The sequence below is a fragment of the Hasllibacter halocynthiae genome, assembly GCF_003003095.1.
Taxonomy (GTDB): domain Bacteria; phylum Pseudomonadota; class Alphaproteobacteria; order Rhodobacterales; family Rhodobacteraceae; genus Hasllibacter; species Hasllibacter halocynthiae.
Genome location: NZ_PVTT01000002.1, coordinates 717303 through 826217, shown reverse-complemented (window position 1 = coordinate 826217; position 108915 = coordinate 717303). Strand labels below are relative to the sequence as shown.

The following is a 108915-nucleotide window of genomic DNA, read 5'->3' as shown; positions in this document are numbered from 1 at the left end:
TGCAGATGCCGCGCACCACCGTCGCGGTGCAGATGCTGAAGGAGGCGGGGCTGCCCTACGTCGTCGTGCTGACCCATCCCACCACGGGCGGCGTCACGGCGAGCTACGCGATGCTGGGCGACGTCCAGATCGCCGAGCCGAACGCCCTCATCTGCTTCGCCGGCCCCCGCGTGATCGAGCAGACCATCCGCGAGAAGCTGCCCGAAGGGTTCCAGCGGGCCGAATACCTCCTCGACCACGGGATGCTCGACCGGGTGACGCATCGCAAGGACCTGCGCGAGGAGCTCATCGTCATCACCCGGATGCTCACGGGCCAGCCCCCCGCCATCATGGCCGAGCTGCCCCCGCCGGCCGAGCCCGCGCCGCTGGTCGAGACACCGGCGGGCGGCGAGGGGGCCGAGCCCGCGCCCGGCCCGGACGAGGACGGCACGCCCCCGGCGAAGGCCGCCGAGTAGCCCGGTGCCGGTCCTGCCGGTCATCGGGGGCGCCATCGTCGGCGGTGCCTTCGCTGCCCTCGTCCGCCGGCGGCAGGGGCCGTTCCTCCTGGCCGCGATCCTCGCCGCGATCGCGATCGTCCACCCGCTCTTCGCGCTCGTCGCAGGCGAGGACCTCCTGCACCAGGCGGTCGGCGCCGGCGCGTTCCTCGCGCTCGCCGCGCTCGGCCTGCGGGCCGGCACCACCTTCCTGGCCCTCGCCATCGTCGCCCATGGCGGCTGGGACGCGCTGCTGATCGCCACGGGCGGCGCCGTGCCGGAATGGTATTCGGCGTCCTGCATCGGCTTCGACCTCGCCCTCGGGGCGGTGGTCCTCCTCAGGCGGCGGACGTGACCTCGGACGTCGTGCTCGAGCGGCTGATGCGGCTGCACCCGAAGGTGATCGACCTGTCGCTGGACCGGATGCGCCGCATCCTCGCTGCCCTCGGCCACCCCGAACGCGCGCTGCCGCCCGTCGTTCACGTCGCCGGCACCAACGGCAAGGGCAGCACGCTCGCGATGATCCGGGCGGGTCTCGAAGGGGCGGGCCGCCGGGGCCACGCCTACACCTCGCCGCACCTCGCCCGCTTCCACGAGCGCATCCGCCTCGCCGGGGAGCTGATCCCCGAGGACGACCTCCTCGCCGTCCTGGAGGAGTGCGAGGAGGCGAACGGCGGCGCCCCCATCACCTATTTCGAGATCACGACGGCCGCCGCCATGCTGGCCATGTCCCGCGTTCCGGCGGACCATGCCCTGCTGGAGGTCGGGCTGGGCGGGCGGCTAGACGCCACGAACGTGATCCACCCGGAGCTGACCGTCATCACCCCGGTGGACCTGGACCACCAGCATTTCCTCGGCGACACGCTGGAACGGATCGCGGGCGAGAAGGCGGGGATCGTGAAGCGCGGCGTGCCGCTCGTCATGGCCCGCCAGAAGGACGAGGCGGCGGAGGTGATCGAAGGGGTCGCCGTCCGCCTCGGCGCGCCGCTCCGCGCGGAGGGGCAGCATTGGCACGTCGCGCGCGAAGGGGGCCGGCTGACCTTCCAGGACGGCCGGGGGCTCCTCGACCTTCCGCTCCCCACCCTGCCGGGCCCGCATCAGGTCGCGAACGCGGGCACCGCCCTCGCGGCGCTCCGCCTCCTGCTGCCGGACGCCCCGTCGGACGATCCGGCCTTCGCGGCCGCCATGGCGCCCGACTGGCCCGCCCGGATGCAGCGGCTCACGTGGGGCCCCCTCGCGGACCTCGTCCCCGGCGAGCTGTGGCTGGACGGGGGGCACAACCCGGCGGCGGGGGAGGCCGTCGCGGCCACCCTCGCGGCCATGCCCAAGGCGCCCACGAGGGCCGTGGTCGGGATGCTCGCCACAAAGGACGTGGGCGGCTACCTGTCGCACCTCGCCCCGCACCTCGAAGGGCTGACCGCGATCCCCGTCCCCGGCGAGGGCGCGACCCTTCCCCCCGGGGCGGTGGTCGACGCGGCCCGCGCGGCCGGCATCGAGGCCGACGCCGCAAAGACGCCCGAGGACGCCATCCGCGCCCACCCGGCGCCGCGCATCCTGATCTGCGGCTCGCTCTATCTTGCGGGCCACGTCCTGCGATCGAACGGATGACGCGGGAGGTCCGCCGCCCCGGCCTCGGCGAGCCCGCGCGCATCGCCCGGATGTGGCACGATGCCTGGCACGACAGCCATGGCGGGATCGTCCCGCTCTCCCTCGTGCGGGCCCGCACGAGGGAGGAGTTCACCGCCCGCACCTATCGCAGCCTCGGCCCCATGCGCGTCATCGGCCCTGAGGGCGCGCCCGACGGCCTGTGCATCGTCAGGGGGAACGAGCTGGACCAGCTCTACCTCGCCAAGGAAGCGCGCGGCACCGGTGCGGCCGATGCTCTCATGCGAGACGCGGAGAGGCGCCTGCCGCCGGGCATCGCCTTCCTCCTCGTCGCCGAGCGCAACGCCCGCGCCGTCCGCTTCTACGAGCGGCACGGCTGGACCCGCGTGCGCGCTGAGATCGGCGAGGCGAAGCTGGCGGACGGCACCGGCCACCCCCTGCGCGTCTGGCGCTACGAGAAGGCGATCCCGTGACGCCCGGGGCCTTCGCGGCCCGCCATCCGCGGCTCTACCGCCTGGCCGCGCGCGGTGCGGCGGAGGGGGTCCGCCGCCACGGCCTCCTTCCCGCGGCCGAGCTGGCGCGCCGCGCAGGGGCGGACCTGCCGCCCGAGCGGCGGCCCCGGGCCGTGCCCCTCCGCCTGCCCGACGGCACGGCCGCCGTCCTGACCGACAACGCGCCCCTCTCCCTCGCGCGCCTGGCGCGGGTGCTCGACGACGGCCTCTGCCCCGCGGACTGGATGCGGATGCTGAACGCGCGGGTGTTCCTCTGGCCCGCGCGGCCCCTCGGCCTCGGCAACCTGAACGCCCGCCGCCGCCTCGGCTACGAGAGCGAGTGGCAGGTCTTCGACACGCTCGGCCTCCTCTCCCCCGTCTGGGACAGGGCGGAGATCGCGCCCATCAACACCGGCGCCACGGTCCGCGCACCCGCCCGCCGGGGCCTGGCCACGTTCGCGCCCCTGGCCGGGCTGGACTTCGCGGCATGGCGCCGGGCCCGGCGCGAGGCGGGGACCAGGAAGGGGCTCGACACGCCGAAGGAGGTGACGGTCCGAGGCGCGATCCCGGATGCCGGCGCGCACCTCCTCGCGGTCGAGCCCGCAGACTAGCCCGCCGGCCCGCCGCCCCAACCCGCCCGCGTCATCTCCCGCAGGCGCGAAGCCGTCCGCTCGAACTCGAACGCCCCCTCCCCCTCGACGTAGAGCGCCCCCGGCTCGTCCGCGGCCGATGCGATCAGCCGGACCCGCGCCTCGTAGAGCGCGTCGATCAACGTCACGAAGCGCTTGGCCTCGTTGAAGTTGCTCCGCCCCAGCCGGGGTACGTCGTCGATCGCCATCACCCGCACCGCATCCGCGACCGCGAGGTAGTCCGCCGGTCCCAGCGCGGCGCCGCACAGCGCCCAGAACGGGGCGCGCCCCGCGCCGCGCCCGAAGGCGGGCAGCGTCACCTCCCGCCCCTTGACCCGCAGCGTCAGCGGCCCAGCGTCCGGCCCAGCGAGATCCGCGAAGAGCGCGTCGATCCGCGCCCGCGCGGCGGCGTCCGCGGGGACGAGCCAGGTGTCCTCCTCCCCAATCGCACCCTGCCGATGGTCGGCGCCCCCGGCCATCTCCAGGACCTCGAGCCGCTCCTCGATCAGATCGACGAAGGGCAGGAACAGCGCGCGGTTGAGGCCGTCCTTGTAGAGGTCCCGCGGCGGCCGGTTCGATGTCGTGACCACCCCCACGCCCGCCCGCAGCATCCGCTCGAAGAGGCGGCCGACGATCATCGCGTCCGCGATGTCCGTGACCTGCATCTCGTCCAGCGCCAGCAGCCGCAGCCCTTCGGCGATCCGGTCCCCGACGGGGGCCAGGGCGTCCTCCGTGCCTTTCCGCCTTTCTGCGTGCAGGGCGTCCTGCACCTCCTGCATAAAGGCGTGGAAGTGGACGCGGCGCACGGGAACGGCGGCCTCGGCGACCATAAGGTCCATCAGCATGGACTTGCCGCGCCCCACCCCGCCCCAGAGATAGAGCCCCCGAACCGACGCGGGCCTCGCCCGCCGGAACAGGCCGCCCCGCTCGGGCGCCGCCTCCGCCTCCGAGAGGACGCGGTCCAGCGCCGGGATCGCGGCTTCCTGGGCGGGGTCCGGCTCCAGCCGCCCCGCCGCCACCTCCCGCTCCCAGGCCGTCCGCACCGTCATGGCCATGCCCTAGCATCGCCGGGCCCGCGCGCCACCCCGTCGCCGGCGAAGCGCCGCGGCCGCCCACGGCCCGTCCGGCTTGCCATCAGGCGTGCGAGAGCATCCAGCGCGCGGCCATGAGGTCCAGATGCGCCCCGCCGCCGTTCTTGAACACGGTGATCTCGTCCTCGGAGGTCCGGGTCATGCGGTCCATGTCCCAAAAGTCGGCGACGACGTCGGCCTCGCCGATCGCGCCACGCGCCAGCGGGTCCGTCAGCTCGCCGATATGGGCCAGGGTGGTGTCCCGGCTGTCGACGAAGAGCCGGCCCGCCTGCAGCGCGTCGTCGTCCGCCTCGCGCATGTCGGCCCGGTAGGCGCCGATCAGGTCGAGATGCGTGCCCGGCCGCAGCCACGCGCCGCGGACCACGGGCTCGGTGCTCATGGTCGCGACCGTGACCACGTCTGCGGCACGCACCGCCGCCTCGAGGTCCGGGGCGACCGCCGTTCGGTCGAACCGGGCCGCCAGCGCCTCGGCCTTCTCCGGCGTCCGGTTCCAGATTCGGAACGCCGCCCGCGGGAAGAGGGCGCCGTAGGCCTCGCGCAGCGAATGGCCCACGGCTCCCGCCCCCACGATCAGGACGTCCGCGCTGCCCCGCCGGGCCAGCCGCCGCGCCCCGAGGAGCGAATCGCCGGCGGTCTTCCACTTCGTCAGGAGGTGGAAGTCGATCGTCGCCTCGATCCCCCCGTCCGCGTCGCGAAACAGCGTCACCGCCCCGTTCACCGAAGGGTCCGCGTCCGGCACGACGGTCGCGGTCTTGACCAGCGCGCCCACCCCCGGCGCCCAGGCCGCGCGGTTCAGCAGCGTCTTGCCGCCGGCCCGCACGACCGCGTCGGAGACCTGCGCCCGCGGGCCGCGATGCCCTTCGGCCAGCGCGTCCGTCAGCGCCAGCCAATCGAGGCGGCCCGCGACGTCCTCGCCCAGGTGAGGCGGGCGGCTCATCGTTCGGCGGCTTCGGCGGCGGTCAGCAGCCCCTCGGCCACCAGCCGCTCGGCCCAGCCGGCCGGCCCGTCGAAGCGATGCGTCTGCCAGCCACGCGCCGCCGCGGCCTCGACGTTCTCGGCGCGGTCGTCCGTGAAGAGGAGGTGCTCCGGCCTGACGCCCGACTCCTCCTCGACGATCTCGTAGATGCGCGCCTCCGGCTTGATGGTGCCGAGCTGGCCCGAGACGAAGCGAAGGTCGAACTCGGTCAGGAAGGGATACTGCGTCTCGGCATACGCGAAGGAGCCGGTCCCGAAGTTGCTCAGCGCGAAGCACGGGATCCCCTTCGAGCGCAGGGCGCGCAGCAGCTCGATCGACCAGGTGATGGGCGGGCTCGCCATCGCGATCCACTCGTCGTGCCAGCGGCGGATGTCCCGCTCCCATTCGGGATGCTCGGCGGCCACTGCGTAGATCGTGTCGCGGAACGGCTCGCCCTTGTCGATGCGGTCGTTCATGCCGTGCAGGTCGATGGCGTCGAACATGGCGCGGCGACGCTCCTCGCCGATGACGGCATCGTAGTGCCGCTCGGGCTGCCATTCGATCAGGACGTTGCCGATGTCCCAGACGACGGCGTCGACGGTTCGGGTGATCTCTTCTGTGCTGGTCATTCTGGCTCCTTCCCGGCGGAGCTAGCCGCGCGGAGGGCCCGGTCGAGCGCATCCTTGAACCGTGCGCGGTCCGCCTTGCCGAAGGGCCGCCCTCCGCCGCGGCGGAACGGGTCCGCCGCGCGCAGGTCGGCCATCAGGTCGCGGGCGGCCAGCGCCCGCCCGACGTTCCGCGCGTCCAGCACCTCGCCGTCCGGCTTCACCACCAGCGCGCCGGCCTCGACCGCGCGGGCGGCCAGCGGGATGTCCGCCGTCACCACCACGTCGCCGGGCCCGCATTCCGCCGCGATGCGCTTGTCGGCCTCGTCCGGGCCGCCGTCCACGTAGATCACCCGCAGCAGCGGATGCGCGGGCGCGCGGATGCCGCCGTTGCACACATGCGCGAGCGGCACCCCCGCGCGGATCGCGACCGCCTCGGCCTCGGCCCGGACGGGGCACGCATCCGCATCGATCCAGATCATGTCAGCAGGGCGATCCACGCCGGCACCGTCAGCACCGCGAGGACGTGCGAGACGAGGATGGCCGCCGACGCCCGCTCGGGCGCGACGCGGTAATGGGCGGCAAGGATGTAGATGTTGCCCGCCACGGGCAGCGCGGCGGCGGCGACCATCACGCCGGCGCCCGGCGCCTCGACCCCGATCCACAGGGCCGCCGCGGCCACCGCCGCCGGATGCACGAGGAGCTTCAGCCCCGTCAGCCATGCCGCGACGCGCGGGTTGTCGAAGGGCAGGTGCGCGAGGCTCGCCCCGATCGCGAAGAGCGCGCCGGGCGTCGCCGCCGCCCCCAGCGTGTCGAGGAAGGACGCCGCCGGCCCGGGCAGGGACCAGCCGGTCGCGCTGAAGGCCAGCCCCAACGTGATCGAGACGATCATCGGGTTCGCAAGCAGCCCCCGCCCGACGGTCAACAGGACGCGCGGCGAGACGGTGCCGCGCGATCCCGTGATCACGATCACCACGAGCGAGCCGAACACGATCAGGTCGGTCGCCAGTACCATGAGCACCGGCCCGACCGCCCGCTCCCCGAGGAGGAGCGCGAGGAGCGGGATGCCCAGGAAGCCCACGTTGCCGATCACGGCGCATTGCGCTTCGATGGCGGCGGTGGCCGCGCCCGTCCCGCGCGCCCAGGCGACGCCCGTCGCCACGAGATAGAGCGCCCCCGACCCGATCAGGTAGGCCAGCACGAAGTTCGGGGACCAGATCTCCCCCAGCGAGAGTGTCGCGGCGAAGCCGAACAGCATGGCAGAGAGCGCGAAGTAGAAGACGAACCTCGTCAGCGCGGCCGTCGCCTCCGGCCCGAAGAACCCGCTGCGGCCGGCGCCGTAGCCCAGCCCGATCAGCGCGAAGAAGGGCAGCGTCTGGAGAAGGACCGGAACCACCGTGCCGCCCTAGCAGCGACGCCGCGGCGCGGCGAGCCCTCCCGATTGAACCGTTCGGTTCAATCCTCTATCTCTCGGGCATGCAGGACCAATCCCCCCTTCCCGAGGCCAAGCCGATCCAGGGCCGCAAGGTCGCCCAGGTCGTCGACGGCGCGCGCGCCGTCTTCCTGCGCGACGGGTTCGAGGGGGCGAGCGTCGACGCCATCGCGCGCGAGGCGGGCGTTTCCAAGGCGACGCTCTACTCCTACTTCGCGGACAAGCGCGTGCTGTTCCTCCATGTCGGCAAGTGCGAGTGCCAGCGCCAGTCCGGGATCGCCATGGGCGACATCGACGAGGACGCGCCGGTCGCCGAGGTGCTGACCCGCGCCGGCCTCACGATGCTGGAGTTCATCACCTCCGAGTTCGGCCAGCGCGTGTTCCGCATCTGCGTCGCCGAGGGCGAGCGCTTCCCCGCGCTCGCGCGCGAGTTCTACGAATCCGGGCCGCTCGTGATGCGCGCCCATCTCGTCGACTTCCTGCGCAAGGCCGAGGATCGCGGCGAGCTGCGGATCGAGGACCACGACATGGCCGCCGAGCAGTTTCACGAGCTCTGCAAGGCCATGGTCCTGCCGCGCGTGATCTTCGGCATGGGCACCCCCACCGAGGACGAACGGCGCTACGTCGTCGACGAGGCCGTCCGGACCTTCCTCGCGCGCTACGCCGCCGGCTGACGCGCGCCGCGCCGGGGCCGGTCTTTCGATAACCGGCCGATCCGGCCTAGGTTGCCGCGCATCGCAACACGCACCGGAGCCTCCACCATGATTCGCCGCGCGCTGATCGCCGCCGCCCTCTCGCTGCCCACCGCCGCCCTCGCCGCCCAGTGCGGCAACGACGCCTCGGGGTTCGAAGCCTGGAAGCAATCCTTCGCCCAGGAGGCCGCCGCCGCCGGGATCGGCCAGCGGGGCCTGGACGCCCTCGCCTCGGCGCGCTACTCGCAGGGGACCATCAACGCCGACCGCAACCAGACCGGCGTTCGCTACAGCCTCGATGACTTCATCCGCATCCGCCTGGGCAGCCTCGACGGGTTCGCGGCGACGGGTCGGCAGCGGCTGAACGCCAACCGCGGCTTCTACCAGGCGCTCGAGCAGCGCTACGGCGTGCCCGCCGGCGTGCTCATCGCCATCCACGGGATGGAGACCGGGTTCGGTCGCAACATGGGGTCCGAGCCGGTGGTCTCGTCCATCTCCACCGTGGCCTATGACTGCCGCCGGTCGGATTTCTTCACGCCCCACGCCCTCGCCGCGCTGCAGATGGTGGACCGCGGGATGCTCTCGCCCGGCCAAGTCGGCGCCTTCCACGGCGAGCTGGGGCATACCCAGTTCCTGCCCGCCAACGCGATCCGCTACGGCGCGGACGGCAACGGCGACGGGCGGGTCAACTTCTACGACGAGGCCGACGCCCTGGCCTCGACGGCCAACTTCCTGCGCCAGAAGGGCTGGCAGCCCGGGCAGCCCTTCGGCGAGGGCACGCAGAACTTCCGCGTCCTGAACGACTGGAACGCGGCGACCGTCTACCAGCAGGCGATCGCCCGCGCGGGCGAGCGGATCGGCTCGGCGCTCTGAAGGGCCCGGCGGCGTCCCCTCGGGGGCGCCGCTAGTCGATCCGCCGCACGAGGAGCTGGTTCGACGAGCCCCGGCGCGTCTCGAACACCTTGATGTCCTGCACGAGGTCCGAGAGCTTCTTCTTGCCATAGGTCCGGGTGTCGAAATCGGGGTTCGAGGCGGTCAGGAACTGCCCGAGGGGACCCAGCGCGTACCACTCGTCGTCCTGGTCGATCGCGTCCATCGCCTTGAGGATCGCGTCGCGCGCCTCGTTGAGGTCGCCCTTGATCGGCTCCACGATCTCGGGCGCCTCCTCCTTGGCCTCGACCTTCCTCGCCCCACGCGGCCGCCCGCCGCCCCCCAGGGTCACGCCGTCGAGGTTCTCGATGAAGATGAACCGCTTGCAGGCCTTGCGGAACGCCTCGGGCGTCTTCTTCTGACCGATCCCGTAGACGTCCAGCCCCTGCTCGCGCACCCGGGAGGCGAGGCGCGTGAAGTCGCTGTCGCTGCTCACCAGCACGAAGCCGTCGAAGCGCCCCGTGTGCAGGATGTCCATCGCGTCGATCACGAGCGAGATGTCGGAGGCGTTCTTGCCGACCGTGTTGGCCGGGCTGTGATGCGGGACGAGGCCGTACTCGGCCTGCACCTTGTTCCACCCCGCCATCTGGCTGGAGGAGAAGTCGCCGTAGCATCGGCGCACGCTCGCCTCGCCGATGGCGGCGATCTCCTCGAAGATGGCCCCCGCGTGCTTGGGCGAGGTGTTGTCCGCGTCGATGAGGACGGCGAGGAGGGGTCGTTTCTGATCTGCCATGCCGCGGGCTTACGCCGCGCCGCGTCCGGGGGGAACCGCCCTCAGGCGCGCAGCTCCGGCCCGAAGCCGAGGTCGCCCATCAGCGCGTTCCACGCCGCACGGGGCAGCGTGCCCCCCGCCGCCCGCCGGTGCCCGTTGCCGTAGAGCGCGGGGTCCGCCCCTTCCGGCCGGTGCCGGGCCAGCAGCGCCGGGATGTCGCCCCCCTCCGGCGCCCGCCCGGAGAATGAGACCATGCCTGGCAGGAAGCCGAAGTTGGCGCAAAGGACCGTCGCGCCGCGCAGCCGCCCCACCCAGGACTGCGCGGTCAGCGGGTGCACCTGGCAGGGCGTGTCGATCCGCACCACCGCGAGGTCGCCGCCGTAGCGCGCCCCGAAGCGCGGCGGCGCGCGCCGGGCCTCGGCGGCGGCGGCCTTCACCTCCTCTCGCGCGCCCTCGCACTCGGCGAGGCCTGGATGCCGGCCCGACAGCGCGTCCGCCGGATCCTCGGCCGCGGCCAGCAGCGCCAGCGCAGGGGCGCCGTCGCCCGCCGCCGACCGGCGCGGCGCGTTGACCAAGCTCGTCAGCTCGCGCAGCTTGCCGGCGCCGTAGCGCTTCTTGGCCGGCGCCACCTCCGCGTGCCCGCCCTTGTCGCCGTAGTCGCCCATGCATCCCAGCGCGGCGAGCCACAGCCGATCCTCCGGCGCGCCCAGCGCCCACCACGCCAGGAGCGAGGCGGAGGGGACCGGGTCCAGCCCCTCGCCGTGGATCATCGCCGCCCCCTCGGGCCGGCCGGCGGGAACGTGATGGTCGATCACGCACAGACGCCGGCCCAGCATCCGGTCCCGCATCCCTAGGTCGGCGACCACCAGCGCCTCGCCGGCCACCTCCTCCGCCACGGGGTCGGTCCAGGCGTTCAGCCCCCGCCCCACCAGCCGGACCGGCGCCCCCGTTCCCCGCCCCAGCAACGCGGCGGAGGAAAGGCCGTCCGCGTCGTCATGCGACAGGATCAGCGAGGGCGCGCCGCCTTCCAGGAAATCCCCGAAGGTCCGGGCGGCCCGCGCGGCGAAGTCGGGATGGGTGATCATGGCCCGGGTCCAACCCCCGCCCGTCGCCCGCGTTCCGGAACATCACCCCCCGGATGGATCGTTGCACCCTCATGCACGCCCACGATCCCCAACGCCTCGGCTTCCCGGTCAAGGTCCTCGCCCGGCCGGACCTCAAGTCAAACGACAGCCGCCGATGGAAGAACGCCCCGCACCTGAAGGTCTCGCTGGAGTACCTCGACGCGATCCTCGATCACTGCGCGGCGCGCGGCATCCGCATGTACCGCATGTCCTCGGACCTCGCGCCCTACGCGACCCATCCCGACATGCCCCAGTTCCACGGCATGGTGGAGGATAGCGCCGGGGAGCTCGCCGCCATCGGCGCCAAGGCGGAGCGGCTCGACGTCCGCCTCTCCTTCCACCCCCCGCAGTTCATCCTCCTGAACACGCCCGACGAGGCCGTGCTGGAGAAGTCGGTGAACGACCTCGCCTCCTCGGCGCGCATCCTCGACCTGATGGGCCTCGGGCCGGAGGCGGTGATCGTGATCCACGTAGGCGGCACCTACGGGGATCGCGAGGCGTCCCGCGCCCGCTGGGCGGCCACCTGGGACCGCCTGCCCGAACCCGTCCGGCGCCGCCTGGTGCTGGAGAACGACGACATCCGCTTCTCGGCCACCGACACGCTCTGGATCCACGAGCGGACGGGCGTGCCCCTCGTCTTCGACCACCAGCACTGGTGGTGCCTCCACGAGCCGGAGGAGGAGCTGGTCTCCGCCTTCGCCGCCTGCCTCGCCACATGGCCCGACGGGGTGCGCCCGAAGATGCACTTCTCCTCGCCCCGGACGGAGACCCGGATGCTCGAGCGGAAGGACCGCAAGACCGGCAAGCCGAAGCTGGTCCCGGCGCCGCCGATCTGGACGGGCCATGCCGACTACGTCCAGCCGTTCGAGTTCATCCGCTTCCTGCGCGACGCCGAGGGCCTCGTCTTCGACGTGATGATCGAGGCCAAGCAGAAGGACCTCGCGCTGGAGCGCCTGCGCGCCGACCTCGCCCGCTACGCCCCGGACGTGGCGGCGCGCTTCGGCGTCGAGGGCGCGAGCGAGGCGGCCGAGTAGCCGCTAGTCGTACACCACCACGCTGCGGATGCTCTTCCCCGCGCGCAGCAGGTCGAAGCCCTCGTTGATGTCCTCGTGCCTCAGCGTGTGGGTGATCATCGGGTCGATCTCGATCTTGCCGTCCATATACCAGTCCACGATCCGCGGCACGTCCGTCCGGCCCCGCGCGCCGCCGAAGGCCGTGCCGCGCCAGGACCGCCCCGTGACCAGCTGGAAGGGCCGGGTGCTGATCTCCGCCCCCGCGGGCGCGACGCCGATGACGATGGACTCGCCCCAGCCCTTGTGCGCGCATTCCAGCGCCGCCCGCATGACCTCGACGTTGCCGGTCGCGTCGAAGGTGTAGTCCGCGCCGCCCTTCGTCAGGTTGACGAGGTAGGGCACGAGGTCGCCATCCACCTCCGAAGGGTTCACGAAGTCGGTCATGCCGAACCGCTCGGCCATGGCGCGCTTGTCCTCGTTCAGGTCGACGCCCACGATCTGGTCCGCGCCCGCCAGCCGCAGCCCCTGGATCACGTTCAGCCCGATCCCGCCCAGGCCGAACACCACCGCGCGCGATCCGATCTCGACCTTCGCGGTGTTGATGACGGCGCCGATGCCCGTGGTCACGCCGCAGCCGATGTAGCAGACCGACGCGAAGGGCGCGTCGGGCCGGATCTTCGCCAAGGCGATCTCCGGCAGGACCGTGTGCCGCGCGAAGGTCGAGCAACCCATGTAATGAAGGATCGGATCGCCATCCAAGGTGCTGAACCGGGAGGTCCCGTCCGGCATCACGCCCCTGCCCTGCGTCTCGCGGATCGACTGGCAGAGGTTGGTTTTGGGGTGGAGGCAGTACTCGCACTGCCGGCACTCGGGCGTGTAGAGCGGGATGACGTGATCCCCCGCCGCGAGCGAGGTCACACCCTCGCCGAGCTCGACCACCACGCCCGCGCCCTCGTGGCCCAGGATGGCGGGGAACAGGCCTTCCGGGTCGGCGCCGGACAGCGTGAACTCGTCCGTGTGGCAGATGCCCGTGGCCTTCAGCTCGACCATCACCTCGCCGGCGCGGGGGCCGCCGATCTCCACGTCCATCAGCTCCAGCGGGGCGCCCGCCCGGACGGCGACGGCGGCACGTGTTCGCATGACATTCCTCCTTTTCGGAATAGGGTTGGGGTAAGCCCGATCGGGGCGCAAGGAAGGATGCGACGATGAGATGGATGATCCCGGCCCTGCTCCTGCTGACGGCCTGCGCCGCCCCACAGCCCGAGGCCGACGGGCCGATCCCCTCCTGCGACCTGCCGAGCTACGGCGACCTGATCGGGCAGGTCGCCACCCGGGCCCTCCTGGACCGCGACCCGCGCCTCTTCGTGCTGCGCGCGGGCGTGGACGCCGCCAGGAGCTTCCGGAGCGGCCGGGTCGGCCTGAGGACGACCGAGAGCGGCCTCATCATCGGGATCACCTGCGGAAGAAGGACCTAAGCCATGACGCGCCTGCTGCCCCTCGCCATCCTCGCCCTCGCCGCCTGCGGAGCGGAGAGCCCCCCCGTCCTCGCCGAGCCGGACGCCGACGCCTGCGGCGCCTCGCGCTACCAAGCCGCGGTCGGGACGCCGCTGGCGGCGCTGTCGCTGCCGGCCGATCTGGATGACAGGATCATCCGCCCCGGCGATGCGGTGACGCAGGACTACCGCGTCGAGCGCATCAACTTCCAGCTCGACGAGAACGACGTCGTGGTCCGCGTGACCTGCGGCTGAACCCCGCGCCCAGTGCATGGCGCCCTTCGACGGCGCGCCTCGGCGGCTGCGAGGCGGGCCCTGGAGGACATGTCGGGTGCTGCGGAGGGAACCGGGCCGGCCGCCCCGAGGGGGCGGCCGGCCCGGATGTGCGCCCCGCAGCCGCGACCTCTATGGGGGGCATGAGGCCGCGACCCCGGGGCGGGCGCCTTCCGGCACCGCCACTCCCGCATGACGTCCGGCGGCGGCGAGGAAAGGGTGGACCGGCGGCGCCCAGGGGGATTTGTCGCGGCGAAGTCTGGGCGGGGTTGATTTCGTGCAGAGGGGGACCCAGCCTCTCCCGGCATGACCGTGCAGCCCATACCCTTCCCGCAGACCTCCGCGCAGGTCCATTTCGACCGGCACGAGCTCGGCGCGATCCTCGGCCTCTACGGCCGCTTCGTCGCGGCCGGCGAGTGGCGCGACTACGGCATCTCGGCGCTGAGGGACGTCGCGGTGTTCGCGGTCTTCCAGCGCACCGCCGAGCGCCCGCTCTACCGGATCGAGAAGCGCCCGAAGCTGCGCGCCAAGCGCCAGCAATACGCGGTGATCGCGCAGGACGGGCAGGTGCTGCGCCGGGGCGACGACCTGAGGACGGTGCTGCGCGTCCTCGAGCGCAAGCTCATCCGCGCGATCGAGTAGGGCCGGGCCGAACGGGGCGGGCTTCAGCCCGCCCTCCCGCCCCACGGGGCGAAGCCGTTCACCGGCCCGCCGCCCGTCGGCCCCTCGGACGCTGCGATCCGCGCCACCGCGTCCCGCAGGGATTCCCGCTCGACGGCCATGTGGTGCCCGTTCGCATGGATGATCTCGTCGGGGCCGGTGGCCATGGCGACATGCCCCGCCCAGAAGATCAGATCGCCCGCGGCGATCCGGTCCGGCAGGTCCCCGCGCACCGACAGCGCCTCGCGCTGCGGGCCCGAATCGACCGGGATCCCGCGTCCGCACGTCATCCAGGCCAGCTGCACGAGGCCCGAGCAATCGATCCCCGCCGGCCCGTCCCCTCCCCAGAGATAGGGGGTCCCGAGAAGCCGCCGCGCCACGGCGACGGGGTCGTCCTCCGGCGCGGGCGTCGCGACGTGCGGCGCCGGAACGAAGCCGTCCGGCGTCTCAGCCCAGGCCCCCGCCCATCCGGTCACGCGGATCAGCGCCCCGCAGGGCAGCGCGTCGCGCTCGGGCGCCTGCGCGCGCGGTCCCGAATAGAGGTGCGAGGCTCGCGCGCCGATCCGGTGCGTCGGCTCCAGGGGTTCGGCCAGCGCGCCCCACTCCGTCCAGCCGGGGCTCCCGATCCTCCGGCAGAGCACCTGCGCCCAGATGTCGTCCCGGGCCAGCACCTCGACCGCCTCGCCGAAGCGCAGCTGCCGCTCGCGCGTGCCGCGGGGGGCCTCCCGCAGGTCGACGACCCCCTTGCCCACGCGCATGGCCCGGCCCGTCACAGCACGCCCGGCAGGCAGTCGAGGAGCGCCCGCCAGCCCGATCCGGCGCCGCCCTTGGGCCGCGCCGGCGCGGCGGTGGGGTTCCAGCCGTAGACGTCGAGATGGGCGTAGCGCGGCGGCGCGAAGCGGCGCAGGAAGAGGGCCGCGGTGATCGCCCCGGCGAAGCCGCCCTTCGGCGCGTTGTCGAGGTCGGCGATGCCCGGCTCGATCAGCGTCTCGTAGGGCTCGTGGAAGGGCATCCGCCAGACCGGGTCGCGGACCTTCGCGGCCGCCTCGGGCAGCGCGCGGGCCAGCCCCTCCTCGCCGGTGAAGAAGGGCGCGATGTCCGGTCCCACCGCGACCCGCGCCGCGCCCGTCAGCGTCGCGAAGGAGACCGTCAGCCCCGGCTCCCCCTCCGCCGCGAGGGCGAGGGCGTCGGCCAGCACCAGCCGGCCCTCCGCGTCCGTGTTGTTCACCTCGACGCTCGGCCCCTTGCGCGAGCGCAGGATGTCCCCCGGCCGGAAGGCGGGGCCCGAGACCGCGTTCTCCACGGCCGGGATCAGCACCCGCAGCTTCAGGGGCAGCTCCAGCGCCATGATCGTGCGGGCCAGCCCCAGGACGTGCGCCGCGCCGCCCATGTCCTTCTTCATCAGGCCCATGGAGGCGCCCGACTTCAGGTTCAGCCCGCCCGTGTCGAAGCAGACCCCCTTGCCCACCAGCGTCAGCGCGGGGCCGTCGCCCCAGGCCATGTCGATCAGCCGCGGCCCGCGGCCCGGCCCGGCGGCCATCCCGACCGCATGGATCAGGGGGAACCCCTCCTCCAGCGCGGCGCCCGACGTGACCTCGACGGTCGCGCCGAACCCCTCGGCCACCGCCCGCGCCGCGGCCTCCAGGTCGGCGGGGCCCATGTCCATGGCGGGCGTGTCGATCAGGTCGCGGATCAGCGCCTCGCCCGCGGCGACGGCCTCGATCCGGGCGGCGTCGACGCCCTCGGGGCGGGCGATCCGGGCCTTCGGCGCGGCGGCGTCCGCGTATCGGTCGAAGCGGCGGGCGGCCATCAGCATGCCCAGCGCGGCCTCGGCGGCGTCCTCCGGGTCGAGGCCGGAGGCGATCTGCCAGACCCCTTCGGGCAGGCGGGCGAGCGCGGCGGCCGCGGTGAAGCGCCGGCGCGCGCGCGCCTCCGCCCCCCCGAGGCCCACGGCCGCCGCCGCCACCGCGCCCGAGGCATCCGGCAGCAGCAGCACCTCGCCCGGACCGGCGGCGAACTCCGCGCCCTCGGCGAAGGCCCTCGCCGGCGGGTCGAGCAGCGTCAGGAAGGCGGGCAGCCCCTCGGGCGTCACCACGTGGAGGGGACGGGCCCCGCCCCCCGATTCGGCAAAGCGTGCGGTCATGGCGCCGCACCCTAGCGGCGCCGCACGCCCCCGCAAGGCGCGGTCATCCGGCCCCGTAGGCCCGCAGGCAGAGCTCGCCGACCCGCTCCAGGCGCGCGCGGATCGCGGCCGCCGCCCTCCGGTCCCGCCGCCGCGCCGCGCCGGACAGATCCCCCGCCACACGGGCGAGCGTGCTCAGCCCCGCCTCCTCGGCGACGCCGACCATGCCGCGCGCCGCCCGGGCGAGCGCCTCGTCCTCCTCCGGGGGGATGTCGCCGATCCGCGCCAGCCGCGCGCGAAGGACCTCCAGCGCGCCGGCGACGGCCCTTTCGGCCCCCTCGCGGCCCAGCTCGTCGTAGAGGCGTCCCAGCCGGGCGGGATCGAAGCCCACCCGCTCGCGCGTCCGCATCGCCCCATCCATGTCCGGCGCCATCGGCCCGCCCCCCGTCCTGCGCCTCCGGTCCCGCACCCCCGGGGCCGGGCCATCGCATGGCGGGCGTTTCGGAAGGATGAAGCCCCGGCGCCGTTCTCCCTCGAAACCGCGGCGAATGCCCGCTAACCCGCCCCGGGGAGGACACAGGATGAACGAGGCGCGCCCGCTGCCGCCGACCCTGGCGCAGCGCTACCACGGCTGGAAGGCGACGACCTTCGCCGACAACCACACCTGGTACCGCCGCCTCGCGGACGAGGGGCAGCGTCCGCGGGTGATGGTCATCTCCTGCTGCGACAGCCGCGTGCACGTCACGTCGATCTTCGGCGCCGAATCGGGCGAGTTCTTCATCCACCGCAACATCGCGGCGCTGGTCCCGCCCCACCGGCCGGACGGCGACCTCCACGGCACCTCCGCCGCGGTCGAGTACGCGGTGACGGCGCTGAAGGTGACGAACATCATCGTGCTCGGCCACTCGCGCTGCGGCGGCGTCGCGGGCTGCCTCGACATGTGCGCCGGCACCGCGCCCGAGCTCTTGGAGGAATCCTCCTTCGTCGGCCGCTGGATGGAGATCCTGCGCCCCGGCTACGAGCGGATCGCGAAGGTCCAGGGCCACGAGGCCCGCCTCAAGGCGCTGGAGCTGGAGGGCGTGCTCACCTCGATCAACAACCTCGCCACCTTCCCCTTCGTGCGCGAGCGGCGCGCCTCGGGCGACCTGCTCCTGCACGGGCTGTGGACCGACATCGCCGAAGGCACCCTGATGGAGTATCACGGCCAGGCCGGCATCTGGGAGGAGGTGTGAGCGTCCCGCCCTCCGGCGCCGCCTGATGCGCGCGGGCTTCGCCGCGCTGATCGCGGCCTACCTCCTGTCGCAGTACACCCGCGCCTTCCTCGCGGTCCTCGCCCCGACGCTGGAGGACGCCGTCGGCGCGACCGCAGACGACCTCGCGCTGGCCTCGGGCTTCTGGTTCGCGGCCTTCGCCCTCATGCAGCTTCCCATCGGCGCCGCGCTCGACCGCGCCGGCCCCCGCCGCACGGCGGCCGCCCTGCACCTCCTGGGCGGCGCGGGGGGCGCGGCCCTCTTCGCGGTGGCCGCCGCGCCCTGGCAGGTCATGCTCGCCATGGGCCTGATCGGGGCCGGCTGCGCGCCCGTCCTGATGGCGGCCTACTACATCCTCGCCCGCGACTTCCCGCCCGCCCTCTTCGCCACGCTGGGCGGGGCGATCATCGGCCTGGGCTCGCTCGGCAACCTCCTTGCGGCCGCCCCGACCCTCTGGGGGATCGAGGCGCTGGGCTGGCGCGGCCTCCTCTGGGCGCTCGCGGCGGCCTTCGCACTGATCGCCGGGGCCATCGCGCTGACTGTCCGCGACCCCGCGCCGGCCGACGGGGGAGGGCGCGGCTCGGTGCTCGACCTGCTGCGGACGCCCGCGCTCTGGCCGATCCTCCTCCTGATGGCGGTGAACTACGCCCCCGCCGCCGGGCTGCGCGGCCTCTGGATCGGCCCGTTCATGACCGACCTCCACGGCCCCGCGACCGTGGGCGCGGCGACCCTGGCCATGGCGATCGCGATGATCGCGGGCTCGCTGCTCTACGGCCCGCTCGAGCGCCTCGCGCGGCGCCGCAAGCCCCTCCTGCTCGCGGGCAACCTCGCCGGCGCCGCGACCTGCCTCCTCCTGGCGGCCTTCGTCCACATGCCCGCCGCCGCCGCCGTCGCGTGCTTCGCGCTCATCGGCCTCGCGGGCGGGTCCTATCCGGTGATGATGGCCCATGGGCGCGCCTTCATGCCCGCGCACCTGACGGGGCGTGGCGTGACCTTGATGAACCTCTTCTCCATCGGCGGGGCGGGCGCGATGCAGGCCGCCTCGGGCCCCGTGTTCCGCGCCGCGGGCGGGGCGCCCGGGGGCTACGCGCCGCTCCTCGCCTTCTTCGGCCTCGCGCTCCTGGCGGGCTGCGCGGCCTACCTCCTCGCGCGCGAGGCGCCACTGGCCAAGCCCGCCCCCGCGGAGTAGGGGCGCCGGGCCTCAAAGCAGGAGAGAAGGACGATGGGCTACAAGGTCGTCGTCGCGGGCGCCACCGGCGCGGTGGGCCGCGAGATGCTGAACATCCTGGCCGAGCGCCATTTCCCCGTGGACGAGATCGCCGCCCTGGCCTCGCGCCGCTCCATCGGGACGGAGGTCTCGTTCGGCGACCGCACGCTCAGATGCCAGGATCTCGCGCGGTTCGACTTCGCCGGCTGGGACGTCGCCCTCTTCGCCGTGGGCTCGGACGGCTCGAAGGAGCACGCGCCCCGGGCCGCCAAGGCGGGCTGCACCGTGATCGACAACAGCAGCCTCTACCGCTACGACCCGGGCGTGCCCCTGATCGTGCCCGAGGTGAACCCCGGCGCCATCCACGAGATCACGAAGGGCATCGTGGCGAACCCCAACTGCTCGACCGCGCAGATGGTGGTGGCGCTCAAGCCACTCCACGACCGCGCGAGGATCAGGCGCGTCGTCGTCTCGACCTACCAGTCCGCCTCGGGCGCCGGCTCGGCCGGGATGGACGAGCTCTGGGACCAGACCAAGGCGGTCTACAACCCCACCTCGGAGGTGAAGCCCAAGGTCTTCCAGACCCAGCTCGCCTTCAACGTGATCCCGCACATCGACGCCTTCCTCGAGGACGGCTCCACCAAGGAGGAGTGGAAGATGGTCGCCGAGACCAAGAAGATCGTCGACAAGGCGATCAAGGTGACCGCGACCTGCGTGCGCGTGCCCGTCTTCGTCGGCCACTCGGAGGCCATCAACCTCGAGTTCGAGGACCCGCTCGACGAGGACGAGGCCCGCGACATCCTGCGCGAGGCGCCCGGCGTCATGGTGATCGACAAGCACGAGGACCACGGCTACGCGACCCCGCTCGACTGCGTGGGCGACTACGCCACCTTCGTCTCGCGCATCCGCACCGACCCCACGGTCGAGAACGGGCTGAACCTCTGGTGCGTCTCCGACAACCTTCGCAAGGGCGCGGCGCTGAACGCGGTGCAGATCGCCGAGCTCCTGGGGCGGGAGGTCCTGAAGAAGGGCTGATCCCCGCCCCCGCCCCCCGCCCCCCCCGTTGCGCGCCGGGCGTTGCGCCGCGCGCAGCCCTCACGCCTCGTTAACCTCTGGCCGCTAGAACCTCTCCTGCATGCAACGGACGGCCGACGACCGGCTCGCGCCCACCACGCCGCATCGAACGGCAGGGCGTCCGAGCCCCGGGGGACGGACAGCGGGGGGAGACCCCCGACGAAGCGAGACAGGCCGGTCAGGCCGATAGGCCGATCGACACTCCGATCGCCCATCGCACGGGCCGATCGACATACGGGCGGGACAAGAGGCGACCCACCCGGAACGCATAGGGCAGCGGGAAAGCTGCCAACGCGTCCCCGGCTGGGTCCACCGACCCTGCGCCGGGACGCCGGCGTTCGCGAGGGGGGGGCTCTGCCGCGACCGGGTCTCCTAGCCGGACGGGCCCGCCGCCCTAGCTGCCCTCCGATGCTGGACCCCGCCGAGATCGAGACCCTCCTCGCCCGCATCCGCGGCCGCCTGCCGGACGTGAAGGCCCCGGCGGTGAAGCGCGGCAAGGATCCGTTCCGCTCCGTCGTATCCTGCATGCTCTCGGCCCAGTCCCTCGATCGGAACACCGCCCACGCCTCGAAGGCGCTCTTCGCCCTCGCGGACACGCCCGAAGGCATCCTCGCGCTGCCGGACGGGGTCATCGCCGAGGCGATCCGTCCCTGCGGCCTCTACAACGTGAAGACCCGCAACCTGCGGAAGATGTGCGCCTTCCTCGTGGGCGAGCTGGGCGGCCGCGTCCCCGCCACGCGCGAGGGGCTGATGGCCCTGCCCGGGGTGGGCCGCAAATGCGCCGACATCGTGCTGCACTTCACCTTCGGCGAGGCCGTGGTCGCCGTCGACACCCATGTCCACCGCGTCTGCAACCGCACCGGGCTGGCCGAGGGCCGGACCGAGGCGCAGACCGCCAGGTCGCTCGAGGAACGCCTGCCCGACGCCTGGCGGATGGTGGGCCACAAGCTCCTCCTCGCGTTCGGCAAGCAGGTCTGCCGCGCCCGCAGGCCCCTGTGCGAGCGTTGTCCCGTCCCCGATCTCTGCGAGGCGTTCCAGGCCGGCGCGGTGCGCCCCGACCTCTCCCGAGGGGCCGTCACGAACCCGTGACGAATCGCCTCTAGGAAGGCCCACGCGTGCCGGCCCCCGTCGTTCCCCAGGGGGCCGCCCGGACGGTCCCGGTCCTCCCCGCCTTTCCCCGGCCGCCGGGGCCGGCCGCGGCACGTCCCGCCGGGGCCCGCTCCGCCCTTCGTGCGCCACGGCACGCCCATGGTGCGCGCATCGCGCTACTCCCGCATTCACCGGGCCGCTAGGCACGGCCGCGAAGGGAGGGCCCGCCCATGCCCGCCATCGGCCACGTCCACCTGAAAGTCTCCGACCTCGATCGCGCGATCGCCTTCTACGGGCTGCTCGGCCTCTCCGTGCAGGCGAGATACGGCGCGGAGGCCGCCTTCCTCTCCTGGGGCGGCTACCACCACCACCTCGGCCTCAACACCTGGCGCTCCAAGGGGGCCGCCCCCGCGCCCGAGCATCATCCCGGCCTGTTCCACGCCGCCTTCCTCTTCGAGGATCGGCCCGCGCTCGCCCGCGCGGTCCGCGCGGTGACGGCGGCGGGCCATCCCCTCGCCGGCGCCTCGGATCACGGCGTCTCCGAGGCGGTCTACCTGAGCGACCCTGACGGCAACGGGGTCGAGCTCTGCCGCGACCGGCCGCGGGCCGAATGGCCCCGCTGCCCCGACGGCTCGCTCGCGATGACGACCGAGCCCCTCGACCTCGCCGCCCTCCTCGCGGAAGGCGGCTGACGGGGAAAGGGATCGCCTCCCCCGGGGCGGCCCGGCCACCATCGCGCGCGCCGCGCCGCCACGCGCTGGACCAGCCCCGCGCGCCGCCCTAGCGTCCGCCGGGCCGCTGGGGCGGAGGGAGGCGCATGGCGACCGGAACCGAGATCAGGACCTTCTTCGAGGGCGCGTGGCACGACGGCGACGTCGCCGTGATGCGCGCCGCCGACCACGGCGCATGGCTGGGAACCACCGTCTTCGACGGCGCGCGCCATTTCGACGGGGTGACGCCGGACCTGCTGCCGCACTGCGCGCGGGCCAACCGCTCGGCCGAGGCGCTGGGGATCACCCCCACCATAGGCGCGGAGGAGATGGCCGGGATCGCCCGCGAGGGCCTGGCCGCCTATGGGCCGGACGCGGCGGTCTACGTCCGCCCGATGTACTGGGCGCTCGACGGGGGCGATCTCGGCGTGAACCCCGAGCCGGGGCGCACGGGCTTCGCCCTCTGCCTCGAACGGATCGCGATGCCGGACCCGCAGGCGGCGACCACGCTGACCCGCACCCGCTTCCGCCGCCCCGTGCTGGCGGACAACGTCACGAACGCCAAGGCCGGCTGCCTCTATCCGAACAACGCGCGGATGCTGCTCGAGGCGCGCTCGAAGGGGTTCGGCAACGCGCTCGTCGCCGACGCGATGGGCAACGTCGCCGAGAGCGCGACCTCCAACGTCTTCCTCGTGAAGGACGGGACGGCGATCACGCCGATCCCGAACGGCACCTTCCTCGCGGGGATCACGCGCGCGCGGGTCATGGACCTGCTGCGCCGGGACGGCACCGAGGTGGTCGAGGCCGTCGTCACCTTCGCGGACGTCGAGGGCGCCGACGAGGTCTTCCTCACGGGCAACTTCTCCAAGGTCACGCCCGTGGAGGCGTTCGACGACGTCGCCTATCGGCCCGGCCTCGTCGCGGCGCGCGCGCGGGCGCTCTACTGGGACTGGGCCCTCTCGGGGGCCTGAACGCCCGTGCGCCGCGCCCCTCCCCTCTCGCGCCCCGTGGGCGTGCCGCGGCCCCTGCGCGCCCGCCGCCCCGCCGCTGCGATTGCGCCCACCGGCGCGCCGGGCCGGCCCGCAGCGCCAGCGCCGGGCGCCAGGCCGATCCCGGGCCTCGTGCCCGCGCGGCAGGACCGCATCGAACCCGCGGGCGCGAAGGGGGACGGCGCTCCCGCCCCTCGCCCCGGCAGCATGCTGGACGGTCCGCGCCGCAGGCCGCGCAGGCGCCGGTGGCGTCCCCTGCTCCGGCAGGCGGCCCGGGCGCTGCCGCCCCTCGTCGTGCTTCTGGCCACGCTCGCGATCTGGTCGCGCCAGCCCCTCGCCCAGCCCTTCGTCCAGCGCGGCACGGCAGAGTTCCAGGTCGCCCTCGATGCCGCCCTCGCGGCCCGGGCGACCCCCGACTGGACCGCAGGCGAAATGCGCGCCGCCCTGCGTTCTTCCGACCTCGACCGGCTCGCCGCGCTCGAGCGCCTCGCCCGGTCGCGCGCCCTGCCGCTGCCCGCCGCCCTCGCGGCGGAAGCGTCCGCCGCCCTTCGGCCGGACGCGGCGGACTGCCTCCTCTGCGCCGCCCGCCCCGCCTCCTGCGCCTCGCTGCGCCAGACCCTCCTCTGCAACCTTCCCGTGGAGCTGACCCCCGTGGGCGACGCCCTCGCGCTCGGGCGGAGCGGGCTCGCCTACGCGCGCGGCGGCGAGGTCGACGGGGTCGAGGCGACCCTGGCCGCGATCGGCGGGGGGGCGACGGTCGCGGCGCTGGTCTCGGGGGGCTCGTCGGCCTCCGTGAAGGCCGGCGCCACCCTCCTGCGCGTGGCGCGCCGGACGGGGCGGCTGCCCCCCGCGATCATGGACGAGGTCGCCGCCGCCGCCCGCGCGGGGGACACGGCCCGCCTCGCGGCCCTCGGCGCGGACGCCCGGCGCCTTGTGGACGCGGTGGGGGCCGAGGACGCGCTGGTCCTCGTCTCGCGCGCGCGCACGCCGGGGGACCTGCCCCGCCTCGCGCGGCTGGCCGAGATGGCGGGAAAGGACGCCCGCCCCGCCCTCGCGGCCCTCGGCACCGCGCGCACGCTCCGACTGCTGAACCGCGTCGCGCCGATGGCCATGGCCGCCCTCGCCCTCCTCTCGGCGCTGCTGTGGCAGGCCGGCCTCCTCCTCGCCCGGCCGGCGCTGCGGGGCCTCGTCCGGCTGATCTGACGCTGGACGCCCCTCGCCCCCTCCGGCACTGTCCCACGCGGGAGGCGGACATCATGCGCAAGTTCCTCGTCGTGCTCGACGACAGCCGCGAATGCCTGAACGCGATGCGCTTCGCCGCGATGCGCGCCTCGCGCACCGGCGGCGGGGTCGAGGTGCTGTCCATCGTGCCGCCGGACGAGTTCGGTCACTGGATCGGCGTCGGCGACGTCATGCGCGAGGAGGCGCGCGAGCGTATCCGCGCCCATTTCGAGGTGTTCGCCAAATGGATGCGCGACCGCCAGGGCGTCGACCCCGAGCTGGTGATCCGCGAGGGCGAGCCCGTGGACGAGATCCTCGCCCAGGTCCGCGACGACCCGGAGGTCGGCGTCCTCGTCCTCGGCGCCGCGGAGGGCCGCAAGGGCCCCGGCCCCCTGGTCACCGCCCTCATCAAGCAGGCCGGCGCCCTTGCGGTGCCCGTGACGATCGTCCCGGGCGGGATGTCGAAGGAGCGGCTCGAGGCGATCACCTGAAGGCCGCGCCGCCGCCGCGGGCGCCCGCCGCCCACCTTAGAACCGTTCCAAACTCTTGACCCGCGGCCCCGCCCTTCCCCATATCGGGGGGAGGAGGGCCGCGCCCATGTTCATCCAGACCGAATCGACCCCGAACCCCGCGACGCTGAAGTTCCTGCCGGGGCAGACCCTGCTCGACGCCGGCACGGCCGACTTCCCCACGCGCGAGGCGGCCGAGGGCGCCCCCCTCCCCGCGCGGCTGTTCGCCGTCGACGGCGTCAGCGGCGTCTTCGTCGGCACCGATTTCGTGACCGTCACGAAGGAGGAGGGGCGTGACTGGGACCACCTGAAGCCCGCCCTCCTCGGCGCCATCATGGAGCACGTGCAGTCCGGCGCCCCCGCCATCGAGGCCGGCTCCGCCGGCACGGGCGGGCATGCCGAGGCCACGGGCGAGGACGCGGAGATCATCGGCCAGATCACCGAGCTTCTCGACACCCGCGTCCGCCCCGCCGTGGCCCAGGACGGCGGCGACATCACCTTCCACGGCTTCGACCGGGGCGTCGTCTACCTTCACATGCAGGGCGCCTGCGCGGGCTGCCCCTCCTCGACCCTGACGCTCAAGATGGGGATCGAGAACCTCCTGCGGCACTACATCCCCGAGGTGGTCGAGGTTCGCCCCGTCGCGGCCTGAGCGGCCTCGCCAGGCGCCCCGACGGTGGTGGGAACCCGCTCGCCGCGGGACCGTTGATCGGCAGGTGGCCGCCCATGGCCGCGCTGGCAGAAGGCCCCACGATGACCGTTCTTCGCTGCATCCTCTCTCTCTCGCTCCTCTCCGGCGGCGCCGCCGCAGCGCAGGACCGGGACTGGTCCGGCCCCATGGCCGGCGCCTCGCTCGGCATCGCGCGCGGCGAGCAGACCGTGCCCGAGACGGCCCTCAGCTTCGAGACGGCGTTCCCCGGCCCGGCCTTCGCGGAGGTCGCCGGCGCCACGGCCGAGGACACGGCCGCCGCCGCCTCCGCCTTCGCGGGCTACCGCTGGCAGAGCGGCGCCTGGGTCGGCGGCGTCACGTTCGAGGTCGAGGGCACCCGCCTCGAGGCCGAGTACGACGGCACCTCGGCTGCGGGCCGCGACATACCCGGCGGTACCTTCGAGGTCGACGCCGCTCTCCGCGCCATGGGCGAGCTGGGCTACGCCTCCGGACCGAACCTCTTCACCCTCGCCGCCGGCCCCGCCGCCGTGCGCGGCACCGCCCGCACCACCGGGGTAGAGGGGACGGGCTACTCCGTCCGCCTCGGCTGGGACCGCGCGGTCTCGCAGAACATGCTGGTGGGCGTGGCCCTGACCCACACGGGCCTGGATGGATTCGACGAGCTCGACGTGGCCGACATCGTCGGGGACCGGGTCGGCTCGCAGGACGTGGACATGGACTACCAGACCCTGGCCGTCCGCCTGACCTACGAGTTCTAGGCCCCCTTTCCCCGGGCGCTGCCGGGCGCGGCAGGGGTTGAGGCCTCGCCCGCCCCGGCGCATCCCCCGCGCATGATCCTCGGCTTCGACACCTCCGGCCCCTGGCTCTCCGCAGCTCTGGCCGATCGGGCGGGCCGCCTCCAGGCCCACCGGACCGAGGGAATGGCCCGCGGGCAGGCCGAGGCGCTGTTCCCGTTCCTCGAGACGCTGATGGCTGGCGAAGGCGTCGGCTGGAAGGACCTGACGGCCCTCGCCGTGGGCACGGGCCCCGGCAACTTCACCGGCCTTCGCATCGCGGTGGCGGCCGCCCGGGGCCTGGCGCTCTCGCTCGGGGTGCCGGCGGTGGGCGTGAGCGGGTTCGAGGCGCTGGCGGCGCCCCTGCCTCTTGATGACCGGCCCCGCCGGGCGGGGGACGAACCCGCGTCCCCTGCCGCACTCGTCGTCAGCCTGCCCGCGCCCCGCGGCCAGGCCTACGTCCAGGCGACGCGCGGCGGCGCCCCGGAGGGCGAGCCGCTGCTGATCGATCCGGCCGACCCGCCCGAGGCGCTCGGCCGGCCCCCGGGCGTGCGCGTCCTCGGCCACCGCGCGGCCGAGATCGCGCGGCCCTTCCGCGCCGACCACGAGACCTACGACCCGTCCCACATGGGCGCCCGCACCGCCCTCGTTGCCCACCGGCGGCTCGCCGCGGGCGAGGTGCCCGGGCGTCCCCGTCCCCTCTACGTCCGTCCGCCCGACGCCGCGCCCGGCGCGGGGCGGCCCCCGCGGATCGTGCCGTGACGCCCGCCGCCCTCGCCGCCCTTCATGCGGAGGCGTTCGGGGCCGCGCCCCGCCCCTGGACCGAAGGGGAGTTCGCCTCCCTCCTCGCGGCGCCCGGGGTGTTCCTCCGCGCCGTCCCGGACGGCTTCGCCTTGGGGCGCGCGCTCGCCCCCGCGCCCGGGGGCGAGGCAGAGCTGCTGACCCTCGCGGTCCGCCCGCGCGCGCGGCGCCGGGGCGCCGGCACCGCCCTCCTGCGCGCCTTCGAGGGCGAGGCCCGCGCGCGCGGCGCGGCCGAGGCCTTCCTCGAGGTGTCCGCCCGGAACGGGCCCGCCCGCGCGCTCTATTCCCGGGCCGGATGGACCGCGGCCGGACGGCGCCCGGGATACTATGCCGACGGATCGGACGCCCTCGTCCTGCGGCGGGGCCTCGACGCGGTGTCAACGGGCCTTTCGCCTTGACCCTTCCGGCCGCCCGCGCCCTTAATCCCGCCCATGATCCGGGACCCGCGCCCGGACGCAAGGCCGCGGAACACGCGCGGCGCCAACGGGAGACCATCATGACCATCACCCGCAGACTGCTCGCCGGGACCGCGCTGGCCGCGCTGGCCCTGCCGGCCCTCGCGCAGGACGCCGAGCCCGGCCTGATCATCGACCTGGGCGGCAAGTTCGACAAGTCCTTCAACGAATCGGCCTTCACCGGCGCCCAGCGCTGGGTCGAGGAGACCGGCGGCGACTACCGCGAGACCGAGCTGGCCACCGAGGCCCAGCGCGAGCAGACCATGCGCCGCATGGCCGAGAGCGGGGCGAACCCCATCGTCGTCCTGGGCTTCGCCAACGCCTCCACGCTCGACGCGGTCGCGCCGGACTATCCCGACACCGACTTCGCCATCGTGGACTCGGTCGTGGACCAGCCCAACGTGCAATCCATCGTCTTCACCGAGCACACCGGCTCCTACCTCGTGGGGATGATGGCGGCGATGGCCTCCGAGACGGGGACCGTCTCCTTCGTGGGCGGAATGGACATCCCGCTGATCCAGAAGTTCGCCTGCGGCTACGCCCAGGGCGCGAAGGCCGTGGACCCCGACACGGAGGTCATCGTCAACATGACCGGCACCACGCCCGCCGCGTGGAACGACCCCGGCCGCGGGGGCGAGCTGACGCGCGCCCAGATCGCCCAGGGGTCCGACGTCGTGTACGCCGCCGCCGGCGGCACCGGCGTGGGCGTCCTGCAGGCCGCCGCCGACGAGGGGATCTTCTCCATCGGCGTGGACTCGAACCAGAACCACCTGCATCCCGGCTCGGTGCTGACCTCGATGATGAAGCGCGTGGACAACGCCGTCTACGACGTCTTCTCCGCGGAGGAGTTCACGCCCGGCGTCATCGTGAAGGACCTCGAGTCCGAGGGCGTGGCCTACGCGCTCGACGAGAACAACGAGGGCGTCGTCACCGAGGACATGCTCCAGGCCGTCGACGAGGCGCGCATGCAGATCATCAACGGCGAGATCGAGGTGCACGACTACACCACCGACAACTCCTGCCCGGTGGCCTACTGATCCGATGGCAGGCGCTGGCGATGCACTCCTCAAGCTCCTGTCCGCCTGGAACGAGGCCGACGGCGAGGCCCGCGCCACCATCCTGGAGGAGGCCCTCGCGGCCTCCTCCGTCTACGAGGATCCGAACGCCCCCAAGCCGTTCGAGGGGCCCGCGGGCATGGCCGAGTACCTGGACATCTTCCTCGCGCGCATCCCGGACGCCGAGCTGCACCCCATGGGCCGGCCGGCCGTCACCCATTCGACCGCGATGGTCGAGGCGCGCCTCGACCGCGACGGGATGCCCTTCGCCCGCCTGCGCTTCGTCGGCACGATGGGCGAGGACGGCCTCGCCCGCGTGACCGGCTTCGTGGAAGGCTGACATGACCGAACCGGCGATCGAGCTTCGCGGCATCTCCAAGGCCTTCGGGCCGGTGCAGGCGAACAGGGACATCGACCTGAAGGTCATGCCGGGCACGATCCACGGCATCATCGGCGAGAACGGCGCGGGCAAGTCGACGCTGATGAGCATCCTCTACGGCTTCTACAAGGCCGACCGGGGGACCATCCTGATCAAGGGCCGCGAGACCGCGATCCCCGATTCGCAGGCCGCCATCGCCGCCGGGATCGGCATGGTCTTCCAGCACTTCAAGCTCGTGCAGAACTTCACCGTGCTCGAGAACGTCGTCCTCGGCGCCGAGGAGGGGGCCATGCTGCGCCCCTCGCTCGCCAAGGCCCGCAGGCTCCTGCGGGAGCTGGCCGACGAGTACGAGCTCGAGGTCGATCCCGACGAGACCGTCGAGAACCTGTCCGTCGGCCACCAGCAGCGGGTCGAGATCCTCAAGGCCCTCTACCGCCAGGCCGACATCCTGATCCTCGACGAGCCGACGGGCGTGCTGACCCCCGCCGAGGCGGACCACCTCTTCCGCATCCTCCGGGGCCTGCGCGACGAGGGCAAGACGATCATCCTCATCACCCACAAGCTGCGCGAGATAATGGACGTGACCGACACCGTATCGGTCATGCGCCGGGGCGAGATGCTCGACACCGTCGGCACGGCCGACACCTCGCCCGAGGACCTCGCCGAGCGGATGGTCGGCCGCAAGGTCCTCCTGCGTGTGGACAAGCGGCCCGCGAGCCCCGGCGCCCCCGTGCTGGAGGTCGAGGGCCTGCGCGTCGTGGACGCCGACGGTGTCGAGCGGCTGCGCGGCATCGACCTGCAGGTCCGCGCGGGCGAGATCCTGGGCGTCGCGGGCGTCGCGGGGAACGGGCAGTCCGCCCTCCTCGAGGTGCTGGGCGGCATCTCGAAGGCCACCGGGACCGTTCGCGTGAACGGCGAGGGGATCGACCTCTCCGGGACCAGATCGGACGGGCGCACCCGCCGGGCCCGCGGCATCGCCCACGTGCCCGAGGACCGGCACAGGCTGGGGCTGATCCTCGATTTCGCGGCCTGGGAGAACACGGCCTTCGGCTATCACGACAAGGCGCCTTACTCGTCCGGCGCGATGATGGATCACAAGGCCATGCGCGAGGACACCGCCGCCAAGATGGAGCGGTTCGACGTCCGTCCGCCCGACCCGAACCTGCCGGCCAAGTCCTTCTCCGGCGGCAACCAGCAGAAGATCGTCCTCGCGCGCGAGATCGAGCGGAACCCCGACCTCCTGCTGATCGGCCAGCCCACGCGCGGCGTGGACATCGGCGCGATCGAGTTCATCCACCAGCGCATCGTCGAGCTGCGCGACGCCGGCAAGGCGATCCTCCTCGTCTCCGTCGAGCTCGACGAGATCATGTCCCTGTCGGACCGCATCGCGGTCATGTTCGACGGCCGCATCATGGGCGAGCGCCTGCCCGCCGAGACCTCCGAGGGCGAGCTGGGCCTCCTCATGGCCGGCATGGACGGCGCTGCCGAGGGGGCCCCCGCCCCGAAGGCCGGGGACCCGCCCGGCACGGGCGCCGACCCGCTCGCCGAAGGGGCGGCTTGATCCGGGCGCCGGGGGCGGCGATGAAACGACGGGGCCCCTTCCGGGCGCTCGGCTAGAAAGGCAGATCACGTGGACACCATGCCGAAATGGGCGGACGTCCTGCTCGTCCCGCTGCTGAACCTCGTTCTGGCGCTGATCGTGTCGGGCGCGGTCGTCGCCTATATCGGCGAGAACCCCTTCGACGCCATGCGGATCATGGTGAACGGGGCCGTCGGCAGCGCCTATGGCTGGGGCTACACCCTGTTCTACGCCACCAACTTCATCTTCACCGGCCTCGCCGTCGCCGTCGCCTTCCACGCGCGCCTCTTCAACATCGGGGGCGAGGGGCAGGCCGCGCTCGGCGGCCTTGGGGTGGCCATCGTCGCCCTCGCGCTGCCCTGGCCGCACTGGTCGCTGGCGCTGATCGCCTGCACCGTCTCGGCGGCGGCGTTCGGGGCGGCCTGGGCCTTCCTGCCGGCGATCCTGCAGGCCAAGCGGGGCAGCCACATCGTCATCACGACGATCATGTTCAACTTCATCGCCGCCGCCCTCCTCAACTACCTCCTCGTCGGCCCGCTCCAGGGCGCCGGCATGTCGCCCGAGACCGCCCGCTTCCCCGAAGGCGCGCACCTGCCCACGGCCTACGACATGGCCTCGTGGCTGGGCTTCAACCGCTCGGCCCCCCTCAACGTCGCCTTCCTCGTGGCCCTCGCCGCCTGCGTCGCGGTCTGGTTCCTGATCTGGCGCACGCGCCTCGGCTACGAGATCCGCGCCTACGGCCATTCCGAGCCGGCAGCCGTCTATGCCGGGATCGATCCGGTCCGCATCACCGTGATCGCCATGCTGATCTCCGGCGGCCTCGCGGGGATGATGGCGGTGAACGCCGTGCAGGGCGAGGCCGAGCGGCTGGTCCTCGATCCCGTCCAGGGCGCGGGCTTCATCGGGATCGCGGTGGCTCTGATGGGCCGCTCGCACCCGTTCGGGGTGCTCCTGGCGGCGATCCTCTTCGGCATCCTCTACCAGGGAGGCGCCGAGCTCGAGTTCGAGACCTCCGTCCCCCGCGAGATGGTCGTCGTCATCCAGGCGCTCGTGATCCTCTTCACCGGGGCGCTCGACAACATGGTCCGCGATCCCGTGGGAAAGGCGTTCCTCCGGTTCCGTCGGGCGGCGGACCAATCGGGCCCCAAGGCGGGCACTCCGGCGGAATGACGCTACCGCCTCCCGCCCGGCTGGGCGGGAACCGGCACGGCGCGGACCCGTTTCCGTAGCATCCATGCGCCGCCCCTCCGTTTGCACCCATGTTGGGCGGCGGCCCCTTCGGGGCTGTGATTCGCGGACGCCTCGCCGTCCGCTTCGCACGACACACACACGACGGAGACGACATCATGAACGCGACACCCGACCCCATGAACTTCGCCGATACGTCCGAAATGTCCGAAGCGACGCCCCTCGGGGCGCCGGAGGTGCAGGCAGCGTCCGAAGGCGCGTCCCGGACGCCGCAGGAGATCGTCGCCGACTTTCTGAACCGCGCCGACAGCGCGTTCATGGAGCTGCTCCAGCAGGTCCGCGGCGAGACTGCCGGCGGCACCACCGAGGACGGGGGCGCCGAGGAAGGTGACCCCGGGGACGGCCCCGAAGACGGCGGCACCGGCGGCGGTGAGACCGGCGGCGGCGAAACCGGCGGTGGCGAAGACGGCGGCGAGACCGGCGGCGGTGAGACCGGCGGTGGCGAAGACGGCGGCACCGGCGGTGGTGAGACCGGCGGTGGCGAAACCGGCGGTGGTGAAGACGGCGGTGGTGAAGACGGCGGTGAGACCGGCGGCGGCGAGACCGGCGGCGGCGAAGACGGTGGCGAGACCGGCGGTGGTGAGACCGGCGGTGGCGAAACCGGCGGTGGTGAAGACGGCGGTGAGACCGGCGGCGGTGAGACCGGCGGTGGTGAAGACGGCGGTGAGACCGGCGGCGGCGAGACCGGCGGCGGCGAAGACGGTGGCGAAAACGGCGGTGGCGAGACCGGCGGCGGCGAAGACGGCGGCACCGACGGTGACATGAGCACCATCATGGGCACCCCGCAGGGCGACGTCCTGACTGGCACGCCCGGCCCCGACAAGATCGACGGCCTCGGTGGCGACGACAACATCGATGGTCGCGGCGGTGACGACGAGCTTCTCGGCGGCTCCGGCGACGATCAGATCAAGGGCGCGGACGGCGACGACCGGATCGAGGGCGGCGCAGGCGCCGACGAACTCGACGGTGGCAATGGCCGCGACCAGATCTTCGGCGACAGCGGCGCCGACCGGATCGACGGCGGCGAGGGCGACGACGTCCTGCGCGGCGGCGCGGGCAACGACGAGGTCCGCGGCGACGCCGGCAACGACTCGATCTTCGGCGGTCAGGGTACCGACACCCTGAACGGCGGCGAGGGCGATGACGTCCTTCGCGGCGGCGGCAGCTCCGACGTGATCGAGGGCGGCGCGGGCGATGACATCCTGCGCGGCGGCCAAGGCCAGGACGAGCTCAAGGGCGGCGACGGCGACGACGAGCTCTTCGGCGGCGCCTCGAGCGACACGCTCTCGGGCGGCGACGGCGACGACCGCCTCGTCGGCGGCGCCGGCTCGGATCAGTTCAACGGCGGCGCCGGGGACGACACGTTCGAAGGGGGCGCGGGTTCCGACCTGTTCTTCTTTACGCCCCAGAGCGGCCAGGACACGATCCTGGACTTCGAGAACGGCCAGGACGAGCTGATCCTGATCGACGGTTTCGAGCGGGCGGAGTTCTCCTCCACCGACGCGTTCGAGGCCCTGTTCAACGGCGACCGCGAGTTCTCGGACGCCACCATCGAGCAGAACGGCCTCGACGCCGTCATCTCTTGGGAGAGCTCGGACGCGTCGCTGACGCTGGAGGACTTCTTCTTCTTCGGCTGATGCGCCTATACGGCCCGCCCCGGCTGAACTAACGTCTGCGAAGGGGTGGGCCGGACGCTTCCGGCCCCGACGGGGCCGGAGGCGAACTTGACGAGCGACACCGCGCCTCGCCGCGCTCCTCGCGCGGGACCCGGATCGGCACCGGCCATCCTGCGCGCGACCCTGCGTCCCCGCCCGGCCAGGGGCGCCCCATGACGGATTTCACGACATTCCTGCCCGGCTTCGCCGCGGCCTACGCCATCCTCCTCGTCGCGGCCTCCTCGCCGGGACCGGCGGTGGCGATGCTGCTCGGGATCGGTCTCGGGCAGGGGCGCGGCCCGGCGCTGACCGCCTCGGCCGGGATCGCCACCGGCTCGGTCGTGCTGAACCTCGGCACCATCTTTGGGATCGGGCTGCTGCTGTCGCAGGCCGCCTGGGCGATGCAGGCGGTCCGCGCGATCGGCGCGGCCTACCTTCTCTGGCTCGCCTGGGGGGCGTTCCGCAGGGCCGCCGCGAAGGCCCCGCCGCCCCGGGCCGCATCGGTCGCGCCCGCCCCGGCCTGGAGGCACTTCGCCGCGGGCTTCGCCCTGCAGGTCACCAATCCCAAGGCGATCGTCTTCTGGCTGGCCATCAACGCCGTCGGCGCCACCCAGGGTGGCGGGGCCGCGGTGATCGCGGCCTTCGCCTTCGGCGCCTGGATCGTCTCGTTCCTCTGTCACGGCGCCTGGGCGCTCCTTCTCTCCTCCGCGCCGGTGCGGGCCGCCTATGCCCGTGCCCGCCGGGGGATCGAGGGTACGCTCGGGGCCTTCTTCGCCCTCTTCGCCCTACGCCTAGCCCTGGACCGCTGAATGGACCTCCTCACCGTCTTCCAGATCCTCGACTCGACGATCCGCCTCGCCACGCCGCTGCTGCTGGCATGCCTCGCCGGCCTCTTCTCCGAGCGGGCGGGCGTGTTCGACATCGGCCTCGAGGGCAAGATGCTGATCGCCGCCTTCTTCTCGGCCGCGATCGCCTACACCACGGGGAACGTCTGGCTCGGCCTCCTGGCCGGCGTCGCCGCGTCGATGGTGTTCGCGCTGATCCACGCGATCGCCTCCATCACCTTTCGGGGCGACCAGCTGATCTCGGGCGTGGCGATCAACTTCCTCGCCGCGGGGCTGACGGTGCTGATCGCGCAGGACTGGTTCGCGCAGGGCGGCCGGACGCCGTCCCTGTCGGGCGACGGGCGGTTCGAGCCGATCACCTTCCCCGGCGCGGACGAGTTGCGCTCCGGCTTCCGGCAGGCCCGGGCCGACGACCTCGAGCCGTCGGGCCTCTCCGCGCTCTACTGGGACGTGATCTCCGGCCACACGATCCTCGTCTACGTGGCGATCCTGGCGGTGCCGCTGACCTGGTGGATCCTCTTCCGCACCCGCTTCGGCCTGCGCCTGCGCGCCGTGGGCGAGAATCCGGGCGCCGTCGACACCGCCGGCATCAGCGTGGTGCGCCTGCGCTACGCCGCCGTGCTGATCTGCGGCCTGCTGACGGGCCTCGCGGGGGCCTACCTCGCCACGGGGTTCAACGCGGGCTTCACCAAGGACATGACGGCGGGCCGGGGGTTCATCGCGCTCGCCGCCCTCATCTTCGCCAAGTGGCGGCCCTTCTACGCGCTGGGCGCCTGCCTGCTCTTCGGGCTCCTCCAGGCGGTCGAGGGACGGTTCCAGTCCATCGGCCTCTTCGGCTTCGAGATTCCCTCCCAGTTCATGCAGGCGCTGCCCTACATCCTGACGGTGGTGATCCTCGCCGGCTTCGTCGGCAAGGCCATCCCGCCCCGTGCGGGCGGCGCGCCCTACGTGAAGGAGCGATGAGCGCCCTCCTCGTCCAGACGACCCTCCCCTCGGAGGGGGAGGCCGGCGCCATCGCCCGCGCCGCCGTCGAGGCGCGGCTGGCCGCCTGCGCGCATGTCGACCGGATCGCGTCCGTGTTCCGCTGGGACGGCGCGGTCCGGGAGGCCGAGGAATGGCGCGTCTGGCTCAAGACGACGGCGGCCGCGCGCGAGGCGCTGTTCGCCCTCGTCGCCCGGCTTCACCCCTATGACGAGCCCGCGCTGATCGCCCTGCCCATCGTCCACGGCGCGCCCTCCTTCCTCGACTGGATCGCCAGCGAGACGGGCGGCCCCCCGCCGGCCCCCTAGCGGGCCCCGGGGGGGATTTCGGGGCGACCCGCGGCTTGCCGCTCGGCGCGCTTCGTGGTGAGGGGGAAGGCGTCCCCCGGAGTGTCCCGGATGCAGATCTACCTCCCCATAGCCGAGGTCTCGGTGAACGCCTTCCTCCTCGTGGGGCTCGGCGGGCTCGTCGGCATCCTCTCGGGGATGTTCGGCGTGGGCGGGGGCTTCCTGATGACCCCGCTGCTCTTCTTCATCGGCATCCCGCCTGCGGTCGCCGTGGCGACGGAGGCGAACCAGATCGTCGCCTCCTCGTTCTCGGGGGTCCTGGCCCACCTTCGGCGCCGCACGGTGGACCTCAGGATGGGCACGGTGCTGCTGATCGGGGGGCTCGTCGGGGCGGCGCTCGGCCTCGCGATCTTCAACGCCCTGCGCGAGATGGGGCAGGTCGACCTCCTCGTGCGGCTCTCCTACGTCGTGTTCCTCGGGATCGTCGGCGCGCTGATGTTCGTCGAATCGGTCCGGGCGCTGCGCCGATCGGCCCGGGTGGGGCCCACCCAGCCGCCGCGCCGGCGCCAGCGGGGCTGGGTGCAGTCCCTGCCCTTCCGGATGCGGTTCCGCACCTCCGGCCTCTACATCTCGGTGATCCCGCCGCTCCTCGTGGGGCTGCTCGTGGGCGTGCTCGCCGCTATCATGGGCGTGGGCGGCGGATTCATCATGGTTCCCGCGATGATCTACGTCCTGGGGATGCCGACCAAGGTCGTGATCGGGACGTCGCTCTTCCAGATCATCTTCGTGACCGGGTTCACGACGCTCCTGCACGCGACGACGAACCAGACGGTGGACGTGATGCTGGCCGTGCTCCTCCTGCTCGGGGGGGTGGTGGGCGCGCAGGTCGGCACCCGCCTCGGCACCCGCCTGCGGGGCGAGCAGCTGCGCGTCCTCCTGGCGGCGCTCGTCCTCGTGGTGTGCGGCAAACTGGCCTACGACCTGCTCGTGCAGCCCGCCGAGCTCTACGAGATCGGGGAGGCGGAGCATTGATCCGCGCGCTCGGCCTCGTGGCGCTCCTCCTCGCGGCGCCGGCGGGAAACGCCCAAGAGGTGATCGCCGACCTCGACCAGACCTCCGTGTCCATCGACTCCACCTTCGCCGGCCAGGAGATCCTCGTCTTCGGCGCGTTCACCGCCGACGCGCCCCCCGACATCGTCGTGACCGTCGCCGGCCCGCCCGAGCCGGCCACCATCCGGCGCAAGGCCCGGCGCATGGGGATCTGGGTGAACGCCGCCCAGGCGGAGGTGTCGGCCCCCGCCTTCTATGCCGTCGCCAGCACCGCCCCCCTCGACGCGATCCTCTCGCCGGCGGCCGACCTCCGCCACGCGATCACGCTGCCCCATGCCGTCCGGTCGGTGGCCGCCGGGCCCGGCCAGTCGCGCAGCTTCGTGGAGGCGCTGGTCCGCATACGCACGGCGAGCGGCGCCTACCGCCGCGATGGCGAGGCGGTCGAGGTGATCGGCGGCCGCCTCTTCCGCACCGCCATCGCGCTTCCCTCCGACCTGACCGAAGGGGACTACGCCGCGCGCATCTTCCTGCTGTCGGAGGGTGCGGTGATCGCCGACTACGCCACCGCGCTCGAGGTGCGGAAGGTGGGGCTGGAGCGGTTCCTCTACCGCCTCGCCCACGACCGGCCGCTGGTCTACGGGCTGATGTCCCTCGCGATCGCCATCGCGGCGGGCTGGGGGGCGGCAGGGCTGTTCGGGCTGTTCCGGCGCTGAGGCCCACCGGCGCCGGGGCCCGGGCGCGGCAGGCGGGACCCACCCGCGGGGCGCGCCTTTCCCGGGGGGTCGCGAAATCGCGCGGGACGCGGAAGAACCGGACGCGATGGCCCAGACGATAACCCCCGTCCTCCTCGCCGGCGGCAGCGGCACGCGGCTCTGGCCGCTGTCCCGGCGACGGTTCCCCAAGCAGTTCGCGCGCCTCTCCGGCGAGGAGACGATGTTCCAGGCCGCCATCCGGCGCGGCACTGGCGCGGCCTTCGGGCCGCCGGTCGTCCTGACCGCCGCGCCCTTCCGCTTCGTCGCCGCCGAGCAGCTCGCCGCGATGGGCGCGGACCCCGAGGCCATCCTCCTCGAGCCGGAGCCCCGCTCGACCGCGCCGGCGATCCTGGCCGCCGCGATGCGCGCCGCGCCGGACGACCTCCTCCTCGTGATGCCGGCCGATCACCTCGTCGCGGACGCGGACGCCTTCCGCGCCGACGTCGCCGCCGCGGCGGCGGCCGCGCGGGACGGCGCCATCGTCCTCTTCGGGGCGCCGCCGGACCGGCCCGAGACGGGCTACGGCTACATCCGCGCGACCGGGCCGATCGCGACCCCCGCCCCCGCGCCCCTGCCGGTAGAGGGGTTCGTCGAGAAGCCGGACGCCGCCACCGCGGGCCGCCTCGTCGCGCAAGGCGCGCTCTGGAACGCGGGCATCTTCCTCTTCCGCGCGGGCGCCTTCCTCCGGGCGGTCCGCGAGGCGGCGCCCGCGCTCATGCCGCCGGTCGCGGCCGCCCTGCGGGGGGCGCGCGCCGACCTCGGCTTCCTGCGGCTCGACCCCGATGCCTGGAGCGGCGTGCCGGACGTCTCCGTCGATCGCGCCGTGATGGAGCGGACGCCCGCCCTCCGCGTCCAGCCGCTCCGCTCGGCCTGGGCGGATCTCGGCGACTGGTCGGCGCTGGCCCGCCAAGTCGGCGGCGGCGCGACTCCGACGCAGGGGGCGGCCACCGCCATCGATTGCGAGGGGGGGCTGCTGCGTACGGAGGGCGCGGGGCCGCGCCTCGTGGGCCTGGGCCTTCGCGACGTGGTCGCCGTGGCGATGCCCGACGCCGTCCTCGTCATGGACGCCGCCCGCGGGCAGGACGTCGGCGCCGCCGTCGCGGCGCTTCGCGACGCCGGCGTCCCCGAGGCGGACGCCTTCGGGCGCGAGCATCGCCCCTGGGGCTGGTTCGACCGCCTGGCCGAAGGGGAGGGCTTCGGGGTCAAGCGCATCACCGTCCGGCCCGGGGGGCGCCTGTCGCTGCAGTCCCACCGGCATCGGGCCGAGCACTGGATCGTCGTCTCGGGCAGCCTGCGCGTCACGCTGGAGGGCGCCGTGCGCGACGCCGGGCCGGACGCGTCGATCTACGTCCCGCGCGGCGCCCGGCACCGGCTGGAGAACGCCGGGCCGACGGTCGCCGTCCTGATCGAGGTGCAGACCGGCCCCTATCTGGCCGAGGACGACATCGTCCGCTACGAGGACGTCTATCGACGCCCCGAGGCCGGAGACTGAACCCCATGCGCATATCCGTGGCGGGCCTGGGCTACGTGGGCCTGTCGAACGCGATCCTCCTCGCGCGGTCGCACGAGGTCCGCGCGCGCGACCTCTCGGCCGAGCGGGTCGCGCTCGTCGCCGCGCGCCGCTCGCCCCTCTCCGACCCCGAGATCGAGGCCCATCTGGCGGACGCGGCCCTCGACCTGACCGCCACCACCGACGCGGCGGAGGCGTATCGCGGGGCCGACCTGGCGGTGATAGCGACGCCGACAGACTACGATCCCCGCACGAACGAGTTCGACACCTCGTCCGTCGAGGCCGCCGTGCGCGAGGTGCGCGCCCACGCTCCGGGGGCCGACATCGTCATCAAGTCGACCGTGCCCGTCGGCTTCACGAAGGATCTGCGCGCGGGGCTGGTCCCGCCCGGCGCCGAGGGCCCCGCGCTGATCTTCTCGCCCGAGTTCCTGCGCGAGGGGCGCGCGCTCCACGACAACCTCCACCCCTCGCGGATCGTGGTGGGCGACCGGGGCGCGGCCGGCCGGCGCTTCGCGGACTTGATGCTCGAGGGGGCCGAGACGAAGGACGCGCCCGTCCTGCTGACCGGCTCGACCGAGGCCGAGGCGATCAAGCTCTTCTCGAACACGTTCCTGGCCATGCGCGTGGCCTACTTCAACGAGCTCGACAGCTACGCCCTCTCCCTGGGGCTGGACCCGCGGGAGATCATCGAGGGCGTCTGCACCGACCCGCGCATCGGCTCGCGCTACAACAACCCCTCCTTCGGCTATGGCGGCTACTGCCTGCCGAAGGACACCAAGCAGCTCCTGGCGAACTACTCGGCGGTGCCGCAGAACCTCATCGGCGCGATCGTGCAGGCCAACCGAACCCGCAAGGACTTCATCGCCGAGCGCATCCTGGCCCTGCGCCCCGCGGTGGTCGGCATCTGGCGCCTGACCATGAAGGCCGGATCCGACAACTTCCGCCAGAGCTCCGTCCAGGGGATCATGAAGCGCCTGAAGGCCAAGGGCGTCGAGGTCATCGTCCACGAGCCGGCCTTCGAGGAGGAGAGCTTCTTCAACTCGCGCGTGGTCCGGGACCCGGACGCCTTCAAGGCCGAGGCCGACGTCATCGTCGCCAATCGCCGCGAGCCCGAGCTGGAGGACGTCGCGGAGAAGGTGTTCACGCGCGACCTGTTCGGGACGGACTAGCCCCTCGCGCGCCACGGGGTGGCTCGACGGGGCGGCTGGACGGGGCGCGGCGATCCGCGCTAGCCGGGGCGCCCGCCCGGCGCAGGAAAGGGGCCACCGATGCCGCGTGACGCTCTCGTCCCCGTCCTCGCGGGGCTCTGCGCCTTCCTCGCCCTCGCCTCGCTGGTCGTCGGGCCGGCGGGCGTCCCGGCGGGGCGCTCGCTCGCCGCGCTCGTCTTCGACGAGGGCCCCCTCACCACGGTCATGCGCGAGATCAGGGCCCCCCGCGCGGTCCTCGGGCTGATGGTCGGCGCCACCTTGGGCCTCGCCGGGGCGGCGCTGCAGGGCTACCTCCGCAACCCCCTGGCCGAGCCGGCCTTGATCGGCGTCTCCGGCGGGGCGGCGCTGGGGGCGGTGATATCCCTGCAAACGGGCATCGCCGCCGCGCTCGCCCTCGCGCTGCCGGCGGCGGCGCTCCTCGGCGCGCTCCTGGCGACGGGCCTGCTGATCCTCCTCGCGGGTCCGCGGGGCGGCTCCCTGGTGCTGATCCTCGCGGGGATCGCCGTCTCCGCGCTGGCGGCGGCGGGCACGGCGCTCGCGCTGAACCTCTCGCCCAACCCCTATGCCGCCGCCGAGATCGTGTTCTGGACCATGGGCTCGCTCGCCGACCGGTCCTGGACGCATGTGGCCGTCGCCGCGCCCTTCGTCCTGGCCGGCTGGGCCCTCCTGGCCCGCCTCGCCCGCCCGCTCGACGCGCTGACCCTGGGCGAGGACGCGGCCGCCACCCTGGGCGTGGACCCGGCCCGGACCCGCCTGACGCTGGTGGCCGGGGTGTCGGCCTGCGTGGGCGCGGCCGTGGCCGTCGCGGGCGCGATCGGCTTCGTGGGCCTCGTGGTGCCGCACCTGCTGCGCGGGCTCGCCGGGGGGCGGCCGGGCGCGCTCCTGCTGCCGTCCGCCCTGGGGGGCGCGGCGCTGCTGACGGCGACGGACCTCGCCACGCGGCTGATCCTGCCCGAGCGGGACCTCAAGCTCGGCGTGCTGACGGCGCTGATCGGCGCACCGCTCTTCCTCCACCTCATCTGGCGGGAGCGCGGCCGTGAGGCTTGAGGCCGAACTCTCCGTCCGGCGCGGGGGGCGCGCGATCCTCGACGCCGCCCGGATCGCCGTCGCCCCGGGCGAATGCGTCGGGCTGATCGGGCCCAACGGCGCGGGCAAGACGACCCTGATGCGCGCCGCCCTGGGGCTGATCCCGGCGGAGGGCCACTCCACCCTCGCCGCCCTCTCCCGCGGCACGCGCGCGCGCGCCGCGGCCTGGCTCCCGCAGGAGCGGCCCATCGCCTGGCCCCTTCCCGTGCGCGAGGTCGTCGCCCTGGGCCGGCTGCCCCACGGGGGCCGCGACGCGGGCGAGACGGAGGCCGCGCTCGCGCGGCTGAACCTCCTGCCCCTCGCGGACCGGCCGGCGACCGCGCTCTCGGGGGGCGAGCGGGCGCGCGTCCTGATCGCCCGGGCGCTGGCGCAGGACGCCCCTCTCCTTCTCGCGGACGAACCCGCGGCGGGCCTCGACCCGGCGGGGCAGATCGCGGCGATGCATCTCTTCGCCGAGCTCGCGCGCGAGGGGCGCGGCGTGCTCGTCTCCTCGCACGACCTCGGCCTCGCGGCGCGGCGCTGCGACCGGCTGGTCCTTCTCGACGGCGGCCGCACGGTGGCCGAGGGCCCGCCCAAGGCCGTCCTGACGCCCGCGCGCCTCGCCCGGCACTTCGCCCTGCGCGCCCGGCTGGAGGAGGGGGGGCGCCTCGCTGTGGAGGGAACCGAGGGAACCGGCTGGGGCTAGATCAGGAAGAGCGTGATCGCCGGGAACGCGGCGAGGATCGCCACCCGCGCGATGTCCGTGCCCACGAACCACAGGACCGCGCCATAGGTCCGCGTCATCGGCGTCGCCCGGTCCATGGCGTTGATGACGAAGAGGTTCATGCCCACGGGCGGCGTGATCAGCCCCACCTCGACCACGATCAGCACGAGGATGCCGAACCAGATCGCGGTTTGATCCGGGGTGAGACCGAAGTCCAGGCTCTGCACCAGGGGGAAGAAGATCGGGATCGTCAGCAGGATCATGGACAGGCTGTCCATCAGGCACCCGAAGACGAGGTAGAAGAGAAGGATCAGCGCCAGCACCACCCAGGGTCCCAGCCCCTGCGCGCCGACCCAGGCGGCCAGCTCCTGCGGGACCTGGCTGAGGGCGAGGAACCCGTTGTAGATGCCCGCGCCGAGGATGATGAAGTAGATCATCGCCGTCGAGACGGCCGTCGCCACCAGCGCCTCGCCCAGCAGGCGCCAGGTCAGGCGCCCGGAGACGAGGGCGATCAGCCCCGTCCCCGCCGCGCCCACGGCCGCCCCTTCGGTCGGCGTGAACCAGCCGCGCCAGATGCCCCCCACCACGAGGGCGAAGACCAGCACCACCGGCCAGACCCGCGCCATGGCTGCCCATCGCTCGGCCATGGGGGCGGGCGGCATGGTGCCGGCCCTCTCGGGGTGGCGACGGGCGTAGAGCGCGATCGCCGCCATGTAGCCCAAGGCCGCCAGGATCCCCGGCACGATGGCCGCCGTGAAGAGCAGGGCGATGTTCTGCTCGGTCAGGATCGCGTAGATCACCAGGATCACCGAAGGCGGGATCAGGATGCCCAGCGTTCCCCCCGCCGCCAGCACCGCCTGGGAGAAGCCGCCCTCGTAGCCCGCGCGCCGCAGCTCGGGCAGGGCGACCTTGCCCATGGTGGCGGCGGTGGCCAGCGAGCTGCCGCAGATCGCCCCGAACCCCGCGCAGGCCCCTACGGCGGCCATCGCGACGCCGCCCCTGCGATGGCCCAGCCAGGACTCGGCCGCCCGGAACAGCGCGCCCGACATCCCCGACAGGGCGGCGAACTGCCCCATCAAGAGGAACATCGGGATGATCGAGTAGGAGGTCGAGGCGAAGGTCGTGTAGCCTTCGGTCTTCAGGCGGTTCAGGAACATCGCCGGGCTGCCCGTCGCCAGCCACAGCCCGATGGTCCCGCAAAGCAGCATGGCGAGGCCGATCGGCGCCCTCAGGAAGATCATCAGGAGGAGGACGGGGAAGGACCAGAAGCCCAGGGCCAGGTCGCTCATGATCCGGTCGCCGGGTCCCCGGCCGCGGCGTCCGCCACCCGCGCCCCGGCGCACCAGAGGGCGACCAAGGACGCCCCGCAGGCGGCGGCGAAGGCGGCGGCATAGGCCCACCAGACGGGGAACTGCAGGATGAAGGTCGTCTCGACCCACGCCCCGCGCGGCAGCTTGCCGGCCGTCCCCTCCCAGAGGCGCCAGGTGATCAGCACGATCGCGCCCGCCAGCGTCACCTCCCAGAAGGCGGCGAGCCAGCGTTGCGCCGCCGGGGGAAGGCGCGAGGTGAACACGTCCACCGTGGCGTGCCCTCCGCGAAGCTGGCAGATCGGCAGGAAGGCGAAGATCGCGAAGGCCGCGCCCGCCTCCAGCAGCTCGTAGTCGCCGGGGACCTGCCCCAGGACCCGCGCCCCGAAGAGGGTTCGCGACGCTTCGGCAAGCTCGCGCCCCGCCACGGACGAGACGACGAGGGCGATCAGCGCGAGCAGAACCGCGCCGCCCGCCAGCGCGAGGGCCAACGCCAGTCCTTCCACCGCTCGGCGCATCGCCGCTCCTTCGCTCACGGGCGGCGCCGGGACGCCGCCCCACAAGGGTTCACATCGCGTTCTCTTCGATCAGCGCCCTTGCCTCGTCGACGAGGGCCCGGCCATCCGCGTTGCCCTCGATCCAGGCGTCGGTGACGGGCTGCGCCGCCGCCTGCCACTCGGCGACCTGCTCGGGGGTCAGGGTGACGATGTTGTTGCCCGCGTCCACCGCCGCCTGCCGCGCCGGGCCGTCGTCCTCGGCCATCTGCGCGCCCGCGAAGGCGGAGAACTCCAGCCCGCTGTTCTCGTCGATCACCGCCTGCAGGTCCTCGGGCAGCGCCTCGTAGGCGTCCTCGTTCATCACGAAGAGGAACGCCGTTGTGTAGAGCGTCTGGTCCCCGAACTCCGTATGGTTGCCGACCAGCTCGGGCAGGCGCAGGGCGCCCGTCACCTCCCAGGGGATGACGGCGCCCTCGATCACGCCGCGCGACAGGGCCTCGGGCACCTGCGGGACGGGCATGCCGACGGGTGCGGCGCCCAGGTTCTCGAAGAGGGTCGTCGTCGTGCGCGTGGGTGCGCGCAGCTTCAGCCCCTCCAGGTCCGACACCGCCTCGATCGGGCGGTCGGCGTGGATCAGGCCCGGCCCGTGCACCCAGAGGCCCAGCGGGTGCACGTCCGAAAGCTCGCCGTCGAACATGTGCCGCTCGCCCATGGTCCAGTAGGCGCGGCTCATCGCCTCGGCGTCGGCCTCGCCCGCGATGAAGGGCAGCTCGAAGATCTCCGCGGTGGGGAAGCGGCCGGGGGTGTAGCCCGCCACGGTCCAGATGACGTCGGCCGTGCCGTCCACCGCCTGGTCGTAGAGCTCGGGCGGCGTGCCGCCCAGCTGCATGGCGGGGAAGCGCTGGACCTCGATCCGCCCGCCCGAATCCTCCTCCACGCGGTCGGCCCAGACGTCGAGGATGTTCGTGGGCACGTTGGCCTGCGCCGGCAGGAACTGGTGCATACGCAGCGTCACCTCCTGCGCGAAGGCGGGCGCGGCGATCAGGGCGGCGGCGCAGGCGAGCAGCGCGCGGCGGGTGGTGGTCATGGCATCTCTCCCTTGGGACGGCCCCTCGTGGGCGGGGGCTTCGCGCGGAAGCATCGCGGCCTCCGTCCGCCAACGCAAGCGCGGGCGCGCCTCCGCCTCGCCCGCTCCGGCCGGGGGGGCGCCGCGTCTTCGGGGGCGTGCTAGCCGAACACCCGCCCCAGCGCGCCGTCCACCGCGTCCGTGATCGCATCGACGTCCGCCGCCCCTGCGATCAGCGCGGGCGAGAAGAGCAGGACGTTGTTGAACCCCGGGACCGAGCGGTTGCATGCCCCGATCACCACGCCCTGACGCATGCAGTCCGCAACCACGGCCTTGACCTGCGCCTCCGCGGCGGGTTCGCGGGTGGTGCGGTCCGCGACCAGCTCCGCCCCCGCGAAGAGGCCGAGGCCCCGCACCTCGCCGATCGCCTCGTGCCGCTCCATCAGGTCCCGCAGGTTGCCGAGAAGCCGCTCGCCCATCCGGGCGGAGTTCTCCAGCAGCCCCTCCTCCTCGATGATCAGCATGTTCTCGATCGCCGCCGCGGGACCGCCCGTGCAGCCCCCGAAGGTCGAGATGTCGCGGAAGTGGTCCAGGGGATCGTCCGCGTCCTCCTTGAACGCGTCGAATACCGCCTCGGTCGTCACGCAGCACGAGATCGCCGCGTAGCCGGAGGCGACGCCCTTCGCCATCGTCACGATGTCGGGCCGCACGCCGTATTGCTGGTAGCCGAACCAAGTGCCCGTGCGCCCCAGCCCGCAGACCACCTCGTCGACATGGAGGAGGACGTCGTACTTGCGGCAGATCTCGCCCACCCGCTCCCAGTAGCCCTCGGGGGGGACGATGCAGCCGCCGCCTGCAGTGACGGGCTCGAGGCAGAGGGCGCCGACCGTGTCCGGCCCCTCGCGCAGGATCACCTCCTCGATCAGGTCCGCGGCCGCGCGCCCGAACTCAGCCCCCGAGAGGTGCCCGAGGCCGATCTGGTCCTTGCGGTACTCGAGGCAGTGGGGGACGCGCACGAACCCGGGCGCGAAGGGGCCGTACTGGGCGTTGCGCTCGTCCTGGCCGCCCGCGCTCATCGCGGCGAGGGTGCCGCCGTGGTAGTCGCGGTCGCGGTAGAGGATCTTCGACTTCCTCCCGCCATGCCGCTTGTGGGCGATCTGGCGGACCATCTTGAACGCCTTCTCGTTCGCCTCCGAGCCGGAGCTGGCATAGTAGACCCGGCTCATCCCCGGCATCTTCGCCACGAGCATCTCCGCATAGCGGGCGCCGGGCACGGACCCCATCGTCCCGCCGAAGAAGCACATCCTGCGGATCGCCTCGTAGACGGCCTTCGCGATCCGCTCGCGCCCGTAGCCCACGTTCACCGTCCACACCCCGCCGGAGAGGGCGTCGATGTGCTCGACCCCCTTGTCGTCCCAGACCCGCAGGCCCTTACCCTCGACGATCAGGCGGGGATCGGCCGTCTCCCAGGGCTTGTGCTGGCTCAGGTGGTGCCAGACATGCGCGCGGTCCGCCGCGACGAGGTCGCCGATGTCGTTCGCCGTCCGAAGATCGTCCATGGCCCGCCCTCCCGCGCGCGAATCGCCCACCAGCCGGGGCTGCGGGGAATCATGGGCGATGCACCGTGCATCGCGCCAGGGAAATCCGCTTCCCCCGGCTCCGCCCCGGCCCCGCGCTGCCCCCCGGCGGTGCGCGCGCGGGCGTTCGGCGCTTGCGCCCGGCGCGCGGGCTGCACATTCTGCACCCCGGCCGGGCCCGCCCGGCCAGGGCAGGCGCCGCGCGAAGATGGCCCCCCTCCAGCAACGGGAGAGACAAGCATGACCATCCGCACGACCCTCTTCGCCTCGGCCGCCGGCCTCGCCGCCCTTGCGGGGGGCACCGCGGCCGTGGCCCAGGGCGAAGGCATCACCGTCGGCTACTTCCTCGAATGGCCGATGCCGTTCCAGTTCGCCAAGGTGCAGGGCACCTACGACGAGGCGCTGGGCATGCCCGTCGAATGGGTGAGCTTCGACACCGGCACCGCCATGTCGGCGGCGATGGCCTCAGGCGACGTGCAGATCAGCGTCTCGCAGGGCGTGCCGCCCTTCGTGGTCGCGACCTCGGCTGGGCAGGACATCGAGATCCTCGACGTCGCCGTCTCCTACTCGGAGAACGACAACTGCGTCGTGCGCTCCGCGCTCGAGATCGACGCCTCGACCGCCTCCGACCTCGAGGGGCTGACGGCCGCGGTGCCGCTGGGGACCGCGGCCCATTACGGCTTCCTCCGCCAGATGGACCATTTTGAGGTGGACCCGGCCTCGATGAACGTCGTCGACATGGCCCCTGCCGAAGGGGCCGCCGCGCTCGCGCAGGGCGACGTGGACATGGCCTGCGGCTGGGGCGGCGCGCTGCGCCGGATGCTTGAATCCGGCAACGTCCTGCTGACCGGCGCCGAGAAGGAGGAGCTGGGCATCCTCGTCTTCGACGTGACCTCCGCGCCCGCCTCCTGGGTGGCAGAGAACCCGGACGTCGCCGCCCGCTTCCTGGCCGTCACGGCCGACGCCAACGCGATGTGGAACTCGGGCGAGAACACTGCCGAGATGCTGCCCGTGATCGCCAACGACGCCGGCATGGACGAGGACGCGGCCGCCGCGACGCTGTCGACCTTCGTCTTCCCCGACATCGAGGCGCAGCTCTCCGAGCGCTGGCTCGGCGGCAACGCGCAGGGCTTCATGGACGGCGTGGCGAACGTGTTCCTCGACGCGGGCTCGATCGACGGCGCGCTGGGCAGCTACGCCGCCACCGTGAACACCGGCCCGCTCGAGGCCGCCGCGGCGATGGACGACATGTGACCGGCTGAGCGCCGGCCCCGCCGGAGGGCGCTCCGCGCCCTCCGGGCCCCTTCCGCACCGTTCCCGAAAGGCGCCCTCATGTCCGGCCTCACGCTGGAGAGCATCTCCATGCGCTTCGACCTGCCGAACGGCAGCCACGTCCAGGCGCTGAAGGACGTGTCGCTCGACCTCCGCTCGGGCGAGATGCTGTCCGTGCTCGGCCCTTCGGGCTGCGGCAAGACGACGCTTCTGAACATCGTGGCGGGCTTCCTCGCCCCGACGGAGGGCCGCATGGTCCTCAACGGCCATGACATCGCCGGCCCGGACGCCGAGCGCGGCATGGTCTTCCAGCAGGGCGCCCTCTTCGAGTGGATGAGCGTGCGCGAGAACGTCGAGTTCGGCCCCCGGATGCGCGGCGCGCCCCGTGCCGACCGCCGCGCCACCGCCGACCGCCTGCTCGAGAGCACCGGCCTGAAGGACTTCAAGGACAAGGCCATCTACGAGCTGTCGGGCGGGATGCAGCAGCGCGTCGCCTTGGCGCGCTGCCTGGCCAACGACCCCGACGTCATCCTGATGGACGAACCCCTGGGCGCGCTCGACGCGCTCACGCGCGAGAAGATGCAGGGGCTCGTGCTGCGCCTCTGGAAGGAGACGGGCAAGACGATCGTCCTCATCACCCATTCGGTCGAGGAGGCTCTCCTCCTCGGCGAGCGGCTCCTCGTGATGGCGCCGCGCCCCGGCCGCATCCACCGCGAGTACCGGCTGCCCTTCGCCGGGATGGGCGTCGAGCAGGACCTGCGCGAGGTCAAGAAGCACCCCGAGTTCGCCGAGCGGCGCGAGGAGATCCTCTCCATGATCTGGGACATGGAGGAGGAGATCATGGGCCATGGGGAGGACGCGGCGTGACGGACTTCCTCCGGGGCTTCCGGGACCAGCTCGCCGGCCTCCTCGCCGCCCTCGGAGGCGAGCTGGCGGAGTTCGGCCCCACGCTCGTGCGCGCGGTGCCGGCGCTGGCGGCCTACGTCCTGCTGATCCTCGCCATCATGGTCCTGTGGCGCGCGATCGCCCGCGGCCTGGCGCCCCGACGCGACCTGCGCTCGCTCAAGACCGTGACCTTCGGCGACGAGAGCGCGGTGCGCTCCTCGCGCGCGGCCTCCGTCATCTCGGTCGTGGTGATCTTCCTCGTCTGGGGTGCGTTCACCGGCTCGGCGCTGGTGCCCGCCTTCCTTCACGTGCCCGGGCCCTTCACCGGCGAGGCGGCGTTCACCTACACCGCCACCGCGCCGGACGGGCGCACGGACGACGCCGAGGTGCGCATCGTGGTCCATCCCTTCGGCGAGGACCCGCAGGTGCCCCCGGTCGCGCCCGGGGCCGGCTTCGCCAAGGACGACGTCTTCCCCGTCCCCGCCCTGCGGAACGAGCTGGTGCGCGTCGACCTCAACGACGAGCTGGGCCGCGACGAGGGCGCCGCCGTCACCCAGGTGGACGGCCGGGCGATCGCCCCGGGGGGCGAGGTGCTGCTGGACTGGGGCCGCGTCGGCATGTCGCCGCGCGGCACCCTCAACGTCGTGCCCGAGCCGGGATGGCAGATGGAGGCGATCTGGCTGCCCCCGCCTGAGGACGTGTGGGACCGCCTCGTCGGGATCGCCTCGGACGGGTACCAGAACTTCACCCTGCTCGAGCATCTCGGCTACTCGCTCTTCCGCGTCGTGGTCGGCTTCGCGCTCGGCGCGCTCGTCGGCATCCCCCTGGGCTACGCGATGGGCCTGTCGGACTGGTTCCGCGGCTGGTTCGACCCCATCGTCGAGTTCATGCGCCCCGTCCCGCCGCTGGCGCTGATCCCGCTCGTGATCATCTGGGCGGGGATCGGCGAGGTCGGCAAGATCGTGCTCCTCTTCCTCGCCGCGCTCTGGATCATGGCCATCGCCGCGCGGGCGGGCGTGTCGGGCGTGTCCATCGCGAAGGTCCACGCGGCCTATTCCCTGGGCGCCTCGAAGTTTCAGGTCCTGCGCCACGTGATCGTCCCCAACTCCCTGCCGGAGATCTTCACCGGCGCGCGCGTCGCGATGGGGGTCTGCTGGGGCACCGTCGTCGCGGCCGAGTTGGTCGCCGCCAACCAGGGCGCGGGCAAGATGATCGTGACGGCCTCGAAGTTCCAGGCCACGGACATCGTGATCCTGGGGATCGTCCTCATCGGCATCGTCGGCTTCGCGATCGACGTCCTGATGCGCCTCGCGGAGAACGCGCTCGTCCCCTGGAAGGGCCGGACCTAGAGGCCCTGGGCCGCGATCACCCGCGCGAGGTCGCGCACCGCCTGCGCCCGCGCGATCGCGATGGCCCGGACGCCCCCTTCGGGATGGTAGGGGATCGCGATGGCGAACCGGCCGGAACGGTCACGCTCCTCCGTGCCGGCATACCAGATGCCGGAGATGCGGAACCGCCCGTCGATGCCGGCCACGAACTCCTCGACGCGCACGTCCACCCGGGCCTCGGCGAAGCTCTCGAAGGGCCAGGGGGTGGGGGCGACGGTCGCGCGGGTGACGGTGCCGAGGACCCGCGCGAGCTCGAGGGTGACGGCACGCTGCGGATCGTCCGCCCAGGCCACCTCCTCCGAGGTGAGGAGCGAGCCGTCGACCTGTTCGAACGTGATCTCCTCGATGTCCGCATAGAGAGGGAGGGACACGTCCAGCACCTCGACCGAGCCCACCGAGACCCCGATCCGGTCGCCGGAGGGGACGGCCGGCACGGGGTAGAGGATCGGATCGGCGCCGCAGCCGGCGAGGAGCAGGGCGAGGAGGGGAAGGGTTCGGGTCATGGTCATCGTCCCAGCAAGAGGGAATTGGGGCGCCGCTCGATCGCCCGCGCGAGCGAGGTCAGGGCGTCCGCGGCACCCTGCACGTCGCGCAGGGCCTGCAGCAACTCGCGGTTGGCCTGCCCGCCCTCGCCATAGGCGCCGAGGGTCGTCCCCGCGGTCGAGAGCACGCCGTCCGCCCGCGTCAGGAGCTCGCTCACGCCGGCGAGGACGGTCGGAAGATCGTCCGCGGCCCCCGCCACCCCGTCCGCCGCACGGCGCCCGGACGCGAGGAGGGCGTTGACGTTCTCCACGGTGCCGCCCTCGCGCAGCTCCTCGAGGGCGAGGTTCACCTGCGCGAGCGCACCGTTCAGGTTCTCGGGGATCTGCTCGACGCCCGGGGATTGCAGCACGCCTTCGGCGGTGGCGATCAGCGCGGAGGTGCGGGCCACCAGCTCCTCCAGGGGGATCTCGGCGGCTTCCTCGGAGAGGAGGCGCAGGTTCTCGATCACCTCCGGGGCGCCCCCGGCCGCCGCCTCCACGGACGCGGCGGCGTTCGCGGCAGCGTCCAGCACCTCGTTCAGCCGCTCGACGGCGCCTGCGGCGCGCAGCTCGGCGGTGACGGCGCGCAGGTCGTCCAGCGCCCCTTCGAGGGTGACGGGCAGGTCGCGCACGGCCTGCTGGTCAACCACCGCGTCGACGCTGGCCAGGAGGGCCTCGGCCTGGACGACCGCCGTGTCGAGCGGCAGCCCGCGCAGCTCGGCGGAGAAGAGGGTCAGCTCGTCGATGAGGGCGGGCAGCCCCACCACGGCCGCGCTGAACTCGTCCACCGTCTCCTCGGCGGCGACGGAGGCGTCGGACGCGGCCTGGGCGGCGGCGGCAATCTCCTCGACGAGGCGGGCGGCGCGCGCCTCGGCGAGAAGGCCCTGCGCCTCCTCCAGGGTGCCGGTCAGCGCGGCGGGCGCGGCAAGGAGCCGCTCGTCGGCGGCGATGGCGGCGACCCCCTCCGAGGCGAGGCGGACGTTCTCGCCGATCTCCGGGACCGGCAGGGCGTTCAGCGCCTCGGCGGCGGCGACCAGCTCCTCCACGAGGGCGGGCACATCCTCCACGGCGGTGTCGGCGCTCTGCGCGGCGGCGGCGACGGCGTCCACCGCCTCGAGCGCCCGCCCGAGCCCGTCGCCCTCGCGGACGGACGCGAGGAGGCCCCGCACGTCGCCGACGGCCAGCGTCGCGTCCTGCGAAAGGCGGCCGATCCGCTCGGGCAGGGCCTGCACCTCCTCGGAGGCGGTGACGGCGCGCAGGTCGGTGACCAGCCCCAGGATCTCGCCGGGCGTCTCCTGGAGCGCGGGGTCGTTCGCCACGCGGGCCGCGCCGTCGATCACCGCGAGGGCACGGTCGAGGATCGCCTCGAAGGGAAGCTCGCCGAGCCGGTTGAAAAGGGATTCCGCCGATGCGCCCATGCCTTCGGTGTCCGCGACCACCGTCGGCACCGTCGGGAACGGCGCCCCGGCGAGGTCCAGGACCGCCGGCTCGGCGCCGGGCTCGTCCTCGAGCACGACCTTGAGCCCGCCGAGGAACAGCGATGCGCTGTCCAGCTGCGCCCGCAGCCCCCCCTCGACCCGGTCGGCGAGGAACTCCAGCGGATCCTCCCCGCCCCGCAGCGACAGCAGCGTGGGGCGGATCTCCAGCACGGTCTGCAAACGGACCCGGTCGTCGCCGAACCGCTCGCGGTCCACGACGCCGGTGACCTGCGCCACCTCGCCGATGGGAAGCCCGCCCAGCTCGACCGGGGCGCCGACCTCCAGGCCCGAGACCTCGCCCTCGAAGATCGCCGTCAGGCGCAGGCCCTCGCCCGGCCCCTCGCCGGAGAAGATCGCGCGCCGGGCCTCGTCGGCCGAGCCGAAGAGGCGGAAGGACGCGCCGTCCTCCGCCGGCGCCCCGCCCGAGACGAGCGTGTCGAAGGTGACGCCCCCCGAGACCAGCGAGGATATCGAGTCGAACTCGAGCGCCGCCCCCGAGGTGCCGATCGAGAAGTCGAACCCCGACACGTCCCAAAAGCGCGTCCGCTCGGTCACGAGCTGGTCGTAGGGCGCGAAGATCACCGCCTCGGCGATGGCGGTGCCGCCCGAGACGTCGAGCCGCGGCGCCCCGACCTCGCCGACCTCGACCCCGCGGTAGAGGATCGGCCCGTTCGCCGAAGGCAGCCGGTCCGAGGAGAAGAGGGTGAAGCGTAGCCCGGAGGCGGAGCCCTCGCCCAGAGGCTGCCCGACCTCGCCCACGTGGTTCACGACCAGCCCCTCCGGGTCGAGGTCCCAGCTCGCGGCGAGATAGACGCCCGACAGCACGGTATCGAGCCCCGAGATGCCCTGCGCGCTGATCTCGGGCGAGACGATCCAGAACCGCGCGTCGTCGTCGATGTAGGGCGCGACCGTGTCCACCACCCGCACGGTGATCAGGACCTGGGCGAGATCGGGGGTGAAATCGACCGATTCCACCCGGCCGACCGCGACGTCGCGATAGCGCAGCTCCGTCTCGCCGGCGATCACGCCCGAGGCGTCCTCGAAGGCGATGCGGATCACCGCGCCCGCGTCCTGCCGGTCCTGCCAAAGGAACCAGAGCGCGGCGGCGACGGCGACCACCGGCACCAGCCAGACGAACGTGAGGCGCCGCCGCCGGCGGGGCGCCTGTTGCCGGACCCGCGGCTCGGCGATGGATGCCTCCTCGGCGCCCACGGTCGATTCGGCGTCGCTCAGGTCCGCCCCCTTCCGATGCCGTCCCAAATAAGGCGCGAGTCGAAGCTGCGCGCCGCGAGCATTGTGAATATCACGGAGAGCGCGAAGGCAATGGCCGCCGGGCCGGGCGTCACGCTGACCAGCACCCGCAGGTGCACGAGCGCCGAGGTGATGGCCACGACGAAGATGTCGATCATGGACCAGCGGCCGATGAACTCCACCACCTCGTAGAGGACCGTCCGGCGGTGCCCGTCGCCTCGGCCCGGCCGCTGCACGGACCAGGCGAGCCACGCGATGGCGGCGAACTTCGCGACGGGGATGCCGACGGAGGCGATCAGGATGATCGCGGCAATGCCGACCGCGCCCGACTGCGCCATCTGTATCGCGCCCTCGACGATGGTCGCCTCGTGCGTGGTGAACAGGACCCGGGTCGACAGCATCGGGTAGAGGTTCGCGGGTATGTAGAAGAGCACGCCGGCGATCCACCACGCCCAGACCCTCTGCAGCGACGTCTCGTCCCGCGACTGCAGTGGCGTGCCGCAGCGCGTGCACCGCTCCGTCCCCCAGGCATGGGCCAGATGGCACCGCCGGCAGCCGACCAGGCCCGCCTCGCGCGCGGTGATCACGCGGGCGCCCTCGCCCGGGCTCGCCGCGGCGGCAGGGGTGGGGGCGGGGGCGCTCATGCCGAGGCCCGCGCGCGGGTCCGCGCGACCTCCAGCTCGCGCCACAGCGCGCTGCGATCCGTGAGCGCCTCCTGCAGCGTGCCGACGAGGACGGCGCATATCAGCATCCAGAAGGCCGGCCCGATCGTCAGGCTGGCGAGGTCGGCGATCTTCACCAGCGCGACCGCGACGCCGACCACGAATATCTCGGCCATCGCCCAGGGCTTGAGGTCCTCGTCCAGCGCCAGCGCCGCGCGCGCGCCCGGCAGCGGCGCGCCGCCGAAGGCCAGGGGCGCCATCGCCCACCACAGCAGCGCGACGCGCGCCAGCGGCAGCAGGACGATCGACGCCAGCACCGTCAGGACCAGGGGCGTCTGCAGCCCCGTCGAGAAGGCGAGCGCCGCATCGATGATCGAGGAGTCGTTGCGAAGCCCCATCGACGAGATCGACAGGAACGGAAGGAAGAGCGCCCCCAGCATGAGAACGCCGACCGTCGCCGACAGGGCCAGGACCTCGGCGACGGATATGCGGCGCGGGGCTTCCAGGACGGTGCCGCAACGCGCGCAGTCCGCCCGGCCGCCGGCCTTCAGCGACGGCGCATGGTGCAGCGCATCGCAGCGCGGGCACACGACGAGCCCCCTCGGGTCAGGCGGCGCAGGCATGTCCACCCCTCCTCTCGATCGGGTCGGTGAAGGCGAAGGTGGTGCTGCGGCGCACCGATGTCCACACCATCCGCGCGGCGGGCGAAGCGCCCGATCCCTCCGGCCCTCTCGCGGCCTCCGGGACGCGTCCCCGGGGGGGCCGGCCGGAGGCAGGTTCCGCCCCCTCCCGCGGGGGCGAGGCCCCTTACGCCCCGCCGCGCTCCTCCCGGACGACGTCGCCGAGGCCCGCGCGCCAGTCGGGCCGCTGCAGACCGAACGCCTCCTCCGTCGTCCGGCAGTCCAGCCGGCTGTCGAGGGGACGGGCCGCGGCGGACCCGTAGGCGGAGGAGGGGATCCCCTCCACCCGTGCGGGAAGGCACGCCTCCTCCATGATGGCTCGCGCGAACGCGGCCCAGGTCACGTCGGGGGCGCCCGCGTAGTGGTATGTGCCCGAGAGCGCCGGGTCCCGCCGCAGCCCGGCGGCCGCGGTCAGGCACGCGTTCGCCAGCGCCGCCGCCGGGGTCGGACCGCCCCGCTGGTCGTCCACGACGCGCAGCACCTCGCGCTCGGCGCCGAGGCGCAGCATGGTCCGGACGAAGTTCCGCCCATGGGCAGAGAACACCCAGGCCGTCCGCAGGATCGCATGCGCCCCCCCGGCCGCCCGCACCGCCGTCTCGCCCAGGAGCTTCGTGCGCCCGTAGGCGCCCGGCGGCCCCGTGGGATCGTCGGGGGCGTAGGGTCCGGCGTCCCCGGGAAAGACGTAGTCGGTCGAGACGTGGACCACCGGCGCGCCCATGGCCGCGGCGGCCCGCGCGATGGCGGCCGGGGCGGCGGCGTTGACCACCCGCGCCTCGGTCTCGGCCGCTTCGGCGCCGTCCACGTCCGTCCAGGCCGCGGCCACGATGACCGCGTCCGGTCCGCGCGCCGCCACGGCCCGCGCGCAGCCCTCCGGGTCGCGCAGGTCGGCCTCCTCGCGGCCCAGCAGCACCGCCGAAGGGTCCGCGCGCCCGATCTCGCGCGCGAGCTGCCCGGTGCGGCCGAAGACTAGGACCCTCACGCCGCGCCCAGCCTCCGGCCCACGCCGTCGCGCGCGAGGAGGGGGCGCCACCAGTCCTCGCGCGCGAGGAACCAGTCCACCGTCCGCGCCAGCCCCTCCTCCACGGTGACCGAAGGCCGCCAGCCCAGCTCGCCGCGGATGCGGGCGGGGTCGATGGCGTAGCGCGCGTCGTGGCCGGGGCGGTCGGCGACGAACGCGATCAGCGCCTCGTGCGGGGCCGCGTCCGGGCGCCGCTCGTCCATCAGGCGGCAGATCGCGCGTACGAGGTCGATGTTGCGCCGCTCGTTCCCGCCCCCCACGGCGTAGGGCCGGCCGACCTCGCCCCGCTCCAGGACGGTCAGCAGGGCGTCGGCGTGGTCCTCGACGAAGAGCCAGTCGCGCACGTTGCCCCCGTCGCCGTAGACGGGGATCGGGCGCCCGTGCAGGGCATGGAGGATGACGACCGGGATCAGCTTCTCGGGAAAGTGGAACGGCCCGTAGTTGTTCGAGCAGTTGGTCAGCAGCACCGGCAGGCCGAAGGTGTGGTGCCAGGCCATGACGAGGTGGTCGCTGGCCGCCTTGGACGCGCTGTAGGGGCTGCGCGGGTCGTAGGCCGTCCCCTCGTCGAACAGCCCCTCGGGGCCGAGCGATCCGAACACCTCGTCGGTCGAGACGTGGTGGAAGCGGAAGCCCGCCGGCCGGCCGGCCCCCTCCCAATGGGCGCGCGCGGCCTGCAGCAGGTGGAAGGTGCCGTTCACGTTCGTCTCGACGAACGCCGCCGGCCCGTCGATGGACCGGTCGACATGGCTCTCCGCGGCGAGGTGCAGCACCGCGTCGGGCGCATGCTCGGCGAAGGCGCGGTCCAGGGCGGCGCGGTCGCGGATGTCGGCGCGGACGAAGGCGTAGCGGGGCGAGCCCTCGACCTCGGCCACGCTGGCGCGGCAGGCGGCGTAGGTCTCGGCGTCGAGGTTCACGACCTCGTGGCCCCGCGCGACCGCGAGGCGCACCACGGCGGAGCCGATGAACCCGAGCCCTCCCGTGACGAGCAGCTTCATGCCTCCGCTCCCGTGCGCGAGGGCGGGCGCGGGCGCAATGTCATTCCCACGGCAGCGGGCCCTCGTAGCGGAAGGGGCTCTCCCATTCCGCCCAGCGCGGAGCCCGGCGGTCCTTCTCCGAGAGGACGGGGTCCGCCGCGGCCCCCCAGCCGATCGCCAGGTCCGGGTCGTCCCACCGGACGGCGCCGTCGGCGGCCGCGTCGTAGGGGGCCGAGCACTTGTAGACGATCTCCGTCCCCGGCTCGAGCGTGACGAACCCGTGGAGGAACCCCTCCGGCACGAGGAGCTGCGCGCCGTTCCCGGCCGTGAGCCGCTCGGCGACCCAGCGCCCGAAGGTGGGGCTGCCGGCCCGCGCGTCGACCGCCACGTCCAGAAGCGCCCCCCGCCCGCAGCGCACCAGCTTGGCCTGTGCCGAAGGGGGGGCCTGGTAGTGCAGGCCCCGCAGGGTTCCCGCCGCCGCCGAGAGCGAGTGGTTGTCCTGCACCCAGTCCAGGACGATCCCCGCGGCTTCGAAGGCCCGCGCGCTCCAGGTCTCGGCGAAGAAGCCGCGGGCGTCGCCGTGGCGGCGGGGCACGATCCGCAGGACGGCGGGTATGGCGGTCGGGGCGATCTCCATCCCCTTGCGGTGCCACGCGCGGGCCCGCGAAGGCAACCGCCCCCGGCGCGCCGCCGCGCGCGGCCGAACGCGGGACGGCGCGGGGGGCGATCGCCTTGCCCGGCGGCGCGTCGGCGCATACCTCGCGGCCCATGTCGGTTGGCTTCCTCCTCGGCGCGGCCGTTCTGCTGGCGCTCTGCGTGCTGACGATCCTCGCCGCGCCGCGCCGGGGGGGGGCCGGCCGCGCGTCCGCGATGGCGATCTTCCGCGACCAGATGGACGAGCTCGAGCGCGACCGCGCCGCCGGGCTCGTCACCGAAGGAGAGGCCGAGGCCGCCCGTGCGGAGATCGGCCGCCGCATGATCCGCGAGGATCGCCGGGCCGCCGCGTCCACGCGCGCCGGCTCCCGCGCGCCGCTGGTCACCTCCGCCGTCCTCGTCCCCATCCTGGGCGTCGCCCTCTACGCGTGGCTCGGCTCGCCGGACCTCGAGGGCCAGCCGGCGGCGCTGCGCGCCTCCGAGCGGGGGGCCGTCGCCGTCGCCTCCCGCGGAGCGGCCGCTCTCGCCGCCGAGCTGGAGGAAGTCGACCCCGCGGAGCGGCCGGGCGACTTCCTGCGCCTCGCGGACCTCCAGTCGGCGGCGGGCCGGCCCGACCTCGCGGCGGGCACGCTCGCCCCTCTCGCCGCCCGGCAGGACGCGCCCTCCGGGGTGCTGACCCTCTGGGCCGAGGCCACCCTGCAGGCCAATGGCGGCGTTGTGACGGACGACGTGCGGCGCGCGGTCGCGCGCGCCTTGCGCGCCGACCCGCTGAACCCGGCGGCGGCCTTCTACCTCTCCGTCGTCGCCGAGGCCGACGGCGAGAGCGCCCGCGCGCGGGAGATCCTGCTGCGGCGCCTCGCGCTCGCCCCGGGGGAGGAGCCGTGGATGCCCACCTTCGCCGCCCGCATCGACGCGCTCGGCGCGGGGCTGGGCCTGGGTCCGGTGGACCTAGGCGCGGTGGTCGGCACACAGGCCGCCCGCGTCCCCGGCCCCAGCCGGGAGGACGTCCGGGCCGCCGACGCGATGTCCGAGGAGGACAGACGCCTCATGGTGGAAGGCATGGTCGAGGGGCTCGCCGCCCGGCTCGCGGCGGAAGGCGGCACCCCGGCCGAGTGGCTGCGCCTCGCGCGATCGCAGGTCGTGCTCGACGACGTCGCCGCCGCGCGCGCCGCCGCAGAGCAGGGCCTCGCCGCCCTCGGGGGCGAGCCGGACCCCGAGGTCGCCGCCGCCCTGGCCGACCTGCTGGCCGCACTGCCCTGAGGGCCGCCCCGGCCGTCCCGCCCGCGCGCGCCTCTTGCCGAAGGGCCGGCCGGGTCGTAGGCGCGGCCCGCCCCCTCGGGGGCCGAGTGCCGCACCCTCGCCAAAACGGAAGATCTCCGCCCATGCCCCTCCCCCTCCTCGTGCTCGCGATGGCCGCCGTGGTCACCGCGTCGAACGTCCTCGTGCAGTTCCTCCTCGGTGACTGGCTGACTTGGGGTGCGCTGACCTATCCGTTCGCCTTCCTCGTCACGGACTTGGCCAACCGCCTCCACGGAGCGGCCGCGGCGCGGCGCGTGGTCCTCTGGGGGTTCGGCACGGGGGTCCTCTGCTCGCTGGTCGGCACGCAGGTCATGCTCGAGTTCGGGCCCGCCGTCACGCCGCGCGTCGCCCTCGCCTCCGGCCTCGCCTTCCTCTCGGCGCAGCTCCTCGACGTCGCGGTCTTCGACCGGCTGCGCCTGCGGGCCTGGTGGCAGGCGCCGCTCGCCTCGACCGTGGTCGGCTCGGCCGTGGACACGGCGATCTTCTTCACGCTCGCCTTCTCAGCCGCCATCGCCCTGCCGCCTTCCTTCGGCGACGTCGCCTGGGCGAACGACGCGGTGCCCTTCCTGGGCGCGGGCCCGGCCGCGCCGCTCTGGGCCTCGCTCGCGGTCGCGGACTGGTCGGTGAAGCTGCTGATCGCCCTCGCCGCCTTGGTCCCCTTCCGGGCGCTCACGCGGAAAAGCGCCGCGCCGTGATCGCGGGGGCTTGCAATCCGCCGGCCCCATGCCAACTTCCCCTCCATCCGAAACAACACGAAAGGAGGTGGTCCAGTGTCGAGAATGAACCTGGAGCAAGCGATGGGTCTCAACGTCGAGGTGCGCGCCTGAGGGCAGCCCCGACGGATCGGGCTTTCGACGTGGGCGCCGCGGGCGTCCGGGCCCATCCCGTCTCCTGATCATTCGGAAGGGCCGCCCCCCGGGGCGGCCCTTTCTTCTTGCCGGAAGCCGCCTTCCCCTCGCCCGGAATGCCCAGTACGATGATCGGGTATCCTGGACGGAGACGAACCGCGATGTCCGCCCTTCCGAGCCTCGCCCCCCCTATTCACGAGCGTCAGCCGATGCTCGTCGCGCTTCTGCGGATCGCCGCGCTGGAATGCCGGGCCGCCGCGCGCCTCGACCTCGGACGGGCCTGCGCCGTGCTCGACCCGGAGGCGGGCGTGGCCGAGCTGACCGCCCTCCTGGCCCGCGTCCTGCCACAGGTGCTGCGGACCCGGCCCGTCATCCATCCCCCAGGAACGGGCGCCCGTAGCTTCGACGAGGATTGGCTCGTCGCCCTGTCGAAGGCCGTCGCCGCCGGCGACCGCGCGTCCGAGCGGTTCCTGCTGCGCCGCCGCTGCAGGCCCGCCGGCGCCGCCGCCCTCGCCTCGGTCATCCGTGCGCTCGCGGAGCGAGAGGGCGGCTGACCCCCACCCTTGCCAATTCTTAGAACGGTTCTAAGTTGGGAGCCGCGGGGCGAGCCAGCGGGATGCCAGCCAGCCCCCTTTTCATGTACGGAGAGGGATTTCCCATGCCCCAGACCGCATCCGCCCTCGGGCCCGACGCCGCCGCCGAGATCGCGACCGCGCTGAACCAGGCCCTGGCCGAGACCGTCGTGACGACGATGCTTGCGCAGAACTTCCACTGGAATGTCACCGGCATGAGCTTCGGCCCCCTGCACGAACTCTTCCAGACGATCTACGAGGACCACTTCACCGGCCAGGACGACTTGGCCGAGCGGGTGCGCGCCATCGGCGAGACGGCCGAAGGCAAGCTGGCCGTGCACCTCGATCGCTCGAAGGTCACCGAAGGCGACGAGGGCGCGGAGGATCGCGAGATGATCCGCCACCTCATGGAGGCGCAGGAGACGATCGGCGCCACGCTCGCCGGCCTCTCGGAGATCGCGTCCCGCCATGGCGACATCCGCACGGAGGACCTGGCGATCGAGCGGGGGCGCGTCCACGACAAGTTCGCCTGGATGCTGCGCGCGCACCTGCGGTGACGTCCCGCCGCTAGCCGGCCTTGCGGACCGCCGCGGGGGGCGCGGCCCCCTTCTTCAGGCAACGCTTCAGATAGGCCGCCCGCCAATGCGCGTAGCGGCCCATCTGCTCCTGCTGGGCGACCACGAGGGCGACCATCCCTTCGGCCTCGGCGGGTTTCCTGGCCTTCTTCGCCAGCTTCTTTTGCCCCTTGGTCATCGAGCAGCCGATGCAGTGCGCCCCCGCGGGTCCGGGGCGCTTGAACTTGCACACGCCGATGCAGGGGCTCGGGGCCTTGGGCATCTTCGCTCCTCCTGGGCCTTGGTCCGGCAGGACCCGAACCCCATGCGGGGCCGCCTGCGTGCGGAGCCGGGGGCGGGGCATGCCTCGTCCCCGGGCCGGCAGCCATACTCGCGTCGCCCGGGGTCGAGGTCCAGCCCCTTCCCTTCCGGTCGGTGCGGCGCGCATGGTGCCGCCGGAGAGAGGGGGCGCGGCCATGCTTCGCATCGAAGGCGGGACCGACATCGAGGAGTGGGAGCTGCTCGAGCAGTTCACCACCGCCCGCGGCCCGGGCGGGCAGAACGTGAACAAGGTGGCCACCGCCGTCGAGCTGCGCTTCGAGGCCGAGCGTTCCCCGAACCTGCCGGACCCGGTGAAGCGCCGGCTGCGCCGCCTCGCCGGAAGGCGGTGGACGACAGACGGCGCCGTGGTCATCCGCGCCGAGGATACCCGCCAGCAGTCCCGCAACCGCGAGATCGCGCGCCGGCGCATGGCCGACCTGGTCGCGCAAGCCTGGAAGAAGCCCAAGCGCCGGGTCCCGACGCGCCCCACGCTCGCCTCCAAGCGCAGGCGCCTCGCCGCCAAGGCCCGCACTGGCGAATTGAAGGCCCTCCGGGGGCGCGTTAGCCCGGAGGAATGAACGCCCGCCTGCGCCACCTGTCCCGCCGCACCGCCCTGATGGGCGAGCGCGCGCCGACCTTCTACGACGACCCGCTCATCGCCGTGCGCGCCGAGGGGGTCTGGATCTACGACGAGGCAGGGCGCAAGCACCTCGACGCCTACAACAACGTGCCGCATGTCGGCCACTCGCACCCCGCGGTGACGGAGGCGGTCCACCAGCAGCTCCGCCGGCTCAACGTGCACTCGCGCTACGTCTCGCCGGTGGTGCTCGACTACCTCGAGCGGCTCCTCGCCCTCTTCGACGATCCCATCGAGCAGGCGGCCCTCACCGCGTCGGGGTCCGAGGCGAACGACCTCGCGCTCAGGATGGCGATGGTGGCGACGGGCCGCACGGGGATCATCGCGCTCGACGCGGCCTATCATGGCAACACCGCGCTGACGGCCGCCGTCTCGCCCAGGCGCACGCCCGTGGGGGGCTATCCGGCCAACGTCCGGCTCGTGCCCTCGCCGGACAACCTCAACCCTCTCGGCGGCAAGCCCGAGGCGCAGCCGGAGGCCTTCGCCGAAGGCGTGCGCACCGCCATCCGCGACCTGGAGGCGGCGGGCCACGGCTGCGCCGCGATGATCCTCTGCCCGATCTTCGCCAACGAAGGGCTCCAGTCCCAGCCTCCCGGCTTCCTGGACGCGGCCGCCAAGGCCCTTCAGGACGCCGACGCCCTCCTGATCTGCGACGAGGTGCAGGCCGGCTTCGGGCGCACGGGCACCCACATGTGGGGGCACCGGGCCATCGGAGTCGCGCCCGACATCGTCACGCTGGGCAAGCCCATGGGCAACGGGTGGCCGATCGCGGGCGTCGTCACCTCGCGCGAGGTCATGGAGGCCTTCCAGCGCGAGCATCGCCACTTCTCGACCTTCGCCGCGACGCCCCCCGCCGCGGCCGCGGGCACGGCCGTGCTCGACGTGATGGAGCGCGAGGACCTGATGGGCAACGCGCGCCGCACGGGCCATCACCTTCGCGCCCGTCTGGCCGCCCTCCCCCACGAGAGCATCGCGCAGGTCCGCGCGGCGGGCCTCTTCGTCGGCGTCGACCTCGTCCGGGACGGGATGAACGCCGGGACCATCGCGCGCGAGGTGGTCGAGGGATGCCGGCGGCGCGGCGTCCTCATCGGGCGGGGCGGGCGCGACGACCACATCCTGAAGATCCGCCCGCCCATGCCCTTCAACTCCGGCAACGCAGACTTCGTCGCGGCGGCCCTGGACGAGGCGCTGACCGAGGCCGGCGCGTGATCGACCCCGCCGTGCTGGCCGCCCCCTGGGGCGGCCTCGCCCGGGCCCCGGCCCTGGCGGCCGAGCGCGAGAACACCGTCTGGGACGCGACGCTGCCCTCCGGCCGCCGCGTCGCGCTGCGCCTGCACCGCGCAGGCTACCAGTCCGAGGGCGGCATCGCGGCCGAGCTGGCCTGGACGGAGGCGCTGGCCGCGCGCGGCTTTCCCTGCCCCCGGCCGATCCGCACCACGGGCGGCGCGCTGGTGCACCGGCATGCCGGCCGCTGCGTCTCGGTCGTGTCCTGGGTCGACGGCGCGACCCCGATCGCCGACCTTCCCCCCTCGGACGCTGAGGGCCGGGTCGCGCTTCATCGGGAGGTGGGGACGCTCCTGGGCCGTCTCCATGCCACCTCGGACGCCGCCGGCGGCCCGGCGCCCTGCCTGCGTCCCGCCTGGTCGCGCCGCGGCCTGACGGGTGCCGACCCCCTCTGGGGCCGCTGGTGGGAGAACGTCGCCGCCACCCGCCCCGAGAGCCGCCGCCTCTTGGCCGCCCGCGATCAGGCGCGGGAATGGCTGGGATGCTTCGCCGCGTCCAGGCATGCGGGGATCGGGCCCATCCATGCCGACGCCATTGGCGAGAACGTCCTGCGCGACGGCTCCGGCATGCTCTGGCTCATCGACTTCGACGACTGCGGCATGGGCTTCCGCCTCTACGATCCGGGCGTCAGCCTGGTCCAGCGCTGGGAGGACCCCGACCGGGATGCCCTGGCCCGCGCGACGGCCCGGGGCTACTGCGCGGCGCGCGGCACCGAGGCCGAGGCCGAGGCCGTCGGGTCGCTCCTTCCGAAGCTCGCCGCGATCCGGGCCTTGGCGAGCGCGGGATGGATCGGAAGCCGCGCGCCCCCTGGTGATCCGCGGCACCGCCACTACCTCCGCCGTGCGATAGGATGCGTCGACTGGGCGTTCTAGGCGCCGCGTTCGATAGCGCCGCGCCGGAGGACCGCGATGGCTAGACCACGACCTCCATCTCCCTCTGCGCGCCCACCTCGAACACGCGGCGGTAGCGCTCGACCTCCTCGGAGGGGCCCATCGCCTTGCGGGGGTTGTCCGACAGCTTCACCGTCGGCCGCCCGTCCGCCCGGGTCGCCTTGCAAACGAGGCTGAACGGCGCCAGCGCGTCCCCCGGCACCAGCCCCCTGAAGTCGTTCGTCAGCAGCGTCCCCCAGCCGAAGCTGACGCGCACGCGGCCCGCGAAGCGGCGGTGCAGCTCCTCGATCCTGCCGACGTCGAGGCCGTCCGAGAAGATCACCAGCTTCTCCTCCGGCCGCTCCCCCCGCTCGCGCCACCAGCGGATCGCGGCCTCGGCCCCCTCGGCCGGGTCGCCCGAATCGATGCGGATGCCGGTCCAGCCGGCCAGCCAGTCGGGCGCCCGCTCCAGGAACCCGGCCGTGCCGTAGGTATCGGGCAGGATCACGCGAAGGTTGCCCTCGTGCTCCTCGTGCCAGTCGGCGAGCACGTCATAGGGCGCCCGCGCCAGCGCCTCGTCCCCTTCCGCGAGGGCGGCGTAGACCATGGGCAGCTCGTGCGCGTTGGTGCCGATCGCCTCCAGGTCGCGGCGCTGCGCGATCAGGCAGTTCGACGTTCCGGTGAACGCCTCGCCCAGCCCCTCGCGCATCGCCTGCACACACCAGTCCTGCCAGAGGAAGGAATGCCGCCGCCGCGTGCCGAAATCGGCGATCCGCAGCCCGTCCAGCTCGCGCAGCCGCTCGATCTTCTCCCAGACGCGCGTCATCGCACGGGCGTAGAGGACCTGCAGCTCGAAGCGGCCCATGTCGTGCAGCACCGCGCGCGACCGCAGCTCCATCAGGATGGCCAGCGCGGGGATCTCCCACAGCATGACCTCGGGCCAAGCCCCCTCGAAGCGCAGCTCGTACTGATCGCCCCGCCGCTCGAGGTGGTAGGGCGGCAGGCGCAGGCCCTCGAACCACTCCATGAAGCCCGGGCGAAACATCTGGCGCTTGCCGTAGAACGTGTTGCCCCGCAACCAGGTCGACTCCCCCCGCCCGAGGGAGAGGGACCGAACGTGGTCGAGCTGCTCGCGAAGCTCGCCCTCGTCGACGAGCCGCGCGAGGGGGACGTCCTTCGTGCGGTTGATCAGCTCGAAGGTCACGGAGGTCCGGGGATGGTTCCGGAACACCGACTGGCACATCAGCAGCTTGTAGAAATCCGTGTCGATGAGCGACCGGACGATCGGGTCGATCTTCCACTTGTGGTTGTGGACGCGGGTCGCGATGTCCATCAGACCAACGCCACGCCCGCGCCGCACATCCCGTCCACCGCCGCCTTCAGCGAGCCGCCCAAGTCGATCGCCCGGCTCGCCTCGGTGTCCACGGTGACGTCGAAGCCCAGCCGCGCCGCGTCCACGGCCGAATAGTTCACGCAGAAGTCCGTGGCGAGGCCGGCCAGCGTCAGAACCTCGATCCCCCGCGTCCTCAGGTAGCCCTCTAGGCCCGTCGGCGTCGCGTGGTCGTTCTCGAAGAAGGCGCTGTAGCTGTCCACCTCCGGCCGGAACCCCTTGCGGATCACGGCCTGCGCGCGGTCCGCCTCCAGCCCGGGATGGAAGCGCGCCCCTTCCGTGCCCTGCACGCAGTGATCGGGCCAGAGCACCTGGGGCCCGTAGGGCATGTCCATCGTCGACATCGGCGCCCTTCCGGCATGCGAGGAGGCGAAGCTCGAATGCCCCGGGGGGTGCCAATCCTGAGTCAGGACTACCGTAGGGTAGTCGCGCATCATCCGGTTGACCGGCGCCACCACCTCGTCGCCCCCGGCCACGGCCAGGGCGCCGCCGGGGCAGAAATCCAGCTGCACGTCGATCACGATCAGCGCGTGGGTGTCGGGTCGCATGGGCGGTCCTCCTGGAAAGGGTTCAATCGGGCTGCGCCGTGGGGGTCAACCGTAGCGGGCTTCGGCCCGCCCCCCCGCGATGGCGGGCCGAGCCCCCCTACAGCGCCCTCACCGCATCATGGGCTGCCCGATACCGCGCGTGGCCCTCCGCGAAGGCGTCCCGCAGCCGCTCCAGGGGTTCGACGACGTCGGCGATGGGGGGCACCGTCGCCACGGCCGCCCCTGCGCCATCCGCCATCATCGCCAGCCGCGCCGCGCCGAAGGCCCCGCCGAAATCGCCCGCCACGGGCCGCTCGACCGCGATGCCCAGCGCCGTGGCGACCGCCCCGCACCAGTAGGCCGAGCGCGAGCCGCCGCCGATGCCCAGCAGGCGCTCGATCCGGGTGCCCGTCGCCGCCAGGGCGTCCGCGCAGTCCGCGAAGGCGAAGGCGACCCCCTCTAGCACCGCGCGCGCCGCCTCCTCGGGGCCCGTGGCGTGGGACAGACCGAGGAACGCCCCCCGCAGGGCCGCGTCGTTGTGGGGCGTGCGCTCGCCGCCGAGATAGGGCAGGAACAGCGCCCGCCCCGGCGCCCGCAGCTCACCCAGGTCCGCCGTCAGGTCCGCCGCGCCCCGGCCCGTCATCCGCGACAGCCATTCGAGCGCGTCCGTCGCCGCCAGGATCACCCCCATCTGGTGCCAGCCCCCCGGCACCGCGTGGGGAAAGGTGTGGACGGCCGTCTTCGGCGCGGGCGCATAGCCTTGCGTGGCGGCGAAGAGGACGCCGGAGGTTCCCAGGGACGCGAAGGCCGTCCCCGGCCGCACGATCCCCGCGCCCACGGCCGCGGCCGCGTTGTCCCCGCCGCCGCCGGCGACCGGCACGCCCCTCGGCAGGCCCAGCTCGGCCGCCACGGCGTCCCGCACGTGACCCGACACCTCGGACCCCTCGACCAGCCGGGGCATGGCGTCCCGGCTCAGGCCCGTCCGCTCCAGCATCCGGTCCGACCAGCGGCGCGCGCCCGTCTCCAGCCAGGCGGTGCCGCCCGCGTCCGACATCTCGCCCACCGCCTCGCCGGTGAGCCAGATGCGCAGGTAGTCCTTGGGCAGGAGCACCCGGCGGACCCGGGCCCAGACCGCCGGCTCGTGCCGCGCGACCCAGAGCGCCTTGGGCGCGGTGAAGCCCGGGAACACGATGTTGCCCGTGATGCGGCGGGCCTCGTCGTCGTCCAGCTCGGCGGCCTCGGCATGGGCGCGGGTGTCGTTCCAAAGCATGCAGGGCCGCAGCGGCGCGTCGTCGGCCCCCAGAAGGGTCGCCCCGTGCATCTGCCCGCTGAGGCCCACCGCCCGCACCCCCGAGAGGTCGAGACCCGCGCAGGCCTTCCGGCACGCCTCGATCCACGAGGAGGGGGCTTGCTCGGACCAGCCGTCATGGGGCCGCCGGACTGAGAGGGCGCCGACCCCCTCGCCCACCACGCGCTGCGCGTCGTCGACCAGCAGCGCCTTCAGCCCCGAGGTGCCGAGATCCAGCCCCAAGTACATCAGGCTGCCGCACGCTCCGGCTTCTTGCCCAGGATGATCATGCCGAGGATGTCGTCGTCCGTCACGTCGCCCACGTCCTCCGTGCCCACCAGCTTGCCGTTCTTCATCACCGACACCCGGTCGCACAGGTCCATCACGTCGTGGATGTCGTGCGAGATCAGGAAGATGCCGATCCCGTCCTTCTTCAGCTCGCCGATCAGCTCGGCGACCATGGCCGTCTCCTGCGGGCCGAGCGCGGCGGTGGGCTCGTCCATGATGAGGATGCGCGCGTCGAAGTAGACCGCCCGGGCGATGGCCACGGATTGCCGCTGCCCGCCCGAGAGCGCGCTGACCGGGTCCGAGAACTTGCGGAAGTTGGGGTTGAGCCGTCCCATGATGGCCCGCGTCTCGGCCTCCATGCGGGCGTCGTCCACGAAGCCGAGGCGGGTTGTCAGCTCGCGCCCGAGGAAGAGGTTCGAGGCGGCGTCGAGATTGTCGGCCAGCGCGAGCGTCTGGTAGATCGTCTCGATGTTGTAGCGGCGGGCGTCGCGGGGGTTCTCGATCCGCGCCCTCTCGCCGTTCACGTGGATCTCGCCCGCGTCGGCGGCGTAGGCGCCGGACAGGATCTTGATCAGCGTCGACTTGCCCGCTCCGTTGTGGCCCAGAAGGCCCACGACCTCGCCGGGGAAGAGGTCCACCGACACGTCGTCCACCGCCTTGACCCCCCCGAAGGAGAGCGAGACGTTCCGCATCTCGACCAATGGCGTTCCGGTGCGGTCCACGGTCATGCGCCGCCTCTCCTGTAGAAGACGAGGCCCACGATCAGCCCCGCGGGGATGATTAGGGCGATGAAGGCCGGGCTGACGAGGAACGCGAGCGCGAGGCAGGGCGCGACCACGAAGCCGAAGAACCTGAGGACCTCGCGACGGACCTCCGGCCGGCGATAGGCGATGTCGATGGCCACCGCGACGACGAGGACCGCGCCCACCACCATGTTCTGCAAGGGCGCGTCCACGCCGACCATGGCCATGCCCGATTGCAGCGACTGCATGATCACCGCGCCGAGGATCGCGCCGTAGATCGTGCCGAAACCCCCGGCGAGGGCCGTGCCCCCGATCACGGCCGCCGCGATGACCCGCAGCTCGTCCAGGGTGCCGATGTCGTTGGTGTGGTTCGTCAGGCGCGCCGAGGCGACGACCGCCGAGAGGGCGCAGAGCGCGCCCATCAGGGCGAAGACCTTCACCGTCAGCAGCCTCGTGTCCACGCCCGACAGCTCGGCCGCGTCGGGGTTACCGCCCGTGGCGAAGATGTAGCGTCCCAGTCGCGTCTTGCGGGCGATCACGGTCATGCCGACCGCGACGACGATCAGCAGCAGCACCGAGAGGGGCAGGCCGTAGGCGGCCGTGAACCCCTCGGGCAGCACGGTCCCGGCGCGCGCGGCGTCGCGCTCCAGCACGCGGGCGGGGATCTCGTAGGCGGTCAGGATCGCCACGAATCCGAGGATTCCCAGCGCCGTGAGCAGGCCCACCGCGGCCTCGGCCCAGAGCGGCTTGACTGGGAACCCATGCGCGACCTTCGCCCGCCGCGCCGACAGCAGCGCCCAGAGCGCGCCGGCCGTCAGCGCCAGGCCGACCGCCCACGAGGCGCCCTCGCCCAGCGTGCCGCCGATGCCGCCCAGGGTGCGGAAGGTCTCGTCCAGGGGGCCGATCGTCTGCCCGTCCGTGATCAGCCAGGCGACGTTGCGCCACACGAAGAGCCCGCCGAGCGTGACGATGAAGGAGGGGATGAGGAGATAGCCGATCAGCCAGCCGTTGAACGCCCCGATCAGCGCGCCCGCCACGAGGCCCGAGAGGATCGCGAGGGGCGCGATGGCCCAGTGCCCCAGGGGCAGCCCGAGGAGGTCGGGGACCCACTGCGTCTGCACCATCGCCATCACGGCCGAGCAGGTCGCCAGCAGCGCCCCAACGGAGAGGTCGATGTGCCGGGTGACGATCACGAAGACCATGCCCGTGGCCATGATCGCGACCGAGACGGTCTGGATCGTCAGGTTGAACACGTTGCGGGGCGTCAGGAAGCGTCCCTCGAGCAGCCCCCCTGTCCAGATCTGGAAGACGAGGCAGATCAGGGCGAAGGCGCCGATCATCCCCAGAAGGCGGGTGTCCACCTCCAGGCTCTCGAGGAAGGACCGGCGCGGCCCGATGGCGCCCGGCACCTGTCCCGGCTCGTTCGCGGCGTCGGCCATGGCGGAACCTCCCGTCGGGGCGGGCGGGGCGGCGCCGGGCCGCCCCGCCGCCGGGTCACATGTTGCAGGGGCCGACCTGCTCCGTGACGCCCTGGCAGAGCGTCTCGAGGTCAATCCAGCCCGCGTCCACCACCGTCTCGAGGTTGTCGCGCGTGATCGGCTGCGGCGACAGCAGCAGAGCGTCCAGCTCGTTGCCCGAGTCGGTCGTGAAGGTGGACATGCCGTCCATCGACGCCTCGCCGTCCTCTGCCAGGTCCACGGCCAGCTCGCCCGCGACGCGGCCCAGCTCGCGCGCGTCCTTCCAGACGCTGACGGTCTGGGTGCCCAGCGCCACGCGGTTCAGCGCGGCATGGTCGCCGTCCTGGCCCGAGACGGGGATCCCTTCCATGCCCTGCGCGGTCAGCGCGGCGACGGCGCCGCCCGCGGTGCCGTCGTTCGAGGCGACGACCGCGTCGACCTCGTTGTCCTGGGCGGTCAGGATCTGCTCCATGTTGCGCTGGGCGTTCGCGGGCAGCCAGCCGTCGGTGTAGGCCTCGCCGACGATGGTGACGTCGCCCGCGTCGATCGCGTCCTGCAGCACCTCCTGCTGGCCGCCGCGAAGGAAGTCCGCGTTGGGATCGGTGGGCGAGCCCTTGATCATCACGTAGTTGCCCGAGGGCGCGGCGTCGAGCACGGCCTGCGCCTGCAGCCGGCCCACCTCCACGTTGTCGAAGGTCAGGTAGAAGGCGCGGTCGTCGTCGATGAGCCGGTCGTAGGCGATCACGGGGATGCCCTCGGCTGCGGCGGCCTCGACCGCGGGGCCGATGGCCTGGGCGTCCTGCGCGAGGATGACGAGCACGTCGGCGCCCTGCGCGATCAGCGACTCCACGTCCGAGAGCTGCTTGGCCGAGGAGGATTGCGCGTCGGCCGAGATGTAGTCAGCGCCCGCCTCCTCCAGCGCGGCGACGATGGCGGCCTCGTCGGTCTTCCAGCGTTCCTCCTGGAAGTTCGACCACGAGACGCCGACCGTGGGCGCGTCCTGCGCGAGGGCCGGGCCGGCGAGGGCGCCCGTCATGGCGGTGGTGGCCGCCACGGTGATTGCGATCCGCTTCATGCGGTTCCTCCCTTGTTGTCACGCCGAGGGCGATTCATGGCCGCCCCCGGTCCGCGGTCATGCTTGGCATGATTTCTTCGGCTGTCAAAAATAATTTGACTGCGCCGCGCCGATCGGGATCGAATGGGGCGCCGCGACGGCCTGTCGGGGCCCGGCATCGGCGGACGCGCGGCGAATTGGTTCGGGTCGTGAAGGAAACCGCGACGGGAACGGTCGGGGGGGGCGATCAGGGACAGCATGAACCGCGCCGTCGCCCTCCTGGAACCCGCGCCCGCCGGCTGCGGCCCGGCCCTGCCGGCCGCCGGCGCGCCCCGCCCGCTGCGGCGGGCCATCTACGAGACGGTCCGCGCCGGCGGTCGCGTCTCGCGCGCGGAGGTGGCCAAGGCCCTGGACGTCTCGCCGGCCTCCGTCACCGCGCTGACCTCGGATCTGATCGCGGCGGGGCACCTCCTCGAGACGGAAGGCCCGGCACCCGCCCCCGCACGGCGGGGACGGCCGCCCGTCGCGCTGGCGGTCCGTCCGGGCGCCGCGCGCGTCGCCGGGCTGCGGATGTCCGACGAGAGCTGGTCGGCCGTCGCGCTCGACATGGGCGGCGCGGTCCTGGGCGAGGCGCGCCGCGCCGCGCCGCCCGGCCGGATGGACGCGGACACCGTCGAGGAGGCGGCCGCCGCTCTCCTCGCGGATCTCGGGCGCGCGGCGAGGGTCGGCCCGGAGGGGTTCGCGTCCGTCGGCGTCGGGCTGCCCGGGATGGTCGACCATCCCGGCGGCGCCGTCGCTTGGTCCCCCCTCCTGCTGAGGCGCGACCTGCCCCTCGCGGACCTCTTGGGCCGGCGCCTCGGCGCGCCCGTCCTGCTGGAGAACGACGCCCAGGCCGCCACCCTGGCCGAGCTCTGGTTCGGGGCGGGCCGCTTCGCCGCCGACTTCGCCGTCGTGACCATCGAGAACGGCCTCGGCATGGGCCTCGTCGCTGGCAACCGCCTGACACGCGGCGGCGGCGGGCTGGGGCTGGAGCTGGGGCACACGAAGGTCCAGCTCGACGGGGCGCTCTGCCGCTGCGGGCGGCGCGGCTGCCTCGAGGCCTACGTCGCCGACTACGCCCTCGCGCGCGAGGCCGAGACCGCCCTCGTCGGCGGCTCGCGGGCCGGGGCGGTGGGGGCGGACCTCCTCGACCGGCTCCACGCGGAGGCCAAGGCGGGCCATCCGGCGGCCGCGTCCATCTTCCGGCGGGCGGGGCGCTACATGGCGCTGGCGCTGTCCAACGTCGCGCTCCTCTTCGATCCGGCAAAGATCATCCTCTCGGGCGAGCGGATGCGCTACGACCAGCTCCATTCCGACGAAGTGATCGAGGAGATGCGCCGCCTGCTGATCGACTCGGGCCGCCCACCCCCCCCGGTCGAGATCCACGCCTGGGGCGGGTCGGTCTGGGCCCGGGGCGCTGCGGCCTTGGCCCTGCAGCACGTGACGGAGGCGGCGACGGGATGATCCGGGCTGCGGCGCTGCTCCTCGCCCTGCCGGCGTCGGCGGAGGTCCGCTTCGATCCCGTCCTCGTGCCCGAGCACGTCTACGCCGGCGGGTGGGAGCACTTCGTCGGCGGCGGCGCCGCGGTCTGGGACTGCGACGGGGACGGGCTGCCCGAGGTGTTCGCCGCCGGTGGCGCGAACCCCGCGACCCTCCTGCGCAACCGCTCCGAGCCGGGGGAGGTTCGGCTGGAGGCGGAGGCGATCCCCGCCCTGGACGGCGTCACGGGGATCACCGGGGCGTATCCCCTGGACCTCGACGCGGACGGTGTCCGCGACCTCTTCGTGATGCGCGCGGGGCGGAACCTCCTCCTCCGGGGCGGGCCGGGCTGCGCCCTCTCGGAGATGGCCGGGCTGCCGGCCGGGGACGCCTGGACCACCGCCTTCACCGCCTGGCGGGAGCGGGGCGAGGACCGGCCGACCCTCGCGGTCGGCAACTACGTCGACCGCGGCGACCCGGAGGGGCCGTTCGGAACCTGCGACGACAACCGGATCCTGCGCCCGGCGGCGGAGGGCTGGCGCGCCGAACCCCTCGCCCCCGGCTTCTGCGCCCTCTCCATGCTGGCCGCCCGCGACGCGCGGGACCGGCCGACCCTGCGGATCAGCAACGACCGGCACTACTACGTCTCGGGTGGGGCCGAGCAGATGTGGGACATCGCCGAGCGGCGCTTCCTCGGCCCCGGGGACGGCTGGGACGGGCCGTCGCTCTGGGGCATGGGGATCGCCAGCCGCGACATCGACGGGGACGGGCTGGCCGAGGTGATGCTGACCTCCATGGGCGACCAGCTCCTGACGCTCGCGCGCCCGGGCGGCTACGAGGACGCGCCCTACGGCACCGGCACCCATGCCACGACGCCCCACACGGGCGACGACGGGCGCCCCTCGACCGGCTGGCACGCCGAATGGGGGGACGTGGACCTCGACGGCCTCGACGACCTCCTGATCGTGAAGGGCAACGTCGACCAGATGCCGGGCATGGCGATGGAGGACCCCAACAACCTTCTCATGAACGAGGGCGGCACCTTCCGCGAGGTCGCCGCCGAGGCGGGCGTCGCCTCGACGCACCGGGGCCGGGGCGGGGCGCTGGCGGATCTGGACGGGGACGGCGCGCTCGACATGGTGGTGGTGAACCGCCGCGCGCCCATGGAGGTCTGGCGCAACCGTCGCGCGGAAGGCGGGTCGATCGCGGTCGAGCCCTTCGATCCCGCTGCCTCCGACGCCTTCGCCCTCGGGGCCGTGATCCGCCTGGAGGACGGCCGCAGCCGCGAGGTCGCGGTGGGCGGCGGCCATGCCGGCGGGCAGGCCGGCCCGCACCATTTCGGGCTGGGCGCGGCCGCGTCCGCCCGCCTGGCCGTCGAATGGCCCGATGGCGCCCTTTCCCCGACCGTCGAGGTCCCGGAGGGCTTCCGGGGGCGCCTCGTCCGCGAAGGCGACGGGCTGCGCGCGGAGCCCTACTGACCCCTCCGCCCACGGGACCGCGCCGCGCGCGCCCTCAGCGCGGGACCGGCAGCCCGCTTGGCACGCGCCGGGGCACTCCGAGCCGGCCGGCGAGGGCCACAGGGTCTTCGAGGGCGGCGAGGAAGGCGAGCAGCGCCTCGACCTCCGCCTCGTCAAGCGGCCGAACGGGCACCCGGGCCGCCTCGATCGCCGCGCCGTCCTCGGCCCAGCCCAGGAGGTCGCCCGCGCCCGCGTCCACGCCCGCGAAGGGCACCAGCACCGCCTCCCCCGGGGTCCAGCCGGACGCGCCGGAATGATGACGCAGGAACGCGCCCAGGTCGCCGTGGGCCCCGGTATGGCCCCAGGGGCCGGTGCGGGTGACGTTCCGCAGGGAGGGCGTGCGGAAGGCGAAGCGGTCGGAGGGGTCGCCCGTCACCCGCATCCGTCCGTCGTCGCGCCTATGACGCTCGAACCGGGCGGCCTTGCCCGGGCCTATCTGCGGCGCGCCCATCGCGTGGAAGGCATGGTCGGTCTGGAAGGGCCCGGCATGGCAGGCGGCGCATTCCGCCGCGAACAGGCGCAGCCCCTCGGCCGCGGTGCCCTCCAGCGGCCTCTCGCCGCGCAGATGGGCGTCGTAGGGGGACGCGTCCGACCGCCACTCCCATGCCATGAAGGCCGCCAGGGCATCCGATATGGCGACGAAGTCCACCTCCCGCCCGGGCATGGCCTCGGCGAACGCCGCCTCGTATTCCGGCACCGCGCGCACCCGCGCGGCGAGAAGGTCCCAGGCCCCGCCCTCGCCCGTGATCACGCCGCGCCGGACGGCTTCGGCGATCTCGTTCTCGCTGTAGTGCCCGGCCATCTCGTCGGGGGAGAGGACGGGGAACATGGTCTGCGCCGAGAGGAGCGAGGCGAACCCCCCCTCCATCTCGGCACCCAGGGGCGTCCGGATGCCGGAGGGCCGGGCCTCATCGACCTCGATCCGGCCGTCGTGGAAGAGGACCGCGAACTCCCGCGCGCCGAGGTTGAAGAGGGCCGGGGCGTTGCGGGGGATGCGCCGCTCGGGCGGGTTCGCCGGGTCCGCCCGCCGCCCCGGCCCGAGGCCCGTGCCACCATCCCCGATCCCTAGCGCCATGCCGTCGCCGGTGCCGAAGCGCGGGTGGTGGCAGGTGGCGCAGGCGATCTCGCGGTTGCCCGACAGGATCGGATCGTAGAACAGCAGCCATCCCAGGCTGGCTTCGGCCACGTCCACGGGGCGGTAGTCGGTATCCGTGACCGCCCGCTCGGCCGAGGCTGGGGGGGCCAAGGCCGGCGCCAGGGCGCACAATAGGGCGAGGCGGGCCGTACGCATGGGGCGGAGGCTGCCCTGCCGGGTCGGCGGCGGCAAGCCGCCGCGACAAACCGGCGCTTGCCGCCCGCCATGCTGTCCAGCTAGGTTGACACCCATGAGCGTATCGCCCGATGTCCAGCCGCCCTCCGGCCGAAGGCCGCATCCCGCGGCCCTTCTCGAGCTCATCAAGCCGATCACCTGGTTCCCGCCCATGTGGGCCTTCCTCTGCGGCGTGGTCTCGGCCGGGGCGGGCCTCGCCCTGCACTGGCCCGAGGCGCTCGTCGGCGCGATCCTCGCCGGGCCGGTGGTCTGCGGGATGAGCCAGGCCGCCAACGACTGGTGCGACCGGCACGTCGATGCGATCAACGAACCCGGCAGGCCCATCCCCTCGGGCCGGGTGCCGCCGCGCTGGGCGCTCGGCACCGCGTTGGGGATGACGGCGCTGGCGCTGATGCTCGGCACCCTCCTCGGCCCGTGGGGGTTCGGCGCCACGGTCGTCGCGATCCTCGCCGCCTGGGCCTACTCCCTCGAGCCGGTGCGCCTGAAGCGGTCGGGCTGGTGGGGGCCGGGCCTCGTCGGCCTCTCCTACGAGGGGCTGCCCTGGTTCACCGGCGCCGCCGTCGTCTCGGCCGCGAGCCCCCGCTGGGAGGTGGTCGCCATCGCCGCGCTCTACGCGCTCGGGGCGCACGGGATCATGACGCTGAACGACTTCAAGGCGCTCGAGGGGGACCGGGCGACGGGCGTGCGGTCGCTGCCCGTGACGCTCGGTCCCGACAGGGCGGCGCGGCTGGCCTGCCTCGTCATGGCGCTGCCGCAGGTGGCGGTGGCGGTCCTCCTCTTCGAATGGGGGGCGACATGGCCGGCCGTCGCGGTGTCGGCCTCGCTGGCGCTGCAGCTCCGGGCGATGCTGGCGCTTCTCGGGGACCCGAAGGGACGGGCGCCCTGGTACAACGGGACAGGCGTGCTCCTCTACGTCTCGGGGATGATGGCGGCGGCGATCGGCCTCGGGGCGATGGGATGAGGGGCTGGCCCCTCCTCGCGCGGCTCTGCCTCGTGAACGCCGCCATAGGGGGCATGGCGGCGCTTCCCGTGAACCTCTTCAACCGCCTGATGACAGTCGAGCTGGCGCTGCCCGCGACGCTCGCGGGGGTCCTCGTCGCGCTGCACTACGGGGTGCAGCTCTCCCGCCCGTTCTTCGGCCACCGCTCGGACGCCCGCGACCGGCGCGCGCCCTTCGTCGTAGGGGGCATGGCGCTCCTGGGCCTGTCGGTGACGGCGGCGGCTTGGGGGATCGTGATCGCGCCCTCCTCGCTGCCGGCGGCGCTGGCGATCTGGGCGCTGGCCTACGGGGGGATCGGCCTCGGGATCGGCGCGGCGGGCACCTCCTTCCTCGCGCTGCTCGCCACCGCGGCGGGCCCCGAACGCGCGGGGCCCGCGGCGACGCTCGCCTGGCTCATGCTGATCGCCGGAGCCATCGCGGCCTCCCTCGGCGTCGGCCAGGCCATCGAGCCCTACGAGCCCGCCGCGATGCTGCGCACGGTCGCGGGGGCCTCCGCCCTGGCGCTGGCGCTGGCGACCCTCGCCGTCCTCGGCGCCGAGCGGGAGGCGCCGGCCCCGCCCGACCCCTTGCCGCTGCGCGCCGCCCTCGCGGCGGCCTGGGCCGATCCGGCCGCGCGGCGCTTCACGGGCTTCGTCTTCCTGTCCATCCTGGCCTTCTACCTCTCCGAGCTCGTGTTCGAGCCCTTCGCCGGCCACGTCCACGGGCTTTCCCCCGACGAATCGACGAAGCTCTCGGGCGGCAAGGACGGTGCGGCGCTGCTCGGGATGCTGTCGGTGGGGGGGCTCTCCGCGCTCGGCCTCGGCAGCCTGCGGACCTGGGCCGCCACGGGTTGCGCGATCTCGGCCGCGGGGCTTCTCCTCCTGGGGGCTGGGGCGCCGCTCCTGCCGGCGACGGTCACGCTCGGCCTCGGGAACGGGGCGTTCGTCGTGGGCGCGATCGGCTCCATGATGCGGCTCGCCTCCGAGGGGGACGGGACGGGCACCCGCATGGGCGTCTTCGGCGCCTCGCAGGCCGTCGCCGCGGGCCTCGCCGGGCTGATGGCCACCGCGACGCTCGACCTCGCGCGCGCGGTCCTGCCCGACGCGCAGGCCTACGGCCTCCTCTTCGCCGCCGAGGCGATGCTGTTCCTCGCGGCGGCCGTCGTCGCCCTCCGCGTCCTCGCCGCGCCCCGCGCGCTCCAACCGGGAGAGTAGACCCATGCTCGACGTCATCGTGGTGGGCGGCGGGCCCGCCGGGGCCACCGCCGCCGAGGACCTCGCCCGCGAGGGTCGCTCGGTCGCGCTCATCGACCGGGACGGGCGCATCAAGCCCTGCGGCGGCGCTATCCCGCCCCGCCTGATCGACGATTTCGCGATCCCCGATTCGCAGATCCTCGCCCGCATCCGCACCGCGCGGATGATCTCGCCCACGGCGCGGCGCGTGGACATGCCCATCGAGAACGGCTTCGTCGGCATGGTCGACCGGAAGGACTTCGACCCTTTCCTGCGCGAGCGGGCCCTCCGGGCCGGGGCCGAGCGGCACGTCGGCACCTTCCGCCGGATCGAGCGGGACGCGGACGCCACCACCGTGATCTTCCGCGAGAAGGCGACGGGGGCCGAACGAACGCTGAAGGCCCGGCTGGTCATCGGCGCGGACGGAGCGCGGTCGGACGTGGCCCGGGCCGAGGTGCCGGGGGGCGACGCGATCCCCTATGTCATCGCCTATCACGAGATCATCGAGGCGCCCGACCACGCCGAAGGGGGCGGCGGCACCTACGACCCCGCCCGCTGCGACGTGATCTACGACGGCGCGATCAGCCCCGACTTCTACGGCTGGGTCTTCCCGCACGGCCGGTCGGCCAGCGTAGGCATGGGCACGCAGGCGCCCGGCTTCGACCTGAAGAAGGCGACCACCGAGCTGCGCGCGTCCGCCGGCCTCTCGGGCTGCGCCACCATCCGGCGCGAAGGCGCGCCGATCCCCCTGAAGCCCCTCGAGCGCTGGGACAACGGCCGCGACGTGGTGCTGGCCGGCGATGCGGCGGGCGTGGTCGCCCCCTCCTCGGGCGAGGGCATCTACTACGCCATGATGGGTGGGCGCGTGGCCGCGCAGGCCGCCCTCGCATGCCTGCGGACGGGCGACGCGAAGGCCCTCCGCCTAGCCCGGAAGGCCTTCATGAAGGAGCACAAGACCGTCTTCCGCGTCCTCGGCGCGATGCAGGACGCCTATTACCGCTCCGACGAGCGGCGCGAGCGGTTCGTCTCGCTCTGCCACGACCCGGACGTGCAGCGCCTGACCTTCGAGGCCTACATGAACAAGAAGCTCGTGCGCTCCTCTCCCTGGGCGCATATCAGGATCGGCATGAAGAACGTCGCCCACCTCACCGGCCTGATCCCGGCCACCGCCACGTGACGATACCGGCCTGGGTGGACGGCGCGCTCGTGCCCGTCGGCAAGCTCGAGGCGCACGAGCGCGGGCTGCGCCACCCGGCCGTCTCCGTCTTCGTCATGCGCGATGGGCCGTCCGGGCCCGAGACGCTGCTCCAGCGCCGGGCGGCCGGCAAGTACCACACGCCCGGCCTCTGGGCGAACACCTGTTGCACCCACCCCGCCTGGGGCGAGGACCCGTCCGACTGCGCCGCGCGCCGCCTGCGCGAGGAGCTCGGGATAGAAGGGCTTCCCCTGCGCCATGCCGGCCAGGTCGAATATCGGGCGGGCGTCGGGAACGGCCTGACCGAGCACGAGGTGGTGGAGGTGTTCACCGCCGACGCGCCGGACGGCATGGCGATGGCCCCGAACCCCGGGGAGGTGCAGGACACGCGCTGGACACCCCTCGCCGCCCTGCCGGCGGCCATCGCGGCGGACCCGGACGCCTACACCCCCTGGCTGCGCATCTACCTCGAGCGGCACGCGGACCTGATCTACGCGGGCACCTGAACGCGCCTCACCGGCCCCTTCGCCGGCCGCGGCATCTCCTGGGGGTCGGGGGGGCGGGGCGCCGCCGGCCGCCTCGAGGGGGGCCCGACGGTCCCGGGGCGATCCCCGCGTCCGAAAGCCTCCCGCGAAAAGGCCCCGGCCCAAGGGCCGGGGCGAGTCACCCGCCGCCACGCGGGAAAAGGGAACCGGGGCCCACGGGCCCCGTGGCGCGACCCCTCTCGGAGCCGTCCGTCAGGGCCCGCCCCCGCCGGGGGGACGGGCCGGTCTCTCAGGCGAAGGCCGGCACCTCGGCCAGCCAGGGCACGCTCGATTCGGGGGTCGGGTCCGGGGCCAGCTTGGACTCCTCCGGCAGCAGCTGGCCCACCAGCCACAGCCCGACGATGAAGAGGATCGGCCCGAAGAAGGCGATCGCGCCGTAGAGCGCCCCGCGCAGCATCAGGCCCATCCCCTGCTGGCGCAGCACGGACCGGCGGGCCGATCCCGTGCCGAGGGGGGTGGTCACTTCGTCCATCATGCCCTCCTTCAGGGGTCCAGGGGTGCGTAGCCGTGGAGTTGCGCCCAGGTGTACCAGTCGTCCACTACCGGCCCGGTCAGGAGGATGCCGATCCCGCCCGTCAGCGTGGTGAGCACGGCGAACCACCAGGCCCAGCGGTGGATGCCCTCCATCGTGGCGTTGAACCCCATGGTCCAGCGCCAGAAGAGGGCCGCCCGCTCGGTCGCGGTGCCGCGGTCCACGATCTGCTCGAGCTCACGGTCGCCCCCGTAGCGCGAGACGGCGAGGATCGTCGCCCCGTGCATCGCGAAGAGCAGGGTCGAGCCGTAGAGGAACACGATGCTCAGCGCGTGGAACGGGTTGTAGAAGAGGTTCCCGTAGGAGAGCGAGAAGAGGTTCGTCCAGTCGAGGTGCGGGAAGATGCCGTAGGGCACCGCCTCGGACCAGGAGCCCATCGCGATCGGCCGGAAGAGGCCGAGGACGAGGAAGAGCCAGACCGCGCTCGCGAAGGCCCAGGCCACGTGCTTGCCCATCCCGAGCCGGTCCGCCAGCAGGTAGGACCGCACCCACCATGTCAGCACGCTGATGAGCAGGAAGAAGCTCGCGATCAGGTAGAGGCCCCCTTCGGCCATCGGCACCGCGAGCGAGAGGCCGTATTCCGGCCCCGGTGGCTCGAGCGCGAGGTAGAAGAGCTCGCGCAGGAAGATCGCCGGGTTGTAGTCCACCTGGCCCCAGAAGCTCGCCCCGACGAGGACGAACCAGAGGGTGCCCGTCGCGATCGAGACGAGCCCCCAGGTGCCGAGGTAGATCGGCCCGAGCTGCGCGTTCCCCAAGATCCCCGCGAGACGCGAGAAGCCGGCCCGCCCGGTGCGGTTCTCGAGGTTCTGGTTGCCCGCCATGCCCATCTCGGGCGGGCCGACGACCTGAACCTGGGTGAAGATGTTCTGGTATTCAGGCATTGATCATCCCCTCACAGGTCGGCCCAGAAGGGCAGGAACAGGTACCAGTCCCACCAGGCGATCCACTCGTCGAACCAGATGGTGCCCGAGATCACGATGCAGATCGCCGACCAGAAGCCGGCCTGCAGCGCCAGGATCAGCCCCAGCCGGTGAATGCCCAGCGGCCCGATCGAGTAGCCGATGTAGTCGCGGAAGTAGGTGTCCTCGTAGTCGGGGGTCTTCATCTCCTCTCCCTTGGGCGGGTTCGCGGCCGACAGGATCAGCGCGCCGTGCAGCGCCAGCGCCAGCGTCGTCGTGAAGAAGAGCGACACCGCGACCATGTGGGCCGGGTTGTAGTGGAAGTTCCCGTAGAGGTAGCCGACGTTCGAGACCCAGTTCAGGTGGGTCCAGATGCCGTAGGGGAAGCCCTGCCCCCAGGCGCCCATCAGGACGGGCCGGATCACCACGAGCGTCGTGTAGGCGAAGATCGCGACGCCGAAGGCGAAGGGCACGTGATAGCCGATGCCCAGTTTGCGGCAAATCTCCACCTCCCGCAGGAGCCAGGAGATGAACGCCCCGTGCGCGCAGATCGTGATGATCTGCCAGAGGCCCCCCTCGGCCAGCGGCGCGGGGCCGAGGCCGTACTCGAGTGGCGGCGCCTCGATCGAGATCAGCCAGGGGTTCCACACGCCCTGCAGCGCGGCGCCGTAGAAGATGAGGACCGTGCCCAGGGCGGCGAAGAACACAGTCGTGACGCCGAAGAAGCCGACGTAGAAAGGCCCGACCCAGAAGTCGAAGAGGTCGCCGCCGACGAGGGTCCCGCCCGGCACCCTGTATTTCCGCTCGAAGCTCAGGAGCGCCATGGCTCGTCCTCCTCCCGTTCGCGGCGGCGCGCACTTCCTCCGGAGAGGCGGGCGCCGGTGTTTCGGATGGGGGAGGGCCCCGGGGGGCCCTCCCCGGGGTTCACTCGACGACGATGGCGTCCGGCGTGGCCGGCTCGCCGTACTTGATGGCCGCGTTCTCGAACCAGTTGTACCGCTCGGTCGAGAGCAGCACGAGGTGGATCATCGCCGCCAGGAGGAACAGGAACACGCCCTGCGCCACGAACACCCGGCGCGGGTCGAAGACCAGCCAGATCTTGTAGAACTTGCTCATGGGATCCTCCTCAGAACCAGGGCGCCCAGATGAACACGGCGATGTGCGCCAGCACCGCGACGATCACGAACAGCCAGAGGCCGCTCATGTAGACGCTGTGCAGTTCCTGAGCCTGGTCGTCGGTGAGGCCCGTGAACGACAGACCGGTGTAGTCAGCCATTTTCAGTCTCTCCTTCGGACAGTCTGCATGCCGCAGGGCCCCTGCGGCCGGGTCTCCGCCGACGGGCGGATCACGTGCCTCCGGGCGCGCGTCACGCGCCGGAGAAGATCATCGGCGTGATGACGCGGGCCTGCGACCAGGCGCGCGCCACCGGCCCGCGCTCGGGCAGCCGGAAGTGGCGAAGGGCGGTCAGCGCCCAGACCACGAGGGTCAGGGGCAGCGTCGCCGCGAAGATCAGGGCGAAGTAGGCGGCGAACTCGCGCCGCTCGGCCTCCGCGCGGCGGCGCGCCGGGGCGCCCGCGTCCGCGAAGTGCATGTCCATGGACTGGTCTGCCATCAGCCTTCCTCCCTGAAGGACGCCGGGGCGAGCCCCCGGACGGTGTCGGTGCCCACGCGGCCGTCGCCGGCGGCCTGGGCGCGTTTCTCGGCCTCGTCGCGCAGCGACTTGGCCGCCGAGATGCGGGTCAGGATCGGGTGCTCGGCCACGATGCGGTCCAGCAGCGCCTGCGCCTCCGGCTCCCAGGGCAGGTCGCGGCGGAGGGGCGTCGCCCTCGCGCCCGCGTCCAGCTCGGTGCCGAGCGGCAGGATGTGGAAAAGCGCGTCGAAGAGGCCGTTGCACACCTCCTGCAGCAGGTAGGTCGCGCCCGCGTAGCCCATGAAGGGCGTGCCCGTGGCCCGCCGAATCGCGGCGCCGGGGAAGCTCGCGGGGATGAAGGCGGGCGCCGGCCCGTGCCCCGCCTTCAGCTCGGCGAGGTACATCTTCTCGTTGATCGAGCCGAGGACCACCGTAGGCCGTCCCTGGGCCATCGCCGCGCGGATCGCCGCGCCGTCGTTCTTGGCCCCGGCCTTCCGCTCGAAGGCGAAGGCGCAGGGCAGGCCGAGGTCCTCCTCGAGGTACCGCCGGATGCCCCGCGCGTAGGTCTCCGAAGCGCTGATCCCGAAGCTGGCGGTCGCGAAGAAGTCCTGCGTCACCGACCGCCAGAGGTCCCAGATCGGCTTGAGGGTGGAGTGCTTCTCGCGCTCGATGAAGGGCTCGGGGTCGAGGCCCAGCGCCTCGCCCAGGGCGCGCAGGAAGCGCGTCGTCTGCTCCAGCCCGATCGGCGCCTGGAAGTAGGGCGCGCCCAGTGCCTCGGCGAGGCCGCGCCCGAACTCGCGGTACATCACCACGTTGGCGTCCGCGTTCACGAGGCCCCGCAGATCCGCCAGATGCGCGCCCAGCGGATAGGTCATGTTGACCTCCGCCCCCAGCCCTTCGACCAGCCGCCGCACCTCGGCGAGGTCGGAAGCCATGTTGAACGTGCCGTACATGGGCCCGAGGATGTTCACCCGGGGCCGCGCGCCATCCTCCCGCCGCTTGGGCCTGGGAAGGCGGCCCTTCGTGCAGCCGAATTCCTGGAAAGCCCAGAGCATGGCGCGGTCGGCCGACTGCCACTGGTCCTCGTCGATGGTGCGCGGCAGGAACCGCTGCAGCGTCGTGCCCTCTGGCGTCACGCCCCCGCCGATCATCTCCGCGATGGACCCGGTGACGACCACCGCCGGCAAGGCGGGGTCCAGCGTCTCCCAGGCCCGCTTCATCGCACCTTCCGTGCCGTCGCGGCCCAGCTCCTCCTCGCCGAGGCCGGTGACCACGATGGGCAATTCGTGCGGGGGCAGGCCGTCAGTGTAGTGCAGGACGGACGTGACGGGCAGGTTCTCGCAGCCCACGGGGCCGTCCACGACGACCTGCAGCCCTTTGAGGGCCGTGAAGGCGTAGACCGCCCCCCAGTAGCCCCCCGCGCGGTCGTGGTCCTGGATCAGCATCAGATCATCGCCTCCGCCGCCTTGGCGCGGGCGCGCTTGTCGAGCTTCTTCCGGTTCAGCGCGCGGAAGTCGGGCCGCAGGTTCGGGGCCCCTTCCCAGACGCCCGCCGCGTCGCCGGTGCCGACGCCCTCGAAGAACCCCTTCATCCGGGCCATCCGGCCCCGGTTGCCCATCGCGGCGCGCACCACCTCCTGCAGCGAGCCCGCGCCGGCCGGCCCCATCAAGGGCCGGGCCGAGATGAGGTTGGTGAAGTAGAGGGACGGGATCCCCGCCTCCTTCGCCTTCTGCACCACGGGCGTCGTCCCGATGGCGAGGTCCGGCCGCACCCCCTCCATTGCGGAGAGGTCGTCCTCCAGCGAGGCGCGGAACCGCACGGTCGCGCCATGGGCCTCCAGCCACTCCCGGTCGGGGTCGGACATAGCCGAGCGCGCGCAGGCGGTGCCGACATAGGGCACGTCCGCCCCGCTCTCGACCAGCAGGCGCGCAACGAGGAGCTCCGAGCCCTCGTAGCCCGACACGGTGATCGTCCCCTCGACGCGGGAGCCGTCCAGCGCCTCGCGGATCGCGGGCAGGAAGGCTGCCTTCGCCCCGTCGGCCGAGACGCCGAACGCGTGCCCCACCCGGTCCAGCCAGGCAGCCGTGCCGTCCAGGCCCACGGGCGCGCCAGGCAGGCAGGGCCGGCCCGCGGCCCCGAACTCGCGCATCGTGGCGGCGTAGAACGGATGGATGGCGGCGGCCGCCGCGCAGTCCAGCGCGCCGTAGAGCTCGCGCCACTCGCGGCAGGGCACGACCGGGCCCGCGGCCAAACCCATCGGGGCCAGCATCGCGCCGATCATCACCGGGTCGGCGGGGAACATCTCGCCGATCAGCGCCAGCGAGGGGCGGCCCGAATCAGACCCCGATCCGCCTTCGGGGCGCGGCACGGGGCCGGCCTCCACCTCCGCGCGGGCATGGGCCAGCATCGCGCCGGCGAGGACGTCCTTGGCCTCCGCATGGGTCGGCACGCCGAAGCCGGGCACGTCGATCCCGACGATGCGGACGCCGTCGATCTCCTTCGGCAGCAGCCGCAGGGGCACGCCCGACGCGGTCGGCACGCAGAGGTTCGTCACGATGATCGCGTCGTAGGCCGCAGGATCGGCCATCGCGTGGACGGCATCGCGGATGTCCTCGAAGAGCTTGCCGGTCACCAGCGTCTCGCTGTCGAAGGGCACGTAGCCCACCGACCGCCGCGCGCCGTAGAAGTGCGACACGAAGGTCAGCCCGTAGACGCAGCAGGCCGAGCCCGACAGGATCGTGCCCACCCGCTTCATCCTGAGGCCGGTCCGCAGGCTGCCGAAGGCCGGGCACATGCTCTGCGGCTTGTCGTGCGGCCCGACGGGGTAGTCCGCGCGGTACCGCTCCATCATGGCGGCGTCGGCGCGGCCCTCGGCCCGCTCGGCCGACCGGGCGCACAGGCCCTGGGGCTCGGCCCCGCTCACTTGCGCCCGTCCTTCAGCGCGCGCTCCAGGCGCTCCAGCGCTTGGAGGTCGAGGGGGCGCTCAGGCGTCGTCATAGATCACCTCCAGCGAAGCCTTCGGCGCGGCGTCCTTGCCGCGCATGTCCGCATCGGTCGCCGGCTCCAGCACCACGCCCGCGCCCGTGTCCTTGCCGTCGAAGAGGGCCAGCAGCCCGTCCTGCGACAGAGCCGTGGGGTGGACGGGGGGCGCGGCGGCGACGTTCTCGCCCAGCGCGGCGAAGAGGCCGCCCCACCGCGAGGCGTCCGTGCCGACGATCTGGTAGTTCGCCGACTTCTTCCGCAGGTCGTCGTCCTGCGGGATCGAGGCCAGCACGGGGATGTCGACGGCCTTCGCGAAGGCCTGCGCCTCGCCCGAGCCGTCGTCCTTGTTGACGACCAGCCCCGCGACCCCGACGTTGCCGCCCATCTTGCGGAAGTACTCGACCGCCGAGCAGACGTTGTTCGCCACGTAGAGCGACTGCAGGTCGTTGGACCCGACCAGGATCACCTTCTGCGCCATGTCCCGCGCGATCGGCAGGCCGAAGCCGCCGCAGACCACGTCGCCCAGGAAGTCCAGGAGGACGTAGTCGAAGTCCCAGTCGTGGAAGCCCAGCTTCTCCAGGAGCTCGAAGCCGTGGATGATGCCGCGCCCGCCGCAGCCGCGCCCGACCTCCGGGCCGCCCAGCTCCATCGCGAAGACGCCGCCGCGCTTGAAGCAGACGTCGCCGACGCCGACTTCCTCGCCGGCCAGCTTCTTGCGCGTGCTCGTCTCGATGATCGTCGGGCAGGCCTTGCCGCCGAACAGCAGGGACGTCGTGTCCGACTTCGGGTCGCACCCGATCAGCAGCACCCGCTTTCCCTGCTCGGCCATCATGTGGGAGAGGTTGGCCAGCGTGAACGACTTGCCGATCCCGCCCTTGCCGTAGATCGCGATGATCTGCGTCTTGGAGGTCGGCTCCGCCGTCGGCACCTCCAGCGTCGGCTCGGCGGCCTCCTTGCGGAGCGCCTCGGCCTGCTCCGCGAGAGCGGGTCGGCGCGCGTCCGCGCGAAGGTCCGGAACGGTGTCGAGGCTCATGCGTGGCCCTCCCAGTCGAGGATCATCTTCAGGCAGGCGGGGTCGTCGAAGGCCGTGGCGTAGGCTTCGGCCGCCTCCGCCGCGGGCCTTTGGTGCGTGATCAGACCGTCCAGCGAGAGGTGCCCGCCCTCCACGAGGTCGCGGGTCACGCGCAGGTCGTCCGGCGTCCACTCGGCCGCGATGCGGATGCGCGCTTCGCGCATGAAGGCGGGGGCGAAGGCGAAGCTCGGGCGGCCCGCGTAGAAGCCCGCGAGCACCAGCTCGCCCCCCCGGGCGAGCCGGCCGATCAGCCCGTCGATCAGCGCGGCGTCGCCCGAGGCGTCGAAGATGCAGCCGTAGTCCCGCCGCTCGTCCTGCTCGGGCGCGATCACCGCATAGTCCGCGGCGCCGCGCCGGCCGGGGTTCGCCTCCCACACGGTGGGCTCGCCGCCGGCGGCCACGGTCAGCCGCGCCAGGAGGCGGCCCAGCGCGCCATGGCCGACGATCAGCTCCGGCAAGGCGTTGCCGAGGCCCGCGACCGCGTGCCGCGCGGTCGCCGCCAGCGCCAGGAGCGCGCCCTCCGGGCCGTGCCCCGGATCGATCCGGACGCAGCGGGCCGAATCGGTCACGACCGTCCGGGCCGCGCCGCCGAAGAGGCCGCGCGCGCCCTCGTAGCAGTCGGCGCCGGGCACGAAGACCGCGTCGCCGGTCTTCAGCCGACCCGCCCCCTCCACCACCTCGCCCCGCGCCTCGTAGCCCGGGACCAGGGGATAGCCCATCCCGGGGAAGGGCGGCATCTCCCCGGTCCAGAACAGCTTTTCGGTGCCGGTCGAGATGCCCGAATGGCGGATGCGGATCACGGCCTCGCCCGCCACGGGGGCGCGCAGCGGCAACTCGGCGAGGTCGAGGTCGCGCGTGTCGGAAAGAAGGACGGCCTGGGTACGCATCGGATCTCCCCATCGTCGCGGACTGGACGATCCGCGACATGATGTCACGATAGCGATACTGACCGAGGTGTCAACTAAACTGGACAGTCAGGTGTGGGCCTCGACGACGGAGGTCACGAAGGGCCGCCGGGTGCGCCGCTGCCGGACGGTTCCGAACCCCGCCCCGGCCACCAGGCGCGCGACTTCGTCCGGGGTGCGGGCGCGGCCGGTGCCCATCGCCATGCAATAGAACGCGAAGTAGAGGTCGCCCGCCCGGCTCCCGCGCATCGGCTCGGCCACGATCAGGCGGCCGCCGTCCGGCAGCGCCGTGCGGCACCTCGCGAGAAGCTCCGCCACCGTCGCGTCGTCATGGTCGTAGAGGACCCGGATCAGCGTGATGCAGTCGGCCCCCTCCGGCAGCGGCCCGTCCCGGAAGCTGCCGGGCGCGATCCGTGCGGCGACGCCCTCGGCCCGGAACCGCGCCTCGGCCGCGGGGGCGACTGCGGGCAGGTCGAAGAGGGTCAGCGCCGCGTCCGTGCGCCGCGCCGCGTGGCAGAGGAACGCCCCCGTCCCGCCGCCCACGTCCATCAGGTGCCGCACGCCCGAAAGGTCGACGGCGTCCAGCACCTCCTCCGCGACCGGTCCGAGCGAATCGGCCATCAACGCCGAGTAGCGCCGCGCCTCGGCCTCCGGCGCCTCGCCATGGACGTAGGGCCAGAAGCGGGCCAGCTCGCCCGTGCCGCCGCGAAGGATCGCCAGGGGGTCGGCGAGGTCGGCATAGAGCGCCCGGTGGTGCCGGATCATGTCCCGCAGCCCCGGCACCCCCGAGAGCGCGGCACCCCGCAGCGTGGCGCGCCACCCCTCGCCCTCGCGCCGCAGCAGGCCGAGCGCCGCGCCCGCGTCCAGCAGCGTCGCCATCCGCCCCGGCGCGATCCCGGCCCCCGCGCCGTGATCGGCGCCGACGGGCGCGTCGATCGCGGCCCCCGGAAGGTCGAGCTCGACCAGGGCGAGCAGGGCCTGCGAGTGGACGAACCCCGCCACGAGGTCGAAGATCGCCTCGCCGTCGCGGCGCACCCGCCGTCGCAGCAGGGGGCTGCGCGCGCCCCGGGACTGGAACCGGGGCGAGGCGGCGAGCCGCAGCACCCTCGCGCGCCAGCCCCCCCGCCGCGCGAGGGGCGCGTCCACGGCCGTCACTCGGCAGCGATCCGCGCGGGAAGGTCGGCCGGCACCAAGCGCGTGGCCGTCCTGCGCACCATCATCGCCAGCGCGGCCTCGCCCGGGCAGGCGGGGATCGAGGCAACCGCCCCCGCGAGGATGTCGTCGAGGCGCCGCGCCGCGCCCCGCAGCCCCAGCTCGGCCACGGCCGAGGGGCGGGCATGGACGGCGTCCTGGCCCGAGGGCTTGCCCAGCTCGGCCTCGGTCATGAGGGCGTCGCGAAGGTCGTCGGCGACCTGGAACGCCTCGCCGATGCGCTGGCCCAGCTCCTCCCAGGGGAGGGGGTCGTGGCCCGCCGCCGCCGCGCCCATCTGCGTCGCCGCCACGAAGAGCGCGCCGGTCTTGGCCCGGTGATAGGCCGAGAGGTCGACCTTCGCCTCCGACTCCCAGCCCTGCCCGGCGCAGATGCCGCCGGGCATCCCCCCGTACGCGGCCAGGAGGCGGACCAGCCCGAGCGCCCGCGCCTGCCCCCCCGCCGCGAGCACGTCGAAGGCCAGCATGATGAGCGCGTCGCCCGCGAGGAGCGCGAGCGGCTCGGAGAAGGCGGCGTGGAGCGCGGGCTTGCCCCGCCGCAGGGGCGCGTCGTCGAACATGGGCAGGTCGTCGTGGACCAGCGAGGCGCAGTGCACCAGCTCGAGCGCGGCCGCCGCACTGTCGGCAGCGGCCGGCTCGTCGTCGCCGCAGGCGATCGCCACGTTCAGAAGGATCGTCGGGCGGATCCTCGCCCCGCCGGGCCTCACGGCGTAGGGCAGCGCCGCGGCGAGGCGCGGCGGCGCGTCCGCCCCCGCCGCGAGGGCGAGCGCCGCATCCATGGCCGATTCGATGCGCTTCGTCAGGGGCATGGGAATCCTCCCGCAGGGCCGCTTCGCGGCTGCTTCGTGTTGTAAACTAAACTGGACACTCTAATCTGTCCATCGGATCGAAGGAGGCGCCGCCTTGGACGTCGACACGCTGGTCATCGGTGCGGGGTTCGGGGGCCTCGCCTGCGCCGCGCTGCGCGCCGCCGCCGGCGACCGGGTCGTGGTCCTCGACAGGGCCGCGGCGCCGGGCGGCAAGGCGCGCACGGTGCCGACGCCCGCCGGCCCGGCGCAGGCCGGCCCGACCGTGGTGACGATGCGCCCGGTCTTCGACGCCCTCTTCGAGGCCGTGGGCGAGCACCTGGAGGACCACGTCGCCCTCTCGCGCGAGCCTATCCTCGCCCGCCACTCCTGGCGCGACGGGACCGCCCTCGACCTCTTCCCGGACCCGGCCGCCTCCGCCGCGGCCGTCGATGCCTTCGCAGGCCCGCGCGAGGCGGACGCCTTCCGGCGGTTCGCGGCCGAGGCCCGCGCCCTCTTCGAGGCGTTCGACCGCCCGATGATGCGCGCGGCGCGCCCCCGTCCCGCCCGCCTCCTCGCCGCTGCGCTGTCCCGGCCCCGGCATCTCGGCGCGCTGCTGCCCGGCAGGACCCTCCAGGGCGCGCTCGACGCCCGGTTCCGCGACCCGCGGCTGCGGCAGCTCTTCGGGCGCTACGCCACCTATGTCGGCGGCTCGCCGCGCCTCTCGCCCGCGGTCCTCGGGCTGATCTACCACTCCGAGGCCTCCGGCGTCTGGCGGGTCGAGGGGGGACCTTCCGCCATCGCCGCAGCCCTCGCCGGCCTCGTCCGGCGCCGGGGCGGGACGCTGCGCTTCGGCGAGGGGGCCGCGCGCCTTTTGGTCCGCGGGGGCCGCGTGCGCGGCGCCGTCACCGACGAGAGCCGCACGATCCGCGCCGCCCACACCGTGTTCGCCGGCGATCCCCGGGCCCTCTCGGAAGGCCTCCTCGGCGAGGCCGCGCGCCCCGCGGTGCCCCGCCGGGCGGTCGAGCCGCGCTCGCACTCGGCGCATGTCTGGGCCTTCGCGGCGCGCGCGACGGGGCCCGAACTCGCCCATCACAACGTCTTCTTCGCCGACCCCGAGGAGGAGCACGCCGCCCTCGGCCGTGGCGAGACGCCGCGGGACCCGACCCATTATCTGTGCGCTGAATGGGGCGGGACCCCCAAGCCGGACCCGCCGCTCCGGCGGTTCGAGATCATCGCAAACGCCCCGCCCCTGCCGGGCGGCACCACCGAGGAGAGCGCTTCATGTCACTCGACGATGCTTCGCAGCCTGAGGGCGCACGGGCTGCGCCTCGATCCCGAGCCGCCGCCGCCGACGACGCCGAGGGACTTCGCGGCGATGCATCCGGGCAGCGCCGGCGCCCTCTACGGGCCGTCCCCGCACGGGAGCTGGGCGGCGCTGCGGCGCCCGCGGGCCCGGACGCCGATGCCGGGCCTCCTCCTGGCGGGGGGGGGCTGCCATCCGGGGGCGGGGATCCCGATGGCAGCGCTTTCCGGCCGGCACGCGGCCGAGGCGATCGGGACGGGCCGAACTTCGCCGTCGAGGTCCCGCCCCGGGGCTACGGCTGGTGGTACATGGACGCCCTCGAGGAAGACGGGGGACGGGGCCGCGCGCTGAACGTCATCGCCTTCCTCGGCGGCGTCTTCTCGCCTTGGTACGCTTGGTCGGGGCGGCGCGATCCGGACGACAACTGCTGCATGCACGTCGTCACCTACGGGCCGGGCGGGCGCTGGGCGATGACCGACCGCGGGCGCGCGCGCCTCCGGCAGGAGGAGGCGCGCATCGACATCGGCGCCTCCTCCATGCGGTGGGAAGGGGGCCGCGTCGTCGTCGACGTGGACGAGCGTGCCTGGCCCCACATGGAGCGCATCCGGGGCACCGTGACACTGACGCCCCGCTTCGTCACGGAGGTCGAGCGCGCCCTGACCCCCGACGGGACGCACGTGTGGCGCCCCTTCGCGCCCCGCGCGGAGGTCGAGGTGGACTTGGGCCGTCACGGCCGCTGGCGCGGGCACGGCTACTTCGACGCCAATTTCGGGCTTCGCCCCCTAGAGGAGGACTTCGACTACTGGGTCTGGGGCCGCTTCCCCGACGGCGACGGCGCGATCGTGGTCTACGACGCCGACCTCGCGGACGGCACCAAGCGCGGCATGGCGGCCCGCTTCGCGCCCGACGGCTCCGTCACGCCCGTGCCGATCCCCCGGCGCATGCCGCTTCCGCGCTCGCGCTGGGGCGTGCGGCGCGAGGCCTGGGCCGACGCCGGCCATGCCCCGCGGCAGTCACGCGCCATGCTGGGCGCACCCTTCTACAACCGCGCGGCCATCGAGACGGTGCTCGGCGGCGTGCGGACCGAAGGCGTCCACGAGAGCATCGACCTGCGCCGCTGGGGCGCGTGGTGGATGAAGCCCATGGCCATGATGCGCGTCCCCCGCAGGCGCTGAGCGGCGGCGGCGGCGGCTCAGGCGGCCGCGGCGCGGCCGCCGTTGCGGCGCAGGATGTCGGCGTTCAGCGCGCCGGCATAGCTCGTCCAGACGACGTAGGGGACGAAGGCGATCAGCGTCAGCCGGTCCAGCATGGCGAAGGCCACCGCCGCCAGAAGAACCAGCGCCCAGAGGACGGCCAGGACCGCGAGGGCCGCCTTCAGCCGCCTCAGCCCGAAGAATACCGGCGTCCAGAGCGCGTTCCAGGCGATCTGCGCCGCCCAGAGGGCCAGCGCGACCTCCGCGCCCGGCAAGTGCGCCACCCGGGCCGCGGCCCAGGCGATCGCCACGTAGAGATAGGTCCAGGCCAGTGGGAACAGCCAGTCGGGCGGCGTCCAGGCGGGCTTGTCCAGCCGCCGGTACCAGTCCCCCGGCGGGAACAGCGCGCCGGTGGCGCCCGCCCCCGTGCACGCGATCAGGAAGAGGCCGAAGATCATCCAGTCCATCCGCCCCATCCTAGCCCGGCCCCGCCCGGCGGCGAGGCCCCCTCGCCCTCCGCGCGGTTCCTTGGCATCCCTTCGGACCGAAAGGGGCGCGTGCCATGTGGGAGATCACCGTCGAGGCCATCCGCCTCATCGCCCGGGGCGACGCCGAGGTGCTCGAGATCGCGGCCCTGTCGCTGCGGGTCACGGCGGCCTCGGTGCTCGCCTCCTGCGCGATCGGCATGCCGCTCGGCGCGGCCGTCGGCGCGTTCGCCTTCCCCGGCCGCAGGGCTGCGACGGCGGCGCTCTCGGCGCTGATGGGCTTGCCGCCGGTCGTGGTGGGGCTCGCGGTCTACCTCCTCCTGTCGGCGTCGGGGCCGCTCCACTGGCTCGACATCCTCTATTCCCCCGCCGCGATGGTGCTGGCGCAGACCCTCCTCGTGACGCCGCTCGTCGCCGCGCTCACGCGCGAGGTCGTGGCGGGCCGCGCGGCCGAGTATCGCGACCTCTTCGCGTCGCTGCGGGCCGGCCCGCTCCTGCGGCTGCGCGCGCTGCTCCTCGACGCGCGCGGCGCGCTCGCGACCGTGGCGCTGGCGGGCTTCGGGCGCGCGATCGCCGAGGTCGGCGCCGTCATCGTCGTGGGCGGCAACATCGCGCACCACACGCGCGTCATGACCACCGCCATCGCGCTCGAGACCTCCAAGGGCGAGCTGGAGCTGGCGCTCGCGCTGGGCCTGATCCTCCTCGGGATCTCGCTCGGGGTGAACGCCGCCGTCATGCTGCTGCGCGGCCCCTCGGGCGCCCTCGCGGCATGAGCGGCGCCCCGCCGCCGCTGATCGAGGCGCGCGGCCTGACCGTGGAGGCCCCCGGGGAGACCCCCCGCCGGCGCCTGCTGGACGGGGTGGACCTCGCCGTGCCGGCGGGCGGGCGCCTCGTGGTGATGGGCCCGAACGGGGCCGGCAAGACGGTCCTGCTGCGGGCGCTGCACGGGCTCGTGCCGCATGGGGGGACGCTGCTCTGGCGCGGCCGTCCGGCGCCCCCCGGCCCGCGCCGCGGCCAGGCGCTCGTCTTCCAGCGCCCGGTGCTCCTGCGCCGCTCCGTGCTCGCGAACCTCCGCTTCGCGCTCGCCGCCGCCGGGGCGCCCCGGCGCGTGCGGACCCCCCGCGCCGAGGCCGCGCTGGGGGAGGCGGGCCTCCTCCACCTCGCCCACCGCCCGGCCGCGGTCCTCTCGGGGGGCGAGGCCCAGCGCGTCGCCCTCGTGCGCGCGCTCCTGGCCGCGCCGGACCTCCTCCTCCTCGACGAGCCGACGGCCTCGCTCGACCCAGAGGCGACCCGCGCGGTCGAGGCGCTGCTCGCGCGCGCCGCCGCGGCCGGGACCGCCCTCGTCCTCGTGACGCAGGACCCCGGCCAGGCCCGGCGCCTGGGTGGCGAAGGGGCGATCCTCCGGAGGGGGCGGATCGCCGCGAGGGGGCCGGTGGCCGCGCTGCCCGTGGGCGGGGCCTGGGGACCCCTGGACGACGGCGGCCCGGCGGGCCTAGGAGCCGCGCCATGACCCCCCGGCTTCCCTTCGGCGCCCTCCTCCTCGCCCTCTCGCTGTCCGCCCTCGCCCCCGCCCTCGCCCCCGCGCGAGCGGACGAGGACGCGGGCGCGGGCGACCCGCTGATCCTGCTCTCCACCACCTCGACGGAGAACTCGGGCCTTCTCGCCCATCTCCTTCCCCTCTTCGAGGCGCAGAGCGGCATCGAGGTGCGCGCGGTAGCCGTCGGCACCGGGCAGGCGCTGCGGGCGGCGGCCCGCGGGGACGGCGACGTGCTGCTGACCCACGACCGCACCGCGGAGGAGCGCTTCGTCGCCGAAGGCCACGGCACGGGCCGCCGCGACGTGATGTACAACGACTTCGTCCTCGTCGGCCCGGCAGGCGACCCGGCCGGGATCGCGGCCCTGGACGAGGCGCCCGCCGCCCTCGCCGCCATAGCCGCCCGCGGGGCGCCCTTCGCCTCGCGCGGGGACGAGAGCGGCACCCACCGGGCCGAGATGCGCCTCTGGGCCGAAGCCAGCGTCGACCCGCTTCCGGCCTCCGGCACCTGGTACCGCGAGATGGGCCAGGGCATGGGCGCGGTGCTGAACGCGGCCGTGGCCATGGACGCCTACGCGCTGACCGACCGCGCGACCTGGGCGGCGTTCGGCAACAAGCGCGGCCACCGCATCCTGCTGGAGGGCGACCCGCGCCTCTTCAACCCCTACGGCGTCGTCCCCGTGGACCCCGCCCGCCATCCCGGCGTGAACGCGGACGCCGCCGAGGCCTTCGCGAGCTGGATCACCGGCCCGGCGGGACAGGCGGCCATCGCCTCCTTCGAGGTGGACGGGCAGCGCCTCTTCGTCCCGAACGCGGGAAGCTGACGCGCCCCTCGCGCAGGGGGCGGGGGGACGGCGGCGGGGCCGGCCGTCAGGCCGTCAGCCCCTCCGGCACCGGCAGCCCGTGCGCCCGGCAGCACGCCGCCAGCGTGTTCGCCAGAAGGCACGCGATGGTCATCGGCCCGACCCCCCCCGGCACGGGCGTGATGGCCCCGGCGACCTCCGCCGCCTCCTCGAAGGCGACGTCCCCGACCAGCCGGGTCTTCCCCGGCCTTCCGGGATGCGCCTCGCGCGTGATGCCGACGTCGATCACCGTCGCGCCTGGCTTCACCCAGTCGCCCCGCACCATACCGGCCCGGCCCACCGCCGCGACGAGGATGTCCGCCCTGCGGCACACCGCGGCGAGGTCCTTCGTGCGCGAATGGGCCACCGTCACCGTGCAGTCCTCCCGCAGGAGGAGCTGCGCCATCGGCTTGCCGAAGAGGTTCGAGCGCCCCACCACCACCGCCTCCTGGCCGGAGAGATCGCCCAAGGCGTCCCGCAGGAGCATCAGGCACCCCAGCGGCGTGCACGGGACGAGCGCGTCGCCCCCCGTCGCCAGAAGGCCCGCGTTCTCGACGCTCAGGCCGTCCACGTCCTTGGCGGGGTCGATCCGCGCCACGGTCCGCCGCTCGTCCAGGTGCTCCGGCACGGGGAACTGGCAGAGGATGCCATGCACCTTCGGATCGGCGTTCAGCCGGTCGATCAGCGCGAACAGCGCCTCCTCGGACGTGTCCGCGGAGAGCCGGTGCTCGAAGCTCTCCATCCCGGCGGCCACCGTCGCCTCGCGCTTGTGCCCGACATAGACCTCCGAGGCCGGGTCCTCGCCCACGAGGATCACCGCGAGGCCGGGCGTGATCGCGTGCTCATCCTTCAGCCGGGCGACATGGCCGGCGACCCGCTCGCGGATGCGGGCCGCGAAGGCCCTGCCGTCGATGATGGCTGCGGTCATTCCGCGCCCTCCTTCCGTTCCGTCCCTCACCGCGCCCGGCGCCGCGACGGCGGCCCGAACGCCTCGCGGTCCGCCTCCATGGCGTCGAGGGCCCCGGCGATCCCGCGCAGGGAATAGATCTCCTCCGCCCCCGCCGCGCGGACGTGCATCCAGCGGCCCGCGCGCATCGCCTCGATCAGCCCCTCCGCGTCCGGCACTGTGACCTTCTGCGGATCGCCCGGCCCGTCCGGCCCCCCCGGCCGGACGTCGACCACCCGCTCGGGCCCGCCGTCGATCGCGATCCCGAGGCCCCGCCGGGCCGTCCCCGCGGCGTCGAGCTCCCGCCCCCAGAGGGTCAGCACCGGGCCGCCCTCGGCGTCCGGGTTCACCGAGAGGCGCCCCTTCCCGAAGAAGCCGCCGTCGACGAGGTGCACGTACTGCACCGCCCGGCAGGGCCCGCGCCCCGCCTCGTCGCAGACCACCAGCCAGTCCCCCTGGTAGGAGCGGCGCCCCCCGAAGGGATGCTCGAACCACGCGCCCTCGGGGACCGTCTCGGCGGCGGGGGGCGCCGGCAGGCAGAGCACCGCCAGGAGGGCCGCCGCGGCGGGCGCGAGACCGCGGCGGCGGCAGGAACGGCGGCGGCGCGTCGTCCGGGGCGTCATCCTCGAGGCTCCATCTAGAAGAGGCCCTCGACCTCGCCCGCATCGTTCAGGCGGATGCTCTCCGCGCTGGGCACGCGGGGAAGGCCGGGCATGGTCATGATCTCCCCGCAGACCACGACGACGAAGCCCGCCCCCGCGCTCAGGCGGACCTCGCGCACGGGCACGGAATGGTTCGTGGGCGCGCCGCGCAGGTTCGGGTCGGTCGAGAATGAGTACTGCGTCTTGGCCATGCACACCGGAAGGTGGCCGTAGCCCTGCTCCTCCCAGAGGCGCAGCTGGTCGCGGACCTTCTTGTCCGCCAGGACCTCGTCGGCTCGGTAGATGCGCTTGGCGACGGTCTCGACCTTCTCGAAGAGGGGCATGTCGTCGGGGTAGAGCGGCGCGAAGTTCGCGACGTCCGCGTCGGCGATCGCGGCCACGCGGCGGGCCAGGGCTTCCGCCCCCCGGCCCCCTTCGGCCCAGTGGCGGCTGACGATGGCCTCCGTTCCCTGGGTCTCGGCAAAGGCGCGCACGGCCTCGACCTCGGCGTCCGCGTCGCCCGAGAAGTGGTTGATCGCGACCACGACCGGAACGCCGAAGCCCTTCACGTTCTCGATGTGCCGGCCGAGGTTGGCGCAGCCCCTGCGCACGGCCTCCACGTCCTTTGCCCCGAGGTCGGCCTTCGCCACGCCGCCGTTCATCTTCATCGCCCGCACCGTGGCGACCAGCACCACCGCCGAAGGGGCCAGCCCGGCGAGGCGGCACTTGATGTTCATGAACTTCTCCGCCCCGAGGTCGGCGCCGAAGCCCGCTTCCGTGACCACGTAGTCGGCCAGCTTCAGCGCCGTCCTCGTGGCGATCACGCTGTTGCAGCCGTGCGCGATGTTGGCGAAGGGCCCGCCGTGGACGAAGGCGGGGTTGTTCTCCAGCGTCTGGACGAGGTTGGGCTGCATCGCGTCCTTCAGGAGGACCGTCATCGCCCCGTCCGCCTTGATGTCCCGGCAGAAGACGGGGCTGCGGTCGCGCCGGTAGGCGACGATCATGTCCCCCAGCCGCCGCTCGAGGTCCTTCAGGTCGCGCGCGAGGCAGAGGCAGGCCATCACCTCCGAGGCGACGGTGATGTCGAAGCCCCCCTCGCGCGGGAAGCCGTTCGCCACGCCGCCCAGGCCGACGGTCACCTGCCTGAGCGCGCGGTCGTTCATGTCCACGACCCGCCGCCACTGGACGCGGCGGACGTCGATCCCCTCCTCATTGCCCCAGTGGACGTGGTTGTCGATCATCGCCGACAGCAGGCTGTGCGCGCTGGTGATCGCGTGGAAGTCGCCCGTGAAGTGAAGGTTCATGTCCTCCATCGGCACGACCTGCGCGTGCCCGCCCCCCGCCGCGCCGCCCTTCATGCCGAAATTGGGGCCCAGCGACGCCTCGCGGATGCAGACCACCGCGCGCCTGCCGATCGCGTTCAGCCCGTCGCCGAGGCCCACGGTCGTGGTGGTCTTGCCCTCGCCCGCGGGGGTCGGGTTCACGGCCGTGACGAGGATCAGCTTGCCGTCCGGGCGCCCTGCCAGCCCGTCGATGAAGGCCTGCCCGACCTTGGCCTTGTCGTGCCCGTAGGGCAGCAGGGCCTCCGCCGGGATGCCCAGGGCCTCGCCGATCTCTCCGATGGGCTTCTTCGGCGCCGCGCGCGCGATCTCGATGTCGGTCTTCAAGGCCCTGTCCCCTCCGGCGGCTCCGGGGTCCCGCTTAGCCGCCCCCGCGCCGGGACGTGAGTCCCTAACCGACCCCGCCGGGCCCTATTCCGCCGCGGCGCCCTTCGCGGCGAAGGCGCGGACGGCCGCGAACTTGAATTCCGGTATCTTGCCATAGGGGTCGAGCGCGGGGTTCGTCAGCAGGTTCGCCGCCGCCTCCACGTAGGCGAAGGGCAGGAACACCATGTCGGGCGCCACCGCCCGGTCCGCCCGCGCCATCAGCGTCACCGCCCCGCGCCGCGTCTCCAGCGTGACCATCCCGCCCGCCTCGACCCCCAGCCGCCGCAGCGTCGACGGGTGCAGCGAGCAGTTCGCCTCCGGCTCCACCGCGTCCAGCACGCTCGCCCGCCGGGTCATGGACCCCGTGTGCCAGTGCTCGAGCTGCCGGCCCGTGGTCAGCACCATCGGATACTCGGCGTCGGGCAGCTCGTCGGGGGGGACGACGTCGGCGGGGGCGAAGCGCGCCCGCCCCCCCTCGCGCGGGAAGCCGTCCCCGAACACGATGGGCTGGCCGGGGTCCTCGGGCGTGAGGGACGGATAGGTCACCGCCCCCTCCCGCTCCAGCCGCTCCCAGGTAATGTTGGCGAGGGACGGCATCATGCCGGCCATCTCCGCGAACACCTCGCGCGGGTGCTCGTAGGTCCAGCCCAGCCCGCAGGCGTTGGCCAGGTCCCGTATGACGCGCCAGTCCTCGCGCGCCTCGCCGGGTGGCGGCACGGCGGGCCGTCCCATCTGCACCTGCCGATTGGTGTTCGTGACCGTGCCGGCCTTCTCGTAGAACGCGCTCGCCGGCAGGATCACGTCGGCGTAGTTCGCCGTCTCCGTCAGGAAGATGTCCTGCACCACCAGATGATCCAGCTTCGCCAGGGCGCCGCGCGCGTGGGCCAGGTCGGGGTCCGACATGGCCGGGTTCTCGCCCAGGACGTACATCGCCCGCACGCCGCCGGCATGGACCGCATCCATGATCTCCGTGACCGTCAGCCCCGCCTCGGGCGCGACCTCCGCGCCCCAGAGGGCGGCATAGCCGCCGCGCGCATCCGGGTCGGCCACGCTGCGATAGTCCGGCAGGAACATCGGGATGAGCCCCGCGTCCGAGGCGCCCTGGACGTTGTTCTGCCCCCTCAGGGGGTGCAGCCCCGTCCCTGGCCGCCCCACGTGCCCGCACATCAGCGCGAGGCTGATCAGGCAGCGCGCGTTGTCCGTCCCGTGAACGTGCTGGCTGACGCCCATCCCCCAGAAGATCATCCCCGCCCGCGCCCCGGCGAAGGCCCGCGCCACCGCGCGCACGGCATCCGGCGCGATGCCGGTCAGGCCCTCGACCCGCTCGGGCGCGAACCCGGCCAAGTGCCGCTCCTGCGCGGCCCAGTTCTCGGTGAACCCCTTGACGTACTGCCGGTCGACCAGCCCCTCCTCCACGATCACGTGCATGACGCTGTTCAGCAGCGCCACGTCCGCGCCGGGCCGGAACTGCAGCATGTGGGCGGCGTGCCGGGCCAGCGCCTGCCCGCGGGGGTCCATCACGATCAGGGTGCCGCCGCGCGCCGCGAACTGCTTCAGGTAGGTGGCCGCGACGGGATGGTTCTCGACCGGGTTGGCGCCGATCACGATGGCGCAGTCGGCGTTCTCGATCTCGTTGAACGTGGCCGTCACCGCCCCCGACCCGACGTTCTCCAGGAGGGCCGCGACCGAGGACGCGTGGCAGAGCCGCGTGCAGTGATCGACGTTGTTGTGCCCGAACCCCTCGCGGATGAACCGCTGGAAGAGGTACGCCTCCTCGTTCGAGCATTTGGCCGACCCGAACCCCGCGACCTCGCGCCCCCGCCCCCGCAGCCCGGCGGCGGCCCTCTCCAGGGCCTCCTCCCAGCTCGCCTCGCGGAACGCGGCGCCCCAGTCGCCGGGGTCCACGTTCAGCCCCTTCGCGGGCGCGTCCTCCCGCCGGATCAGGGGCTTCGTCAGCCGGTGCGGGTGGTGGACGTAGTCGAAACCGAACCGCCCCTTCACGCAGAGCCGCCCCTCGTTCGCGGGCCCGTCGACCCCGTCCACGGCGACGATCCGGTCCCCCTTCGACCTCAGCGACACTTGGCAGCCCACGCCGCAGAACGGGCAGACCGACTTCGTCTCCGTGTCGAAATCGGCGCCGTCGCCGACCATCGCTGCCTCCATCAGCGCGCCCGTGGGGCAGGCCTGAACGCACTCGCCGCAGGCCACGCAGGTGGACGCGCCCATCGGGTCGGCGAAGTCGAAGACGGGCCAAGTGTCCGCCCCCCGCCCGGCCATGCCGATCACGTCGTTGACCTGAACCTCGCGGCAGGCCCGCACGCAGAGGCCGCACTGGATGCAGGCGCCCAGGTCCACCTCCATGGCAGGGTGGCTCCGGTCGCAGGGGGGCGCGCGCCCCTCCTCCATCGCCGGGAAGCGCGAGGGGGCCCGCTCGCCCGCCTCCTCCCAGAAGCGCGAGGACCGGTCCGGCGAGACGCCCCTCGCGGGCTGGTCGGCCTCCAGAAGCTCGATCACCATCGCCCGCGCCTTCTCGGCCCGCGGGGTGGCGGTGCGCACCACCATCCCCTCCGCCGCCTCGCGCACGCAGGACGCGGCGAGCGCCCGCTCCCCCTCCACCTCGACCATGCAGGCCCGGCAGTTCCCGTCGGGCCGGTAGCCGGGCGCGGGCCTGTGGCAGAGATGCGGGATCCGCAGCCCCCGCCCGTGGGCCGCCTCCCAGATCGTCGTGCCGGCGGGGACCGACACGGCCGCGCCGTCCAGCTCGAAGGTGACGAAGGTCTCGATCACGTCCTTCATCCCTCGCCCTCCAGCGACTGGTCGGTGGCGTAGTTGCCGTGCGCCAGGGCCGCGGCCTTCGCCCCCACCTCCTCCGGGAAGTGTTTCATCACCAGGCGGATCGGGTTCGGGGCGGCCTGCCCCAGCCCGCAGATCGAGGCGTCCACCATCACGTCGCAGAGGTCGGTCAGAAGCCCATGGTCCCAGGTCTCGGCCTGCATCAGCTTCACCGCCTTCTCGCAGCCCACGCGGCAGGGGGTGCACTGGCCGCAGCTCTCCGATTCGAAGAAGCGCAGCATGTTGAGGGCCGCGTCCCGCGCGCTGTCGCGGTCCGACAGCACCACCACCGCGGCCGAGCCGATGAAGGACCCCTCCGCCTGCAGCGTGTCGAAGTCGAGCGGCACGTCGTCCCTCGACGCCGGCAGCAGGCCCGAGGACGGCCCGCCCGGCTGATAGGCCTTGAAGACGTGCCCCTCGGCCATCCCGCCTGCGGCTTCGATCACGTCCCGGATCGTGGACCCGGCCGGCAGCAGATGCACCCCCGGGTTCCGCACCCGCCCCGACACCGAATAGCTCCGCAGCCCCCTGCGCCCGTTCCGCTCGTGCGCGCTCAGCACCTCGGGGCCCTCGCGGACCACGCGGGCGATCCAGTGCAGCGTCTCGACGTTGTGCACGAGGGTCGGGCGCCCCCAGAGGCCGACCTGCGCCACGTAGGGCGGACGGTGCCGGGGCAGGCCCCGCTTGCCCTCGATCGACTCGATCATCGCCGATTCCTCGCCGCAGATGTAGGCGCCCGCGCCGCGCCGCAGCTCGACGTATCCCGGCCCGACGATCCCCGCCCCCTCCAGCGCGGCGATCTCCCGGCGCAGGATCTCCAGCACGGCGGGGTACTCGTCGCGCATGTAGAGGAAGACGCGGCTGGCCTCGACGGCCCAGGCGGCGATCAGCATCCCCTCGAGGAAGAGGTGCGGGACGCGCTCGAGGTAGAAGCGGTCCTTGAAGGTCCCCGGCTCGCCCTCGTCGCCGTTGACCGCCATCAGGCGGGGGCCGGGATTGGCGCGCACGAACCCCCACTTCCTGCCCGACGGGAAGCCCGCGCCGCCCAGGCCCCGCAGGCCGGACGCCGCGACCATGTCCTGCACCGCCTCCCAGTCGCCCCCCTCGCGCAGCTCGGCCAGCTTCGCGTAGCCGCCCCCCGCGCGGTAGGCGTCCAGCGGCTCGTAGTCCGGGATCACCGGCCCGTGGTCGCCCTCCACCGCCGCCAGCACCGCCTCCGGCGTGGCCCGTTCCACGTGCCGGTGGCCCACCTCGGCCACGGGGGCGGCGTCGCAGCGCCCCATGCAGGGCGCCCGCAGCACGCGCACCTCCGACGGGTCCGCCCCCTCCTCCAGCGCGGCCCGCAGCGCCCGCGCGCCCCCAAGCTCGCAGGAGAGCGAGTCGCACACCCGCACCGTCAGCGCGGGCGGCGCGGGCTCGCCCTCCCGCAGGGGGTCGAAATGGTCGTAGAAGGTCGCCACCTCCCACACCTCCGCCATGGAGAGGCGCATCTCCTCGGCCAGCGCCCGCAGGTGCCGCGCTGAGAGGTGCCCGCGGGCGTCCTGGATCAGGTGGAGGTTCTCGATCAGCCGGTCGCGCGCGCGCGGCGCGCCGCCCAGCATCGCGCGGACCTCGTCCAAGGCTTCGTCCTCGTACTGGCGGCCCTTGGGCGTGTGGCGGCCCTTGCCGCGCCCCGACCGCCAGACGCCCGCCCCCCGATCGCCCCGATCCAGCGCCATGCCGCCCCCGCTCTGCCTCTGGGGGACCGTCTAGCCCATGCGCCCCGCGCGCAAGGGGTCCGGATGCGACATCTTCGGGCCTGGGGGCGCTGCCGGGGGCGGCGCTACTCGGCGGCCAGCCGCGCCGCGCGGTCCTGCGCCTCCAGCTGGGCCAGCACCGCGAGCAGCGCGCCACCCCGCCCCTCGCCCCAGGCGCCCCCCTTGGCCGGCCCGCAGGCCGCGTCGACGAGGAAGGCGGCCTCCGGCAGCGGCGCGGCGTAGAGGACGGCCGAGCGCGGCATCGCCATGCCGATCCCCGTCCGCAGCCCCGCCTGCGCCAGCCAGCCCAGCTTGGCGGCCCGCGAGGTCACGGCCCGGCGCGAGACGCTGTCGTGCCCGTTCGCCGCCACCCGGCCGCCGATCCCCGCATAGGCCAGCCGCGCCGCCCAGATGCCGGGGCGGGCCGCGCGCGGCAGCGCCGCGATCCCCGCCTCCGCCCGGAAGTAGAGGCGCCGCGCCTCGCCCAGAAGGCGCCCGACCACCGCCCGCACCGCGTCCGTGGGCAGCGGGTCGGCCAGGAACCCGCCCCGGTCCACCCCCGCCTCCTCCAGCCAGTCCAGCGGCAGGTAGACGCGGCCCATCGCGGCGTCCTCGCCCACGTCGCGGGCGATGTTGGTCAGCTGCATCGCCGCGCCGAGGTCGCAGGCCCGCGAGAGGGCGTGCCGGTCCCGCACGCCCATCAGGACGCACATCATCGCGCCCACCGCGCCCGCGACGCGCGCGCCGTAGGCGTGAAGGTCCGAGAGGGTGCGGTACTCGCGGCCCACCGCGTCCCAGGCCAGCCCCTCCAGCAGCGCCTCGGGCAGCGCGCGGGGCATGGCCGTGCCCTGGACCACCGCCGCGAACGCCCGGTCGGCGGGGGCGTCCTCGGGGCGGCCGTCGTAGATCGCGTCCAGCCGCGCGCGCAGCCGCAGCACGGCGCCGCCGGTGTCCGCGCCCTCGTCCACCGCGTCGTCCGCCAGCCGGCAGAAGGCATACAGCGCGAGCGCCGGGTCCCGCACCCCCCGCGGCAGCAGCCGCGAGGCCGAATGGAAGCTGAGCGAGCCGGCGCGGATCGCCTCGCGGCAGGCCGCGAGGTCGGCCCCGTCGATGGGCGGGCCGGCGCGCCCGGCGAGGCGCGCCCCGAGACCCCTGTCGCTCATTCCGCCGCCAGCCCCGCCAGCGCCGGGACGGCGGCCGCCTCCGGGATCATCCCCGCCGTCACCTCGGCGCCCGCGATCACGCCGGGCACGCCCGCGCCCGGATGGGTGCCCGCCCCGACGAGGAAGAGGTTCTCTACCTCCTCCGAGCGGTTGTGCGGCCGGAACCAGGCCGATTGCAGGATGCGCGGCTCGATCGAGAAGCCCGACCCCATTGGCGAGAGGTAGCGGTCGCGGAAATCCGGCGGCGCCAGGCACTCCTCCGGCCCCATCCGGTCCCTCAGGCCCGGCATGATCCGCTCCAGCCGCCCGAGGACCCGCTCGCGGAACGGGGCGCGCGCCGCCTCCCAGTCGCAGGCGTCGTGGCCCAGGTGCGGCACGGGGGCGAGGGCGTAGAACGTGTCGTCCCCCTCGGGCGCGACCGAGGGGTCCGTGACCGAAGGGCGGTGGAGGTAGAGGCTCATGTCCTCGGCCAGCACGCCCCGGCGGAAGATGTCCCGCACGAGGCCCGCATAGCGCGGCCCGTTCAGGATCGTGTGGTGGCCGACGTCCGGCCACATCCCCCGCGTGCCCCGCGTCCCGAAGTAGAGCACGAAGAGGCCCATCGACCAGCGCAGCCCCCCGAGGCGCGCGGGCGTCCAGCGCCGCTTGGGCAGCCCCCGCAGCAGCCGGTCGTAGGTGTGCCCCGGATCGGCGTTCGAGACGACGACCTCCGCGCCGACCCTCTCGCCCGTGTCCAGAAGGACGCCCGCCGCCCGCCGCCGGCCGTCCACCAGGATGCGGTCGACCGTGGCGCCCTGCCGCACGGCGCCCCCGTCCTCGCGGACGGCGCGCGCCATCGCTTGCGCGATCCGCGCGACGCCCCCCATCGCGTAATGGACCCCGAACGCCGCCTCGAGATGCGAGACGAGCGCGTAGATCGACGTAACCCGGAACGGGTCCCCCCCGATGAAGAGCGGGTGGAAGCTGAGGGCGAAGCGCAGCCGGGGGTCGCGCACCCGCCGGGCCGCGTGCCGCGCGATGGACCGGTCCGCGCGCAGCAGGCCGAAGGCCGGCAGGACCTTCAGCATCTCGCGCGCCTCGTGCATGGGCCGCCGGCCGAGGCCCACGAACCCGATCCCGTAGCGCCGCTCGGCGTCCCGGAGGAAGCGCTCGAACCCCCGCACGTCGCCGGGCGAGAGGCGCCGCACCTCCTCGCGCATCGCCTCGGCGCCGGGGCGCATGGTGAAGCGGGCGCCGTCCTCCCAGCGGATCTCGTAGAACGGGTCGAGCGGCCGCAGGTCCACGTCCGCGTCGAAGTCCCGCCCCGTCGCGGCCCAGAGGTCGCGCAGCAGCGCCGGCACGGTGACGATGGTCGGGCCCAGGTCGAACCGGTGCCCCTCGCGGTGCAGCGCGCTGCCGCGCCCGCCCGGCACGTCGAGACGGTCCAGCACCGTGACGGCGTAGCCCTTCGCGCCCAGCCGCATGGCCGTCGCCAAGCCGCCGAGCCCCGCGCCGATCACCACGGCGCGCGGCCGTCCGCCGGCGGGGGTCTGGGGCGATCCGTCCATGCGCCGACCCTAGGGCTGTCAACTTGACTTGACAACTCGGCTGGTGGACCCTTCGGCACATGCGCGCCGCCGACCTCCTCTCCTCCGCCGGCCCCGCCGTCGCGGACGGGCCCCGCCGCCGCCCCGGCGGGCACGTCACCCTGTCGCTCCACCGGTTCGGCCTGGGGCGGCTGCCTTGGGTGCTGGCGCAGATGGGCGCGGCGCGCTGGCCGCTGCTCCACGTGCCGGGCCTCGCCTTCTTCAAGCTCTGCGGCTCGGGTTCGGGGCACGGCTTCGCGCCGCGGCCGAACCCCCGCGTCTGGGCCATCCTCTGCGCCTGGGACGACGCCGCCGACGCGGACCGGGCGCTGGCCCGCCCCCCCTTCACCCGCTGGCGGGCGGCGGCACGCGAATCGGCCCTCCTGCGCATGACCCCCACCTCCGTCCGCGGCCTCTGGTCGGGCCGCCCGCCCTTCGCCGCGGGCCCGGCGCCCGGGGGCGCCCCCCTCGCGGTGCTGACGCGCGCCACGATCCGCGCGCGCGGCCTGCGCGGCTTCTGGGCCCGCCAGCGCGCCATCGCCCCCGGAATCCCCGATGCGGGCATCCTCCTGAAGGCCGGCCTGGGCGAGATGCCCTGGCTGCACCAGATCACCTTCTCCGTCTGGCCGGACGGCGCCGCCATGCGCCGCTTCGCCCGCTCGGGCCGGCACGCCGAGGCCATCGGGGCGGTCCGCCGGAACGGATGGTTCGCGGAGGAGCTCTACGCCCGCCTCGCCCTCACCGCCGCCTCCGGCACCTGGGAGGGGCGCGACCTCGCCGACCTCGCCGCCCCGGCCCGCCCCCCTGTGCCGCCCGGCCGCCCCCTGCCCGACCCGGCCCCCGGCCCGCATCCCGGCCCGGACCCCGGTCCCCGGCCGGGTCCCCGGCCCGGCCCCGGCCGTCCCGTCCCCCAGGCCGCCGCGTGAGCGCGCGGCCCGCGTCCCGAAGGCCCCCGCCATGACCGTCCAGCCCGTCTCCGCCACCAGGCCCTTCCCCTTCTCGGCCATCGTCGGCCAGGAGGAGATGAAGCGCGCCCTCCTCCTCACGGCCGTCGACCCCTCCATCGGGGGCGTCCTGGTCTTCGGCGACCGCGGCACGGGCAAGTCCACGGCCGTCCGCGCGCTGCCCGCCCTCCTGCCGCCCATCGAGGCGGCGGAGGGCTGCGCCGTCTCCTCGCCCACGGCGGCCGAGGCGCCCGCCTGGTCCGGCGCGGGCCGGCGGGTCGTGAAGAAGCCCACGCCGGTCGTGGACCTGCCGCTGGGCACCACGGAGGACCGCGTCACCGGCGCGCTCGACGTCGAGCGCGCGCTCACGAAGGGCGAGACGGCGTTCCGCCCCGGCCTCCTGGCGCAGGCGAACCGCGGCTACCTCTACATCGACGAGGTGAACCTGCTCGAGGATCACATCGTCGACCTCCTCCTCGACGTCGCCCAGTCCGGCGAGAACGCGGTCGAGCGCGACGGCCTCTCCGTGCGCCATCCCGCGCGCTTCGTCCTCGTGGGCTCCGGCAACCCCGAGGAGGGCGAGCTGCGGCCCCAGCTCCTCGACCGGTTCGGCCTCTCGGTCGAGGTCGCCTCCCCCCCCACGATCGAGGAGCGGGTCGAGGTCGTGCGCCGCCGCGACGCGTTCGAGCGGGACCGCGCGGCGTTCCTTCGCAAGTGGTCCGCCCGCGACGGCAAGGCCCGCGCCGGCGTCATGCGCGCCCGCGCCGCGCTCGGCGGGATCGGGACCCCGGACGAGGCCCTGCGCGACGGCGCCGCGCTCTGCCTGCATGTCGGCGCGGACGGCCTGAGGGGCGAGCTGACGCTGCTGCGGGCGGCCCGCGCTCTCGCCGCGCTGGAGGGCGAGGCGCGCATCACCCGCGCCCACATCCGCACGATCGCCCCCAGCGCCCTGCGCCACCGCCTGCGCCGCGACCCCTTGGACGAAGCCGGCAGCACCGCCCGCATCGAAAGGGCCCTCACGGAGCTCTGGGGGTGAGGACCGACCCGGCGAAGCCGGCGATCGGTCCGGCGGACCGATCGAGGCCCGAACGGGCGAAGCCCCGGAGGAGGACCGACCCGGCGAAGCCGGCGATCGGTCCGGTGGACCGATCGAGGTCCGAACGGGCGAAGCCCCGGAGGAGGACCGATCCGGCGAAGCCGGCGCTCGGTCCGGTGGACCGATCGAGGTCCGAACGGGCGAAGCCCCGGAGGAGGACCGATCCGGCGAAGCCGGCGATTGGTCCGGCGGACCGATCGAGGTCCGAACGGGCGAAGCCCCGGAGGAGGACCGACTCGGCGAAGCCGGCGATCGGTCCGGTGGACCGATCGAGGTCCGAACGGGCGAAGCCCCGGAGGAGGACCGAACCGGCGAAGCCGGCGAACGACCCGGCGGTCCCCTCGACCCCCGAACGGGCGAAGCCCTGGGTGAGAAAGCGAACCGCGCGCCGTGCGGCGATCGGTCCGGTGGACCGATCGGCCCTCGAACGGGCGAAGCCCCGGAAGACGGGGCGCCCCGCGCCCCGCGCCATGCTCGGCTCGGCAGGCCCGCCGCCCCCCGAACGGGCGACCGTCCGCGGAAGGGGGCGCTTCGCACGAATCGCCGTCGTCGGTCCGGGGCATCGCCCGCACCTCGAACGGCCCGAGCCGCGGCAGAACGCCGGGTCCGCGATCACCGCCCGGGCCCGGGCGGACGGCGGGCGGGCGCGGCCGGCAACCCGAGCGGCGATCGCCCCCCGCCCCGCAGGCGTCCGCAGGAACGGCCGCGCCCCCGATCCGGCCATGCCCGGCATCCGCGCGGATGCCGCCCTCCGACGGGCGGCGGGACCGGCGCGAAGCGTCCCGGGGCGCGGCCCGCGCCTCCCGAACCGCCGGAGCGGCCGTCCGGCCCGCGGACGGCCCGCCTCCCTCCGAAGCGCCGATCCTGCCCGCCGGACCCCCGGGCCCTGTCCCCGAAGCGGCGCCTCGCGCCCTCGCCGGGCGCAGCTTCCCCGTGACCTCGCGCCGAGGCAGGAAGAAGGCGCCCCCGATGGGGCCGATTCGTCGAAGGAGAAGGGCGAGCGGCACGATCATGCCCCCATTAGAAGGGGCCCGCCTTTCGGCCGGGTTAACGCACCGCGCGCCCCTTGCCCGCTTGGGCGCGAGGGGTGCCAACCGTGACGCCGGGCTTCGCGCGCGCCGCGCTGGCGCTCGACCTCCTCGCCGTCGACCCGGGCCTCTCGGGGCTGCACCTGCGCGGCCCGGCGGGGCCCGCGCGCGATGCGCTCCTCGCGCGGCTCGACCCCGCGCTGCCGCCCCTGCGGCGCCTCGCGCCCACCGCGCCTGAGGATGCGCTGACGGGCGGGCTCGACGCCGCCGCGACGCTCCGCTCGGGGCGGATGGTCTGGACGCAGGGCGCCCTCGGCGCGCCCGCGACGCTTCTCCTCCCCATGGCCGAGCGCACCCCCCCCGCCCGCGCCGCCCGCCTCGCGGGAAGGGGCCGCACCGTGATCGCGGGCGACGAGGGCACGGAGGAGGAGGCCCTGCCGCCCGGCCTCGCCGCCCGGCTCGCCCTCTTCGCCGACATCTCCGGCGCGGCGCGCGGGGACCTCTCGGCGGAAGGGCCGGACCGGGCCGCCATCGCCGCGGGCCGGGCCCTGCTGCGAAGCGTCACGGTGCCAGACAAGGCGTTGGCGGAACTGGCGGAGTTGGCCGCGACGCTCGGGATCGACGACCTTCGCCGCCTCGGCCACGCGCACCGCGCCGCCCGCGCCCATGCCGCGCTTCGCGCCAGGGGGGAGGTCGGCGCCCCCGACCTCGAGGTCGCCGCCGCCCTTGTGCTCGGCCCCCGCGCGCGCCGCCTGCCGCCGTCCGAGGAGGAGGAGCAGGCGGAGCGGGCCCCGCCGCCGGAGGCCCCGTCCGAGGGCGGGCCCATGCCGGACACGGTGCTCGACGCCGCCCGCGCCGTCCTGCCGCCGGGCCTCCTCGCCGGCCTCGCCCTCCGCGGCGCCGCGAGGGGCGAGGGCCGGGGCGCGAGGCGCAAGGGCGGCGCGCGGGGCCGGCCCCTGCCCGCGCGCCCGGGCCGGATCGCGCCGGGCGAGCGGCTGGACCTCGTCGCCACATTGCGTGCCGCGGCCCCCCTGCAGCGGCTGCGGGGGGGGCCGCCCGGTCAGGTCCGCATCCTGCCGGAGGACGTGCGGCTGCGGCGGCACGAATCGCGCTCGGACCGGCTGCTGATCTTCGCCGTGGATGCCTCGGGCTCGGCCGCCGCCGCGCGCCTCGCGGAGGCGAAGGGCGCGGTCGAACTGATCCTCGCCGAGAGCTACGCCGCCCGCGACCACGTCGCCCTCGTGGCCTTTCGCGGCGAGGGGGGGGAGACGGTGCTGCCGCCCACCCGTTCGCTCGTCAGGGCCCGGCGGACGCTGGCGGGGCTGCCCGGCGGGGGCGGCACCCCGCTGGCCGCGGGGCTCGCCGAGGCGCTGGCGCTGGCCCGCGCCGCGCGGGGGCGGGGGATGACGCCGGTGATCGCGCTCCTGACGGACGGGCGGGCGAACGTGCCGCTGGAGGGGCCGCCGGACCGCGTCCGCGCGGCCGAGGACGCGGCGCGCCTCGCCCGGCTGATCGCCGGGGACCGGATCGCCGCGCTGGTCTGCGACAGCGGGCTGCGCCCCTCGACCCAGCTCCGCGCCCTGGCGGCGGCGATGGGCGCGCGCTACCTGCCGCTGCCCCGGGCGGAGCCGGGCGCGCTTCCCGCCGCCGCCAAGACGCTGTGAGCGCGCCGCCCGGCCTGCCGGCCGACTGGCCCAACCGCCGTGCCTCCCGCGAGGCGCAGGCGGCGGGCCATCGGTTCCACCTCCAGGACGCCGGCGAGGGGCCGGCCGCGCTTCTCCTGCACGGCGCGGGCGGGGCGAGCCATTCCTGGCGCTGGG

General features: G+C 73.9%; 113 protein-coding genes (2 of these 113 running past the window's edge). 62 read left to right on the top strand and 51 right to left on the bottom strand.

The window, feature by feature from the left end; translation table 11 throughout:
• The 5 genes in view from accD to BCF33_RS10945 are tightly spaced (at most 26 nt apart) and all read left to right on the top strand, a layout consistent with a single transcriptional unit that may run on beyond the window.
• On the top strand, positions 1 to 455 hold the 3' end of the coding sequence (gene accD, locus BCF33_RS10965; RefSeq protein ID WP_106160963.1) for an acetyl-CoA carboxylase, carboxyltransferase subunit beta. It extends 529 nt beyond the left edge of the window; the window shows 455 of its 984 coding nt (coding positions 530-984); its start codon lies off the left edge, out of view; it ends in the stop codon at positions 453 to 455.
• A 4-nt stretch (positions 456 to 459) separates the two neighbouring features.
• Positions 460 to 828, top strand: a complete 369-nt coding sequence (locus BCF33_RS10960) for a hypothetical protein (RefSeq protein WP_106160962.1) — start codon at positions 460 to 462, stop codon at positions 826 to 828.
• A 26-nt stretch (positions 829 to 854) separates the two neighbouring features.
• Positions 855 to 2081 carry a bifunctional folylpolyglutamate synthase/dihydrofolate synthase gene (locus BCF33_RS10955; RefSeq protein ID WP_106161597.1) on the top strand — a complete coding sequence of 409 codons (1227 nt, stop codon included), beginning with the start codon at positions 855 to 857 and terminating at the stop codon, positions 2079 to 2081.
• Complete coding sequence (locus BCF33_RS10950; RefSeq protein WP_106160961.1) at positions 2078 to 2551, top strand: GNAT family N-acetyltransferase; 474 nt, start codon at positions 2078 to 2080, stop codon at positions 2549 to 2551. The genes BCF33_RS10955 and BCF33_RS10950 overlap by 4 nt, the downstream gene beginning before the upstream one ends.
• A complete protein-coding gene (locus BCF33_RS10945) occupies positions 2548 to 3180 on the top strand; it encodes a DUF7002 family protein (RefSeq protein ID WP_106160960.1) in 633 nt (210 codons plus the stop codon). Before BCF33_RS10950 ends, BCF33_RS10945 begins: the two co-directional genes overlap by 4 nt.
• Here the strand turns inward: BCF33_RS10945 and zapE are convergent.
• The 5 genes from zapE to BCF33_RS10920 all read right to left on the bottom strand — a co-directional run bounded on the left by zapE (position 3177) and on the right by BCF33_RS10920 (position 7245).
• Positions 3177 to 4247: a cell division protein ZapE gene (gene zapE, locus BCF33_RS10940; protein ID WP_106161595.1), complete on the bottom strand. Its 1071-nt coding sequence runs from the start codon at positions 4245 to 4247 to the stop codon at positions 3177 to 3179. The genes BCF33_RS10945 and zapE overlap by 4 nt on opposite strands.
• Before the next feature lie 85 nt (positions 4248 to 4332).
• Positions 4333 to 5226, bottom strand: a complete 894-nt coding sequence (locus tag BCF33_RS10935; protein WP_106160959.1) for an ornithine cyclodeaminase family protein — start codon at positions 5224 to 5226, stop codon at positions 4333 to 4335.
• The gene (locus BCF33_RS10930; protein ID WP_106160958.1) at positions 5223 to 5873 is read right to left on the bottom strand and encodes an HAD family hydrolase; all 651 of its coding nucleotides are present in this window, start codon (positions 5871 to 5873) and stop codon (positions 5223 to 5225) included. The genes BCF33_RS10935 and BCF33_RS10930 overlap by 4 nt, the downstream gene beginning before the upstream one ends.
• On the bottom strand, positions 5870 to 6331 hold the full coding sequence (locus BCF33_RS10925; RefSeq protein ID WP_106160957.1) for a YaiI/YqxD family protein: 462 nt from the start codon (positions 6329 to 6331) through the stop codon (positions 5870 to 5872). Before BCF33_RS10925 ends, BCF33_RS10930 begins: the two co-directional genes overlap by 4 nt.
• Positions 6328 to 7245 (bottom strand): AEC family transporter, encoded by a 918-nt coding sequence (locus BCF33_RS10920; RefSeq protein WP_106160956.1) that lies wholly within the window; start codon positions 7243 to 7245, stop codon positions 6328 to 6330. Before BCF33_RS10920 ends, BCF33_RS10925 begins: the two co-directional genes overlap by 4 nt.
• Positions 7246 to 7325: 80 nt before the next feature.
• On the opposite strand from BCF33_RS10920, the gene BCF33_RS10915 reads away from it, so the two are divergent.
• Both BCF33_RS10915 and BCF33_RS10910 read left to right on the top strand, forming a co-directional pair.
• A complete protein-coding gene (locus BCF33_RS10915; protein ID WP_106160955.1) occupies positions 7326 to 7955 on the top strand; it encodes a TetR/AcrR family transcriptional regulator in 630 nt (209 codons plus the stop codon).
• An 87-nt stretch (positions 7956 to 8042) separates the two neighbouring features.
• Positions 8043 to 8846 carry a lytic murein transglycosylase gene (locus tag BCF33_RS10910; protein WP_106160954.1) on the top strand — a complete coding sequence of 268 codons (804 nt, stop codon included), beginning with the start codon at positions 8043 to 8045 and terminating at the stop codon, positions 8844 to 8846.
• Positions 8847 to 8877: 31 nt separating this feature from the next.
• Here the strand turns inward: BCF33_RS10910 and BCF33_RS10905 are convergent, their stop codons facing one another.
• A complete protein-coding gene (locus BCF33_RS10905) occupies positions 8878 to 9636 on the bottom strand; it encodes an NYN domain-containing protein (protein WP_106160953.1) in 759 nt (252 codons plus the stop codon).
• 41 nt (positions 9637 to 9677) lie between these two features.
• Positions 9678 to 10700, bottom strand: a complete 1023-nt coding sequence (locus tag BCF33_RS13930; protein WP_211292382.1) for a single-stranded-DNA-specific exonuclease RecJ family protein — start codon at positions 10698 to 10700, stop codon at positions 9678 to 9680.
• Between the two features lie 53 nt (positions 10701 to 10753).
• Between BCF33_RS13930 and uvsE the strand changes: the two genes are divergently transcribed.
• Complete coding sequence (uvsE, locus tag BCF33_RS10895; RefSeq protein WP_211292381.1) at positions 10754 to 11773, top strand: UV DNA damage repair endonuclease UvsE; 1020 nt, start codon at positions 10754 to 10756, stop codon at positions 11771 to 11773.
• Positions 11774 to 11776: 3 nt separating this feature from the next.
• Here uvsE and BCF33_RS10890 read toward each other — a convergent pair whose 3' ends face one another.
• The gene (locus BCF33_RS10890) at positions 11777 to 12892 is read right to left on the bottom strand and encodes an S-(hydroxymethyl)glutathione dehydrogenase/class III alcohol dehydrogenase (protein WP_106160951.1); all 1116 of its coding nucleotides are present in this window, start codon (positions 12890 to 12892) and stop codon (positions 11777 to 11779) included.
• 65 nt (positions 12893 to 12957) lie between these two features.
• On the opposite strand from BCF33_RS10890, the gene BCF33_RS10885 reads away from it, so the two are divergent.
• The 3 genes from BCF33_RS10885 (at position 12958) to BCF33_RS10875 (ending at position 14160) form a co-directional block, all read left to right on the top strand.
• On the top strand, positions 12958 to 13227 hold the full coding sequence (locus tag BCF33_RS10885) for a hypothetical protein (protein ID WP_106160950.1): 270 nt from the start codon (positions 12958 to 12960) through the stop codon (positions 13225 to 13227).
• 3 nt (positions 13228 to 13230) lie between these two features.
• On the top strand, positions 13231 to 13500 hold the full coding sequence (locus tag BCF33_RS10880; RefSeq protein WP_106160949.1) for an I78 family peptidase inhibitor: 270 nt from the start codon (positions 13231 to 13233) through the stop codon (positions 13498 to 13500).
• A gap of 324 nt (positions 13501 to 13824) precedes the next feature.
• Positions 13825 to 14160, top strand: a complete 336-nt coding sequence (locus BCF33_RS10875; protein ID WP_106160948.1) for a DUF2794 domain-containing protein — start codon at positions 13825 to 13827, stop codon at positions 14158 to 14160.
• Positions 14161 to 14183: 23 nt separating this feature from the next.
• Here the strand turns inward: BCF33_RS10875 and BCF33_RS10870 are convergent, their stop codons facing one another.
• Genes BCF33_RS10870 through BCF33_RS14085 form a run of 3 tightly spaced genes read right to left on the bottom strand, consistent with a single transcriptional unit; the run spans position 14184 to position 16733 of the window.
• Positions 14184 to 14936: a C40 family peptidase gene (locus tag BCF33_RS10870; RefSeq protein ID WP_106160947.1), complete on the bottom strand. Its 753-nt coding sequence runs from the start codon at positions 14934 to 14936 to the stop codon at positions 14184 to 14186.
• An 11-nt stretch (positions 14937 to 14947) separates the two neighbouring features.
• A complete protein-coding gene (locus tag BCF33_RS10865; RefSeq protein ID WP_106160946.1) occupies positions 14948 to 16321 on the bottom strand; it encodes a leucyl aminopeptidase family protein in 1374 nt (457 codons plus the stop codon).
• Between the two features lie 43 nt (positions 16322 to 16364).
• A complete protein-coding gene (locus BCF33_RS14085) occupies positions 16365 to 16733 on the bottom strand; it encodes a hypothetical protein (protein WP_106160945.1) in 369 nt (122 codons plus the stop codon).
• 148 nt (positions 16734 to 16881) lie between these two features.
• Here BCF33_RS14085 and BCF33_RS10855 point away from each other — a divergent pair, with 148 nt between their 5' ends.
• From BCF33_RS10855 to BCF33_RS10730, 26 genes are all read left to right on the top strand, one after another.
• Positions 16882 to 17532 (top strand): carbonic anhydrase, encoded by a 651-nt coding sequence (locus BCF33_RS10855; protein ID WP_106160944.1) that lies wholly within the window; start codon positions 16882 to 16884, stop codon positions 17530 to 17532.
• Between the two features lie 25 nt (positions 17533 to 17557).
• On the top strand, positions 17558 to 18739 hold the full coding sequence (locus BCF33_RS10850; RefSeq protein ID WP_106160943.1) for an MFS transporter: 1182 nt from the start codon (positions 17558 to 17560) through the stop codon (positions 18737 to 18739).
• Between the two features lie 33 nt (positions 18740 to 18772).
• On the top strand, positions 18773 to 19792 hold the full coding sequence (locus tag BCF33_RS10845; RefSeq protein WP_106160942.1) for an aspartate-semialdehyde dehydrogenase: 1020 nt from the start codon (positions 18773 to 18775) through the stop codon (positions 19790 to 19792).
• Between the two features lie 447 nt (positions 19793 to 20239).
• Positions 20240 to 20920 carry an endonuclease III domain-containing protein gene (locus BCF33_RS10840; protein WP_106160941.1) on the top strand — a complete coding sequence of 227 codons (681 nt, stop codon included), beginning with the start codon at positions 20240 to 20242 and terminating at the stop codon, positions 20918 to 20920.
• A 230-nt stretch (positions 20921 to 21150) separates the two neighbouring features.
• Positions 21151 to 21612 (top strand): VOC family protein, encoded by a 462-nt coding sequence (locus tag BCF33_RS10835; RefSeq protein WP_106160940.1) that lies wholly within the window; start codon positions 21151 to 21153, stop codon positions 21610 to 21612.
• Positions 21613 to 21737: 125 nt separating this feature from the next.
• Positions 21738 to 22601 carry a branched-chain amino acid aminotransferase gene (locus tag BCF33_RS10830; RefSeq protein WP_106160939.1) on the top strand — a complete coding sequence of 288 codons (864 nt, stop codon included), beginning with the start codon at positions 21738 to 21740 and terminating at the stop codon, positions 22599 to 22601.
• A gap of 225 nt (positions 22602 to 22826) precedes the next feature.
• Positions 22827 to 23822, top strand: coding sequence for a hypothetical protein (locus tag BCF33_RS10825; RefSeq protein WP_106160938.1), 996 nt, complete (start codon positions 22827 to 22829; stop codon positions 23820 to 23822).
• Between the two features lie 53 nt (positions 23823 to 23875).
• On the top strand, positions 23876 to 24331 hold the full coding sequence (locus tag BCF33_RS10820) for a universal stress protein (protein WP_106160937.1): 456 nt from the start codon (positions 23876 to 23878) through the stop codon (positions 24329 to 24331).
• Between the two features lie 106 nt (positions 24332 to 24437).
• The gene (locus tag BCF33_RS10815) at positions 24438 to 25001 is read left to right on the top strand and encodes a NifU family protein (RefSeq protein ID WP_106160936.1); all 564 of its coding nucleotides are present in this window, start codon (positions 24438 to 24440) and stop codon (positions 24999 to 25001) included.
• A 101-nt stretch (positions 25002 to 25102) separates the two neighbouring features.
• The gene (locus tag BCF33_RS10810) at positions 25103 to 25777 is read left to right on the top strand and encodes an outer membrane protein (RefSeq protein ID WP_146132812.1); all 675 of its coding nucleotides are present in this window, start codon (positions 25103 to 25105) and stop codon (positions 25775 to 25777) included.
• A gap of 72 nt (positions 25778 to 25849) precedes the next feature.
• The gene (tsaB, locus tag BCF33_RS10805; protein WP_106160934.1) at positions 25850 to 26554 is read left to right on the top strand and encodes a tRNA (adenosine(37)-N6)-threonylcarbamoyltransferase complex dimerization subunit type 1 TsaB; all 705 of its coding nucleotides are present in this window, start codon (positions 25850 to 25852) and stop codon (positions 26552 to 26554) included.
• Positions 26551 to 26991, top strand: coding sequence for a GNAT family N-acetyltransferase (locus BCF33_RS10800; protein ID WP_106160933.1), 441 nt, complete (start codon positions 26551 to 26553; stop codon positions 26989 to 26991). Before tsaB ends, BCF33_RS10800 begins: the two co-directional genes overlap by 4 nt.
• Before the next feature lie 98 nt (positions 26992 to 27089).
• The gene (locus tag BCF33_RS10795) at positions 27090 to 28085 is read left to right on the top strand and encodes a BMP family lipoprotein (RefSeq protein WP_106160932.1); all 996 of its coding nucleotides are present in this window, start codon (positions 27090 to 27092) and stop codon (positions 28083 to 28085) included.
• Positions 28086 to 28089: 4 nt separating this feature from the next.
• Positions 28090 to 28443, top strand: a complete 354-nt coding sequence (locus tag BCF33_RS10790; protein ID WP_106160931.1) for a hypothetical protein — start codon at positions 28090 to 28092, stop codon at positions 28441 to 28443.
• A gap of 1 nt (position 28444) precedes the next feature.
• Positions 28445 to 30043: an ABC transporter ATP-binding protein gene (locus BCF33_RS10785; protein WP_106160930.1), complete on the top strand. Its 1599-nt coding sequence runs from the start codon at positions 28445 to 28447 to the stop codon at positions 30041 to 30043.
• 69 nt (positions 30044 to 30112) lie between these two features.
• Positions 30113 to 31231: an ABC transporter permease gene (locus BCF33_RS10780; RefSeq protein ID WP_106160929.1), complete on the top strand. Its 1119-nt coding sequence runs from the start codon at positions 30113 to 30115 to the stop codon at positions 31229 to 31231.
• Between the two features lie 176 nt (positions 31232 to 31407).
• Positions 31408 to 32946: a calcium-binding protein gene (locus BCF33_RS14485; RefSeq protein WP_106160928.1), complete on the top strand. Its 1539-nt coding sequence runs from the start codon at positions 31408 to 31410 to the stop codon at positions 32944 to 32946.
• Between the two features lie 191 nt (positions 32947 to 33137).
• On the top strand, positions 33138 to 33773 hold the full coding sequence (locus tag BCF33_RS10770; protein WP_106160927.1) for a LysE family translocator: 636 nt from the start codon (positions 33138 to 33140) through the stop codon (positions 33771 to 33773).
• Positions 33774 to 34772, top strand: coding sequence for an ABC transporter permease (locus BCF33_RS10765; protein ID WP_106160926.1), 999 nt, complete (start codon positions 33774 to 33776; stop codon positions 34770 to 34772).
• Positions 34769 to 35098: a divalent-cation tolerance protein CutA gene (gene cutA, locus BCF33_RS10760; RefSeq protein ID WP_106160925.1), complete on the top strand. Its 330-nt coding sequence runs from the start codon at positions 34769 to 34771 to the stop codon at positions 35096 to 35098. Before BCF33_RS10765 ends, cutA begins: the two co-directional genes overlap by 4 nt.
• A gap of 90 nt (positions 35099 to 35188) precedes the next feature.
• The gene (locus tag BCF33_RS10755; RefSeq protein WP_106160924.1) at positions 35189 to 36109 is read left to right on the top strand and encodes a sulfite exporter TauE/SafE family protein; all 921 of its coding nucleotides are present in this window, start codon (positions 35189 to 35191) and stop codon (positions 36107 to 36109) included.
• Positions 36106 to 36840, top strand: coding sequence for a TIGR02186 family protein (locus BCF33_RS10750; RefSeq protein WP_106160923.1), 735 nt, complete (start codon positions 36106 to 36108; stop codon positions 36838 to 36840). Before BCF33_RS10755 ends, BCF33_RS10750 begins: the two co-directional genes overlap by 4 nt.
• 106 nt (positions 36841 to 36946) lie before the next feature.
• Positions 36947 to 38371, top strand: coding sequence for a mannose-1-phosphate guanylyltransferase/mannose-6-phosphate isomerase (locus BCF33_RS10745; protein WP_106160922.1), 1425 nt, complete (start codon positions 36947 to 36949; stop codon positions 38369 to 38371).
• Positions 38372 to 38376: 5 nt separating this feature from the next.
• On the top strand, positions 38377 to 39558 hold the full coding sequence (locus tag BCF33_RS10740) for a nucleotide sugar dehydrogenase (RefSeq protein ID WP_106160921.1): 1182 nt from the start codon (positions 38377 to 38379) through the stop codon (positions 39556 to 39558).
• 99 nt (positions 39559 to 39657) lie between these two features.
• Positions 39658 to 40644, top strand: a complete 987-nt coding sequence (locus BCF33_RS10735; RefSeq protein ID WP_106160920.1) for a FecCD family ABC transporter permease — start codon at positions 39658 to 39660, stop codon at positions 40642 to 40644.
• On the top strand, positions 40634 to 41368 hold the full coding sequence (locus BCF33_RS10730) for an ABC transporter ATP-binding protein (RefSeq protein WP_106160919.1): 735 nt from the start codon (positions 40634 to 40636) through the stop codon (positions 41366 to 41368). Before BCF33_RS10735 ends, BCF33_RS10730 begins: the two co-directional genes overlap by 11 nt.
• Here BCF33_RS10730 and BCF33_RS10725 read toward each other — a convergent pair.
• From BCF33_RS10725 to BCF33_RS10710, 4 genes are all read right to left on the bottom strand, one after another.
• Positions 41365 to 42675, bottom strand: coding sequence for a TRAP transporter large permease (locus BCF33_RS10725; RefSeq protein ID WP_106161593.1), 1311 nt, complete (start codon positions 42673 to 42675; stop codon positions 41365 to 41367). The two genes, BCF33_RS10730 and BCF33_RS10725, sit on opposite strands and share 4 nt — an antisense overlap.
• Positions 42672 to 43211: a TRAP transporter small permease gene (locus BCF33_RS10720; protein WP_106160918.1), complete on the bottom strand. Its 540-nt coding sequence runs from the start codon at positions 43209 to 43211 to the stop codon at positions 42672 to 42674. Before BCF33_RS10720 ends, BCF33_RS10725 begins: the two co-directional genes overlap by 4 nt.
• Positions 43212 to 43260: 49 nt before the next feature.
• On the bottom strand, positions 43261 to 44277 hold the full coding sequence (locus BCF33_RS10715; protein ID WP_106160917.1) for a TRAP transporter substrate-binding protein: 1017 nt from the start codon (positions 44275 to 44277) through the stop codon (positions 43261 to 43263).
• Between the two features lie 140 nt (positions 44278 to 44417).
• Positions 44418 to 45815 carry an aminotransferase family protein gene (locus BCF33_RS10710; RefSeq protein WP_106160916.1) on the bottom strand — a complete coding sequence of 466 codons (1398 nt, stop codon included), beginning with the start codon at positions 45813 to 45815 and terminating at the stop codon, positions 44418 to 44420.
• A 258-nt stretch (positions 45816 to 46073) separates the two neighbouring features.
• On the opposite strand from BCF33_RS10710, the gene BCF33_RS10705 reads away from it, so the two are divergent.
• The 3 genes from BCF33_RS10705 (at position 46074) to BCF33_RS10695 (ending at position 49339) form a co-directional block, all read left to right on the top strand.
• A complete protein-coding gene (locus BCF33_RS10705) occupies positions 46074 to 47087 on the top strand; it encodes a taurine ABC transporter substrate-binding protein (RefSeq protein ID WP_106160915.1) in 1014 nt (337 codons plus the stop codon).
• A 78-nt stretch (positions 47088 to 47165) separates the two neighbouring features.
• A complete protein-coding gene (locus BCF33_RS10700; protein ID WP_106160914.1) occupies positions 47166 to 47972 on the top strand; it encodes a taurine ABC transporter ATP-binding protein in 807 nt (268 codons plus the stop codon).
• A gap of 137 nt (positions 47973 to 48109) precedes the next feature.
• Positions 48110 to 49339 (top strand): ABC transporter permease, encoded by a 1230-nt coding sequence (locus BCF33_RS10695; protein WP_106161591.1) that lies wholly within the window; start codon positions 48110 to 48112, stop codon positions 49337 to 49339.
• Here BCF33_RS10695 and BCF33_RS10690 read toward each other — a convergent pair.
• The 7 genes from BCF33_RS10690 to rfbC all read right to left on the bottom strand — a co-directional run bounded on the left by BCF33_RS10690 (position 49336) and on the right by rfbC (position 56599).
• Complete coding sequence (locus BCF33_RS10690; RefSeq protein WP_245883813.1) at positions 49336 to 49881, bottom strand: PqiC family protein; 546 nt, start codon at positions 49879 to 49881, stop codon at positions 49336 to 49338. The two genes, BCF33_RS10695 and BCF33_RS10690, sit on opposite strands and share 4 nt — an antisense overlap.
• Before the next feature lie 2 nt (positions 49882 to 49883).
• Complete coding sequence (locus tag BCF33_RS10685) at positions 49884 to 52637, bottom strand: PqiB family protein (RefSeq protein WP_158259409.1); 2754 nt, start codon at positions 52635 to 52637, stop codon at positions 49884 to 49886.
• The gene (locus BCF33_RS10680; RefSeq protein ID WP_106160911.1) at positions 52607 to 53272 is read right to left on the bottom strand and encodes a paraquat-inducible protein A; all 666 of its coding nucleotides are present in this window, start codon (positions 53270 to 53272) and stop codon (positions 52607 to 52609) included. Before BCF33_RS10680 ends, BCF33_RS10685 begins: the two co-directional genes overlap by 31 nt.
• On the bottom strand, positions 53269 to 53913 hold the full coding sequence (locus BCF33_RS10675) for a paraquat-inducible protein A (protein ID WP_106160910.1): 645 nt from the start codon (positions 53911 to 53913) through the stop codon (positions 53269 to 53271). Before BCF33_RS10675 ends, BCF33_RS10680 begins: the two co-directional genes overlap by 4 nt.
• A gap of 184 nt (positions 53914 to 54097) precedes the next feature.
• A complete protein-coding gene (gene rfbD, locus BCF33_RS10670) occupies positions 54098 to 54949 on the bottom strand; it encodes a dTDP-4-dehydrorhamnose reductase (protein WP_106160909.1) in 852 nt (283 codons plus the stop codon).
• Positions 54946 to 55983, bottom strand: a complete 1038-nt coding sequence (gene rfbB, locus BCF33_RS10665; protein WP_106160908.1) for a dTDP-glucose 4,6-dehydratase — start codon at positions 55981 to 55983, stop codon at positions 54946 to 54948. Before rfbB ends, rfbD begins: the two co-directional genes overlap by 4 nt.
• A 40-nt stretch (positions 55984 to 56023) precedes the next feature.
• Positions 56024 to 56599 (bottom strand): dTDP-4-dehydrorhamnose 3,5-epimerase, encoded by a 576-nt coding sequence (gene rfbC / locus BCF33_RS10660; RefSeq protein WP_106160907.1) that lies wholly within the window; start codon positions 56597 to 56599, stop codon positions 56024 to 56026.
• Between the two features lie 131 nt (positions 56600 to 56730).
• Here rfbC and ccmI point away from each other — a divergent pair, with 131 nt between their 5' ends.
• The 4 genes from ccmI to BCF33_RS10640 all read left to right on the top strand — a co-directional run bounded on the left by ccmI (position 56731) and on the right by BCF33_RS10640 (position 59892).
• Complete coding sequence (gene ccmI / locus BCF33_RS10655) at positions 56731 to 57876, top strand: c-type cytochrome biogenesis protein CcmI (RefSeq protein WP_146132811.1); 1146 nt, start codon at positions 56731 to 56733, stop codon at positions 57874 to 57876.
• A 122-nt stretch (positions 57877 to 57998) separates the two neighbouring features.
• Positions 57999 to 58610, top strand: a complete 612-nt coding sequence (locus tag BCF33_RS10650) for a queuosine precursor transporter (protein WP_106160905.1) — start codon at positions 57999 to 58001, stop codon at positions 58608 to 58610.
• A gap of 314 nt (positions 58611 to 58924) precedes the next feature.
• Entirely contained in the window at positions 58925 to 59317 is a 393-nt protein-coding gene (locus tag BCF33_RS10645; RefSeq protein WP_106160904.1) for a hypothetical protein, read from the top strand.
• Positions 59318 to 59421: 104 nt separating this feature from the next.
• Positions 59422 to 59892 (top strand): Dps family protein, encoded by a 471-nt coding sequence (locus BCF33_RS10640; RefSeq protein ID WP_106160903.1) that lies wholly within the window; start codon positions 59422 to 59424, stop codon positions 59890 to 59892.
• A 10-nt stretch (positions 59893 to 59902) separates the two neighbouring features.
• Here BCF33_RS10640 and BCF33_RS10635 read toward each other — a convergent pair whose 3' ends face one another.
• Positions 59903 to 60172: a DUF1289 domain-containing protein gene (locus BCF33_RS10635; RefSeq protein WP_106160902.1), complete on the bottom strand. Its 270-nt coding sequence runs from the start codon at positions 60170 to 60172 to the stop codon at positions 59903 to 59905.
• A 193-nt stretch (positions 60173 to 60365) separates the two neighbouring features.
• Here BCF33_RS10635 and arfB point away from each other — a divergent pair, with 193 nt between their 5' ends.
• From arfB to BCF33_RS10620, 3 genes are read left to right on the top strand one after another with little or no spacing between them, the layout of a single operon-like run.
• Complete coding sequence (gene arfB, locus BCF33_RS10630) at positions 60366 to 60788, top strand: alternative ribosome rescue aminoacyl-tRNA hydrolase ArfB (protein ID WP_106160901.1); 423 nt, start codon at positions 60366 to 60368, stop codon at positions 60786 to 60788.
• Positions 60785 to 62056 (top strand): aspartate aminotransferase family protein, encoded by a 1272-nt coding sequence (locus BCF33_RS10625; protein WP_106160900.1) that lies wholly within the window; start codon positions 60785 to 60787, stop codon positions 62054 to 62056. Before arfB ends, BCF33_RS10625 begins: the two co-directional genes overlap by 4 nt.
• On the top strand, positions 62053 to 63003 hold the full coding sequence (locus BCF33_RS10620) for a phosphotransferase enzyme family protein (protein ID WP_106160899.1): 951 nt from the start codon (positions 62053 to 62055) through the stop codon (positions 63001 to 63003). Before BCF33_RS10625 ends, BCF33_RS10620 begins: the two co-directional genes overlap by 4 nt.
• A 40-nt stretch (positions 63004 to 63043) precedes the next feature.
• Here the strand turns inward: BCF33_RS10620 and pncB are convergent, their stop codons facing one another.
• The 6 genes from pncB to xylF all read right to left on the bottom strand — a co-directional run bounded on the left by pncB (position 63044) and on the right by xylF (position 69768).
• Positions 63044 to 64333 carry a nicotinate phosphoribosyltransferase gene (pncB, locus tag BCF33_RS10615; protein ID WP_106160898.1) on the bottom strand — a complete coding sequence of 430 codons (1290 nt, stop codon included), beginning with the start codon at positions 64331 to 64333 and terminating at the stop codon, positions 63044 to 63046.
• Positions 64333 to 64938, bottom strand: a complete 606-nt coding sequence (gene pncA, locus BCF33_RS10610; protein WP_106160897.1) for a bifunctional nicotinamidase/pyrazinamidase — start codon at positions 64936 to 64938, stop codon at positions 64333 to 64335. Before pncA ends, pncB begins: the two co-directional genes overlap by 1 nt.
• Positions 64939 to 65035: 97 nt before the next feature.
• Positions 65036 to 66454, bottom strand: a complete 1419-nt coding sequence (gene xylB / locus BCF33_RS10605) for a xylulokinase (protein ID WP_106160896.1) — start codon at positions 66452 to 66454, stop codon at positions 65036 to 65038.
• Complete coding sequence (locus BCF33_RS10600; RefSeq protein ID WP_106160895.1) at positions 66454 to 67221, bottom strand: ATP-binding cassette domain-containing protein; 768 nt, start codon at positions 67219 to 67221, stop codon at positions 66454 to 66456. Before BCF33_RS10600 ends, xylB begins: the two co-directional genes overlap by 1 nt.
• Entirely contained in the window at positions 67218 to 68675 is a 1458-nt protein-coding gene (locus BCF33_RS10595; RefSeq protein WP_106160894.1) for a sugar ABC transporter permease, read from the bottom strand. The genes BCF33_RS10600 and BCF33_RS10595 overlap by 4 nt, the downstream gene beginning before the upstream one ends.
• Before the next feature lie 55 nt (positions 68676 to 68730).
• Positions 68731 to 69768, bottom strand: coding sequence for a D-xylose ABC transporter substrate-binding protein (xylF, locus tag BCF33_RS10590; RefSeq protein WP_106160893.1), 1038 nt, complete (start codon positions 69766 to 69768; stop codon positions 68731 to 68733).
• A gap of 237 nt (positions 69769 to 70005) precedes the next feature.
• Here xylF and BCF33_RS10585 point away from each other — a divergent pair, with 237 nt between their 5' ends.
• Positions 70006 to 71250 carry an ROK family transcriptional regulator gene (locus BCF33_RS10585; protein ID WP_106160892.1) on the top strand — a complete coding sequence of 415 codons (1245 nt, stop codon included), beginning with the start codon at positions 70006 to 70008 and terminating at the stop codon, positions 71248 to 71250.
• Entirely contained in the window at positions 71247 to 72743 is a 1497-nt protein-coding gene (locus BCF33_RS10580; RefSeq protein ID WP_106160891.1) for an FG-GAP repeat domain-containing protein, read from the top strand. The genes BCF33_RS10585 and BCF33_RS10580 overlap by 4 nt, the downstream gene beginning before the upstream one ends.
• Before the next feature lie 34 nt (positions 72744 to 72777).
• On the opposite strand, the gene BCF33_RS10575 is transcribed toward BCF33_RS10580, so the two are convergent.
• A complete protein-coding gene (locus BCF33_RS10575) occupies positions 72778 to 74073 on the bottom strand; it encodes a cytochrome-c peroxidase (RefSeq protein WP_106160890.1) in 1296 nt (431 codons plus the stop codon).
• 94 nt (positions 74074 to 74167) lie between these two features.
• Here BCF33_RS10575 and chlG point away from each other — a divergent pair, with 94 nt between their 5' ends.
• Genes chlG through BCF33_RS10555 form a run of 4 tightly spaced genes read left to right on the top strand, consistent with a single transcriptional unit; the run spans position 74168 to position 78024 of the window.
• Entirely contained in the window at positions 74168 to 75073 is a 906-nt protein-coding gene (chlG, locus tag BCF33_RS10570; RefSeq protein WP_106160889.1) for a chlorophyll synthase ChlG, read from the top strand.
• A complete protein-coding gene (locus tag BCF33_RS10565; RefSeq protein ID WP_106160888.1) occupies positions 75070 to 76305 on the top strand; it encodes a PucC family protein in 1236 nt (411 codons plus the stop codon). The genes chlG and BCF33_RS10565 overlap by 4 nt, the downstream gene beginning before the upstream one ends.
• Before the next feature lie 4 nt (positions 76306 to 76309).
• Positions 76310 to 77500, top strand: a complete 1191-nt coding sequence (locus BCF33_RS10560; protein WP_106160887.1) for a geranylgeranyl diphosphate reductase — start codon at positions 76310 to 76312, stop codon at positions 77498 to 77500.
• Positions 77497 to 78024 carry an isopentenyl-diphosphate Delta-isomerase gene (locus tag BCF33_RS10555; RefSeq protein WP_106160886.1) on the top strand — a complete coding sequence of 176 codons (528 nt, stop codon included), beginning with the start codon at positions 77497 to 77499 and terminating at the stop codon, positions 78022 to 78024. The genes BCF33_RS10560 and BCF33_RS10555 overlap by 4 nt, the downstream gene beginning before the upstream one ends.
• A gap of 268 nt (positions 78025 to 78292) precedes the next feature.
• Here the strand turns inward: BCF33_RS10555 and pufX are convergent, their stop codons facing one another.
• The 12 genes from pufX to BCF33_RS10495 all read right to left on the bottom strand — a co-directional run bounded on the left by pufX (position 78293) and on the right by BCF33_RS10495 (position 88102).
• Positions 78293 to 78535: an RC-LH1 core complex protein PufX gene (gene pufX, locus BCF33_RS10550; protein ID WP_158259408.1), complete on the bottom strand. Its 243-nt coding sequence runs from the start codon at positions 78533 to 78535 to the stop codon at positions 78293 to 78295.
• Between the two features lie 11 nt (positions 78536 to 78546).
• The gene (gene pufM / locus BCF33_RS10545; RefSeq protein WP_106160884.1) at positions 78547 to 79476 is read right to left on the bottom strand and encodes a photosynthetic reaction center subunit M; all 930 of its coding nucleotides are present in this window, start codon (positions 79474 to 79476) and stop codon (positions 78547 to 78549) included.
• 11 nt (positions 79477 to 79487) lie between these two features.
• Complete coding sequence (pufL, locus tag BCF33_RS10540) at positions 79488 to 80318, bottom strand: photosynthetic reaction center subunit L (protein ID WP_106160883.1); 831 nt, start codon at positions 80316 to 80318, stop codon at positions 79488 to 79490.
• Positions 80319 to 80418: 100 nt separating this feature from the next.
• Entirely contained in the window at positions 80419 to 80610 is a 192-nt protein-coding gene (gene pufA / locus BCF33_RS10535) for a light-harvesting antenna LH1, alpha subunit (protein ID WP_106160882.1), read from the bottom strand.
• Between the two features lie 10 nt (positions 80611 to 80620).
• Entirely contained in the window at positions 80621 to 80770 is a 150-nt protein-coding gene (gene pufB, locus BCF33_RS10530; protein ID WP_106160881.1) for a light-harvesting antenna LH1, beta subunit, read from the bottom strand.
• 91 nt (positions 80771 to 80861) lie between these two features.
• Complete coding sequence (gene pufQ / locus BCF33_RS10525; RefSeq protein WP_106160880.1) at positions 80862 to 81107, bottom strand: cytochrome PufQ; 246 nt, start codon at positions 81105 to 81107, stop codon at positions 80862 to 80864.
• Positions 81107 to 82570, bottom strand: a complete 1464-nt coding sequence (gene bchZ, locus BCF33_RS10520) for a chlorophyllide a reductase subunit Z (protein ID WP_106160879.1) — start codon at positions 82568 to 82570, stop codon at positions 81107 to 81109. Before bchZ ends, pufQ begins: the two co-directional genes overlap by 1 nt.
• Positions 82570 to 84024 carry a chlorophyllide a reductase subunit Y gene (gene bchY / locus BCF33_RS10515; RefSeq protein WP_245883841.1) on the bottom strand — a complete coding sequence of 485 codons (1455 nt, stop codon included), beginning with the start codon at positions 84022 to 84024 and terminating at the stop codon, positions 82570 to 82572. Before bchY ends, bchZ begins: the two co-directional genes overlap by 1 nt.
• Before the next feature lie 84 nt (positions 84025 to 84108).
• Positions 84109 to 85140, bottom strand: a complete 1032-nt coding sequence (locus BCF33_RS10510; protein ID WP_106160878.1) for a chlorophyllide a reductase iron protein subunit X — start codon at positions 85138 to 85140, stop codon at positions 84109 to 84111.
• Complete coding sequence (gene bchC, locus BCF33_RS10505; protein ID WP_106160877.1) at positions 85137 to 86066, bottom strand: chlorophyll synthesis pathway protein BchC; 930 nt, start codon at positions 86064 to 86066, stop codon at positions 85137 to 85139. The genes BCF33_RS10510 and bchC overlap by 4 nt, the downstream gene beginning before the upstream one ends.
• A gap of 87 nt (positions 86067 to 86153) precedes the next feature.
• Positions 86154 to 87239, bottom strand: coding sequence for a methyltransferase (locus tag BCF33_RS10500; protein WP_106160876.1), 1086 nt, complete (start codon positions 87237 to 87239; stop codon positions 86154 to 86156).
• Positions 87236 to 88102, bottom strand: a complete 867-nt coding sequence (locus BCF33_RS10495; RefSeq protein ID WP_106160875.1) for a polyprenyl synthetase family protein — start codon at positions 88100 to 88102, stop codon at positions 87236 to 87238. Before BCF33_RS10495 ends, BCF33_RS10500 begins: the two co-directional genes overlap by 4 nt.
• 94 nt (positions 88103 to 88196) lie before the next feature.
• On the opposite strand from BCF33_RS10495, the gene crtD reads away from it, so the two are divergent.
• Both crtD and BCF33_RS10485 read left to right on the top strand, forming a co-directional pair.
• Entirely contained in the window at positions 88197 to 89735 is a 1539-nt protein-coding gene (gene crtD / locus BCF33_RS10490) for a 1-hydroxycarotenoid 3,4-desaturase CrtD (RefSeq protein ID WP_106160874.1), read from the top strand.
• Positions 89693 to 90559: a carotenoid 1,2-hydratase gene (locus BCF33_RS10485; RefSeq protein WP_106160873.1), complete on the top strand. Its 867-nt coding sequence runs from the start codon at positions 89693 to 89695 to the stop codon at positions 90557 to 90559. Before crtD ends, BCF33_RS10485 begins: the two co-directional genes overlap by 43 nt.
• Before the next feature lie 17 nt (positions 90560 to 90576).
• Here BCF33_RS10485 and tspO read toward each other — a convergent pair whose 3' ends face one another.
• The gene (gene tspO, locus BCF33_RS10480) at positions 90577 to 91044 is read right to left on the bottom strand and encodes a tryptophan-rich sensory protein TspO (RefSeq protein ID WP_106160872.1); all 468 of its coding nucleotides are present in this window, start codon (positions 91042 to 91044) and stop codon (positions 90577 to 90579) included.
• Between the two features lie 95 nt (positions 91045 to 91139).
• Between tspO and BCF33_RS10475 the strand changes: the two genes are divergently transcribed.
• Genes BCF33_RS10475 through BCF33_RS10465 form a run of 3 tightly spaced genes read left to right on the top strand, consistent with a single transcriptional unit; the run spans position 91140 to position 93420 of the window.
• Complete coding sequence (locus tag BCF33_RS10475) at positions 91140 to 91835, top strand: ABC transporter permease (protein ID WP_106160871.1); 696 nt, start codon at positions 91140 to 91142, stop codon at positions 91833 to 91835.
• Entirely contained in the window at positions 91832 to 92572 is a 741-nt protein-coding gene (locus tag BCF33_RS10470) for an ATP-binding cassette domain-containing protein (protein ID WP_106160870.1), read from the top strand. The genes BCF33_RS10475 and BCF33_RS10470 overlap by 4 nt, the downstream gene beginning before the upstream one ends.
• Complete coding sequence (locus tag BCF33_RS10465) at positions 92569 to 93420, top strand: ABC transporter substrate-binding protein (RefSeq protein ID WP_106160869.1); 852 nt, start codon at positions 92569 to 92571, stop codon at positions 93418 to 93420. The genes BCF33_RS10470 and BCF33_RS10465 overlap by 4 nt, the downstream gene beginning before the upstream one ends.
• A 46-nt stretch (positions 93421 to 93466) precedes the next feature.
• Here the strand turns inward: BCF33_RS10465 and folD are convergent, their stop codons facing one another.
• The 7 genes from folD to BCF33_RS10430 all read right to left on the bottom strand — a co-directional run bounded on the left by folD (position 93467) and on the right by BCF33_RS10430 (position 104009).
• Positions 93467 to 94366: a bifunctional methylenetetrahydrofolate dehydrogenase/methenyltetrahydrofolate cyclohydrolase FolD gene (folD, locus tag BCF33_RS10460; RefSeq protein WP_106160868.1), complete on the bottom strand. Its 900-nt coding sequence runs from the start codon at positions 94364 to 94366 to the stop codon at positions 93467 to 93469.
• A 26-nt stretch (positions 94367 to 94392) separates the two neighbouring features.
• On the bottom strand, positions 94393 to 95007 hold the full coding sequence (locus BCF33_RS10455) for an invasion associated locus B family protein (protein WP_106160867.1): 615 nt from the start codon (positions 95005 to 95007) through the stop codon (positions 94393 to 94395).
• Positions 95008 to 95021: 14 nt separating this feature from the next.
• Entirely contained in the window at positions 95022 to 96692 is a 1671-nt protein-coding gene (locus tag BCF33_RS10450; RefSeq protein WP_106160866.1) for a formate--tetrahydrofolate ligase, read from the bottom strand.
• 84 nt (positions 96693 to 96776) lie between these two features.
• Positions 96777 to 99527, bottom strand: a complete 2751-nt coding sequence (fdhF, locus tag BCF33_RS10445; RefSeq protein ID WP_425432768.1) for a formate dehydrogenase subunit alpha — start codon at positions 99525 to 99527, stop codon at positions 96777 to 96779.
• Positions 99524 to 101281: an NAD(P)H-dependent oxidoreductase subunit E gene (locus BCF33_RS10440; RefSeq protein ID WP_106160865.1), complete on the bottom strand. Its 1758-nt coding sequence runs from the start codon at positions 101279 to 101281 to the stop codon at positions 99524 to 99526. The genes fdhF and BCF33_RS10440 overlap by 4 nt, the downstream gene beginning before the upstream one ends.
• Positions 101282 to 101385: 104 nt before the next feature.
• Positions 101386 to 102462, bottom strand: a complete 1077-nt coding sequence (crtB, locus tag BCF33_RS10435; protein WP_106160864.1) for a 15-cis-phytoene synthase — start codon at positions 102460 to 102462, stop codon at positions 101386 to 101388.
• On the bottom strand, positions 102459 to 104009 hold the full coding sequence (locus BCF33_RS10430) for a phytoene desaturase (RefSeq protein WP_106160863.1): 1551 nt from the start codon (positions 104007 to 104009) through the stop codon (positions 102459 to 102461). The genes crtB and BCF33_RS10430 overlap by 4 nt, the downstream gene beginning before the upstream one ends.
• 59 nt (positions 104010 to 104068) lie before the next feature.
• Here BCF33_RS10430 and BCF33_RS10425 point away from each other — a divergent pair, with 59 nt between their 5' ends.
• Together BCF33_RS10425 and bchI are read left to right on the top strand one after the other, a co-directional pair.
• The gene (locus tag BCF33_RS10425) at positions 104069 to 104953 is read left to right on the top strand and encodes a spheroidene monooxygenase (protein WP_211292380.1); all 885 of its coding nucleotides are present in this window, start codon (positions 104069 to 104071) and stop codon (positions 104951 to 104953) included.
• A 31-nt stretch (positions 104954 to 104984) separates the two neighbouring features.
• Complete coding sequence (bchI, locus tag BCF33_RS10420; RefSeq protein WP_106160862.1) at positions 104985 to 106007, top strand: magnesium chelatase ATPase subunit I; 1023 nt, start codon at positions 104985 to 104987, stop codon at positions 106005 to 106007.
• On the opposite strand, the gene BCF33_RS10415 is transcribed toward bchI, so the two are convergent.
• Positions 105988 to 106539 (bottom strand): hypothetical protein, encoded by a 552-nt coding sequence (locus BCF33_RS10415; protein ID WP_106160861.1) that lies wholly within the window; start codon positions 106537 to 106539, stop codon positions 105988 to 105990. The genes bchI and BCF33_RS10415 overlap by 20 nt on opposite strands.
• Positions 106540 to 107163: 624 nt before the next feature.
• On the opposite strand from BCF33_RS10415, the gene BCF33_RS10410 reads away from it, so the two are divergent.
• A complete protein-coding gene (locus BCF33_RS10410) occupies positions 107164 to 108759 on the top strand; it encodes a VWA domain-containing protein (protein ID WP_211292379.1) in 1596 nt (531 codons plus the stop codon).
• A protein-coding gene (gene bchO, locus BCF33_RS10405) for an alpha/beta fold hydrolase BchO (RefSeq protein WP_106160860.1) crosses the window boundary here: on the top strand, positions 108756 to 108915 show its 5' portion. It continues 683 nt past the right edge of the window; 160 of the gene's 843 nt are visible here — the first part of the coding sequence; the start codon lies at positions 108756 to 108758; the stop codon falls past the right edge of the window. The genes BCF33_RS10410 and bchO overlap by 4 nt, the downstream gene beginning before the upstream one ends.

What these genes read in the sequence shown, in the direction of transcription:
- BCF33_RS10565 (WP_106160888.1), top strand. Translation starts at nt 75,070, where the DNA reads ATGAGGGGCTGGCCCCTCCTCGCGCGGCTCTGCCTCGTGAACGCCGCC.
- BCF33_RS10870 (WP_106160947.1), bottom strand. Translation starts at nt 14,936, where the DNA reads ATGCGCGTGGGCAAGGGGGTCGTCGACCTGCGGGAGGCCCCCCGCGGC.
- BCF33_RS10455 (WP_106160867.1), bottom strand. Translation starts at nt 95,007, where the DNA reads ATGACGCCCCGGACGACGCGCCGCCGCCGTTCCTGCCGCCGCCGCGGT.
- zapE (WP_106161595.1), bottom strand. Translation starts at nt 4,247, where the DNA reads ATGACGGTGCGGACGGCCTGGGAGCGGGAGGTGGCGGCGGGGCGGCTG.
- pufQ (WP_106160880.1), bottom strand. Translation starts at nt 81,107, where the DNA reads ATGGCAGACCAGTCCATGGACATGCACTTCGCGGACGCGGGCGCCCCG.
- rfbC (WP_106160907.1), bottom strand. Translation starts at nt 56,599, where the DNA reads ATGGAGATCGCCCCGACCGCCATACCCGCCGTCCTGCGGATCGTGCCC.
- BCF33_RS10755 (WP_106160924.1), top strand. Translation starts at nt 35,189, where the DNA reads ATGCAGATCTACCTCCCCATAGCCGAGGTCTCGGTGAACGCCTTCCTC.
- BCF33_RS10850 (WP_106160943.1), top strand. Translation starts at nt 17,558, where the DNA reads ATGCGCGCGGGCTTCGCCGCGCTGATCGCGGCCTACCTCCTGTCGCAG.
- BCF33_RS10875 (WP_106160948.1), top strand. Translation starts at nt 13,825, where the DNA reads ATGACCGTGCAGCCCATACCCTTCCCGCAGACCTCCGCGCAGGTCCAT.
- BCF33_RS10675 (WP_106160910.1), bottom strand. Translation starts at nt 53,913, where the DNA reads ATGCCTGCGCCGCCTGACCCGAGGGGGCTCGTCGTGTGCCCGCGCTGC.
- BCF33_RS13930 (WP_211292382.1), bottom strand. Translation starts at nt 10,700, where the DNA reads ATGATCACCCATCCCGACTTCGCCGCGCGGGCCGCCCGGACCTTCGGG.
- BCF33_RS10585 (WP_106160892.1), top strand. Translation starts at nt 70,006, where the DNA reads ATGAACCGCGCCGTCGCCCTCCTGGAACCCGCGCCCGCCGGCTGCGGC.
- BCF33_RS10765 (WP_106160926.1), top strand. Translation starts at nt 33,774, where the DNA reads ATGGACCTCCTCACCGTCTTCCAGATCCTCGACTCGACGATCCGCCTC.
- uvsE (WP_211292381.1), top strand. Translation starts at nt 10,754, where the DNA reads ATGGATCGTTGCACCCTCATGCACGCCCACGATCCCCAACGCCTCGGC.
- BCF33_RS10835 (WP_106160940.1), top strand. Translation starts at nt 21,151, where the DNA reads ATGCCCGCCATCGGCCACGTCCACCTGAAAGTCTCCGACCTCGATCGC.
- BCF33_RS10810 (WP_146132812.1), top strand. Translation starts at nt 25,103, where the DNA reads ATGACCGTTCTTCGCTGCATCCTCTCTCTCTCGCTCCTCTCCGGCGGC.
- chlG (WP_106160889.1), top strand. Translation starts at nt 74,168, where the DNA reads ATGAGCGTATCGCCCGATGTCCAGCCGCCCTCCGGCCGAAGGCCGCAT.
- BCF33_RS10955 (WP_106161597.1), top strand. Translation starts at nt 855, where the DNA reads ATGCGGCTGCACCCGAAGGTGATCGACCTGTCGCTGGACCGGATGCGC.
- BCF33_RS14485 (WP_106160928.1), top strand. Translation starts at nt 31,408, where the DNA reads ATGAACGCGACACCCGACCCCATGAACTTCGCCGATACGTCCGAAATG.
- BCF33_RS10645 (WP_106160904.1), top strand. Translation starts at nt 58,925, where the DNA reads ATGTCCGCCCTTCCGAGCCTCGCCCCCCCTATTCACGAGCGTCAGCCG.
- BCF33_RS10695 (WP_106161591.1), top strand. Translation starts at nt 48,110, where the DNA reads ATGGTCCTGTGGCGCGCGATCGCCCGCGGCCTGGCGCCCCGACGCGAC.
- folD (WP_106160868.1), bottom strand. Translation starts at nt 94,366, where the DNA reads ATGACCGCAGCCATCATCGACGGCAGGGCCTTCGCGGCCCGCATCCGC.
- BCF33_RS10650 (WP_106160905.1), top strand. Translation starts at nt 57,999, where the DNA reads ATGCCCCTCCCCCTCCTCGTGCTCGCGATGGCCGCCGTGGTCACCGCG.
- BCF33_RS10580 (WP_106160891.1), top strand. Translation starts at nt 71,247, where the DNA reads ATGATCCGGGCTGCGGCGCTGCTCCTCGCCCTGCCGGCGTCGGCGGAG.
- BCF33_RS10430 (WP_106160863.1), bottom strand. Translation starts at nt 104,009, where the DNA reads ATGGACGGATCGCCCCAGACCCCCGCCGGCGGACGGCCGCGCGCCGTG.
- BCF33_RS10905 (WP_106160953.1), bottom strand. Translation starts at nt 9,636, where the DNA reads ATGGCAGATCAGAAACGACCCCTCCTCGCCGTCCTCATCGACGCGGAC.
- BCF33_RS10840 (WP_106160941.1), top strand. Translation starts at nt 20,240, where the DNA reads ATGCTGGACCCCGCCGAGATCGAGACCCTCCTCGCCCGCATCCGCGGC.
- cutA (WP_106160925.1), top strand. Translation starts at nt 34,769, where the DNA reads ATGAGCGCCCTCCTCGTCCAGACGACCCTCCCCTCGGAGGGGGAGGCC.
- pufB (WP_106160881.1), bottom strand. Translation starts at nt 80,770, where the DNA reads ATGGCTGACTACACCGGTCTGTCGTTCACGGGCCTCACCGACGACCAG.
- BCF33_RS10720 (WP_106160918.1), bottom strand. Translation starts at nt 43,211, where the DNA reads ATGCGCCGAGCGGTGGAAGGACTGGCGTTGGCCCTCGCGCTGGCGGGC.
- BCF33_RS10925 (WP_106160957.1), bottom strand. Translation starts at nt 6,331, where the DNA reads ATGATCTGGATCGATGCGGATGCGTGCCCCGTCCGGGCCGAGGCCGAG.
- BCF33_RS10465 (WP_106160869.1), top strand. Translation starts at nt 92,569, where the DNA reads ATGACCCCCCGGCTTCCCTTCGGCGCCCTCCTCCTCGCCCTCTCGCTG.
- BCF33_RS10705 (WP_106160915.1), top strand. Translation starts at nt 46,074, where the DNA reads ATGACCATCCGCACGACCCTCTTCGCCTCGGCCGCCGGCCTCGCCGCC.
- BCF33_RS10475 (WP_106160871.1), top strand. Translation starts at nt 91,140, where the DNA reads ATGTGGGAGATCACCGTCGAGGCCATCCGCCTCATCGCCCGGGGCGAC.
- pufA (WP_106160882.1), bottom strand. Translation starts at nt 80,610, where the DNA reads ATGAGCAAGTTCTACAAGATCTGGCTGGTCTTCGACCCGCGCCGGGTG.
- pncB (WP_106160898.1), bottom strand. Translation starts at nt 64,333, where the DNA reads ATGGACATCGCGACCCGCGTCCACAACCACAAGTGGAAGATCGACCCG.
- BCF33_RS10725 (WP_106161593.1), bottom strand. Translation starts at nt 42,675, where the DNA reads ATGAGCGACCTGGCCCTGGGCTTCTGGTCCTTCCCCGTCCTCCTCCTG.
- BCF33_RS10595 (WP_106160894.1), bottom strand. Translation starts at nt 68,675, where the DNA reads ATGGCCGACGCCGCGAACGAGCCGGGACAGGTGCCGGGCGCCATCGGG.
- BCF33_RS10815 (WP_106160936.1), top strand. Translation starts at nt 24,438, where the DNA reads ATGTTCATCCAGACCGAATCGACCCCGAACCCCGCGACGCTGAAGTTC.
- BCF33_RS10890 (WP_106160951.1), bottom strand. Translation starts at nt 12,892, where the DNA reads ATGCGAACACGTGCCGCCGTCGCCGTCCGGGCGGGCGCCCCGCTGGAG.
- BCF33_RS10625 (WP_106160900.1), top strand. Translation starts at nt 60,785, where the DNA reads ATGAACGCCCGCCTGCGCCACCTGTCCCGCCGCACCGCCCTGATGGGC.
- BCF33_RS10470 (WP_106160870.1), top strand. Translation starts at nt 91,832, where the DNA reads ATGAGCGGCGCCCCGCCGCCGCTGATCGAGGCGCGCGGCCTGACCGTG.
- BCF33_RS10785 (WP_106160930.1), top strand. Translation starts at nt 28,445, where the DNA reads ATGACCGAACCGGCGATCGAGCTTCGCGGCATCTCCAAGGCCTTCGGG.
- tsaB (WP_106160934.1), top strand. Translation starts at nt 25,850, where the DNA reads ATGATCCTCGGCTTCGACACCTCCGGCCCCTGGCTCTCCGCAGCTCTG.
- BCF33_RS10575 (WP_106160890.1), bottom strand. Translation starts at nt 74,073, where the DNA reads ATGCGTACGGCCCGCCTCGCCCTATTGTGCGCCCTGGCGCCGGCCTTG.
- pufM (WP_106160884.1), bottom strand. Translation starts at nt 79,476, where the DNA reads ATGCCTGAATACCAGAACATCTTCACCCAGGTTCAGGTCGTCGGCCCG.
- BCF33_RS10425 (WP_211292380.1), top strand. Translation starts at nt 104,069, where the DNA reads ATGCGCGCCGCCGACCTCCTCTCCTCCGCCGGCCCCGCCGTCGCGGAC.
- BCF33_RS10790 (WP_106160931.1), top strand. Translation starts at nt 28,090, where the DNA reads ATGGCAGGCGCTGGCGATGCACTCCTCAAGCTCCTGTCCGCCTGGAAC.
- BCF33_RS10600 (WP_106160895.1), bottom strand. Translation starts at nt 67,221, where the DNA reads ATGACCGTGGACCGCACCGGAACGCCATTGGTCGAGATGCGGAACGTC.
- BCF33_RS10640 (WP_106160903.1), top strand. Translation starts at nt 59,422, where the DNA reads ATGCCCCAGACCGCATCCGCCCTCGGGCCCGACGCCGCCGCCGAGATC.
- BCF33_RS10415 (WP_106160861.1), bottom strand. Translation starts at nt 106,539, where the DNA reads ATGGCGCGGGGCGCGGGGCGCCCCGTCTTCCGGGGCTTCGCCCGTTCG.
- BCF33_RS10950 (WP_106160961.1), top strand. Translation starts at nt 2,078, where the DNA reads ATGACGCGGGAGGTCCGCCGCCCCGGCCTCGGCGAGCCCGCGCGCATC.
- BCF33_RS10845 (WP_106160942.1), top strand. Translation starts at nt 18,773, where the DNA reads ATGGGCTACAAGGTCGTCGTCGCGGGCGCCACCGGCGCGGTGGGCCGC.
- BCF33_RS14085 (WP_106160945.1), bottom strand. Translation starts at nt 16,733, where the DNA reads ATGGCGCCGGACATGGATGGGGCGATGCGGACGCGCGAGCGGGTGGGC.
- BCF33_RS10510 (WP_106160878.1), bottom strand. Translation starts at nt 85,140, where the DNA reads ATGAGCCTCGACACCGTTCCGGACCTTCGCGCGGACGCGCGCCGACCC.
- BCF33_RS10740 (WP_106160921.1), top strand. Translation starts at nt 38,377, where the DNA reads ATGCGCATATCCGTGGCGGGCCTGGGCTACGTGGGCCTGTCGAACGCG.
- BCF33_RS10795 (WP_106160932.1), top strand. Translation starts at nt 27,090, where the DNA reads ATGACCATCACCCGCAGACTGCTCGCCGGGACCGCGCTGGCCGCGCTG.
- BCF33_RS10735 (WP_106160920.1), top strand. Translation starts at nt 39,658, where the DNA reads ATGCCGCGTGACGCTCTCGTCCCCGTCCTCGCGGGGCTCTGCGCCTTC.
- tspO (WP_106160872.1), bottom strand. Translation starts at nt 91,044, where the DNA reads ATGGACTGGATGATCTTCGGCCTCTTCCTGATCGCGTGCACGGGGGCG.
- BCF33_RS10930 (WP_106160958.1), bottom strand. Translation starts at nt 5,873, where the DNA reads ATGACCAGCACAGAAGAGATCACCCGAACCGTCGACGCCGTCGTCTGG.
- BCF33_RS10680 (WP_106160911.1), bottom strand. Translation starts at nt 53,272, where the DNA reads ATGAGCGCCCCCGCCCCCACCCCTGCCGCCGCGGCGAGCCCGGGCGAG.
- BCF33_RS10715 (WP_106160917.1), bottom strand. Translation starts at nt 44,277, where the DNA reads ATGACCACCACCCGCCGCGCGCTGCTCGCCTGCGCCGCCGCCCTGATC.
- BCF33_RS10770 (WP_106160927.1), top strand. Translation starts at nt 33,138, where the DNA reads ATGACGGATTTCACGACATTCCTGCCCGGCTTCGCCGCGGCCTACGCC.
- bchI (WP_106160862.1), top strand. Translation starts at nt 104,985, where the DNA reads ATGACCGTCCAGCCCGTCTCCGCCACCAGGCCCTTCCCCTTCTCGGCC.
- BCF33_RS10935 (WP_106160959.1), bottom strand. Translation starts at nt 5,226, where the DNA reads ATGAGCCGCCCGCCTCACCTGGGCGAGGACGTCGCGGGCCGCCTCGAT.
- BCF33_RS10865 (WP_106160946.1), bottom strand. Translation starts at nt 16,321, where the DNA reads ATGACCGCACGCTTTGCCGAATCGGGGGGCGGGGCCCGTCCCCTCCAC.
- BCF33_RS10560 (WP_106160887.1), top strand. Translation starts at nt 76,310, where the DNA reads ATGCTCGACGTCATCGTGGTGGGCGGCGGGCCCGCCGGGGCCACCGCC.
- xylF (WP_106160893.1), bottom strand. Translation starts at nt 69,768, where the DNA reads ATGAAGCGGATCGCAATCACCGTGGCGGCCACCACCGCCATGACGGGC.
- crtB (WP_106160864.1), bottom strand. Translation starts at nt 102,462, where the DNA reads ATGAGCGACAGGGGTCTCGGGGCGCGCCTCGCCGGGCGCGCCGGCCCG.
- BCF33_RS10855 (WP_106160944.1), top strand. Translation starts at nt 16,882, where the DNA reads ATGAACGAGGCGCGCCCGCTGCCGCCGACCCTGGCGCAGCGCTACCAC.
- BCF33_RS10820 (WP_106160937.1), top strand. Translation starts at nt 23,876, where the DNA reads ATGCGCAAGTTCCTCGTCGTGCTCGACGACAGCCGCGAATGCCTGAAC.
- ccmI (WP_146132811.1), top strand. Translation starts at nt 56,731, where the DNA reads ATGTCGGTTGGCTTCCTCCTCGGCGCGGCCGTTCTGCTGGCGCTCTGC.
- BCF33_RS10485 (WP_106160873.1), top strand. Translation starts at nt 89,693, where the DNA reads ATGGACGCCCTCGAGGAAGACGGGGGACGGGGCCGCGCGCTGAACGTC.
- bchZ (WP_106160879.1), bottom strand. Translation starts at nt 82,570, where the DNA reads ATGCTGATCCAGGACCACGACCGCGCGGGGGGCTACTGGGGGGCGGTC.
- arfB (WP_106160901.1), top strand. Translation starts at nt 60,366, where the DNA reads ATGCTTCGCATCGAAGGCGGGACCGACATCGAGGAGTGGGAGCTGCTC.
- BCF33_RS10440 (WP_106160865.1), bottom strand. Translation starts at nt 101,281, where the DNA reads ATGGCGCTGGATCGGGGCGATCGGGGGGCGGGCGTCTGGCGGTCGGGG.
- BCF33_RS10910 (WP_106160954.1), top strand. Translation starts at nt 8,043, where the DNA reads ATGATTCGCCGCGCGCTGATCGCCGCCGCCCTCTCGCTGCCCACCGCC.
- BCF33_RS10710 (WP_106160916.1), bottom strand. Translation starts at nt 45,815, where the DNA reads ATGGACGATCTTCGGACGGCGAACGACATCGGCGACCTCGTCGCGGCG.
- pufX (WP_158259408.1), bottom strand. Translation starts at nt 78,535, where the DNA reads ATGGACGAAGTGACCACCCCCCTCGGCACGGGATCGGCCCGCCGGTCC.
- fdhF (WP_425432768.1), bottom strand. Translation starts at nt 99,527, where the DNA reads ATGAAGGACGTGATCGAGACCTTCGTCACCTTCGAGCTGGACGGCGCG.
- BCF33_RS10915 (WP_106160955.1), top strand. Translation starts at nt 7,326, where the DNA reads ATGCAGGACCAATCCCCCCTTCCCGAGGCCAAGCCGATCCAGGGCCGC.
- bchC (WP_106160877.1), bottom strand. Translation starts at nt 86,066, where the DNA reads ATGCGTACCCAGGCCGTCCTTCTTTCCGACACGCGCGACCTCGACCTC.
- BCF33_RS10700 (WP_106160914.1), top strand. Translation starts at nt 47,166, where the DNA reads ATGTCCGGCCTCACGCTGGAGAGCATCTCCATGCGCTTCGACCTGCCG.
- pufL (WP_106160883.1), bottom strand. Translation starts at nt 80,318, where the DNA reads ATGGCGCTCCTGAGCTTCGAGCGGAAATACAGGGTGCCGGGCGGGACC.
- BCF33_RS10690 (WP_245883813.1), bottom strand. Translation starts at nt 49,881, where the DNA reads ATGACCCGAACCCTTCCCCTCCTCGCCCTGCTCCTCGCCGGCTGCGGC.
- BCF33_RS10495 (WP_106160875.1), bottom strand. Translation starts at nt 88,102, where the DNA reads ATGCCCCTGACGAAGCGCATCGAATCGGCCATGGATGCGGCGCTCGCC.
- BCF33_RS10745 (WP_106160922.1), top strand. Translation starts at nt 36,947, where the DNA reads ATGGCCCAGACGATAACCCCCGTCCTCCTCGCCGGCGGCAGCGGCACG.
- BCF33_RS10830 (WP_106160939.1), top strand. Translation starts at nt 21,738, where the DNA reads ATGGCGACCGGAACCGAGATCAGGACCTTCTTCGAGGGCGCGTGGCAC.
- BCF33_RS10885 (WP_106160950.1), top strand. Translation starts at nt 12,958, where the DNA reads ATGAGATGGATGATCCCGGCCCTGCTCCTGCTGACGGCCTGCGCCGCC.
- xylB (WP_106160896.1), bottom strand. Translation starts at nt 66,454, where the DNA reads ATGTACTTGGGGCTGGATCTCGGCACCTCGGGGCTGAAGGCGCTGCTG.
- BCF33_RS10635 (WP_106160902.1), bottom strand. Translation starts at nt 60,172, where the DNA reads ATGCCCAAGGCCCCGAGCCCCTGCATCGGCGTGTGCAAGTTCAAGCGC.
- rfbB (WP_106160908.1), bottom strand. Translation starts at nt 55,983, where the DNA reads ATGAAGCTGCTCGTCACGGGAGGGCTCGGGTTCATCGGCTCCGCCGTG.
- BCF33_RS10880 (WP_106160949.1), top strand. Translation starts at nt 13,231, where the DNA reads ATGACGCGCCTGCTGCCCCTCGCCATCCTCGCCCTCGCCGCCTGCGGA.
- BCF33_RS10825 (WP_106160938.1), top strand. Translation starts at nt 22,827, where the DNA reads ATGCTGGACGGTCCGCGCCGCAGGCCGCGCAGGCGCCGGTGGCGTCCC.
- pncA (WP_106160897.1), bottom strand. Translation starts at nt 64,938, where the DNA reads ATGCGACCCGACACCCACGCGCTGATCGTGATCGACGTGCAGCTGGAT.